Below are 115,343 nucleotides of genomic sequence, written 5' to 3'. Positions count from 1 at the left end.
TGGACTCCTTTTTTATTTATGCTAACACCCAGTAAAGAAAGACTGAACCCTTAAAAAACTAGGGGATTCAACCCTCTGATACCTTGGCGTATCACACGTTATAAAGTAGTATTACTCATCAAATTTATACCTATCAAAAAGCGAAATATTAAGTATGGCAACTGATCCAAGAAACGTTTCTTCAAGGGAACTGCTGGTAACTTGTGCGCTTCCGTACGCTAACGGCTCAATTCACCTTGGTCATATGCTTGAGCATATCCAAGCTGATATCTGGGTTCGATACCAGCGTCTACGTGGCAACACTGTAAACTTTATCTGTGCAGACGATGCTCATGGCACGCCAATTATGCTTAAAGCTCAACAGATGGGTATCACGCCAGAAGAAATGATCGCAGCTGTTAGTGCAGAGCACCAAAAAGACTTTGCTGGCTTTGATATCAGCTTTGATAACTATCACAGCACACACAGTGAAGAAAACCGTGAACTGGCTTCTCACATCTATCTAGAACTTAAAAAGAACGGCTTTATTTCTAGCCGTACTATTTCTCAGCTTTTTGATCCTGAGAAAGAGATGTTCCTGCCAGACCGCTTCGTGAAAGGTGCTTGCCCTAAGTGTAAGTCAGAAGACCAGTACGGTGATAACTGTGATAACTGCGGTGAGACATACAGCCCAACTGAGCTAATTAACCCTAAATCTGCAGTTTCTGGCGCAACTCCAGTAATGAAAGACTCAGAACACTTCTTCTTCGACCTACCTCAGTTCGAAAGCATGCTTAAAGAGTGGACTCGTTCTGGATCTCTACAAAATGAAACTGCTAACAAAATGCAGGAATGGTTCGAGTCTGGCTTACAACAGTGGGATATCTCACGCGATGCGCCTTACTTTGGCTTCGAGATCCCAGGCGAAAAAGACAAGTTCTTCTACGTATGGCTAGACGCTCCTGTTGGCTACATGGCTTCTTTCAAGAATCTATGTGATAAGCGTGACGATCTAAACTTTGACGATTACTGGAAGAAAGACAGTACAACTGAGCTTTACCACTTCATCGGTAAAGACATTGTTTACTTCCACAGCCTATTCTGGCCTGCAATGCTAGAAGGCGCTGGTTTCCGTAAGCCAAACAATGTATTCGTACATGGCTACGTAACGGTAAATGGCGCGAAGATGTCTAAGTCAAAAGGCACATTCATCAAAGCAAGTACGTACCTAAACCACTTAGACCCTGAATGTCTACGTTACTACTACGCTGCGAAATTAAATAGCCGCATTGATGACCTTGATCTTAACCTTGAAGACTTCACTCAACGTGTAAACGCTGACGTAGTAAACAAGATTGTTAACCTGGCATCTCGTAACGCTGGCTTCATCACTAAGCGTTTTGAAGGCAAACTTGCTGCTGAATTTGCAGAACCTGAGCTATACAACGAATTCGTTTCTGCTGCTGAGCGTATCGGTGAGTTATACGAAACTCGTGAATTTAGCCGTGCTATCCGCGAAATTACTGCACTAGCTGATAAAGCTAACCAGTACATTGATGAGAAAGCACCTTGGGTTCTTGCGAAAGAAGAAGGCAAAGAGAAAGAACTTCAAGAAGTTTCTTCTGTCGGTATTAACTTATTCCGCGTACTAATGGCTTACCTGAAACCAGTTATGCCAGAGCTTGCGGCTCGTACTGAAGCTTTCTTAAACGAAGAGCTAACGTGGGAAGGTGTTGCTACTCCACTAACTGATCACGAAATCACTAAGTTCAAAGCATTATTTAGCCGTATTGACCCTAAGAAAGTGGAAGCAATGATCGAGTCTTCTAAAGAAGATGCAGCAGCAGAAGCAGCAGCGAAAGAAAAAGCTGAAGCTGAAAAAGAGCAAGCAAGCCAAACTGAGCTAGACAAAGAACCAGTCGCAGAAGAGATTGAATTCGATGCATTTGCAGCAGTAGATATGCGTATTGCTCGTATCATCTCTTGTGAAGAAGTACCAAAAGCAAATAAATTACTGAAGTTCCAACTGGACATCGGTGGTGAGACTCGACAAGTATTCTCTGGTATCAAATCAGCATACAAACCTGAAGAGCTAGAAGGCAAGCTAACTGTAATGGTGGCAAACCTAAAACCTCGTAAGATGAAGTTTGGTATGTCTGAAGGTATGATCCTAGCAGCGGGTCCTGGTGGCAGTGATTTATGGATCCTTGAGCCACACGAAGGTGCCCAACCAGGCATGCGTGTAATGTAATTCTGATTTCAGTCAGGTAGAAAAACACACATAGCAAAATCCCTAATACATTTTTAACTTGAAAAGGTTACTAAGCATTGGGGATTTTTTATATCTACCGAAAATAGACGTTCTCTGTTAGAGTCCCCGTCAACTATGCTAAGTAAAGTATGAGATGGTTTATCGAAAGCAATACTCAGATCGACCCTCTTTACTCTCTAAACCTTTTTAGGACTCCCCCTGTGACTAACAACGAAATCCTGCGTCGTATCCAACACGCGTTGAACCTCAAGAACGCTCAAATCATCAAAGCTTGTGAGCAAGCAGATGTAACTGTTGCTCATGATCAAGTGAACAACTGGCTAAAAGATAGCAGCGACAAGTCCTTTTCCAAAATGAAAGATAAAGAGCTGGCTATTTTCTTGAACGGTTTCATTAATCTAAAGCGCGGCAAGAAAGAAGGCGACCAACCAAAGCCTGAAGTTGAACTAACGAATAACATGATTTTCATGAAACTGCGTATTGCATTGAATATGAAAGCTGAAGATGTGCTAGATGTACTAGAAGTGGTTGGCATCAGCCTAAGTAAGTACGAAATCGGTGCTTACTTCCGTAAACCAAACAACAAGAACTACAAAGTATGTGAAGACCTATTACTTTGTGACTTTTTAAATGGTGTTCAATTCACTAACCGCCCTGATTCTGAAGAATTCGCTGGTTAGTAAAAAGCTAAACTGAAAACGGCGAGATAATCATATCTCGCCGTTTTTATATCTGTTATCGCTGCTTTATAAACTAAGCTTTAAGAATACAAGCTAGGTTATAGAAATTAGCTGTCGTCTTCAGTAAAGTTCGTTGGAAGCGTAGTTTTCATTTGATTCCAAATGTGTGAGCTTGCGATTCCGTATTGACGAATAACAACAGGAAGTTGCTCTCTATCACCCTTTTCACACAGTTCAAACAAGTCACGATAAAACGCCATAGCTAAATCACGAGCTTCTGGGTTCGAGAAATAGTAGCTACCAACACGATCGTAAAGCTTTCTCACACCATTGAAAATCAAACCGTAGATTTGGTTGCCAGAATGGAAAGCCAAACGTTGGAACAACATGTAATCGTAAAAGTTGAATGTCTTAGCGACTAAAATAGACTGACGTTTCTCTTCATCTTTTTCACCATCATCTTTTACCGCTTGCTTTATTTTGTCAGCATACGGTGATGACTCAAGAAACTCATCCCAATTCGGTGCTGCTAAAAGAGCTTCACAAGATTCAATCACGCTGGTAATTGTACGTTCAGAATTCTCTTTATTAGATTTAAATGCGTAACGCATAAAGATAGGACTGATGTTTGTACGGGCAGCAAGTAAGTCTTCAACCATTTTACTTGCATTATCAACATCCAAAGTCATCAGTGTATCAAGAATATGAAGGCCAGAAGTTTCCATGAATTGGTTAACTTTTGTTGGTTTGCCGTGTTGGATAGTCAACCAACCATCACGAGCTAAACGCTGTAACACTTCACGTAAAGTTGTTCTCGTTACACCAATCAATTCAGAAAGTTCACGCTCTGCTGGGAGAATAGAGCCTGGTGGAAAACGACCATTCCAAATGCTCTCAATAATATACTTTTCTGCAAAGCCTGCCGGGCTCTTAGCCTTAATAACCATCTAAACTTCTGTCCAATTGTAATTGTTTCGCTTTAATAAGACTCATCATACCACTAGTTAGCAATGAGCGGAAACATACTGATACTTTCGAAAGCACAATAACACAGTAGAGCTAATACTCTAACTTGCAGCACACGATTGCAGTCTCCCCACACTCTCGAAGTACGCATAAATAGACAAGTCAACAAATGTGTAACACGCATAAAACCCAATAAAATCAATACATCCAGCTCACAAAATACTATTTTTAAAATGCAATATTAAGTTGTAATAATCGTATATAATTACTTGTTAAGATGTAATTTTCAGTCATCTCAATCAAATATTGATCCTACATAGGTTTTTAAGCATTTTGCATGCTATGCTTGCGCTACTTTGATCGCGTTTCTCGACAAAAAAGTGGTATTTTTAGTGCTACAGAGTTTTTCCTGTTGACTAAATGTTATCTAAGAGTAGAGTTGCGCTCAAAAAAGAGCAGTGCTTAAGTTTCTAAGGGAGTGACTTGGCAAGACCACAAAACAATACATGGATTGTTGTTTTCCTAAGTCACTGTTAGTTATGGATATTCTCCTTTACCATATCTAGAAACTCAATTGTTGTATTGCTTGTCTATTCATCATCAACATAAAAGAGTATTAACATGCCGATGTCTCTCGGAAATGCTTTTATCAAAAACTTCCTTGGTAAAGCACCTGATTGGTACAAGATTGCCATCATCTCCTTTCTTATTATCAACCCAATTGTATTTTTCTTAGTTGACCCATTTGTTGCGGGTTGGCTGCTCGTGGTCGAATTCATCTTTACTCTAGCAATGGCGCTTAAGTGCTACCCATTACAGCCGGGTGGTTTACTTGCAATTCAAGCGGTTGCAATAGGCATGACCAAACCCGAAATGGTCTATCATGAGCTACAAGCGAACCTACCGGTACTGTTACTTTTAGTGTTTATGGTTGCTGGTATCTACTTCATGAAAGAACTTCTTCTGTTCATTTTCACGAAGATCCTGCTTGGTATTCGCTCTAAAGTGCTACTTTCAATGGCGTTTTGTGTAGCAGCTGCATTTTTATCTGCTTTCTTAGATGCACTAACTGTAATCGCCGTTGTTATCAGTGTTGCTGTTGGTTTCTACTCTATTTATCACAAAGTTGCTTCCGGCAAAGTTTCTAACTCAGCACACGACCATACTCATGATGAAGAAATTTCTGAACTGACGCGTGAAGATTTAGAAGACTACCGTGCTTTCCTACGTTCTTTACTTATGCACGCAGGCGTGGGTACTGCACTAGGTGGTGTAATGACAATGGTTGGTGAACCACAAAACCTAGTAATTGCTAAGCAGGCCGGCTGGGAATTTGGTGAGTTTATTATCCGTATGCTTCCTGTCACTCTACCTGTTTTCTTCTGCGGTATTATGACTTGTGCACTAGTCGAAAAACTAAAAATCTTTGGTTACGGTGCGGAATTGCCTAATAACGTTCGTCAAATTCTAGTTGAATTCGATAACAAAGAACGTGCAAATCGAACTAAACAAGACGTTGCTAAACTTTGGATTCAAGGTGCGATTGCAGTATGGCTAATTGTTGGTCTAGCACTTCACGTAGCTGAAGTTGGCTTGATTGGTCTTTCTGTGATTATCTTGGCAACGGCATTCACTGGTGTGATTGAAGAACACTCAATGGGTAAAGCTTTTGAAGAAGCACTACCATTTACAGCTCTTCTTGCCGTGTTCTTCTCTATTGTTGCTGTGATTATCGATCAATCACTGTTTAAACCTATCATTGATGCGGTATTGCACATAGAAGATAAAGGAACCCAACTGGCGCTGTTCTATGTAGCAAATGGTGTCTTATCTATGGTTTCTGATAATGTGTTCGTGGGTACCGTCTACATCAATGAAGTTAAAACTGCTCTTATCGACGGTGTAATCACTCGTGACCAATTTGATCTACTTGCTGTTGCAATCAATACCGGTACGAACTTACCTTCGGTAGCCACTCCTAACGGTCAAGCTGCATTCTTATTCTTACTTACTTCAGCCCTTGCACCATTAATTCGTTTATCTTACGGTCGAATGGTTATTATGGCTCTGCCTTACACTATCGTACTGGCTATTGTTGGTTTCATTGGTATTGTTTTCTTCGTCGAACCTATGACAGCATGGTTTTATGATGCAGGTTGGATTACTCACCACGTTGGTGATGCAACTGCTGTTATTTCAGGCGGTCACTAAAATTTAGGCTGCCAATCAAGCAAGCCATAAGTATCGACTCAATAAATGAGTCTCACAAATAAAAAATATTTGTTGATCAAGAAACTTATCCAAGATAAAAAGCTCTGAGTATTCAGGGCTTTTTTATTTTACTGAAAGGATTACATTTTGAGTTTTCTTACCGTCCTCAAGGACTTCTCTAAAACACGTTTATCATGGCTACTTCTACTTATATCCATCATCCTATTTGAGTCCGCTGCGCTTTTCTTTCAGCATGTGATGTTACTGGCACCATGTGTGATGTGTATTTATGAACGCGTTGCTATGTTTGGTATTGGTATAGCTGCAGCTATTGGCTTGGTAAATCCGAAGAATCCGGTTATTCGCTGGATTGGTTTGGCGGCATGGGGAGCAAGTGCTTACAAAGGTTTGACACTGTCGATGCAGCACGTGGATTACCAATTTAACCCTTCTCCCTTTGCGACTTGCGACTTGTTTGTCACATTTCCAAGTTGGGCTCCATTGAATGAATGGGTTCCGTGGGTGTTCGAAGCGTATGGCGATTGCAGTAAGGTAGTATGGCAATTCTTAGATCTTTCTATGCCACAATGGCTGGTTGTTATTTTCGCAGGTAACTTGATTGCATTGGCTGCTATTGTCATTTCACAGTTTGCTAAATCGAAATAAGCTTAAACGGAATTCATTAAAAAGCCGACACACATGTCGGCTTTTTTATAGACGTTTTTATGTATGGGTATGATTTACAAGTTATTGATTACAAGAAATCACTATCAATCACACCGCAGAGTTCTTTAAGCTTGCTCTTCTTCAACCTAACTATTCTTTCCACAGCATTGCTTGAATTTTTTACCACTATCACAAGGGCAAGCGTCATTTCGACCTACTCCCTTGAATGGATTCACGCTTTGAGATTTATTTCCGCTCATGGCTTCATCAGCAGCTAAAGCAACTTCCGATACCATTAAATCAATTTGATCAATAAGATCGTTTAATGAAGGAGGGTTTTGAAAACCCGCTGCTTTCATTTGTTGCTGAGTTTGCTCTTCATCAATCGCAAGCATCAAAGTCGTCAATAATGCCTGTAACATTCTTAGGGTACCATCTGCCATTGTGACGGTTTGCCATTGCACTTCAACCGTTGGCCATACCGACATAAAGCCTTCCGAAAAATCAGAAAATTGCTCACTAAACCCTTCTTCAGATAAAGTTTCGACCACAGAATATTCGCTACGTTGAATTAGATTATGCTGGCGATTAATCTGTTCCGTAACGATTGGTTCAAACTTATCCAATTCATCTGAAACTATACCTGGTAGCCACTCTTTAGGGTCTAAAGGCTTGGTCGCAAGGTTAGAGGCAAGTATTGCCCCTTCCATGAAAGAAGGGGTCACACCTTCCAATGAGCCTTCTAGGCTTAGTAGTTGATACTTCATTTAAAATTCTAGTCAGTCAAAACAGTTCGAAGCATTATAACTCTTAATGGGTGAAATAATAGAATGCATGCCTTCGAACCGCCTTCTATTTACCTTTTACGATACGCAAACCTTTGCCTTTTATTTTTTAAGTATCTGCTGCTTATTTCGCTTTGAGGTTGGTTCATTTCAAGGTAAAAACCAAAATGAAACATTTCGTTACACTCTGGATGATTTAACAATGAAACACAAAACTGGTTTTACCTTACTTGAATTGGTCATCGTTATTGTTATTTTAGGCATTCTTGCGGTTACTGCAGGTCCCCGTTTTTTGAACTATCAAAGAGATAGCCATGAAACCGTTTCTCACGCTTCTTTTTCTGCTTTTACTGCTGCGGTTAACATGTATCACTCTCAATGGTTAGTTGAAGGCGAACCTAATTTTGACCAAACCGTTAACTATGGTGTTGGGGATATTTATCCATCAATGAATGGATACCCCATAGCTGTCGACCAGCTACCCATCAGTTCAGGAGCCAGCTTGCGTGGGGGAGACTGCGTGGCTTTGTGGAATGCACTAATGAATACTGATTTGACGATCAGAGCGCATGGCGCGGATGTATTCCCTTCAGAGCATAACATCGTCGCTTGGTACACCGCAGCACCTAGTTGTTACTATTACTACACATCTGGCTATTCGCTCGGCGAGCCTATTCCAAGGCTAGATTACTTCCCACTTACCGGAGAGTTAGTCACAAGTCACCGAAGACCGAGTTCATAAATATCACTCATAGTGACAATTACTCTACCAGCCCGTACAATCACGCCTCCTGATTCTACGGTAGAAAAACATGCGAGTAATTTTAGGCCCGATGGAGGGCGTTCTTGACCATTTAATGCGAGAAATTCTGACAGAAATTAATGATTATGATCTCTGTGTGACTGAATTTGTTCGCATTGTTGATCAATTACTGCCACCTCATGTATTCCACCGTATCTGCCCTGAATTGCACCAAGGTTCTCAAACCATGGCTGGGGTGCCTATCCACCTGCAACTTTTAGGTCAGCACCCTAAATGGATGGCTGAAAATGCCTTTCAAGCCGCAAGTTTAGGTGCGAAGGGAATCGATATTAACTTCGGCTGTCCTGCTAAAGCCGTAAATAAGAGTAATGGTGGTGCTTCTCTTTTAAAAGAACCTGAGCTTATTTATCAAGTCGTTAAAGCTTGCCGAGAAGCTGTTCCAGCGCACATCCCTGTATCAGCAAAAATCCGTTTAGGCTGGGAGCACCCGGAAGAATGCTTTGAAATTGTGGATGCGATTGAACAAGCCAAAGCTGATGAGCTAACTGTTCATGCTCGAACAAAAGTGGGTGGCTATAAAGCAAGTGAGATCAAATGGGACTACATCAATCAGATAAGAGAAAAAACCTCATTACCTTTAATCGCTAATGGTGAGATCTGGAATTACCAAGATGGTCAGGATTGCATAAAGACCACAGGTGTCGATTCACTGATGGTTTGCCGTGGTGCTTTCAATATTCCGAACCTAGGTAACGTGGTGAAATATGACCACCAGCAAATGCCATGGGAAAAAGTGATTGAGCTATTGCTTCGCTACTCTGAATTTCAAATTAAGGGTGATAAAGGCATGTACTACCCAAACCGAGTGAAACAATGGTTTGTGTATTTGAGCAAAGGCTACCCAGAAGCAAACGAACTGTTCAAAGAAATACGCACCTTTAAAAAGTCACCACCAATTGTCGAGCGCTTAGAGCGCTATCAAGAAGAGTATTTACGCTAACTTAGCGTATCAGAGCATTTCACTATTTATGAGAAGCCATTATTATTTATAGGGAACTACTATATGTAGCTCCCTAAATCCAAAGACTGAATAGTGCTGTGGTTACTTTAATTTGGTTAAAAAACGATGGTATTCTTCCCAGAATTTTTTGCAGAATATAATTTTTCATCTGCCACTTTAAAGATCTCTTCAAAATCCCCAAGTGTTTCTAAGTTCCCTTCTTCTGCTTTATTTGATGAATAAACTCCCCCTGAAATAGTAAAGCCATCAGGTAATACCGAAGTCGAATCCTCACACATTTGCTTTTTCACTCTTTCCAGCGTTTTGTGCATTTGTTCAGTGTTATCACCACGTAAATAAACGACAAACTCTTCACCGCCAAAACGAGCTGCAACATCAGAGTTTCGAACGCTATTTTTAAGGCTTTTAGCCATAAAACGAATGACTTCATCGCCTTTATCATGCCCGTAGGTATCATTGACTGATTTGAAGTCATCAATGTCAAAAACTGCTAATACAAACTGCTGACTATGCTTTTCAGTTGCCCAGAAGGCTTCCAGACCACGCCTATTCAATAATCCGCTCATAGGATCTTTCGCTGCTAATTCTTTAAAGTAGTCACTTTCCACATTGGAATTGATATAGAAAAGAAATGTCATCAGAAACAATGAGATAATTAGTATCATGATCAAACTATTTTTTTCTGAATATAAGAAGCTTTTCAGTTCTCCCGCGTAGTTCAATTCGTAATAAAGAGCATGGTTTGAAACAATACCCTCAATGTCGATCTTGTGGGTTCGAATTGCATGTGGCGGGAAAGGTTTAGAAGTATAATTAATGATGCTAAAACGACCGGATAAGTTATCGTCTTTTGCATTAAGTAAACGTTCACTATCAATAGAAACCGCCAGCATTCCCTGATGCTCTGCTTGAAAGAATACAGGAATAGTCATACTGATCTGCTTACCAGTAGCTTCGCCTATCATGCTTAAACTAGGACCACTCAAGGTCACTTTATCTGGGTTGTTTGCAGTTAACTGCCAATACGGACGAGCTTTAATTGTGCTAAGAAGAGGTTTAGTCAAGGATAAAGCTACAGACTCAGGTGAAGATATAACATAGCCAGATTTATGGATGAAATAAACGCTGTCATGATATTCATCTATATCGAAAAGAAAAGATAGTATCGGAGCAAAGGAAATTTTCTCCGATGCACTTTTGTAAAGCGCACTGGATGTATCGCACATCTCCTCTGAGCCAACCACCATATAATCAATATCTACAGATGGAATTTCTAATGCTTTTCCTTTTGCTAATAACAAAGCATCAATAGGCCAAATTTGACATACACCATCAACCACCCGCTGTTGATGATCTAAGTACAGCACTTTCCCCGATTTATATTGATTGGTGAAGCTATAATCTAAAGCTCCAATTACTTTGGTCGTTCGCTGGATCGCCTCTTCAATACGTTGGTATTCATTATCAATACCACGATTAACTACATTGATATGACTTTTCACTGTGAAGACAAAGACTGCAATCGCAAAGATAAGGGGGAAACCAAGAACAAATCTAAGGCTAAAATGCCTCTGTACTTTCATGAAAAAAAACCTTTAACCTAATTTATTCGGCATAATCCTAAAGCCTATCAATTTCCTTTGAACGCAGCGCTTAAATATCTAAAAGTTAACAGAAAAATGACATTTATCATGTCCATTCGTCACACAGAAAAATAATAAATTTGATTCTTTAATGGACGTTTTAAGCCCAATTAAAATAACTTACCGGCAACAAAGCTATTCTAATTTCTTATTGCGCCTTACTAATAATCCTTAAAGCGACGAAGTAATACTGAAGATTCCACTTTCAACAGAACCTACAGTAAAGTTTATCTCACCTTCGATAACGTTAAGTTCGTTTGTAACAGTTGACCCATTTAATGAGTCTCGGCTTTCTAGCCCATAACCAATCAGAGCCTTAAGTTGACCGGCTTCTATACCTAACTTCCAAAACGGAATTGCAACTACTTTTTCTTTATCAGCCAAGTTGATAACAGATATCGTATGTTCATGACCTAAGCTTCTAGCGAATACCAATGTTTCTTGGTCACAATAAAGCTCAACAAAACTGCCAACCTGTAAACTTGGGTTTTGCTTTCGAATTTGAACCAGAGATTGAGTAATCTTAAACCATGGAGATTGCTTTTCTTCGCCCCAAGGGAAAGAGCGACGATTATCAGGATCTTGCCCGCCTTCTAAGCCAACTTCTGTTCCATAGTACAAGCATGGAGCCCCTACATACGTCATAAGGAACATTAGTGCGATTTTTTGACGAGCCACATCACTACCTAATAAAGTAATAAACCTAGCTGTGTCGTGGCTATCAAGTTGATTAAGTTGCGAAAGCTGATTCAACCATGGGATTTTCGATCTGGATTCAGCTAACCATTGTGTAAACTCAAGCATATCGATATTTATAGGTTGGTAAGCAATATCTTGGTTAGCAAGTAATGCACGAACTGGGTGAGCAAAACCATAATAGTTCATCGACCCATCTTCTTGATCTCCTTGCAACCAAGATGTCGCTTCAAAAAAGTGCTCTCCTAATACGTACGCATTGGGGTTTTGTTGCTTGGTTGCCGAACGGAAGGCTTTAACATAATGAGCGTTATTTTTTGCTCCTTCCCCTTCACCAAGCATATGAATAACGTCGAAACGCCAACCATCAATATTATAAGGTGGCTTTAACCAATGCTTGATTACTGAATCCTCTGATTCATATATATATTCCCTTACTTCAGATTTATCGAAATTCAGTACTGGTAAAGATTGAATGCCTTTCCACCCCACATAACTTTCAGACTTGTCATCATTAAAGAAATAATAATCAGAGTATGGGGATTCAGGGTTAAGGTAAGCTCCTGTTTTCGTTCTTTGTAACTTATCCAACCAAGGATGCTCTGAAGACGTATGATTAAACACAGCGTCCAGCACAACTTTCATTCCTCGTTGGTGAATATCCTCACTCAACTCAGCAAACTCTTGGTTACTTCCTAAATGCGGATCAACATTCAAGTAATCCGTGGTGTCGTATTTATGGTTACTTGGAGAGCAAAAAATTGGATTAAGATATAAAGTGGAGACACCAAGCTCTTCTAGGTAGTTAAGCTTCTGGCGTATGCCTGCCAAATCACCACCAAAGAATTCAGCTGCACTGGTACCGTTATAGCCTCTAATATCCGAGCCCCATGGTTTAGCTACAGCGTCGACTTTGCCATCTTTTAACTTATATTCACCTGTCTTTACGCTTATCTCTGGGTTTCCATTACAAAAGCGATCAGGGAAGATTTGGTAAAATGTCTGCTCAGCAATCCAACTTGGTGGCTGATTTAGTGCGTTAAATTTATAATGCCCTTCGCGACCGGGCATTCGAGTATGAATTCCACTTCCATCCAACCAAAACTGCGATTTTTCACTTGTCACTTTGAAAGCGTAATGAGTCACAGGTTGGTCTTGGTTAATCGGGAAAGTACCTTGCCAAATGGTCAGCCGACCTTCTTCACCAACTTTAATTAAGTCGACTAGATATTCTTCGTTATCAGGTTCATGACGAACTTGGATGCTTTCCCAGTCTGGCTTATCAGTTTTAAGGAGAACAGTTAGATGAGCATTCTCAAACGTCACCCCGTCTAGGGTTTGAGAATGAAATAGAAATGGCAACATACAAAAGACTCACTAAAGAATAATATTGCCTAAGATAATAAAAATCCCTTTGGCCACAAGTGTAAAAATACGTTATGACAAAAGGGATCACGGTTTGTAGGGCTACATAACTAAAAAGATTTAATTGAGCAATAAGCTATCGTCTGCAAGCTCCTCCCCACGCACCTTAGAGAACATTTCGAGTAGATCAGGTACTTGCATAGTCGCCCTTTGGTTCCCAGACACATCGAGAACGATTTCCCCCTGATGAAGCATCACGGTTCTATCACCGCAAGCGAGCGCATCTTTCATCGAATGCGTTACCATCATGACCGTCAGGTTAAATTCTTCGACGACCTTCTTGGTTAAATCAATGATGAAAGCAGCCATTCTTGGATCAAGAGCGGCGGTATGCTCATCTAGTAATAGTAGCTTACTATCGGAAAGGGTAGACATGATTAAGCTAACGGCTTGACGTTGTCCACCAGAAAGCAAACCAATATTATCCCCGAGCCTATCTTCAAGACCTAAACCAAGGATGCTTATCCGATCTTGGAAGATTTTTTTTCGCTTAGAAGAGATTGATAGACTCCACCCTCGCCTTTTGCCTCTCATATACGCAAGAGCCATATTCTCTTCTATTGTGAGATCGCCGCATGTTCCTGCTAGCGGGTCTTGAAACACTCGAGCACACTGAGCAGCTCGTTGGTCAACAGTTTGGCGAGTAACATCCAAGCCATTGATGATGACTTGCCCACCCACCATAGGTGTCTCACCAGTTACTGCGCCCAAAAGAGTTGATTTACCTGCGCCATTAGAACCAATCACAGTTAAAAACTGATGCTCAGGAACCTCGAGGCTGACACTTCTTAGCGCTCGGTTTTCCAATATAGTTCCGGGGTTAAAAGTAACTTGAATGTCTTCTAAGTTGATCATGTTACTTCTCCCGTTTTTGTCACTGTAGCTGCTGTTTTTTGTCCTGCTTGCTTTGCTTGATTTTGAGCTTGGGCTTGGGCTTGGGCTTGGGCACCGCTATAGCGCTTTTTTGCCTTTAGGTTCCCTTTAATTTTGGGTGCTATCAATGCAACAGCAACCAACACCGCCGTCACTAAATTAAGATCAGATGCTTGTAGTCCGAACATGCCAGAGCTAAGTGCAAATGCAACCGCTAGACGATACAAAACAGATCCAACAATAACAGCCGTCACTGCTACCCAAATTTTACGCCCGGGAATAAGTGTTTGCCCTAAGATAACGGCAGCTAAACCAACCACAATCGTTCCTACACCAGAAGTTACATCCGCAAAACTGTTCGTTTGTGCAAAAAGAGCCCCTGAGAACCCAACAAAACCATTAGATAACGCAAGACCAAAGTATGTGTAAAACGATGTACTTCCACCTTGAGCTGACACCATTCGCGAATTAACACCAGTTGCTCTCAAAGCCAGCCCAAAATCACTATTTAACAGGCGAACAATAAACCAAGCAGAGACTAAGACAAGAACGCCGACCACTAGTGGACGGATATACATCGGGTCGCCAAGCATTTCAAATGGAGTAAGAATCGTTTCTTCTCCTAACAATGCAATATTAGGACGCCCCATAATTCTAATGTTGATAGAAAAAGCAGCGATCATCGTTAAAATTGACGCTAGCAAGTGCAAAATCCCACATCGTACTGCGAGAAAAGCGGTAACCCAACCAGTAGCGGCGCCGGCAGCAATCGCCATACCAGTCGCTATCCAAGGGTCTATTCCAGCTACAATAGCCGTTGCCGCGACGGCCGCACCCATAGGGAAACTGCCATCAACACTGAGATCCGGAAAATCGAGGACACGAAATGTGAGGTACACTCCAAGAGCAACAAGACCATATAGCAGCCCTATTTCTAATGCTCCAAAAAATGCAAAAGCAGACATATCTACTCCTTTACTTATAAAGTAAAAAAGCCAACGGAGTATTTATTCAAAAAAACTGCCTGTTGGCTCAGATAAGCTCATTATTTAGCGCTAGTTGCGCGTTCAGTGACTGATTTAGGAATAGAAATACCAAGCTTCTTCGCTGCTGTTGTATTCACTACAAGATCAGACCCTTTAGCAACTTTTACATCTAATGTTCCCGGCTTTTCACCATCCAAAATTGCTGCTACATAATCAGCAGTTTGTACGCCAACCTGGTAATAATCAAAACCTAGACCAGCAATAGCACCTTTATCTACATATGACGTCGCACCAGCAAATACCGGTGTTTTGGCTTGGTTAGCCGCCACAATCATACCTTCAATCGCGCTGGCTACCGTATTATCTGTAGGGGCATAAATTACGTCTGATTTCGCGACAATCGCTTGAGTGGCAGACTTAACATCAGCGCTCTTAAGAGCCGTAGCCTCAACAACAGTCAAACCTTGCGCTTTTGCCGCATCTTTAAGTAGTTCCACCAACGTAACGGCGTTCGCCTCACCAGGGTTAAACACGACACCAATCGATTTGGCATTTGGTAGAACTTCTTTGATTAGAGAAACATGTTGGCTTACCGGTGACAAATCAGAAAGCCCTGTAACATTTTTTCCAGGCTTCTTTAATTGCTTAACGAGCTTAGCACCAACAGGATCGGTTACCGCAGTAAATACAACCGGGATTGAACGAGTCGCAGAGACTAATGCTTGTGCTGTAGGGGTAGCAATCCCGACTAGTACATCTGGGTTTTCACCTACAAATTGGCGGGCAATTTGTACAGCAATCGCTGGATTTCCTTGGGCGGTTTTATAGTCAAACTCTAAGTTCTTACCTTCTTCGTATCCTTTCGCTTTAAGACCATCTAGCAATCCTTGCCGAGCGGCATCTAACGCTGGGTGCTCTACTATCTGTGACACAGCCACTTTTGCCGTTTTTGCCATAATACTGGTAGAAGACAGCAATACTGCACTTGCAAGAACGGCGGTTGCGATAATTTTACCTGCTTTCATCTTAACTCCTTGATTTCAGCAATTTGATTATTTGATGTTGTGGTTGTCTTTAACGACGTTAAACTTTGTGCACTTTTTGTGCATCTAATAATATTATTACCAGTTACGTAAGAACAAAGAAAGAAAGAATTAACATAAAAGCAACAAAAGGAGATCGAAGTGGTTTTGTTCAATTGAAAGGTGCGAAGATGCGAAGATGCGAAGATGCGAAGATGCGAAGATGCGAAGATGCGAAGATGCGAAGATGCGAAGATGCGAAGATGCGAAGATTATTTTTAAAGGAGTAAGTTAAGTCAAACTTTACTTACTCCATTTATAGATCAGCTTGCCGCTTTGATAGAAAAATATTCAGAACCAACGTTCCATTGAAGATTTATCTAATTGACGAAATGCTCTGTTCAAAATAATCGCCAACTCTTTATAACGTGGACGTGGTTTCATTGGTTCCAGCGCAAAACCTGTTTCACTGATCTTCTCATGCAGTTCTCGATACCACGAAACCAAAGCTGGTGGGAGTTTAGTATTCGAGCGGTTACCTAACCACCACATGCCTTGAAGTGGCAAACTGATAGCAAACAACGCCATGACTACAGCTTGCGGCATCGCTTGGTAATTATTGAAGACCATTTGTGTAAGAACACTAATAGCAGCTATCGCAGGCATCACTTTTACACCAAAACGTGTAGCTTTAATGATGCGCTGCTCAGGGAAGATAGCGTTTAACTCTTTTCGAACAGGCCAGAGATCCATATATTTTTGGCCATCTTTTAAACTACTAGCTAAACCAACTCTATTACTCATATGAGTCTCCCATTAAAAAAAAGTTGAAATAATCAACTAAAAACACAAAAAATTGACGAAAAATAATATTCTTTCAAATTTTTTTGTTATATTTGCACAATATCGCTATTATTTGCAGACCTCAATCTCATTGTTGCCCTTATTTACAATTTAAGCAACTTTGGGACGACTTCTGCAAGGAATGCAAAAGCCTCTTTTCTGAAAAAGTGCGCTTTCACTTTAATACGGAAATTAACGTTTTTTTGACCAAGGTTAGTACGCAAGCTACCGTGCTTCGTCTATTCTTGAGATTAATTTTCATCCTTAACTGATTTCGATCAGAAAAATAAACAGGTAGTCATTAATGTCTAAGCTAGTTTTAGTTTTAAACTGTGGTAGTTCTTCTCTTAAATTTGCTGTAGTTGATGCAGAAACAGGTGCTGAGCACCTAACTGGTCTTGCTGAGTGTCTAGGTCTTCCAGAAGCTCGTATGAAGTGGAAACTTGATGGCAAGCACGAAGCACAACTAGGCGCGGGCGCAGCTCACGTAGAAGCACTATCTTTCATGGTAGAAACTATTCTTGCTTCTAAGCCTGAGCTTAAAGCTAACCTTGGCGCTATCGGTCACCGTATCGTTCACGGTGGCGAGCAGTTCACTAAATCAGCACTTATCACTGATGAAGTACTTAAGGGTATCCAAGACGCTGCAACTTTTGCACCTCTTCACAACCCTGCGCACCTTATCGGTATCGAAGCTGCTCAACAGAACTTCCCTGGTCTACAAAACGTTGCTGTTTTTGACACTGCGTTCCACCAAACAATGCCTTCTGAGTCTTACCTATACGCTCTACCGTACAACCTGTACAAAGAGCACGGCATCCGTCGTTACGGCATGCACGGTACTTCTCACCTATTCATCACTCGTGAAGTTGCAGGCCTACTAAACAAGCCAGTTGAAGAAGTTAACATCATTAACTGTCACCTAGGTAACGGCGCTTCTGTATGTGCAATCAAGAACGGTCAATCTGTAGATACTTCTATGGGTCTTACTCCTCTTGAAGGTCTTGTAATGGGTACACGTTGTGGTGACCTAGATCCTGCGATCATCTTCCACCTACACGACGCTCTTGGTTACTCTGTTGAAGAAATCAACAACATGCTAACTAAAGAGTCTGGTCTTGCTGGTCTAACTGAAGTGACTTCTGACTGTCGTTTCGTTGAAGACAACTACGGTGAGAAAGAAGAAGCAACTCGTGCAATGGACGTGTTCTGTCACCGTCTAGCTAAGTACGTTGCTGGCTACACTGCTACTCTAGAAGGTCGTCTGGACGCAATCACTTTCACTGGCGGCATCGGCGAGAACTCTGGTCCAATCCGTGAAATGGTTCTTAACCGCCTGGGCATCTTCGGCATCGAAGTTGACGGTGAAGCTAACCTTAAAGCTCGTTTCGGCGGCGAAGGTACTATTACTACAGCTAACAGCCGTATCCCTGCAATGGTTATCTCTACTAACGAAGAGCTAGTAATTGCTGAAGACACTGCGAAACTAGCAGGTCTTTAATTGATTTTCCTGACTAGCTTCACTCGAAGCTAGTCAGTTTTTCATATCAAGAAAATGGGGCTCAACTTCTATTCCTACCCCAATTTAAATATCGGTGGGAATAGCAGTTGAGCTTTTTTTATTTCCAATAGTCAAAGGTGTTCGTCAATGTCACGTACTATTATGCTTATCCCTACAAGCGCTGGTGTTGGTCTTACTAGTGTAAGCATGGGTGTTCTTCGCGCTATGGAGCGTAAGGGCGTAAGTGTTTCTTTCTATAAGCCAATCGCTCAGCCTCGCAGCGGTGGTAACCAACCAGATCTAACATCTACTATCATCAGCGCAAACAGCGACATTAAGATTGGTGAGCCAATCGCAATGACTAAAGCTGAAGCTTTGATCGGTAGCGAAAAAATGGATGAGCTTCTAGAGTCTGTTGTTGAGCAATACAACAAAATCAATAAAGACGCAGAAGTAACGCTAATCGAAGGTCTAGTTCCTACTCGTAAGCACCCATTTGCTAACCAAGTGAACGCGGAAATCGCTAAGACACTAGGTGCAGAGATCGTATTCGTTGCGACTCCTGGTACAGACAACCCTACGCAACTTAAAGAGCGTATCGAAGTAGCATGTTCTAACTTCGGCGGTACTAAGAACAAGAACATCAAAGGCGTAATCATCAACAAGCTTAACGCTCCTGTTGATGAAGCTGGTCGTACTCGCCCTGACTTATCTGAAATCTTCGATGATGCAGATAGCGCTCAGCAAGCAAACCTTGAAGTAATGCAAATCTTCAACTCTAGCCCTATTCGTGTTCTTGGTTGCGTGCCATGGAGCATCGACCTAATCGCAACTCGTGCAGTTGATATGGCTAAGCACCTTAACGCTGATATCGTTAATGAAGGTGAAATCTCAACTCGTCGTATTAAGAGCATCACTTTCTGTGCACGTTCTTTACCGCACATGATTGAGCACTTCAAACCTGGCTCTCTGCTGGTAACTTCTGCAGACCGTCCTGATGTTATCGTTGCTGCAGCTCTTGCTGCGAAAAACGGTGTTGAGATTGGGGCAATCCTTCTGACTGGCGGTTACGACATCCCAGAGAGCATTGCTAACCTTTGTGCTCCTGCATTCGCTTCAGGCTTACCGATCTTCAAAGCTCAAGGTAACACTTGGCAGACGTCTCTTAACCTACAGAGCTTCAACCTAGAAGTTCCTGCAGATGATAAAGAGCGTATCGAATTCGTTAATGATCACGTTGCAAGCCACATTGATGGTCCTTGGATTGACTCTCTATCTGAAGGAACTCAAGGTATTCGTCGTCTGAGCCCACCAGCATTCCGTTACCAGTTAACTGAATTTGCTCGTAAAGCGGCTAAGCGTATCGTTCTTCCAGAAGGTGATGAGCCACGTACTGTTAAAGCAGCTTCTATCTGTGCTGAACGCGGTATTGCAACTTGTGTACTTCTTGGTAACCCAGACGAAATCCGTCGTGTTGCTGCACAACAAGGTGTTGAGCTAGGTGCTGGCGTTGAGATCATCGATTCTGCATCAGTTCGCGAAAACTACGTAGCTCGTCTAGTAGAACTTCGTGGCGCTAAAGGTATGACTGAAGTTGTTGCTCGTGAGAAGCTAGATGATTCAGTATTCCTAGGCACTATGATGCTTGAAGCTGGTGAAGTTGACGGTCTAGTATCTGGTGCTGTTCACACAACAGCAAACACAATCGTTCCTCCGTTCCAGATCATCAAGACTGCTCCTGATGCTTCTATCGTATCTTCAATCTTCTTCATGCTTCTGCCTGATCAAGTGCTTGTATACGGTGACTGTGCGATCAACCCAGATCCAACAGCCGAACAGCTTGCTGAAATCGCTATCCAATCTGCAGATTCTGCTGCGGCATTCGGTATCGACCCGCGCGTTGCTATGATCTCTTACTCTACTGGTGAATCTGGTAAGGGTGCAGACGTAGATAAAGTGCGTGAAGCAACCAAACTTGCTCAAGCGAAACGTCCTGATCTAGTGATCGACGGTCCTCTACAGTACGACGCTGCTATCATGGAAAACGTAGCTGCTTCTAAAGCGCCTAACTCTCCAGTTGCAGGTAAAGCGACAGTATTCGTATTCCCAGACCTAAATACTGGTAACACAACTTACAAAGCTGTACAGCGTTCAGCAGACCTAGTGTCTATCGGTCCTATGCTTCAAGGCATGCGCAAGCCAGTAAATGACTTGTCTCGTGGTGCTCTAGTAGACGACATCGTTTACACTGTAGCTCTTACGGCTATCCAAGCAGACCAAGCTGCTCAAGCTGAAGAGAAAGTAGTAAACTAATTTTAGTTTCTTACGCTCTCCAATTAAAAAGGCACGCTAATAGCGTGCCTTTTTGTATATTTGGGAAGTAAAACTATGGTGAAGTATTTTACAACTCGTCACGACCATGAGCTGATTCTAGATCTAAACTAGGACCACTAGGTACTACTTGAGTCGGATTAATCCCTGTGTGGCTATAATAGTAGTGGCGCTTGATGTGATAAAAGTCAGTCGTCTCTTTTATGCCTTCTATCTGATAAAGCTCTTTTAGGTAGCCTTGAATATGGACGTAGTCAGCAATTCTCTGCTTATTACACTTAAAGTGACCAACATACACCGCGTCAAATCGAACTAGAGTCGTAAACAATCGCCAATCTGCTTCTGTAATATCATTACCCGCTAAATAACGGTGGTCACTAAGGTGAGCTTCGACTTTGTCTAAGGCTTCAAATAACGCGTCATATGCCTCTTCATACGCTTCTTGAGTTGTAGCAAAACCCGTACGATAAACACCGTTATTGATACTCGGATAGATATAGTCATTCCATTCATCAATCGTTTTTTGTAACGCTCTAGGATAAAAGTCGTCAGTATTGCCTGTAAGCTCATCAAATGCTGAGTTAAACATTCGAATAATTTCAGAGGATTCATTACTCACTATGGTATTGGTTTTCTTGTCCCATAGCACTGGAACCGTCACTCGACCTGAATAGTCAGGTTTGGCTTGAGTGTAGATTTGGTGCATACGAGTATGACCAAATAAAGGCTCTGGTAGCCCCATTTGCCATCCTTCATTCATCATATCAGGGCAGACAACAGTGACATCAATATGGTCGGTTAGTTTTTTTAACTCACGGAAGACCAAGGTTCGATGCGCCCACGGGCACGCCAGTGAAACATATAAATGATAACGTCCAGATTCAGGCTGATACTTCGCTGACGGGGTATTTTCAATCCAATTTCTAAACCCCGAATCTTCTCGTATAAACTTACCACCGCTTTCTTTGGTGTCATACCAAACATCGTGCCAAACACCTTCAACTAACTTTCCCATATCGATCTCCAATCTTTGAACGAACTTCTACACTGAGTTAAATCATTATAAAAAGTGTCTAATAATTAAAAAACCATAAGAATTAGGCTCAGTTATTCAAAAAATCTGAACAAGAGGTGGCTGAAATGACTATCTACTTAGATAAAAAAAGCGCGACCCTAAAAGAATCGCGCTTAAGCCTGTCACAGGCTGAATCGATATTTGTGCGTTAGCTATTAAACTTCAACATGTAGACAAGAAACAGCGTGTACATCATTACCTTGGATATGAGGTTTATTTTGCGCACAAGCTTCTGTTGCTTGTGGGCAACGAGTACGGAAAACACAGCCTGAAGGCGGATTAATCGGAGAAGGTAGATCCCCTTCTAACATCTGAATTTTCTTATTACGTTCAAGATGCGGATCTGGGATCGGCACTGCCGACATAAGCGCTTTAGTATATGGGTGTTTAGGGTCGGCAAAAAGAGCATCAGACTCACCAAGCTCAACCGCATTACCTAAATACATTACCAGAACACGGTCAGAAATATGCTTCACAACAGACAAATCGTGCGCGATGAAAACCAATGAAAGACCTAGTTCTTTCTGTAGCTCTTTCAACAAGTTAACAACTTGAGCTTGAATAGAAACATCAAGTGCCGATACTGGTTCATCACAGATGATCATGCGTGGTTTCAGAATTAAAGCACGTGCAATACCAATACGTTGACATTGACCACCTGAAAACTCATGCGGGTAACGGTTAATTACGTTAGGTAACAAACCTACTTTCGCCATCATTTCTTTAACGCGATCTTTAACTTCAGTTTTAGAAAGCTCTGGGTAAAAAGTCTCTAGAGGCTCAGCAATAATATCTCCAACTGACATACGCGGATTCAAAGATGCTAGAGGATCTTGGAAAATCATCTGGATATCTTTACGCGTTTCACGACGTTGAACTTCTTGCATTTTCGTCAAGTCTTGACCTAACCAAAGTACTTCACCTTCAGTCGCTTCAACTAAACCAATAATTGCACGAGCAAAAGTTGACTTACCACATCCAGACTCACCAACTACACCTAACGTCTCACCTTCAAATAAACGAACATTCACGCCATCTACAGCTTTAAGGTTCGATGGCTTAGCCCATGGCCAAGCTGATTTTGATGCAATACTAAAGTGAACTTTTAGGTCACTAATATCTAATAAAAGTTTTTTATCTACACTCATTTTGTCCAAGTCTCCCAGTCAGAAAAACAAGCACGCTGACGACCATCGCCAAATGGTTGAAGAATAGGTGCTTCCTGCTTACAACGATCTACCACGCGGTGACAACGGTCTTGGTAAGGACAACCAGTTGGCAGACGTAATAGGTTTGGTGGGTTTCCTGGAATAGTCGGTAGAATTTCACCTTCAGTATCCAAACGAGGAATAGCTTTAAGAAGCCCTTCTGCGTAAGGGTGGCTTGGCTTATAGAAAATTTCATCTACAGTGCCGTATTCCATTGTACGACCTGCGTACATAACTAACACTTTGTCACAAGAGCCAGCAACAACACCTAGATCGTGAGTAATCATGATGATTGCAGTATTGAACTCATCTTTAAGTTCATTCAACAAATCCATGATCTGAGCTTGAATAGTTACATCAAGAGCCGTAGTAGGTTCATCTGCAATCAATAGCTTTGGACGGCATAAAAGTGCCATAGCAATCATTACACGTTGACGCATGCCACCTGAAAACTCGTGTGGGTACATAGTTATACGCTTACGAGCTTCAGGGATTTTTACCGCTTCAAGCATTCTTACTGATTCTTCAAATGCTTCTGATTTACCCATGCCTTTATGTAGCATAAGTACTTCCATTAACTGATCACATACTTTCATATAAGGGTTCAGTGAAGTCATTGGATCTTGGAAGATCATTGCGATCTGTTCAGCACGAACTTTATTCAGTGCTTTTTCTGGAAGGTTCAGAATTTCTTTACCTTCAAACTGTGCGCTTCCTGAGATAATACCGTTTTTAGCCAGTAGACCCATTAATGCAAATACAGTTTGTGATTTACCTGAACCTGATTCACCTACGATACCAAGGGTTTCACCTTGCTCTAGGGAGAAGTTCAGATCATTAACTGCGGTTACGATACCATCTTGCGTGGTAAATTCGACGCGCAGATCTTTGACATCTAATAAGCTCATCATTGCTTCCTTAATCTTTTATAGCTTTTATTTGCTATTTTATTTATCTGTCTTTTGGATCCAGCGCATCGCGCAGGCCATCACCAACATAGTTGAAGCAGAACAAAGTGATTACCATGAACGCCGCAGGGAAAGACAATTGCCATAAAGCAACTTCCATCGTTTGCGAACCTTCTTGTAACAACGCGCCCCAACTTGTCATAGGCTCTTGAACACCAAGACCAAGGAAAGATAAGAATGATTCAGTAAGAATCATACTTGGGATTAGTAGAGTTGAGTAAACCGCTACAATACCTAATACATTTGGAACGATATGACGTGTAATGATCTTCCATTTACTAACGCCACAAACATGGGCAGCTTCAATGAATTCTTTACTACGTAAACTCAGCGTTTGACCACGTACAATACGAGCCATATCTAGCCAAGCAATAGCACCGATGGCAACAAAGATTAGTACAATATTACGACCAAAGAATGTTACTAGTACGATAACTAGGAACATGAATGGAACAGCGTAAAGGATTTCAAGGATACGCATCATCACACGGTCAGTACGTCCACCGATGAAACCTGATGCAGCACCGTAAAGTGTACCAATAAGTACTGCAACAAACGCACCTAGCACACCTACCATTAGTGATATACGTCCACCAATTAAAGTACGTACATATAAATCACGACCAAGGCTATCAGTACCAAACCAGTGGTCTGCATTTGGACCTACGTGCATTGCATACCAGTCAGTATCATCATAAGCATACTGCGCTAACATCGGTAAAAATGTAACCGCAAGCACCATTAGCGTCAGGATAAATAGACTCACCATTGCCGCTTTATTTCGCATAAAACGGATACGGGCGTCTTGCCACAAGCTACGACCTTCAATTTCTAAATTTTCAGAAAATTTTTCAATCGCATCTAAGTTTTCTTTTTTCGTCAACATAACCATACGTCCCTGTTAGTAGCGAATTTTCGGGTCAATTACTGCTAGCAAAATATCAACAATTGCGTTGAATAAGATGAATAGGAAACCAATCAAAATGGTTACACCCATTACTAGCGAGTAATCACGGTTAAATGCTGCGTTTACGAATAGCTTACCAATCCCTGGAAGACCAAAGATAGTTTCAACAACAACAGAACCTGTGATGATACCTACGAAAGCAGGCCCCATGTAAGAAACTACAGGAAGCATTGCAGGCTTAAGTGCATGCTTTAAAACGATATATGGGTAACTTAAACCTTTTGCACGAGCAGTACGGATAAAGTTACTGTTCAGCGTCTCAATCATGCTGCCGCGAGTGATACGAGCAAATGTAGCTACGTATAGCAAAGACATCGCAATAACAGGTAAGACTATGTATATAAAGGTTCCGCCATGCCAACCACCAGCAGGGAAGATATTCCAATATAAGGAGAATAAGTAAATGAGTGCGGGTGCCAATACAAAGGACGGCATGACCACCCCGAGCATGGCGGTAGACATTATGGTGTAGTCCACCCAGGTATTATGCTTCAGTGCCGCAATGGTTCCGACCGATACCCCCATAATAATAGTAAAGAGGAAGGCGATTGAACCTACTTTTGCTGATACAGGAAGTGCTCCATAAATCAATTCATTTACCGAGTAATCTAGGTATTTGAAAGATGGACCAAAGTCGCCCTGAACGACATTAAATAGATACGTAGTGTACTGTTCGAATACTGGCTTATCTAGGCCATATTTTGCTTCAATGTTAGCCATTACTTCTGGTGGCAATGGTTTTTCACTTGAAAACGGGTTTCCTGGCGCAAAGCGCATAAGAAAGAAAGATATAGTAATCAATACCAACATGGTTGGAATCGCTTCAAATATCCTTTTTGCGATGAATTTAAGCATAAACTCACTCTTTCAGTCTGTGACAATAAATTAATGAAACCAATCTAAATATTATAGATTGAATAAGTACTGCATGTGATGAATCACATACAGTACCTAGATTTTTTATAGTTTTATAAGCTTAGAAGTTACTTAGCTTTGATATAAAGATCTTTTGAGTAGATCTTCTCTTCAGCGTTGTTAGCAGGGAAGCCACCAACTTGAGGAGATAGCAGTCGAGCACGAACATACTGGTAGATAGGCGCAATTGGCATATCTTTAGCAATTAGATCTTCTGCTTGCATGTATAGAGCGGTACGCTCTTCTTCAGATGTTGAAGACAATGCTTTATCAATGATTGCATCATACTCTGGGTTAGCCCAGTGCTGACCAGCCGTTGTATTCTTACTAACCATTAGAGTTAGGAAAGAAGATGCTTCATTGTAGTCACCACACCAACCAGCACGTGATACTTCGAAATCACCTTGGTCTTTAGAAGATAGGTATGTTTTCCACTCTTGGTTCTCAAGAGTTACTTTAAGACCTAATGTTTTCTTCCACATAGAACCAAGTGCTACTGCAATTTTCTTGTGGTTTTCGTTTGTATTGTAAAGAAGGCTAAACTCTAGAGGGTTATCCTTACCAAAGCCTGCTTCTTCAAGTAGACGTGCTGCTTCTGCATTACGCTCTTTTTGAGATAGTTGAGCGTAAGCTGGAAGCTCAGGGTTGAAGCCAGCTGTGATTTCAGGAGTTAGGAAGTAAGCTGGTTTTTGTCCTTGAGCAAGAATCGCGTTAGTTACGATTGGACGGTCAATAGCATATGAAATTGCTTTACGAACACGTACATCATCAAAAGGCTTCTTCTTAGTGTTGAATGAGTAGTAGTAAGTACACAAGCTACCTTCAACAGAAACTGATTCAGGGTATTCTTTCTTAAGACGTTTGAAGTGCTCAACAGGAAGAGCCGAAGAAGAGAAATCTAGTTCACCAGAAAGGAAACGGTTCATTTCAGCTACTTGGTTCTCGATTGGTAAGAACGTAACGCTGTTTAGAACTGTTTTGTCGTTATCCCAGTACTGTTCATTACGTTTAAGAACTAAACGCTCATTAAGAACCCACTTATCAACTGCAAATGCACCGTTACCAACGTAATGCTCAGGCTTAGTCCACTGATCACCGTATTTTTCAACAGTTGCTTTGTGCACAGGCTTAGTCGTTGTATGACCAGTCATCATTACGAAGTAAGGTACTGCTGTTTCTAGTTCAACAACAAGAGTCTTAGAATCTAGTGCTTTAACACCTAGTTCGCTCTTGTCTTTTTTACCTGCGATGATGTCTTTCGCGTTAACCATCTTAGTATATTCCATATACCAAGAGTAAGGCGATGCAGTTGCAGGGTCTACAGCACGTTGCCAGCTGTATACAAAGTCTTCTGCAGTAACTGGGTCACCGTTAGACCATTTAGCATCATCACGAAGGTGGAATGTGAAAGTTTTGTTGTCTGTCGTTTCCCAGCTTTTCGCAACGCCAGGGATGGTGTTACCATCTGCGTCTTGGTTCACTAGTCCCTCAAGTAAATCACGAATTACGTGTGATTCTGGTACACCTTGAGATTTGTGCGGGTCAATTGTCGCTACCTCAGTACCGTTACCACGAACGAGATCCTGAGATTTTGCCAATTCTGTACCAGCAGGTACGTCAGCTGCGATTGTTGTAGTAGAAGTGGCAGCCATTGCCAAACCAGCACCTAGAAGAAGGGCTTGAGTGATTTTATTCTTGTACATGCATTAAACTCCAAGTTTTTATTTTGCATCCATGACTTCTTTGTTCGGCGTACTAAACGGATAGTGATTTAGATTTATTTTGCTCAAAATTTAAGCATAAAAATCTAAAACCTTACAAAGATTGCGGAACACACTAGCAATCATTGAAGTAATTTTCCATAAAAAACTGGCATGGAATCGGATAACTCCCCGAAAACATCAATAAGTTAGTGTAATATTCCGCCAAAACAAAGATTAATAGTGATTTAACAAGCATCAAACAATGGTAAAAAACCATTAATGTTAATAAAACTAGCTTGATTCTTGTTTATAGCATCTTATGCTAAAACAAGACCAAGAAATTAACATTAATGACACATGAAATCTAATTCTGACTCACATATATCCTAACCAAGTTCCTCTAAGTGTGAGAAATATCACTCTACAAAAAACAGAGTAAAAGCCTATAAATATAAGCGCATAATACTGATTGACTACACACTCACAAGTTATGCATAAAGAACCATAACAACGTAAGCATACTTCGCTATCTTTAATAGTTACAAAACGTAAAAAAGCCGACAATGATGCCGGCTTTTTTAAATTAACTTTACTGAAACTTGCTAGAGAGCTTATTTTTCCCAGCGCTCTGCAGCTTTCGCGTCTGAATCGCGAGAATCAACCCAACGAGTCGCTTCTGTCGTTCTTTCCTTTTTCCAAAACGGCGCTTTGGTTTTCAGGAAGTCCATCACAAACTCACACGCTTCGAATGCCGCACCGCGGTGCGCACTTGATACACCAACGTAAACAATCTGGTCACCGATATCTAGGTCACCAACACGGTGAATCACTCGTATCTTCTGAATAGGCCAGCGCGCTTCTGCTTGATCACAGATCTCGCTCAGCAACTTCTCTGTCATACCGGGGTAATGCTCTAGAGATAGACCAATCACGTTATCACCAAGGTTCATGTCACGAACTTTACCAACAAACGTCACAACCGCTCCCGCAGATGTGCCTTGAGCTAGATAATCGTATTCGCCACCCACAGAAAAATCTTCAGCAGTAACTAATACTCTTGGATCAATAACTCGAGAGTCATTCATGGCTAACCTCCAGTAACCGGTGGGAAGAAAGCCACTTCATCGCCATCTTTCACTTCAGTCGTCAAAGGTACAATTGACTGGTTAAGTGCAGCCAGAAGTTTTCCTTCTTCCAAAGCGATGTCCCATTTACCTTCTTGAGTAACAAGGTGGCTGCGAATCGCTTCAATCGTCTTGAACTGCGCATCAACTTCAACGCTATCGACACCGACAAGTTCACGAGTTTGAGCAAAGAAAAGTACAGTAATCATGATTCCACCTTAAAGTGTCCTGATTTACCACCCGTCTTCTCTAACAGGCGTACGTTCTCGATAACAATGTCTTTCTGAACAGCTTTACACATATCGTAAATCGTCAGTGCAGCAACAGAAGCAGCCGTTAGCGCTTCCATCTCTACACCTGTCTTACCAGCTAGCTTACATACTGATTCGATACGTACTTTGTTTTCAGACTCGATAGCTTCAAGCTGCACTTCTACTTTAGTTAGTAGTAGAGGGTGACACAATGGAATCAAGTCCCACGTTTTCTTCGCCGCTTGGATACCAGCAATACGTGCCGTTGCGAAAACATCACCTTTATGGTGGCTACCAGAAACAATCAGCTCTAGCGTTTCTGCTGACATTTGAACGAAAGCTTCCGCTCTCGCTTCACGTACCGTTTCTGCTTTAGCCGATACATCGACCATGTTCGCTTCGCCAGACGCATTAATGTGGGTAAATTGGCTCATGCTCAAACCACCTTATACAGAAAGATGTGGCATGAAGTTACAAGGACGGTGGCTAGCATCTATCTGTTGCTTGATGATCTTAGTCCAACCCGTGCGACAAGCACCTGTAGAACCTGGCATCGCAAAGATTACTGTGTGGTTAGCAAAGCCCGCAATCGCACGAGATTGAATTGTCGACGTACCGATCTCTTCGTAAGATACTTGACGGAATAGCTCACCAAAGCCTTCTACTTCTTTGTCAAATAGTGGCTTAAGCGCTTCAGGCGTGCTGTCACGAGAAGTAAAACCCGTACCGCCTGTGATCATGATCGCTTGTACGCTTTCATCAGCGATCCACTTAGATACGATCGCACGGATCTTGTACATGTCGTCAATAACGATTTGCTTATCAACCACGTTGTGACCCGCTTCTTTCGCATGCTCAGCTAAGTAACCACCTGACGTGTCATTTTCTTCTGTACGCGTATCTGAAACGGTTAGTATTGCGATGTTTGCTGCTTGAAATTTGCTTTCTGCGTGACCCATTTGTTCACCTATATAAATTTTTCAATGATTAGACTGATTCGCCCAGCCTAAATAGGCTGAGCGACAAAATGCTTTAGAGTGTGTAGCGGATTAACCGCCGATTGACGCCAAGTTTGGAGTCATGCCGCTGTTGCCATCGTGTAAGAAGTGGCTAACGGACTTGGTTTGAAGCTGAGCCTGAATTCGATCAATGAGCTCTTGCTCTTGTTGATCTTCTTGAATCAGATCTCTCAGTTCAACACCATGGTCGCCAAAGAGACATAGGTGAAGTTTACCGGTCGCAGAAACGCGCAGTCGGTTACAACTCTCACAGAAGTCTTTCTCGTAAGGCATGATCAAACCGATTTCACCCTGGTAGTCTGGGTGGACAAACACTTGTGCAGGGCCGTCATTAACCGCTCTAACTTTTAATAGCCAACCGTTGGCAATGAGCTGGTTACGAATCGCAACGCCAGATACGTGATGTTTATCGAACAACTCGTCCATCTCGCCAGTTTTCATCAGCTCAATAAAACGTAATTGAATGGGTTTGTCTTTGATCCAATTAAGGAAAGCTGGTAATTCCTGACTATTGAGGTCTTTCATCAATACAACGTTGACTTTGACTTGTTCAAAGCCAACATCAAACGCTTTATCAATGCCTCGCATAACCTCGGTAAACTTATTCTCACCAGTGATCTGATGGAACATGCGTGAATCTAAGCTATCCACACTGACGTTTATATGGGTTAAACCAGCATCACGCCATTGTCCTACTTGTTTCTCCATGCGATAGCCGTTCGTTGTCGTGGCTACTTTTTTGATACCTGGAGTAGAGGCAACGGTATGTATGATTTCAGGAAAGTCTTTACGCAGACTCGGCTCTCCGCCTGTAATACGGATCTTTGAGGTACCACAATCTGCAAACGCTTTTACAACACGTTTGATTTCGGGAACACTTAAAAAAGACGAGTTTTTTTGCCCTGACGGTTTATAACCATCCGGCAAGCAGTAAGTACATTTAAAGTTACAGACGTCTGTAACCGACAAGCGCAAATAATAAAATTTGCGATGGAATCTATCTTCGAATTGTTGCGCCACGGAACACCTTTCCAAACACGGGAGGCATAATCATTTCCAATTAAGCCCTTGTGACAACATGTCACTGGCTCTTAACGCGTATCGGTACAGCAAAAACCACTGTGCGACTTAGCATAAAAGAGCTCGGAGTTATGGCAACTACGGCATAAGAAAACACGCGTAGTAGCTGACTAATAAAATACTTAATATTTGTACGTGAATCTAGTTTTGTCTCAAAAAAACGAGTGATATAAGCAAAAAAATACGATAACCCATAAAAATAACTCTTATTGAGTATATTGGTATAAGCATTTACCATTAAATATAGTTGGTAATAATCTAATAAGAAAAATAATGGAACTCTACTCTACAAAAAAAGTTGTCGCTATTGGCGGTGGTCACGGTTTAGGTCGAATTTTAGCGGCTCTAAAAGATTTTGGTAAAAACGCGACTGGCATAGTTGCGACAACAGATAATGGTGGCTCCACAGGTCGAATTCGAGACTGCCAAGGCGGAATTGCTTGGGGGGATACTCGTAACTGTATTAATCAATTGATTACCGACCCTTCGATCAGCTCAATGATGTTTGAATATCGATTTAAAGGTCAAGGTGAACTCCATGGACACAATTTGGGTAACCTTATGCTCACAGCATTAGATAACCTTTCAGTCCGCCCGCTCGATGCTATCGATCTTATTCGTGATATGTTGAAGGTCGATGTAAATATCGTTCCAATGTCTGAACACCCTTCAGACTTGACCGCTCTTTCTGTCGATGGGCGCTGGGTAACTGGAGAAACAAATGTTGATGATATGGAAGAAGATTTACGTCGCCTTGATCTCTCCCCTGAAGTTCCTGCAACTACAGAAGCCGTCACTGCTATTGAAGAAGCCGATTGCATTGTATTAGGTCCTGGAAGCTTTTTAACCAGCATAATGCCTCCATTACTTTTGCCTGAAATTGGAAAAGCGATAGCAGGCAATACTCAAGCGAAAGTAATCTTCGTTGAAAATCTTTCTCCTGAATTTGGTCCTGCCGGGCGAATGACATTAAAAGAGAAAATTGAATGGTGCGAACGAGCTTGTCAGGCTAGAAAAGTAGATGTCATTCTTGGTGAACAGCCCCACCCTGAAATAGCTGATCTATGGAACTGCGTAACGACAGACCTAGCCTCACCAAATAGAGACTGGCGTCATGACAGAGTCAAATTGCAAAAAGCCATTGAGTCACAGCTATAAAACACCATTGAATCACAAATAAAAAAGGAGCTAAATGCTCCTTTTTATCACTTCAAACTGCCACTAGTTAATTACGAACACTAATTGACTATGAAGCTATGACTTAAACAAGTTTTGGTATTCTACAAAGGTTTGGTTCAATAGGTTTTGCATCTCACTCGAATCTATATCCGTAAGTAATACCTTTTGTTTTACTCTTGAATCAAAACTCACTGCAAGTTCACATAATTGATCCGCACCAAAGCTTGCCGCGCTGCTTTTCAATGCATGACTGATTTCAGCAAGATACTGGCTCGTGTCTTCCAATTGACCAGAAGATAACTGTTCATTGTAGCCCGCAAGTTCACCAAGGAAGATGTCCAATAAAACTGGAACATTCTCTTCCCCAATTTCCCCTGCCAGTTCATTAATTTTATTTTGATTTAGTAGGCTCATACTTTCATCTTATTTTTATTGTGTTTGTTCTTTCGCATTCCAAGCTTGTAGCTTTCGATAAATAGTTGAAGGGCTAACATCCAAAAAGCCAGCCGCTCTTGGTATATTGCCATCACACGCTTTAATAGCTTGTTCAATTGCTGTCTTTTCAGTTATCCATAATGGAAAAATATCTTTTACAGTAATGTCTTCATTCTGCTTTTCTTTCAAGCGGATACTGTTTTCAATAGGTTGATTCAGCGGAGGTGGAAGCATATTAATTGCAATCTCTTTCCCGTTATTCAGCACCACAACATTTCGAAGTACATTTTGTAGTTGGCGAACATTTCCAGGCCACTCATACTGATTAAAGCGGTCTAATACTTCAGGTGAGAAACGTACGAACGCTTTACCCTCTTCATTAGACATATAACCCAATAAAGAATAGGCAATCTCAATAACATCTTCCCCTCTTTCTCTCAAGGGTGGTAGATGCAAAGGAATCACATAAAGTCGGTAGTATAAATCTTCTCTAAAGCGCCCTTCTTGAACTTCTTTCCACGGGTCTCTATTCGTTGCACATACAAATCGAACATCAACGCTCTTCATTTTTGAAGAACCTACTTTTTGAAAGGTTCCTGTTTGTATAAACCGTAAAAGCTTAGTTTGAAGCTCAAGATCCATTTCACAGAGTTCATCTAGAAATAGTGTGCCTCCATCAGCTAATTCAGCAGCACCTTGCCTATCGGTTGCTGCCCCAGTAAATGCACCTTTGACGTGACCAAACAGTTCACTTTCAATGAGATCTTTAGGGATTGCCGCACAGTTAATTGCAATAAAAGGCTTATCACCTCGCTTACTGGCTGCATGAATAGCTTCAGCACATACCTCTTTACCCGTACCACTTTCTCCTGTGATAAAGATACTTGCTTTACTAGTCGCCGCCGAATCTATAGTTCTATACACCTGCTGCATCGTTTGACTACTGCCAATAAAACCCTGGTAGTTCTGACTTCCTGGGTGTTCCGCACTATTTTTTAATTTTGTCGCTTTACGAATGGCATTATTGACCGTGATACGTAGGCGGTCTGCCTCACAAGGTTTTATTAAAAAGTCTTGTGAGCCATGGCGCATCGCTTCAACCGCAGTATCGATTGACCCGTGAGCAGTCATAAAGATAACTGGCACTTCAGGGTACTTTTGTTTCACAGCAAAAAGTACATCCATACCAGTCATATCTGGCAGGCGAAGGTCGAGTAAAATGAGATCTGGAATCCGATGAGTAAGGCTTTCGATAGCATCTCGACCTGTACCTACAATATTGATATCGATTTCAAGAGGGGTCAGGTAAGAGCGATATAACGCGGCAACAGAAGCCGTATCCTCGACCATTAACAAATACTTCGATTTGTTATCTAAAGAGTTTGATTGCATATCCTAGCCATTTTTGATTGCACTAAGATAATAGTCGCATTCCGATTTGCATTATGCAAATAAGTAATTCTATATATTGAAACTAAATAGTTCTTTCACAATAAATCAGCCCAGTAATACATAAAGCCAGTAATCGTAAATTACTGGCTTATGAAATAGGCACACCTAGGGTTTAGAGAGCTTGAGAAATAGGACTGTAATTCATCACAATCCCGTATATTAGCTATTTACGATAAATTGCTTTCTTAGCTGCTCAATTTCATCACGCTTTTGCGCTGCTAATTCAAACTCTAAATCTTGAGCATGCTTATACATTGCCGCTTCCAACTTACCAATTTCCTTATCCAATTGCTGAGGCGTAAATACTTGATAAGTTTGAGAAGGCTCTGCCACTTTTGATAGTGGTACTTGCTTAGATTCACGTTGCTCTCGTGATTTGGTCATATCGCCCAATTCCATAATATCTTTGATATTACGCTTAAGAGCTTGTGGTTGAATGCCTTGCTCTTCATTATAAGCTTGCTGCTTAATTCGACGTCGATCCGTCTCATCTATCGCTTTTTTCATCGACTTAGTGATTTTATCACCATACAGAATCGCTTTACCTTGCAAGTTACGCGCAGCACGACCTATCGTTTGAATAAGCGATCTTTCCGAACGTAAGAAGCCTTCCTTATCTGCGTCTAGAATTGCGACTAGCGACACTTCAGGCATATCCAAGCCTTCGCGAAGTAAGTTAATACCCACTAGCACATCAAATTCACCTAACCTTAAATCTCGTATAATTTCGACTCGTTCAATCGTATCAATATCAGAGTGGAGGTATCTCACTTTAACGCCATGTTCCGTCAGATATTCTGTTAAATCTTCCGACATACGTTTAGTCAAGGTGGTCACTAATACTCTTTCATCTTTAGCTGCACGAATTCGGATTTCAGACAATAGGTCATCGACTTGTGTTGCCACGGGGCGAACTTCAATTTCCGGGTCAAGCAACCCTGTAGGTCGAACTACTTGGTCTGCAATTTCTCCATCAGACTTCTCGATTTCATAATTACCAGGGGTGGCAGAAACGAAAATGGTTTGAGGCGCGATAGATTCAAACTCTTCAAACTTCATAGGGCGGTTATCAAGTGCCGAAGGTAAGCGAAAGCCGAACTCCACTAGCGTTTCTTTTCGAGAGCGATCACCTTTATACATAGCGCCAATTTGAGGTACTGTGACATGTGATTCATCAATAATCAGTAAGCCATCAGCCGGAAGGTAATCGAATAATGTAGGAGGAGCCTCCCCCTCATTTCTACCACTCAAGTAACGAGAGTAGTTTTCAATTCCTGAACAAAAACCAAGCTCATTCATCATCTCAATATCAAACTGTGTACGTTGGGTAATACGCTGTTCTTCAAGCAGCTTATTGTTGTCTTTTAAATACGTTTGTCTGTCGCGTAAGTCGTCTTTAATTTGTTCTATTGCTTCAAGGATTTTTTCACGTGGTGTCACATAGTGAGTTTTAGGATAGATTGTGTAACGAGGTAAATCTCTCTGCTTGACCGCACCCGTTAACGGGTCAAAAATACTGATGCAATCAATCTCGTCATCAAACATTTCGATACGAACAGCATCTTGCTCAGACTCAGCCGGAAAAACATCAATCACTTCACCGCGAACTCGAAATTGACCACGCTCAAATGCAACATCATTACGCTTGTATTGCAACTCAGCCAACCTTCTGATGATGTCCCTTTGATCAAGCACATCACCACGGCAAACGTGCAGCATCATTTTTAGGTAAGATTCGGGATCACCCAAGCCATAAATAGCAGATACTGACGCAACGATAATGGCATCTTTACGTTCAAGTAAGGCTTTGGTCGCTGATAACCTCATTTGCTCGATATGAGCATTAACAGAGGAATCTTTTTCTATAAAAGTGTCGGTTGTCGGGACATAAGCTTCAGGCTGATAATAGTCATAATAGGAAACGAAATATTCAACCGCGTTGTTAGGAAAGAAAGACTTCATTTCTCCATACAACTGAGCGGCTAGTGTTTTATTAGGCGCAAGAAAAATGGCTGGTCTTTGTGCTTGAGAAACAACATTCGCTAAGGTGAATGTTTTACCAGACCCGGTTACACCGAGTAATGTCTGATGAGCAAGTCCTGAATCTAATCCATCTAATAACCTTGCAATGGCAGTAGGTTGATCGCCTGAAGGGCTATAATCTGATACTAGGTCAAAAAGTTTACTCATGTTCACCTTTCCATACTGTGTTTATATTCAGGTCATTGTCGCTCTAGCCGATAGTTTGTTGCAACCTTTATCTAACAATAATCACTTTAACTCGTGGTGTTAATCATAGATTTATTTCTAAAAGATTGATATTATTCGTGACCGCATAAAACTCATGTTAAAAATACGCTTACCTTTTCATCCACTAGTTTTCCCCAAAATATCCGTATTTTCGTCTAAAACGTTCACATCCTAGCTATTCGAAATAAGTTATACCCATCAAAAAAATCTAACAAAGCTTTTGAAATTAACGACTTAAAACCAGAACCCCCAATTCAATTATTCCCTAATAAATATATTCAAGTTTAACTCACACAGTTATCCACAAATTTAGTGGATAAGTAGAGCTAAGCCAAATCAAATAAGGGCTGTCAAAAAGTAAAGAAATTTCACTGCTATTTTTCCTGTTTTTTTTATTGACATGATTTCAGAGAATCTTTAATATTCGCCTCGCTTTAAAGCAATTCCCCTTTAGTTCAGTTGGTAGAACGGCGGACTGTTAATCCGTATGTCGCAAGTTCAAGTCTTGCAAGGGGAGCCAAATTTAGAAAAAGCCCAATCTTAGGATTGGGCTTTTTCGTTTCTAATTATTAGCGACGAGCAAATGGAACCCAACTAAGTATCATTTGCACTGAAAAATCGATTTAAAGAAAACAACTCGCCCAACAACTTCCATCACTTTGCCTTTAATCCTTAAATACTCACTTAATTGTTGGTCTTTTTTTCATCTTGCGCATAAAACCTTATCGATCCTTGGTTGTTATTAGTGTGACAAAGCAGGATAATATTAAGATCGGAATCTCAAAAATAAATCCATTATGACCGAATATCTTTTGTTGTTGGTTGGCACAGTGCTGGTCAATAACTTTGTACTAGTTAAATTCTTAGGCCTATGTCCATTTATGGGGGTTTCCAAAAAACTGGAAACTGCTATTGGTATGGGGCTAGCTACAACTTTTGTACTTACACTGGCATCAGTTTCTGCATACCTTGTTGAAACCTATATCCTTGCACCATTAGGCATTGAATACCTGCGCACGATGAGTTTTATTTTAGTGATTGCAGTTGTCGTACAATTCACGGAAATGGTTGTGCACAAAACCAGCCCGACTCTTTACCGTTTACTTGGTATTTTCCTGCCCCTGATCACTACAAACTGTGCCGTTTTAGGTGTTGCACTTCTCAACATCAATGAGAACCATAATTTTATTCAATCGATTATTTATGGTTTCGGCGCTGCGGCAGGCTTTTCATTAGTTTTAATTCTCTTCGCTTCAATGCGAGAGCGTATAGCTGCTGCTGATGTCCCTATGCCATTCAAAGGCGCCTCTATTGCTATGATCACTGCAGGTCTTATGTCTCTAGCATTTATGGGCTTCACAGGGTTGGTGAAATAAGAATGAGTACCATCCTAATTGCAATTATTGCTCTTGTAGCTTTAGCTACTGTATTTGGCGCGATATTAGGTTTCGCTTCTATTCGTTTCAAAGTCGAAGCTGATCCCGTTGTGGATCAAATTGACTCTATCCTGCCACAAACACAATGTGGGCAATGTGGTTACCCAGGTTGTCGCCCTTATGCCGAAGCCATCGCAAATGGCGATAACATCAACAAATGCCCTCCAGGCGGGCAAGCTACGATAGAAAAATTGGCAGATCTCATGGGGGTTGAAGTCGAAGATTCAGCGCACGACCTCGATAACAAAGTAAAAACGGTTGCCTACATTCACGAAGACATGTGCATTGGTTGCACAAAATGCATCCAAGCATGCCCAGTAGACGCAATAGTGGGCGGAACGAAAGCACTGCATACCGTCATTAAAGATGAGTGTACAGGGTGCGACTTATGTGTTGCTCCATGTCCAACCGATTGTATTGAAATGATTCCAGTCGCAACCACGACTGAAAACTGGAAATGGCAGATGAACTCCATCCCTGTTATAGACATCACTCACCAATTCACTGATGCCTCTTCATCAGATAAAAAAGCATAAAAGGATTGGTATGATTTCTCTTATTGAACAAATTCGTACTGGCTCTCTTTGGAGCTTCCCTGGTGGGGTTCACCCTGCAGAAAATAAAACTCAGTCTAATAGCACGGAGTTAGTACACGCACGCATCCCCTCTGAAATAGTGCTACCAGTTAAACAACATATTGGTAAAGCCGGGAATTTATTAGTTGCAGCTGGCGATACTGTCAAAAAAGGTCAGCCGCTTACAAGCCTTGATAGTGGGTTTACTTTACCGGTACACGCACCGACATCCGGCCAAGTTATTGCTATAGAACCAAGAGTCACAGCTCACCCTTCAGGGTTAACTGAACTCAGTGTCATTATTAAACCTGATGGATTAGATGTTTGGTGTGATAAGAAGCCAGTAGATGATTTCATCTCTAAAACATCTGACCAACTGCTGGACACTATTCGTGAAGCCGGTATCTCAGGGATGGGAGGGGCAGGCTTCCCTACAGCCAAAAAAATTCAATCTGGTCTAGGTCGCACAGAAATACTGATTGTAAATGCTGCAGAATGTGAACCTTACATCACTTCTGATGACAAACTTCTACAAGAACATGCTGAAGATGTATTACAAGGCATCGAAATTGTTGAGCACATTCTTAAGCCAAAGTTAACTGTTATTGGTATTGAAGATAACAAACCCAAAGCTATCCAAGCTTTAGAAGCAGCAGCAATCAATAAAGATATTGTTATCCGAGTAATCCCGACAAAGTACCCCTCGGGCGGCGAAAAACAGCTAATAAAAATACTCACTAATAAAGAAGTTCCTGCTGGCGGCATCCCTGCCGACATTGGCGTATTAGTCCAAAATGTCAGCTCATTATTTTCGATAAAGAAAGCGGTTATCGATGGAGAGCCCGTAATCAACCGTGTCGTCACATTAACGGGGAAAACTTTCAAGCAACCTCGTAACGTTTGGGCTCTGCTAGGCACTCCGGTACATGAGTTGCTCGAAGAGTTCGATTATAAGGCAGATAAAAAGCTTCCAAGGCTGATTCTAGGTGGTCCTATGATGGGTTTCACTCTGCCAAGCTCAAGTGTACCTATCACCAAAACCTCTAACTGTATTCTTGCACCAACTCGCAAAGAAATTTCTCCAAATCAATATGAGATGGAATGTATTCGATGTGGTCAATGTGCTGAAGCTTGTCCTGCTTCTTTACTGCCTCAACAATTACAGTGGCATGCAAAAGCGAATGAGTATGATAAATGTGAAGAGCTTAACCTTAAAGATTGTATTGAGTGTGGTGCTTGTGCCTATGTTTGCCCAAGTGAAATACCACTTGTTCAATATTACAGACAAGCGAAAGCTGAGATAAAAAATCGTAAAGATGAAGCTGCATCTGCTGAGCGTGCCAAAGTTCGTTTTGAAGAAAAAAATGCTCGTATGGAGCGTGATAAAGCAGAGCGCGAGAATCGGTTTAAGAAAGCGGCTGACAATCGCCGTAAAGATTTAAAAACCTCTGATGGCGATGATGCAATTGCTGCGGCGATCGCTCGTGTTAAAGCGCAAAAGTCTAATACTGACTCAGATAAACCAGCGGTGAAGCCCGCTGTTGCTGCCGCTATCGCAAGAGCTAAAGCGAAACAAGCAGAAGCTAAGAGTAACAATAGCGATCAACCTGATAATTCAGAGATGGCAAAATTACGTGAGGAAAGGAAAAAACAAGCTAGAGAGCGTAAAGCAAAATTAGACTCAGAATCTAGCGAGCAAAATAGCTCTGAGAAAAATAGTACTGCGCCAGCTAATAACGCCTCAGATAAGAAATCTGCAGTCGCAGAAGCCATTGCTCGAGCTAAAGCGGAAAAAGCGCAACAGGCTGAAGCAAGTAATAAAGATTCAGCTATGGATTCAAAATCACCTGATGAAACTGCTGATACGAAAAAGTCCGCGGTTGCTGCTGCAATTGCTCGTGCCAAAGCTAAAAAAGCACAGCAAGCTGAAGCGAATAATGAAGAGTCAACGACAAGCTCAATAGCTTCGGAAGCACCTGATCAGGAAACAGAAACCAAAGTTGACCCGAAAAAATCTGCTGTTGCTGCCGCGATAGCTCGCGCCAAAGCTAAAAAAGCACAGCAAGCTGAAGCGAATAATGAAGAGTCAGCGACAAGCTCAATAGCTTCGGATGCACCTGAACAGGAAACTGAAACCCAAATTGATCCTGAAAAAGCTGCGGTTGCTGCTGCAATTGCTCGCGCCAAAGCTAAAAAGGCGCAGCAAGCTGAAGCGAATAATGAAGAATCAACGACAAGCACAGTAGTTTCGGATGCACCTGAGCAGGAAGCTGAAACCAAAATTGATCCGAAAAAAGCTGCGGTTGCTGCTGCAATTGCTCGCGCAAAAGCTAAAAAGGCTCTGCAAGCTGGAGCGAATAATGAAGAATCAACAACAAGCACAGTAGTTTCGGATGCGCCTGAACAAGAAACTGAAACTAAGGTTGATCCTAAAAAAGCAGCAGTTGCTGCCGCGATTGCTCGTGCTAAAGCCAAAAAAGCACAAATAGCAAAAGACAAAAAGAATAACGAGGAAACAGAGTAATGGCTTTTTTTATTGCTAGCTCACCACACGCTCATAGCCGCCGAAGCACTCCTGACTTAATGAAGTGGGTAGCCTTATGTGCAGTGCCGGGCCTGCTCGCTCAAACCTATTTCTTCGGTTGGGGCACTCTCATACAACTTTGTTTTGCTTTAACGCTCGCGGTTACCTTTGAAGCAGTAATCATGCTGCTAAGAAAGCGCCCTCCAATTATGGCTTTAAGAGATTACAGCGCCATAGTAACTGGGTGGTTAATTAGCATAGCAATTCCCCCCCATTCCCCTTGGTGGCTACTTGTTATTGGCGTATTTTTCGCCATAGTGATTGCTAAACATTTGTATGGTGGAATCGGGCAAAACCCATTTAACCCAGCCATGGTCGCTTATGTTGTCCTTTTAATATCTTTCCCAGTTCAAATGACGAGTTGGAATGCACCTATATCTTTAACTGCTGAATCTACTAGCTTTATTGATTCTGCACTTATGATATTTACCGGGTTTAATAACGAAGGGCTTTCTTTACAGCAAGCACGTTTAGGCATTGATGGCACAACAATGGCAACCCCACTGGATGCTTTCAAAACCTCATTACTTGCCGGAAACACCCCTTCTGAGGCATTAAACCAGCCTCAATTTAGTTGGCTTGCAGGGTTAGGTTGGGAGTGGGTTAATATCGCCTACCTTCTTGGAGGTCTCGTTCTCATTAAGCAGCGAGTGATTCAATGGCACATTCCAGTAGCGTTTTTATCCAGCCTTGTTTTGTTTAGCTTAGTTTTCTCCATCTTTACACCTGGTGAAACCGCATCACCAATAATTCACCTCCTTTCCGGCGCTACAATGCTCGGTGCATTCTTTATTGCAACTGATCCGGTGTCGGCTTCAACCACAGTGAAAGGTCGGTTAATCTTTGGTGCTCTGATCGGCGGTTTAGTCTTTATCATTCGTAGTTGGGGTGGTTTCCCTGATGGTGTCGCCTTTGCTGTTTTACTGGCTAACATGTGTGTACCTCTTATTGACTACTACACAAAACCAAGAACTTACGGACACTAAGGGAGCATCACAATGTTAAATGCCATCAGAAAGAATGGGCTAACACTTGCGATTTTTGCCTGTGCTTCCACGGGTTTGGTCGCTGTCACCCATTACTTAACGAAAGACACAATCAAGCAACAAGAACAAGCCCAACTATTATCTGTATTAAACCAAGTTGTTCCACATAACCTACATGACAATGAGCTTTTTTCATCTTGTATATTGTTGAACACACCTGAACTAGGCACTGAGCAATCTATGCCAGCCTATATAGCGACACTAAATGATCAACCAAGTGCCATCGCGATAGAAGCAATTGCGCCAGATGGCTATAACGGTGAAATAAAACTCATTGTTGGTATTGAACAAGATGGAACAATTTTAGGCACGCGTGTACTTTCTCATAAAGAAACTCCTGGCCTAGGTGATAAAATTGATTTACGAGTCACTGACTGGATAACATCTTTTAAAGGTAAACAAGTCACGGAAAGTAATGTATCCCGCTGGGCAGTTCGAAAAGATGGCGGTGATTTCGACCAATTTACGGGCGCAACCATTACGCCTAGAGCGGTTGTAAAAGCAGTCAAAAAGGCTGTAGTTTATGTAAACACGAATAAAGAAACACTTTACTCACAACCTTTCAATTGTGGTGGTAATAATGAGTGATCATAAAACACTAATCAAAAATGGAATGTGGGCAAATAACCCTGCCCTTGTGCAACTTCTTGGGCTTTGTCCATTACTTGCCGTTTCTTCAACAGTGACAAATGCTTTAGGTCTAGGGATTGCGACTTTACTGGTTCTCGTAGGCTCAAACGTTGTCGTCTCTCTTGTCCGTAATCACGTTCCTAAAGAAGTTCGAATTCCAGTTTTCGTTATGATTATTGCCTCTTTAGTTACCTGCGTTCAGTTATTAATGAATGCCTACGCTTATGGGTTGTACCTATCACTTGGTATCTTCATTCCTTTGATTGTGACGAACTGTATCATCATTGGTCGAGCTGAAGCCTTTGCTTCCAAAAATGACGTTTTACCTGCAGCGCAGGATGGCTTTTGGATGGGTTTAGGTATGACGGCTGTACTTGTAGTGCTTGGTGCTATGCGAGAAGTGCTAGGTAATGGAACTTTGTTTGATGGCGCGGATTTATTACTCGGTGATTGGGCTGCATCACTAAGAATTGAAATATTTCAGTTCGACAATAGCTTCTTATTGGCACTCCTACCACCAGGCGCTTTTATAGGTGTCGGGTTCTTAATTGCACTAAAAAACATAATCGATCATCAAGCAAAATCTAAACAACCAAAACAAGAAAAGCCTGCAATTGAGCGAGCTAGAGTAACCAATGCATAACTAGAATAACTAGGACGTTGCTATTAAGCCGGCAACGCCCTAGTTAAGATTTAATAATAGATATAAAAATAAGATAAATAGACGCTATTAAAGCGCGTAATCTACACAACAACTGAAAGTAATGTCGCCATGAATAATGTAAAACGAGTTGAGATTTTAACGCGTCTTAGAGACGACAATCCAAAGCCACAAACTGAGTTAAATTGGAAATCTCCTTTTGAGCTTTTAATTGCGGTGCTTCTATCGGCGCAAGCTACTGATGTGAGCGTTAATAAAGCAACTGATAAACTATATCCCATCGCGAATACCCCTCAAGGAATTTTCGATTTGGGTGTAGATGGGTTGAAAGAATACATCAAGACAATTGGGTTATTTAACTCCAAAGCTGAGAACACAATCAAAACATGCCGCATGCTGCTCGATCTACATAATGGTGAAGTCCCTGAAGATCGTGCTGCGTTAGAAGCGCTACCCGGTGTTGGTCGAAAAACGGCAAACGTAGTGCTAAATACCGCTTTCGGATGGCCTACGATAGCTGTAGATACCCATATCTATCGTGTATCAAACCGCACTAAGCTAGCAATGGGTAAAACGGTTGATGATGTAGAACAAAAGCTATTAAAAGTGATACCCAAAGAATTCAAACTGGATGTGCACCACTGGCTAATACTTCATGGGCGTTATACATGTGTGGCGCGTAAACCACGCTGTGGTAGTTGCATGATTGAAGACTTATGTGAATTCAAAGAAAAAACCGAAATTTAACGAATTATAAATACTTGAGCTAGGAGCTAATTATGTCAAATGGTCGAATTCTTCACACTATGCTACGTGTCGGTGATTTAGATAAATCTATCGAGTTCTATACTGACGTGATGGGTATGGACTTATTACGTAAAAATGAAAACTCAGAATATGAATATACGCTGGTTTTTTTAGGCTACGGAGATGAGTCACAAGGGGCTGTGATTGAATTAACTTATAACTGGGGCACCACTGAATATGAACACGGTTCTGCATTCGGTCATATTGCTATCGGCGTAGACGATATCTATTCAACATGTGACGCAATTAAAGCAGCAGGTGGTAACGTTACTCGCGAGCCTGGCCCTGTAAAAGGTGGCAGCACTGAGATTGCATTTGTCAAAGACCCTGATGGTTACATGATCGAACTGATTCAAAGTAAACAAGCAAGCGCTGGCTTAGAAGGCTAGACAACTGCCAATAACCATTCTAAAAACGAGCTCTTTGCTCGTTTTTTATATCTTTTTCATAATCTACCTTCCAATAAATAAGAAGAATTGCCGTTCATCATCACTAAACTTTACTTGATAATAATTATCGTTTAGATTGTTAGCCAGATTTATAGAGTGAGAGTTAACAATGATAAGCGAATGGGAAAAACACACGTTACTTGCCGATACCGCGTTGCAACTCGACGACCCTGTACGAAGTATTCTTCACTACCAACAAGCTCTAACGCTGAGTGAAAGAATCACGGAACGAACTGACATAGAAGCTGATGAACGATTAATAATATCGGTTGTTTCGTGTCACAATCTTGCTCAGTTCTGGCGCTGGGCAGGAGAAGCCGAATATGAACTCAAATATCTACAGCTTGCGTCTGAAAAGGTATTGACCTTAATCCCTCAGTGCCCTCACACTCAATGCTCTAGTTTTATTGATTCGATAGGGTGCTGTAAAAAAGCCTTAATTGATTTCATGAAGCGCCACCCAAACCCGAAGATCGCTTCGATGGTAGAAAAAATAGATACCGCAACGAACTGCGAAATCATTGCTAAATTCCGCTTAAACTAAAAATGCAATTCAAAAAAAGCCAGTCTGATAACTGGCTTTTGGTAAAAACATAAATCTATTAAAATAGCGTTCTTTCAACTCAATCTATTTAGCTAAATCCACTTAATTCGCTAACCTCTAAATTTGAGTCCTTCCAAGTGAAATTACAACACGACGGTTTTTATCTTTACCAATAGGAGAGCTGTTATCAGCAATTGGTCGGCGCTTACCATAACCTTGAACTTTAATTCTATCCTCTGCCAAGCCTAAAGATTTAAAGTAATCTCTTAAAGATTCTGCTCGTCTCTCAGATAAGTTTTGGCTGATACCTTTACTGTCAATTGAGTCTGTATAAGTGGCAACTAGAACAAGATCAATATCTTGATTGTAACGAATGTATTCCGCTATCTGCCCTAAACGCTTACGTGATGACTTATTCAACTGGTCACTATTTCTATCGTAGTGAAGAATGGTAAAAGAAATATCTTCAAAACTATAAGGTAATAAATTCACAATACAGTCACTAAACACATTGTATTTTGATTGGAATAGGACAGATGACAGAGTGACTTCAATTCGCTGGTCTCGGCTCTGCCATTCTTGATAACTAAATGTAGGGTAGCGGCCCTTTTCTAGCTCACTTAGCATCCCCCAAGCTGTTTGACCTCCGACATAGCCATCAAACTGTTGGAAGAATTTAATGGTCGTCATGCGATCGGCACTTTCTCCAGGTCTCCACGGCGGAGGCATGGAAATCAAACTTACATTTCGGGTTGCCCCCATTGGTCGACGCATTTTAAGCTCAAAGTCCAAAATAACTTTTTTGCTCGCACGAGAGGAAAACTCCGCATCACCAAAGTTTGGAATTGGGTGAACTAAACGACATTCTAATGGTGTATTCGCCACCATCTCCCACGTTGACTGCTGAGGTGTCGCTCCGTACCGCTTATCTTGCATAGCGATGGCGGACGAAGACATCAGCGACAGTAAGATTGAACCTATGATGAGTCTTGTATTCATAAGATAGAATATCTCTTAAGCAAATCGTTTAACAATGCAGCCAATTGCCGCCTATTTCTAAAGATAATACCATGCAAAAACCTAGCCACCTCAAAGTGTGTCTTTTGTTAATTATTAAATTTCTTTAGTTTTTATCACTGCTATTATCTGCAATAATGCAGCCCCTATCACACTAATTTTGGCTAACATGACTGTAGAAAATGAAGCTCTGACCCTTAAAAAACGCTTCCGTGGCTATTTCCCAGTAGTTATCGACGTAGAAACCGCAGGATTCAATGCGAAAACCGATGCGTTATTGGAGATTTGTGCTATCACATTAAAGATGGATGAGAATGGTGACTTACAACCTGCATCCACTATTCATTTTCATATTGAACCTTTTGAAGGTGCCAACTTAGAACAAGAAGCGCTCGATTTTAACGGTATTAAAGACCCGTTCAGCCCACTTCGCGGAGCGATTCCTGAAGGTGAAGCTTTAAAAGAAATCTACAAGCTTGTGAGAAAAGAACAAAAAGCTTCTGACTGTAGCCGTGCGATCATGGTTGCACACAATGCAACATTCGACCTTAACTTTGTGAATGCTGCAAGTGAACGTTGTAAGCTTAAACGCGTCCCTTTCCACCCTTTTGCTACTTTTGATACTGCTGCTCTTAGTGGACTTGCTTATGGCCAAACCGTTTTGGCTAAAGCATGTAAAACTGCAGGGATGGATTTTGACAATAAAGAAGCGCACTCCGCTTTATATGATACTCAAAAAACCGCTGAACTTTTTTGCGGCATTGTAAATAAATGGAAAGCTCTTGGCGGCTGGCCACTTATTACAGAAGATGAGTAAGTACCAATTAATAAAAATAAATAAACACAACATTCCGAGAATAATATGAACCCAGTTGTAATTTCTGTGTGCATCATGCTTGTTTTAGCATTGATGCGTGTAAATGTAGTGGTGGCGCTTACGTTCAGTGCCATCATTGGCGGTATTGTTTCAGGCATGAGCCTTAACGATGCGGTATCTGCATTCGAAAGTGGACTTGGCGGCGGCGCTACCATTGCTTTAAGTTATGCGATGTTAGGTACCTTTGCTGTCGCTATTTCAAGATCTGGCATTACCGACTTACTTGCTCAAAATGTAATTAAACGCATCCATGGTAAAGAAAATGCTACGGCATCTACTGGTTTAAAATATGGCATCCTAGCGTCTTTAATTCTAGTAACCATGTCGTCTCAAAATATTATCCCTGTACATATCGCCTTTATCCCAATCTTAATTCCACCTCTACTTGGCGTATTTGCAAAGCTTAACCTAGACCGTAGACTTGTCGCTTGTGTGCTTACTTTCGGTTTAATTACACCATATATGGTTCTACCCATTGGTTTCGGTGGTATCTTCCTGAATAACATTCTACTGAAGAACCTACATGACAATGGTCTAGAAAATGTTGTCGCTAGCCAAGTTCCTATGGCAATGTTATTGCCAGCAGTTGGGATGATTTTCGGTTTACTAACGGCGGTTTTCTTTACTTACCGTAAACCACGCCAATACAAAGAAACATCTCACACTGTAGTATCTACTGAGACTAAAACAATCAATAAAAAACACATCATAGTAGCTGCAATTGGTATTGTCGCTGCATTGACCGTTCAGCTATCAACAGGGTCGATGATTATCGGCGCTTTAGCTGGTTTTATGGTATTCACATTTGGTGGTGTTATTGCTTGGAAAGAAACTCAAGATGTATTCACCAAAGGTGTCCACATGATGGCAATGATCGGCTTCATCATGATCGCAGCCGCTGGTTTCGCTGCAGTGATGAAACAAACTGGTGGTGTTGAATCCTTAGTAGAAGCTCTTTCAACAAGCATTGGTGACAACAAACCACTTGCAGCACTATTCATGCTAATCGTTGGTCTTTTAGTGACAATGGGGATTGGTTCTTCATTCTCAACAATTCCAATTCTAGCAACTATTTATGTACCACTTGCAGCCGCTTTCGGTTTCTCACCTATGGCAACAATTGCGCTTGTAGGTACCGCGGCAGCTCTTGGTGATGCTGGTTCTCCAGCTTCAGACTCTACATTAGGTCCTACCTCAGGTCTAAATGCAGATGGTCAACACGAACATGTATGGGAAACGGTTGTACCGACTTTCTTACACTACAATTTACCATTGATAGCATTCGGTTGGTTAGCCGCTATGGTTCTTTAGAGTTACCGCTCTTTATATGAGTTGCTGTTGATGCTCTAGATGCTCTAGATGCTCTGAAACTAGCCTTTATAGCCAATGCTCCATAAATAAAAAAACCGCCCAATAAGGCGGTTTTTTTTATTTTTCCAAGTCGTGATGCTAGTGTAGTAAGATTCGTTCGACATTCTTCTCTATCGTAGCTTGTCCGATCCCTTTCACATTTTCTAACTCTTGGATAGAAGCGAAGTCACCATGAGCTTCTCTATATTTTACAATTTCTCCTGCTTTCTTAGTACCTACACCAACAAGCATCACGGCTAATTCTTCCGCTGAGGCGGTATTTACGTTAACCGTTATTTCTATACCTTCGTTAAGCTCATCTTTCGTAGGGCTAGATGCATTGGTAAAGCTCATAAATAGCAGAGCCGGTAGAATCACTGATAGGGACTTAGATAAAGCTGATTTGAAGATAGACATGAGTTACTCCTTCTTAAAACGCCAAGATAAAGAGTAACTAGGATATAAAGAATTTACTTTCTGGAAAATTAAAACGGGTCACCTAAGTGACCCGTTGTGTGTTACATATCATTTTCAGATGAATAGCCTATTGGCTCACAACATAGTATTCAACGTCAGCATTACTGCGTAAAACACTCAACACATTAGATAAATCTTGTTGATTTCCAACTCGCTCAAGTTGAGCACCAATTTGAGTACTGTAAACAGGATTGATATCAGCTGTCACATTAGAAAGTTCAACAACTACAATATTACCTTCTAGGTCTTTAGATTGACCAAATACGGCTTGACCATCGATAGGCTTAGCTAAAGCAAACACTGAAGAAGCAAGTGGCGAATTACGGTCAATTGTTTCTAGTTCAGTGAACTCAAGGTTGTTTTCTGCCAGAATAGCTTCATTACCTTGCCCAAGTTCATTGACTAGAGAAACACCCAGCTCGATAGCTTGCTGTTCTGCTTTAACAGTAGAAAGTGCAGCAACGACTTGGTCTGTCACTTCTTCTAATGGTAGTACCATTTCATCACGAGAGTCTTCAACACGAACAACAATAATATGCTCTGGTGCAACTTCGATAACTTCAGAGTTTAGCCCGTCTTCTTTTACTTCAGGGCTTAGAATTGCTTGAATAATCGCAGGTGCTTTTAATAGCTCAGGCGCATCTATATGAGAAATAAAATCTGTAGTTTTAACCTTTGCATTAATCGCTTCAGCTGAATCAATTAAAGAATCAGGGAATTCAAACGCTACTTTTTCAAGCTCAGTTTGCTTCTCATAGAACTGGTCTACCGCCTCTTGGTCAACAATCTCTAACTTAATCTCCGCAGCAACATCTGCCAAAGGTTGAGCTTGTGAAGCTTTAACATCATCAAGTTTAATAATGTGGTAGCCGAATTCAGATTTAACTAAACCCGTTTTATCGCCAACAGTCTGAAGGGCAAAAGCTGCTTCTTCAAATGCAGGGTCCATTACTTCGCGCTCAATCCAACCAAGATCACCGCCAACATCTGAACTACCGAAGTCATCAGACTTTTCTTCAGCCAAAGTAGCAAAATCAGCACCAGCATTTAATTCATCGAGAATAGCTTGTGCTTTTGCTTCGTCATCACCTTGAACTAGGATATGACTCACTTTACGTTGCTCTTCCGTTGAGTACTTATCTAAGTGCTCATCGTAGTACTGTTGTACCTGCTCATCAGAGATTTGGATAGTTTCTTTTAACTGTTCAGCCGAAAGTTCAATATATGCTACCTGAACCTGCTCTGGGCGAGTGTAGTCTGCAGAGTTGTCTTGGTAGTATTGTTGAATCTCTTCATCAGACAGTGTAATTCCAGCTGCGATATCGCTAACATTCAATGTCACGGTGCGTACGTCACGAGTCTGAGCAATCAGTTTGCTCTGAACATCAATTTCACCTTGAAGTACAAATTCACTACCTTGTAGCGCTGTCACTAGTTGATTACGCATTAAATCGCGGCGCATGTATTCAGCAAAGCTTTCAGCACTGAAACCTGCACGACGAAGTGACGATTGGTAGATTTCTTGATCAAATTGGCCCGCAGTTTGGAACTGAGGCATCTCAAGGATCAAAGTACGAATTTGTGAATCACTAATACGTAAACCTAGAGCTTCAGCTTGCTGCTCTAATAATACGTCATTGATCATTCGATCAAGAACGGATTTACGGAAAGACTCTACATAAGCAGGGTCTGCTAACATTTGAGAAAAGTAATCGCCAAGCTGTGATTGCATGCGGTTACGTTCGTTTTGGTAAGCTTGCTCAAACTCACCACGGCCAATTTCTGTATTACCTACTTTCGCGGCTGCATTATTGCCACCACCTGTGATGTAACTGCCGACACCAGCAAAAACAAATGAAAGGATAATCAAGACAAGGATAATTTTAACCGCGATGCTGTTCACGCCTTCGCGTAATCGATCCATCATAATTTAACTGCTCTCCGGGAAAGAAGCCGATGCTTCAAAATAAATAATCTATTCACGCGATAGTATCAGAAAAAGAAATGCGCATCAGTAGGATGCGCATAAATTAAATAAGTTCAGTCCGCTTATACACAAACACGACTTGAAAGATGAAACAGCATGTTTCAAGTCGCTCAGATTGTGCCAGTAACGACTACCCAAAGGATAGTTATTGGTTACATGCGTCTTTAAGAGCTTTACCTGCTTTGAAACCAGGTACTTTAGCTTCTGCGATTTGGATTTCTTCACCAGTCTTAGGGTTACGACCTGTGCGAGCGGCACGAGTACGCACGCTGAATGTACCAAAACCAACAAGTGCAACTTGATCACCTGATTGTAGCGTTGTACCAACCGCTTCAATGAATGCATCTAGAGCGCGACCAGCTGAAGCTTTTGAGATATCTGCGTTTTCTGCGATTGATTCTACTAATTGTGTTTTATTCACTGTGTTTCCCCTTTGTGTCATCTTTGAATATTTTTATAGACGACGTTTCGATCCATTTTGGTTTTAAAGTAGCTGCAAGCCTTGTGACAAAAGGGCTTGAAGCTTTAGTCGAATAACTTAGCGTCCAAAAAAAACGCTGACAAGCCTTTTCGGGTCTATCAGCGTAATTCTTTACTTATTTTTGCTACGCATCACTATTTTTTAGCGTCAAACTCAACACCTGAAGGGTCTCGCTCTAACGCAACTTTCAATACTTCATCAATCCACTGAACAGGGATAACCTTAAGATCGGCAATCACGTTATCTGGAATTTCTTCTAGATCACGCTCATTATCTTTTGGAATAAGTACTGTTTTGATACCACCGCGGTGTGCCGCTAACAGCTTTTCTTTCAAACCACCGATAGGTAAAACTTCACCACGTAAAGTAATTTCACCCGTCATGCCCACTTCTGCTTTCACAGGGTTGCCTGTTAGGCTAGAAACTAATGCCGTACACATTGCAATACCAGCACTCGGACCATCTTTTGGTGTCGCACCTTCTGGTACGTGCACGTGGATGTCACGTTTCTCATAGAAGTCAGTGTTAATACCCAATTTCTCGGCACGTGAACGAACAACCGTCATTGCAGCTTGGATTGACTCTTTCATCACATCACCAAGCGAACCTGTTTGTGTTAGCTTACCTTTACCCGGCATTGACTCCGTTTCAATTGTAAGCAGATCACCGCCAACTTGAGTCCAAGCTAAACCAGTTACTTGACCAATGCGGTTACTTTCATCAGCTTTACCGAAATCATGACGTTGAACACCTAAGTACTCTTTTAGGTTATCCATATTAACAGTCACAGACTTGAGGCTGCTATCGAGAAGAATATTCTTAACCGCTTTACGACAAATCTTAGAGATTTCACGCTCTAAACTACGCACACCAGCTTCACGAGTATAGTAACGAATAATGCCAATAATCGCTGAGTCTTCAATAGTGATCTCATTCGGCTTCAAACCATTACGCTGTACTTGTTTATCAAGCAAGTGGCTTTTAGCAATATTCAGCTTTTCATCTTCTGTATAACCAGACAAACGAATAACTTCCATACGATCAAGTAAAGGGCCTGGAATATCCATCGAGTTAGAGGTTGCGACAAACATTACATCAGACAGATCGTAATCGACTTCTAAGTAGTGATCGTTAAACGCATTGTTCTGCTCTGGATCAAGCACTTCTAGAAGGGCTGAAGATGGGTCGCCACGCATATCAGATGACATCTTATCGATTTCATCTAATAGGAATAGTGGATTTTTTACGCCAACTTTAGACATCTTCTGGATTAATTTACCTGGAAGAGAGCCAATGTAAGTACGACGGTGACCACGAATTTCAGCTTCATCACGAACGCCACCCAAAGCCATACGAGTGTACTTACGGCCGGTAGCTGCTGCGATAGAGCGACCTAGAGAGGTTTTACCTACACCAGGAGGTCCTACAAGACAAAGGATTGGACCTTTTAGCTTGTTAATTCGGTTTTGAACCGCCAAGTACTCAAGAATACGTTCTTTAACTCGCTCTAAACCGTAGTGGTCTTCGTTCAAGACTTCTTCAGCTTTAGCTAAGTTTTTCTTAACTTTTGAGCGTTTTGCCCAAGGCACGCCAACCATCCAATCAATGTAACTACGCACTACTGTTGCTTCAGCAGACATAGGTGACATCATCTTAAGCTTTTGCAGCTCTTGCTCTGTTTTTTCACGAGCTTCCTGAGGCATCTTTGAATCTTCGATTTTCTTTTTCAAAGCTTCGAATTCATCTGGAGCATCATCCATATCGCCAAGTTCTTTCTGAATAGCTTTCATTTGCTCATTCAGATAGTACTCACGTTGGGATTTTTCCATTTGTTTCTTAACGCGGCCACGGATACGCTTTTCAACTTGTAGGATGTCAATTTCTGACTCCATCTGCCCCATTAAGAATTCTAAACGTTCAGTAACGTCTAAAATTTCTAAGACATGCTGCTTATCGACAAGTTTCAGTGGCATATGAGCCGCAATGGTATCAGCTAGGCGTGCTGCTTCATCGATGCCATTTAAAGATGTCAGTACTTCTGGTGGGATCTTTTTATTCAGCTTGATAAAGCCTTCAAATTGATTGATCGCACTGCGTACAACAACTTCTTGTTCTTTTTCATCAAGTTCAGAGGTGACTACATATTCTGCGTCTGCAAGGAAAAACTCACTCTCTCTAAACTGGTGAATTTTTGCACGCTGCTGACCTTCAACAAGTACTTTAACTGTACCATCTGGTAGCTTGAGTAGCTGAAGAATGGTGGCAACAGTACCTACATCAAATAGGTCGTCAATTGAAGGCTCATCGGTATCAGCCTGTTTCTGCGCAACTAGCAATACTTGTTTGTTGGCTTCCATTGCCGATTCTAGGCAAGAAATCGATTTTTCACGACCAACAAATAGTGGAATAACCATATGTGGGTAAACCACTACATCACGTAGAGGTAGTACGGGGATTTCTATACGCTCGGAACGTTCCAAGTTCATATTTTTCTCTCTTCCGCTTTAACTTATAAAGCAGTATATGGGGCTTAAATGACTGGATTCAATGAAAGAATAAAAAAAAGGAGGTAATTGCTTACCTCCTTTTTTAATTTAAGCGTTCCGTATCAAAACGGTTACTCTGCACCAGCAGCTTGATTGTCAGAATTACTGTAAATCAATAACGGTTCAGATTCACCGTTGATTACAGATTCATCAATCACAACTTTACTCACATCTGTGGAAGATGGCAGCTCGTACATAGTTTCCAGCAACACACCTTCAAGAATTGAACGTAGACCACGTGCACCAGTTTTACGATCCATTGCTTTTTTAGCAATAGCACGTAAAGCATCATCACGGAATTCCAATTCTGTATCTTCTAGATCAAATAATGCCGCATACTGCTTAGTAAGTGCATTCTTCGGCTCACAAAGAATTTGAACTAAAGCTTCTTCATCAAGCTCAGTCAGTGTGGTTGTTACAGGTAGACGACCAATGAATTCAGGGATTAGACCGTACTTCACCAAATCTTCAGGTTCAACTTGAGTGAATAGTTCACCCACAGTCTTCTCTTCATCTTTTGAGCGTACTTCTGCACCAAAACCAATGCTTGAACCTTTTTCTATACGTTGCTCAATCACCTTATCTAGGCCGGAGAATGCTCCACCACAGATAAATAAGATCTTAGATGTATCAACCTGTAAGAACTCTTGTTGTGGGTGCTTACGACCACCTTGTGGTGGGACTGAAGCAACAGTACCTTCAACAAGTTTAAGTAATGCTTGCTGTACACCTTCACCAGACACATCACGTGTAATCGATGGGTTTTCAGCTTTACGAGAAATTTTGTCGATTTCATCGATGTAAACAATACCGCGCTCTGCTTTTGCTACGTCGTAATCACACTTTTGAAGCAGCTTTTGAATGATGTTTTCTACATCTTCACCTACATAACCCGCTTCGGTTAGTGTAGTTGCATCAGCCATTGTGAATGGTACATCTAGGAAACGAGCAAGCGTTTCTGCAAGTAATGTTTTACCACTTCCGGTTGGACCGATAAGCAGAATATTACTCTTACCTAGCTCTACGCCTTCAGCCGTCGTATCGCCATTACGTAAACGCTTGTAGTGATTATATACCGCTACTGCTAGCACTTTTTTCGCGTATTCTTGACCAATTACATAGTCATCAAGGTGCTCACGAATCTGACGTGGCGTTGGTAACGCTTCAGACTCTTTCTTAGGAAGAACATCTTTGATTTCTTCACGAATAATGTCATTACATAAATCGACACATTCGTCACAAATGTAAACAGAAGGACCTGCGATTAACTTACGAACTTCGTGCTGGCTTTTGCCACAGAAAGAGCAGTAAAGCAGTTTACCACTACTACCCTCTTTGCTTTTATCTGTCATTCGCTAACCTCTTAGCCTTTACTCACTATGATTTGAGTGTATATCAATTTTAACTAATTTGCGTTAACAATTGCGCTATGCAATTACTGACCGCGGTGGTTAAGAACTGAATCCACTAAACCGTATTCTACTGCTTGATCAGCAGACATAAAGTTATCACGATCGGTATCTTGCTCAACAACTTCTAGAGGCTGACCAGTATGCTCTGCCAATAGCTTGTTTAACTTTTGCTTGATCGTTAAAATTTCTTGCGCGTGGATTTGAATATCAGACGCTTGACCTTGGAAGCCGCCAAGAGGCTGATGAATCATTACACGTGAATTAGGAAGCACATGACGCTTACCTGGTGTACCACCTGCAAGTAAGAAAGCACCCATAGAACATGCTTGTCCCATACATACTGTACTTACGTTCGGCATAATGAACTGCATTGTGTCGTAAATTGACATACCCGCAGTTACGCTACCGCCCGGAGAGTTGATGTATAGGTAGATGTCTTTATCTGGATTTTCTGATTCCAAGAAAAGCAGTTGAGCCACGACAAGGTTTGCCATGTGGTCTTCCACTTGACCTGTTAAGAAAATGATTCGTTCTTTTAATAGACGAGAATAAATATCGTAAGAACGTTCACCACGGGAAGTTTGTTCAACCACCATTGGAACTAGTGCGTCCATAATAGATGGCATTGTATTTTTTTCTTGGTAGCTCATATTCTTATGTCCCTAAAATAAATGGCCCGAATGATAAATCATACGGACCATTGTTAGCAGAATTATCGACAGTACGTCAACCTTCTACATCAGATATTACTATATTAAGCAGGTTGCTGATTCATTAGCTCGTTGAAGCTAACTTCTTTATCAGAAACTTGAGCTTTAGCGATGATTGCATCAATAGCTTGCTCTTCTAGAGCAACGTTGCGCATGTTGTTCATCATTTGCTCGTTTTGCTCGTAGTAAGCAATAACTTCTGTTGGATCTTCGTATGCTGTAGCCATTTCTTCGATGATAGCTTTAACTTTCTCATCGTCAGCTTTTAGCTCTTCAGACTTGATTACTTCACCAAGAAGAAGACCTACAACTACGCGACGTTTAGCTTGCTCTTCGAACAGCTCACGTGGAAGTTGGTCAGCAGCTTCAGTGTTGCCACCGAAACGTTGTGCAGCTTGCTGACGTAGAACACCAATTTCTTGGTCAACTAGTGCAGAAGGTACATCGATGTTGTTTTCGTTTACTAGACCGTCAAGAGCTTGCTCTTTGATGCGGTTTTTAACTGCTTGCTTAAGCTCACGTTCCATATTCTTACGAACTTCAGCTTTAAGACCTTCAACGCCGTTAGTTGCGCCGAACTTAGCAACGAATTCTTCGTTTAGTTCTGGAAGCTCACGAGACTCAACTTTGTTCAGTTTGATTGTGAACTTAGCTGCTTTACCTTTTAGGTTTTCAGCGTGGTAATCTTCTGGGAAGTTTACGTCGATTTCGAATTCCATACCTGCAGTTTTGCCAACGATACCGTCTTCAAAACCAGGAATCATACGACCAGCACCCATTTCTAGTGGGAAGTTCTCAGCTTTACCGCCTTCGAACTCTTCACCGTCGATAGAGCCGATGAAATCGATAGTTGCACGAGAACCAGCGTCAGCAGCAGCTTCAACTTCAGTCCAAGTTGCTTGTTGCTTACGTAGAGTTTCGATCATCTCTTCAACGTCAGCTTCGTTAACTTCTACTGCTGGTTTTTCAACAGTGATGTTTTCTAGGCCTTTTAGCTCAACTTCTGGGTAGATTTCAAAAGTTGCGTTGAATACTAGGTCTTCACCTTCGTTGTTTGCAACAGGTGCAAATGTTGGTGCGCCAGCTGGGTTGATCTTTTCTTTAACGATTGCTTCGATGAAGTGACGTTGCATTACTTCGCCCATCACGTCTTGACGTACTGCTTTGCCGTACATTTTAGCAACCATCTTCATTGGCACTTTGCCTTTACGGAAACCATCGAAACGACGGTTTTTCGCGATGTTGCGTAGTTCAGCTGTAACTGCATCTTCGATGTTAGCAGCAGGAACAGTAATATTAAGACGGCGCTCTAGGCCTTCTAGCGTTTCAACAGTAACTTGCATTATATAAACCTCAAAACTGGCTCAGGTTATCTGAGCATATGAGCCGTAACTTAGCTTTCTAAAAAGCGGGCGTTATTGGCTGCATTCTTGTGTAGTGCTCTATCCGAACACTTAATTTAAAATCGAGCATTGATACTAAGATTGAATATCAATCTCGTACCAGACTAATCAGTGATATCTTTCGAGATTACCACTCAACAAAATTCATTGTCGATAGAGTAATTAAAGGTATCTCCGATTAGCCTCAGGACAGAAATTTAGACGCGACATTCTAGCGATCTGTTATCACGCTGTCGAGCCGAACCCTTCTGCTAGGCAATGAATGCTCTTAATTCTCGTTCTAAGTGGTATAAAAGTAATCAAAACACCACAAAGCACCTTAGAAATGGGGACAATAGCGACTTTTTCAAGGTAATCGAGACCTTTTTTCCTCAAAAATCTTAAAAAGAGATCTTGCTCTTGTTTTACCCCTCAGAGTCGATAACTTTTTCAACAATCCTCGTTACAACCCCTTAACCTATATTTTCCCATCTCTTGCGGTTTTATAAGTTGCCAATAAAAAATACACATAGATTCAACCTTTAAAGTTAATCATGACAAGTAAACGAAGATCACAATATCAACGGTTGGCAAAACGAGAATCATAAATAAACACGGAGTATGTAGTGACCAGGATCCAACGCTTTTCAGGGTTGTTATTAATAGTTTATGGCTTATTTTGTGTGTTAGGTGGTCGCTGGGTTTGGCAGTTCAACCATCAACAATTACTCTCTGAACATCAATCTCAACTTAACCGTTTTTCAGCCCACATCACCAGCCAATTAGATAGATTCGCCCATATTCCAGAGTTATTATCTAAAGACAAAGAGCTGATAGACGCCTTATTAGCCCCTGAAAACTCCGCTCAAATAGAGCTAACTAACCGCTACCTCAAACATGTAAATAGCGTTATACACGCATCAGATACTTACTTAATTGATAAATACGGTACAACTTTAGCTTCAAGTAACTGGCAAAAAGAACGCTCTTTTGTCAGCAGAAATTTTGCTTTTCGTCCTTACTTTAAAGAAGCAATTATTGGTGACGAAAGTCAGTATTTTGCACTTGGTTCTACATCTGGTCTGCGGGGCTATTATTATGCTTACCCTGTCTCTTATGCGGCTGAAATTGTAGGTGTGGTTGTGGTAAAGATGGATTTATCCTCCATTGAAGAAAACTGGAAAGGAAAACAAAGCTATTTTGTTGCAAACGACAAAGATCAGGTCATCTTTATGTCTAGTAACTCCAAGTGGCTTTTTAAAAGCCTCCAACCACTTGAGCACCCAGTATTACAACGCATAAAAGATAGTAGGCAGTATTTAAATACTGAAATAGAAAGCTTGAACCTGTTAGGCGATCTCGAAAAGACCGCCTCTATCCTTACTTCAAAAAGTACGCTTGCTCAGGGCAAATTCTTTGTTTCATCTCGTCAACTGGAGCAACCAAAACTGACAATAAGAGTACTGACCCCTACCCATTTAGTTTGGTGGGATCTCGTAGGTTACCTTGTCATTCTCAGCCTAGTCTTTGCGGTTTTATTTCTCATTTTTCAACTACTCGAACATCGTCGTCAAAAACTTCTTCAGATTGAAAAAGTACAAGAGATTGCAAGACAAAAATTAGAGTTCCAAGTCTTAGAAAGAACCTCTGAATTGCATGCAGAAGTCAATCAAAGAGCCAAAACAGAGCAGGCTTTGAGGCAAACACAAGACGAGCTGATTCAAGCAGCTAAACTTGCCGTATTAGGGCAAATGTCCGCAAGTATTAGCCACGAACTTAACAACCCTTTGGCAGCTATTCGTAGCTACGCGGATAACGGTCGATTATTTTTAGACAAAGGAAAATTTGAACGAGTCGATGATAACTTATCGCGGATTTCAGGCTTAACAGACCGCATGGCAAAAATCAGCCAACAGCTCAAATCCTTTGCTCGAAAGTCGTCAACTAATGAATTAAACCTCGTTCAGTTTCAGCCCATTGTAAGCTCAGCAAAAGAGCTAATGAAACCTCAACTGAAAACTGAGCGAGTCACACTTGAAGAAACGCCTCTAGATACTCACGTATCTTTGCTTGCAAACCCAATTCAACTGGAGCAAGTATTAATCAACTTACTAACGAATGCCATTCAGGCAATGGAAAAGCAGAGTGATAAACTGATTATAATTTCCCAAGAAATATCGATGGATAAACAGTTACTTATCCATATTGATGACAATGGTCCGGGAGTAGAAGCCAGTAAAATATCAACCTTCTTTGAACCTTTTCATACAACAAAAAAAAATGGGCTCGGACTAGGATTATCACTATCTCAGCAAATTGTGGAAACAATGAATGGGCAATTAACAGCATGTAACAGCTCTCTTGGTGGTGCTCGTTTCACGATTTCACTCCCAGCAGTAAAGCCTGATGATGTTGATAGCAGCGAAATGCCCAACGAAAAAAACAGCGACTCCCAAAAGAATAATTAAAAGGAAATTGCATGTGCCATGTGTACTTTATTGATGATGAATACGATTTAAGGGCAGCGGTGGAACAAAGCTTCGAACTCGCCGATATTGACGCTCAATTTTTCCCGGATGCGGAAAGCGCTTTATTAGCGATACAAGCGGATGGGCTGCCGCATGTAGTCATCACCGACATTTGCTTACCCGGAATCTCAGGGCATGATTTGCTCAATACAATTATTAATAAAGACCCCGACTTACCCGTTATTATGGTTACTGGTCACGGTGATATTTCTATGGCAGTTGAATCAATACACCGCGGTGCCTATGACTTTATTGAGAAGCCTTTTTCAAATGATCGCCTGCTAGATACTACAAAAAGAGCATTAGAAAAACGCACATTGACTATTGAAAACCAAGCACTCAAACGCTCTTTAAAAGCCAGCCAAACCCTTGGTCCACGGATCATAGGCGACACTCAAAGCATTCAAGATCTACGCGCTACTATTTCGCATATCGCCGATACCAATGCGGATATTTTATTGTTTGGTGAAACAGGCACAGGCAAAGAACTTATCGCTCGCTCCCTTCACGAACAAAGTAGTCGAAGAGAACAAAACTTTGTTGCAGTCAATTGCGGTGCAGTTCCAGAAAACCTTCTAGAAAGTGAACTTTATGGTCATGAAAAAGGGGCATTCACAGGCGCGGATAGCAAAAGAGTCGGCAAGTTTGAATTTGCTCAAGGTGGCACATTATTTTTAGATGAAATTGAGTCGATGCCAATGCAAGCTCAAATTAAGTTATTACGTGTATTGCAAGAACGATTAATTGAAAGAGTAGGTTCAAATACACTCATTCCTCTTGATATTCGAGTGATAGCAGCAACTAAGGTCGACCTCAAGCAGGCAGCTGAAGAGGGCTTATTCAGACAAGACCTATATTATCGCTTGAATGTTGTAACGCTCGACCTACCACCACTGAGAAGTCGAAAAGAGGATATTCCAGCTCTATTCCATCACTTCCTCTTAGTAGCAGCGGCTCGTTATGGGAAAACGGCAACTGCGTTACCAAAAACCGAGCTGCACACTTTACTCGCTCACGATTGGCCGGGGAATGTTCGTGAACTTCGCAATACGGCTGAACGCTTTGTACTGTTAGGAAAGATCGCTCAACTAGGCGATCAATGTGCACAAACAAATGCCGATTTATCTCTAACTGAACAAGTTTCTGAATTTGAAAAGCGAGCTTTAGAACACGCCTTGATCGAATGTAACGGCAGTATAAAAGACACCATGGACAAGCTAAATATTGCGCGTAAAACCCTTTACGACAAAATGCAAAAATATGGTTTAGATAAAGATAAGTATAAAACTGAACTTGAATAAAAAATTCACAATTCATTCATCTTATCTGCTCTATGATTAGTACATCATTTAGATGTCACTGCCTTAGACGCATAATGATAACCTTGCTTTACATTTCTCGTGAGTTGCCCCTCCTTGAATTAGAAAGCAAACAATTAAGACCATGTAAAAAGCCCCAACAAGAAACGAATCTTGTCAGGGCTTTTTTATGTCGTTAACCAAATAATAGCTTCCGCTACTTCACCTAGAGAATGTCACCTCGAACACCTCACATCAAAGTGCTTATTTCGTTATAATTTCCGGTCCCATTAAGGTTGTTGGTAACCACGTAGAAACCCAAGGTACATACGTTACGATAATCAAGAATAAGAACATGACGCCTACCCAAGGTAAGGCTGCTTTTACTACATTCATCATCGACATCTTCGCGACCCCGGCGGTCACAAACAGGTTAAGCCCCACAGGTGGCGTTATCATCCCTATCTCCATGTTAACTACCATCATGATACCTAGGTGAATTGGATCGATACCAAGTGCAATCGCAATTGGGAATACCAAAGGTGCAACGATGATCAACAAACCTGATGGTTCCATGAACTGACCGCCAATTAGCAAAAGAACGTTCACCACAATCAAGAAGGTTATCGGCCCTAAACCTGCAGAGAGCATAGATTCTGTGATCATTTGAGGAATACGTTCTTCCGTCAGTACATGCTTAAGAATCAGAGCATTGGCTATGATAAATAGCAGCATTATGGTCAGCTTACCTGCATCATAAAGCGTATCTTTTGTATCTTTATGTACAAAGGTCTGGAAGATTTTAACCAATGCTGGCTTCTTGTTTGCTTTATCAGCAAATGGACCCATATCTTTATAAATAAAGTTAGCAATAAAGAACGCATAAACTGCAGCTACTGCCGCCGCTTCTGTTGGAGTGAAAATACCGCCGTAAATACCACCCAAAATAATAACGATTAACAGTAAGCCCCAACTTGCATCTTTTGCTGCAGAAAACATTTCTCCCCAGCCAACAAATGGCTGAGCCGGAATCTTCTTAATGCGCGCTGCAATGTAGATTGCAATCATCAACATCACACCAGCCAATAGACCTGGAATCACACCGCCTAAGAACATGCGCCCAACAGATACATCTGTCGCCGCCGCGTACACAACCATTACGATTGAAGGCGGAATCAAAATACCTAACGTACCTGCATTACAAATAACCCCTGCTGCAAACTCTTTTGAGTATCCATTTTTCACCATACCAGCGATAACGATACTACCGATTGCCACTACCGTAGCTGGTGAAGAGCCTGAAAGCGCTGCGAACATCATACATGCCACAACCGAAGCCATCGCTAGACCACCTCGGAACCAACCTACCATTGCGATGGCAAAGCGAATAATCCGTTTTGCTACACCACCAGTAGACATAAAGCTCGACGCTAAAATAAAGAATGGGATCGCTAATAATGTGTAATGCCCAGCAAACGCGTTAAACAAAGTTTGAGCGACAGAAGCAAGAGAAGCATCTGAATGCATTAGAAGGAATATGATACTGGATAAACCCAGTGAAATAGCAATTGGCACACCCACCAGCATGAACGCAATTACCATCAAAAATAGAAATAACATTGCCATGATCTTAGTCTTCCTTGCTTGTTGGTGTATTGGCTGTTGGTGTGTTAGCTGGCTTTTCCTTCGCTAGCTTTTCCTTGGCGAGCTCTGATTGATAATTCTGAGTTAGAGGTGCCGTTGCATCATCGTCTGAGCCTTCTAAGACAGACGCTTTTAACGCATCTAAGTCTTCTTCAGCTTCATGACCTGCAATCATACGATCCAGTTTTCCAGTAAAGACTTGATAAGCAATTTGAAGAAATCGAAAAGTCAGCAATGCCATACCAATTGGTAAAGCCATATAAGGAATAAACCGCGGCAATTTTTCATATCGCTCACCTTCATTCAACCAATCAGACATAAACTGCAGCATTTCTGGCATAGGAATATCATCCGTTTCATACCACGCTCGTTCAGTCGCAAACGGGTACCAATAATTCCATGACCCAATAAAAAGTAAAATTGAGAAGGCTAAGCAACTGGTGACTGCAATCACTGCAAATGTTTTACGTAATTGTTCTGGAGCCATATTAATGATGACATCGACACCAATATGAAAATGTTTTTTCACGCCATAAGAAGCGCCCACCAGCACCATCCAGGCAAACATAAATACTGTTAGTTCCAATGCCCATAAAATGTTGTCATTGAATGCGTATCTGAAAACCACATTCGCAAAAGTGAGTAAGGTCATTGCTCCTAAGAAAAACGCAATCAAAGACTCTTCAATTGCATCCGTAAATTTTCCGACTTTAGAAAAAAAAGAGAGTTCTTCTAATTGTTCTGTTTTGGGCTGTTCCACTTGAGGCTGTTCCATAATCTGCTCCGTTTATAATTTCTATTGTCGGAGTGGTAAAATCAGGAGTGACAAAGAAAGCCACTCCTCTACTCGTCCCTATATCAATGGGGAAAAAGTGTTCAATTACTTATTAGAAGCAATAGCTGCATCAATAAGGTCAGAACCAATATCCTTCTCAAACTTTTTCCATACTGGCTGTAAGGCAGTCACCCAAGCTTGGCGCTGTTCTGCCGTTAATGTACGAACTTCACCACCAGCTTCAATGATGTTGTTCTTATTCGCTAGGTTCACTTTTGAAGACTCAGCATTACGTGTTGCTGATACTTCTTTGACAATCGTACCAAGCTGATCACGGACATCATCTGGCAGGTTTTTCCAGAAGTCATTCGATGTCACAACTAAGTAATCAAGAATGCCGTGGTTAGTTTCGGTTACGCCATCCTGAACTTCGAAGAACTTCTTACCGTAGATGTTTGACCAAGTGTTTTCTTGACCATCGATAACCTTTGTTTGCAAGCCGCCATACACTTCTTTAAATGACATCTTTTGAGGGTTAGCGCCAAGCTGTTCAAATTGAGCAACCAATACGTCAGACGCTTGAACACGGAACTTTAGATTTTTTGCATCTTCAGGATTCAGCAAAGGTTTATTGGCCGACATTTGCTTCATGCCGTTATGCCAGAAATCCAAACCTTTAAGACCACGACGTTTCATCGCATTCTTCAGCTTTTCACCTGATTCTGAGTTTTGGAAACGATCGACAGCCGCAACGTCTTCAAACAAGAAAGGAAGGTCAAAAATGCGGTATTTCTTAGTGAACTTCTCAAATTTTGACAGCGATGGGGCTGCCATTTGAACATCACCATTTAAAAGGGCTTCCAGAACCTTGTTATCATCGTAAAGTGTTGAGTTAGGGAAAACTTGCATACAAGCTTTACCATTCATCTCAGTGTTTACACGCTCTTCTAGCAATGAGGCAGCAATGCCTTTCGGGTGCTTATCTGTATTCGTTACGTGACTGAATTTAATCACGATTTCACCAGGGTCACAGTTTGCAGCAGCATTAAAACTCGTAACAGCCAGAATCGATACAGACAATAGGGTAAGAGGCTTAAACATTATTATTCTCCTTATTAAACAAAACAGTCCCTTCTATGGGTACTGCACGTTTTCTATAGAGCAATTTGCAAGCCAACAAGTAACAAAATATTAACAGCCCTTTAACCATAAGGGATCGCAGTTCTAAATAGCGCGCCATCGAAAATGATGAGTGATATGAATGGGTGGAAAATGACACATAGATAAATCTTAAATGGGTGGAAGCCCACCAACATATAGTGAATACATGAGGTCAGACCAAGAGGTATATCAGAGTTGATGTCTTGAAGTACTTTTAATTGTTGCTGTAGAGTGCTGGCTTAGTTGACATTCTTAGCCCTATTTCATTTGAAGAGCCCAAGTTAATGAGTAAGATCTACCATCACCCAGTACAAATTTACTATGAAGATACCGATCACTCAGGTGTGGTTTATCATCCAAATTTTCTAAAATACTTCGAGCGTGCGCGCGAGCATGTATTGGGTAGCGATAAATTGGCAGAATTGTGGAATGAGCACGGATTAGGCTTTGCCGTGTATAAAGCCAACATGACTTTCCAAGATGGAGTTGAGTTTGCAGAGATCTGCGATATCAGAACCTCTTTTGAACTCGATGGAAAATATAAGACTTTATGGCGACAGGAAGTTTGGCGTAAAGGTGCAGCAAAACCAGCAGTGATTGGTGATATTGAAATGGTTTGCCTAGATAAAGACAAACAACTTCAGCCTGTGCCTGCTGAAGTATTAAAAGCGATGCTTGGAGAAACGAGCTAACTCTTTCTCAACTGTCTAGCTTAAAAGAGATGAGACGACGAAAAGGTCCTCATCTCTAATTGGATTGGAAGACACTCCCCACCAAGTGTAACCGCAAAACGATACTGGTCATCCAATCGCCCTAAGCAACATTGCCAACTTGTAGAAACATCGTCTTGCTCAGAAGGATCCAAATCCAACCTGATTCCGTTATGTAGCCTGATTTCGCGATACAAGCCTGGCTTAGCATCCGGTGAGCCGAATTCCGCTGATTCCTTGCTCAACAATTTTTGCATAGTCAAAAATGTTTGCTTGGTCAAATTAGAGAAGTCGAACGAAAAGCTTCGCAACGATGTGGCTAGCCCCTTGCCCGTCGCTTTGATGTATGACTCCTTCAAAGCCCATAAATCAAAGAAACGCTCTCTTTGCTCTTCTGTATTTAATTCAAGTAAATCCGTGATCTCTTTATCTGAAAAGTAATGCTTCATGATCGCATCAATGTTAGTTGACGTTCTCGCATGTTCGATATCAACACCCAATTGAACTGGCTCCCCTTCCCTTTGGAAAACCGCAACTAACAAATGAGCTTTGCTATGGCTAATATTGAAATTCAGCCCTGTTTTTTTATGTTGTTCGGCAATCAAACTTGGCTTTCCTTTTTCGCCATATTCAAATCGCCACTCTTCAGGTTGATAAAAACCGTAAGTTGATAAAACCGCCCGTAAATAATTACGTACATATAAAGCTTGAAGCTGAGCTGTAGGCATTCGATACCGCTCAACTTTCATCACTTCATCTTCAGGTAGCTGATTTTTTAAACAAGCAATAACATCCGATTCATCATTCATTTCTTCGAGTGGGCACAACCATAAGTCAACAGTTTGAATGCTATTCAAGTCAAATTCTCATTTATAAAAACACGCAAAAGGCGAACAAAACATCACCGCCCACATTTCTATGTATATCAGCCAGAACAAAACGATAAATACCATTTATATTTCAGACAAAAGTTAAGATTCGGAATCATAACAAATTTAAAATCGATATGTATTTTTCCTTACAGAACAGATTACTATTAAAGGTTGATTACAAAAACCTGACATAGATCTCACACACTTAAAAAATAGAGTATAAACACTAATTTTTCAAACTAAACCATTATTAATCATATGCTTAGTAAAATAATAATCACAAAAATATATTTATCGAGTTTTCCAACTGGTCTGAAGAGATCGTCATGAGCTCTGGGGGCATTGTAACCACTAGTTTCCTCGGGTAGCCTGCTCAACCATTAAACAAATTCACACGTTTTCTTTGCGGATACCGACTTATCATTTAGTCAGACTTTGAACAGGATTTTAATGGACATCGCCTCAACATTTGAATGCTACTTTCGCGCATGAAACACCTCCCAAACTCTCGTAAGTCAATGCACTTCGAAAACCCAACTTTTAACTGGTTGCCGTCACTCAGCAACTTGAATTTTCAGCTGTGCTTCCCTAAATCTGTTTCAGATTTTCTTTCTATAGCTTTAAAAGCGCAGCCTCAAAACACGACATCACTTTCTGTGATTTCTAGTGGAGACTCATAATGAGCCAACCCGAGACAAATACCCCGGAATCAGTAGATGATTCTCGACTGAATAAACGCCTTAAAGATATGCCTGTCGCTATCGTTGGTATGGCGAGCATGTTTGCAAACTCTCGTTACCTGAATAAATTTTGGGATCTCATCAGCGAAAAGATCGATGCAATTACCGAAGTGCCAGATACGCACTGGCGTCCAGAGGATTACTACGACTCAGATCGTACTACGCCAGACAAGTCTTACTGTAAGCGCGGTGGTTTTATCCCAGAAGTGGACTTCAACCCTATGGAGTTCGGTCTTCCGCCAAATATCCTAGAACTAACAGACACTTCACAGCTGCTTTCTCTGATCGTTGCAAAAGAAGTACTTGAAGATGCCAAGCTGCCTGAAGGCTACGATCGCGATAAGATCGGTATTACGCTTGGTGTTGGTGGTGGTCAGAAGATCGCTCAAAGCCTGAATGCTCGTCTCCAATACCCTGTATTGAAAAAAGTCTTCAAGAGCAGTGGTATCAACGACGAAGACAGCGAAATGCTGATCAAAAAGTTCCAAGACCAATACATCCACTGGGAAGAAAACTCATTCCCTGGTTCATTGGGTAACGTAATATCAGGTCGTATTGCTAACCGCTTTGACCTTGGTGGCATCAACTGTGTGGTAGATGCTGCGTGTGCAGGCTCTCTAGCCGCAATGCGCATGGCTCTTAGTGAGTTGGTTGAAGGCCGCAGTGAAATGATGATCACAGGTGGTGTGTGTACTGATAACTCACCAACCATGTACATGAGCTTCTCTAAAACGCCAGCATTCACTACTAATGAAACCATTCAACCTTTCGATATCGATTCAAAAGGGATGATGATTGGTGAAGGCATCGGCATGGTTGCTCTTAAGCGTCTTGAAGATGCAGAGCGCGATGGCGACAGAATCTACTCAGTGATTAAAGGTGTCGGTTCTTCTTCAGATGGTAAGTTCAAGAGTATTTACGCCCCTCGTCCTGAAGGACAAGCGAAAGCACTGAAACGTGCGTACGATGATGCTGGTTTCGCACCGCACACGCTTGGGCTTTTAGAAGCGCACGGCACAGGTACAGCAGCAGGCGATGTTGCTGAATTCGGTGGTCTAAATTCGGTATTTAGTGAGAACAATGAAGAGAAGCAACACATTGCGTTAGGCTCTGTGAAATCTCAAATTGGTCACACCAAATCAACTGCAGGTACTGCAGGTTTAATCAAAGCTGCATTAGCACTGCACCACAAAGTACTGCCGCCAACGATCAACGTATCGGCTCCGAATCCTAAGCTGGATATCGAGAACTCACCGTTCTACCTAAACACACAAACGCGTCCTTGGATGAAACGTGTCGACGGCACACCGCGCCGTGCAGGTATCAGCTCATTCGGTTTTGGTGGCACTAACTTCCACGTTGTATTGGAAGAGTACACGCCAGAACACGCTCGCGGTGACAAATACCGTCAGCGCCAAGTACCGCAAACTCTGTTATTCAGCGCGGAATCTTGTCAAGCACTGATCAATGAGCTCAAGCAGGTTTCAACTCAAGCTACAGACGCTGCGTTCAAGCTAGAAGCGCTTGCTGAGCAGCACGCTCTGCGCAAAATTGACGCTAAGCACGCTCGCCTTGGTTTAGTTGTCACTGACCAAGCAGACCTTCAAGCGCAACTGACTCAAGCAGTTTCTATGCTTGAGAGCCAAACCAAAGCACATTGGCAGATGCCAAACGGTACTAGCTACCGTGAGTCGGCACTGATTGCTGAAAACGGTGCTGGTAAAGTGGCTGCATTATTTGCTGGTCAAGGTTCGCAATACCTAAACATGGGTCGCGAGCTTGCTTGTCATTACCCTGAAATGCGCCAACAGCTTGCTCAAGCGGATCAGGTATTTGGTCAGCACAAGAAAACGGCTCTGTCGCAAATTCTATTCCCAATTCCAACTTTCACACCAGAAGCAACCAAAGCTCAAGAAGCTGTACTAACCAACACCGCCAATGCGCAAAGTGCAATTGGTACTGTGTCTATGGGTCAGTTCGACATCATGACTCAAGCTGGCTTCAAAGCCGACATGGTCGCAGGGCACAGCTTTGGTGAGCTAAGTGCACTATGCGCATCGGGTGTTATCTCACAAGACGATTACTACCAGCTAGCTTTCGCTCGTGGCGATGCGATGGCTGCAACACCTGAACAAGGTGACAGCGGTACTATGTTTGCGGTCATCTTAGACGCAGACAAGCTTCCAGCCGTTGAAAGCTGCATCAGCCAATTCGAAGGCGTGAGCATTGCCAACTACAACGCTCCGACTCAACTGGTTATTGCAGGTCCAACTGCGACGGTTCAACAAGCAGCACAAGCGCTAACAGAACAAGGCTTCAAAGCGATTGCTCTTCCAGTGTCTGGCGCTTTCCACACACCGCTTGTTGCTCACGCTCAAAAACCATTTGCTTCTGCAATTGATAAAGCTTCATTCAGCGCTCCAACGCTGCCGCTTTACTCGAACGCAACAGGCAAACTGCACAGCAAAGACGCTAAAGCGATCAAGAAAGCGTTCAAGCAACACATGCTGCAATCGGTTCGTTTCAGCGAGCAAATTGAAGCGATGTATGAAGCCGGTGCGCGTGTATTCGTTGAATTCGGTCCGAAGAACATTCTTCAAAAGCTGGTTGAGAAAACATTGGCTGATAAGAACGAAGAGCTTTACGCAATCAGCATCAACCCAAACCCTAAAGGCGACAGTGACCAACAGCTTCGCTTAGCTGCGGTTCAACTGTGCGTGGCAGGTATTTCATTAGACAACATTGACCCTTACCAAGCTGACATTGCTGAACCTGCGAAGGCATCACCAATGAACATCAAGCTGAATGCAACCAACTACATCAGCCCAGCTACTCGTAAGAAAATGGATCAATCATTGGCTTCGGGCAACGTCACCGAAAAGACTGAGATTGTTGAAGTGAAAGTTGAAGTCGAGAAAATCGTGGAAAAAGAAGTGATTAAAACAGAAATCGTTGAAGTACCTGTGGCTGCTCCTCAAGCTTCAAATGTACAACAGTCAGCTGCTCCAACACCAAGCGCACAAGTAGCAACAACAGCTCAGCAGCCTCAAGTGGCGCAACCTGCACCAGCGACTATTCAGCCAGCAGCTCAAGTAACAGTTGATGAATCTTCACTGCAATCGTTCTTCAATGCTCAACAACAAGCAGCAGAAGTACATCAGCAATTCTTGGCGATTCCTCAGCAATACGGTGACACATTCAACACCTTAATGTCTGAGCAAGCGAAAATGGCAACGGCAGGCGTAGCAATTCCTGAGAACCTACAGCGTTCTATGGAAATGTTCCACCAGCACCAAGCTGAAACGCTAAAAGCGCACGCTCATTACCTAGAAATGCAAGCGCACAGCAACAGCTCTGCACTTAATATGCTGACGCAAGGTTCAGTACAAACGGCACAACCCACCTTCATTGCGTCTGTAAATGCTCAGCCAGCGATTCAAGATCCAACTACTCCAGCAGCTATCGTCCAACAGCCTGTAGCTCAAGTACAAGCTGCTCCTGTACAGGCTGTGCCAGTTCAAAATACAACAGTTCAGCAAGCTCCAGTCCAAAAAGCCGTTCCTGCACCACAAGTAGTCGCTCAAGCAGCAGCACCTGTTGTAGCTCAGCCTGTGCCAGTAAAAGCACAACCAGCTCCTGTGGCTGCACCAGTAGCAGTACAAACAGCCGATGCTGAAAAAGTGATGCTAGAAGTGGTCGCTGAGAAAACGGGTTACCCAACGGAAATGCTTGATCTAGAAATGGACATGGAAGCAGACCTTGGTATCGACTCAATCAAGCGTGTAGAGATCCTTGGTACCGTTCAAGACGAAATGCCGAACCTACCTGAGCTGAACCCTGAAGATTTAGCTGAGTGTCGTACTCTTGGTGAAATCGTTACCTACATGAACAGCAAGATGCCAGCATCAGCGCCTGTGGCAGCACAGCCAAGCGCAGCCGCTAACGGTCTTGATGCGAAAGTCGTTCAACAAACCATGCTAGAAGTGGTTGCTGAGAAAACCGGTTACCCAACTGAAATGCTTGATCTAGAAATGGATATGGAAGCAGACCTTGGTATCGATTCAATCAAGCGTGTTGAGATTCTTGGTACGGTTCAAGATGAACTGCCTACTCTTCCAGAACTAAACCCTGAAGACTTAGCTGAGTGTCGCACTCTTGGCGAAATCGTTAACTACATGAACAGCAAGCTTCCAGCTTCGGCTCCTGTAGTCGCTCAAACTGCAGCAACTTCAGTTCAAGCAGTTAGCGGACTAGATGCGGCTGTCGTTCAGAAAACCATGTTAGAAGTAGTCGCAGAGAAGACGGGCTACCCGACTGAAATGCTCGACCTAGCAATGGATATGGAAGCTGACCTTGGTATCGATTCAATCAAGCGTGTTGAAATTCTAGGTACGGTACAAGACGAATTACCGACTCTTCCAGAGCTAAACCCTGAAGACTTAGCTGAATGTCGCACTCTCGGCGAAATTGTTGACTACATGAACAGCAAGCTTCCGGCTTCTGCTCCAGTAGCTGCACCAGCGCAAGCAGTATCAAACGGTTTAAACGCAGAACAAGTTCAAGGCACAATGCTGAGCGTGGTAGCTGATAAAACAGGCTACCCAACAGAAATGCTCGACCTAGCAATGGACATGGAAGCAGACCTTGGCATCGACTCAATCAAACGTGTTGAGATCCTTGGAACAGTTCAAGACCAACTACCAACATTGCCAGAGCTGAACCCTGAAGATCTAGCTGAGTGTCGTACTCTGGGCGAAATCGTTGACTACATGAACAGCAAGTTAGCTCCTAACGCAGCAACTGCGACAGTAGCAGCTACAGCCGCTGTAGAAATCGCAAACAACGATCTAAACCCTGCTCATGTTCAATCAACCATGATGGAAGTGGTTGCCGATAAAACTGGCTACCCAGCAGAAATGCTCGACCTAGCGATGGACATGGAAGCAGACCTTGGTATCGACTCAATCAAACGTGTTGAGATTCTAGGTACGGTTCAAGACCAGCTTCCAACGCTGCCAGAGCTAAACCCTGAAGACTTAGCTGAGTGTCGTACGCTTGGTGAAATCGTTACCTACATGCAAAGCAAGCTATCCGCAGCTGCACCTGTAGCGACTGCTAAAGCTGAATCAGTAACGCCTATCGCAGAAACAGCGACAGCGGAATTTCCTCCACACAATGAGGTAGCGCTAAAAAAGCTACCAGCGGCAGATAAACTCGTCGATTGTTTCTCAAAAGACGCTTGCGTCGTGATCACAGATGATGGTCACAACGCTGGTGTTCTAGCAGAAAAGTTGACCGCTAACGGCATTCAAGTTGCTGTAGTGCGTAGTGCTCTTTCTGCCGCGTCACCTTTAAACAGTGAAATCGCAAGCTACACACTCAACAGCGTCGATGATGCTGGTGTGACAGCTGTGATTAACGACATCGAAGCAGACCTTAAAACGTCGAACAAAGTGATTGCTGGCTTCATTCATTTACAAGCTATCGTTGATGCGAAACAAAGCAACGAGCAAGCGGTTAACTTGAATGCATACTCAAGAGCTTCACTAACCACAGCGTTCTTATTCGCGAAGCACCTAAATGGTCAGCTGAATACCGTTTCTGGTCGTAGTGTGTTCTTCACGCTAAGCCGTATCGATGGTGGCTTTGGTTACCTAGATACTAAGCAACTAGCGAATGCAGAACTTAACCAAGCAGCTCTGTCTGGTCTCACTAAGACACTGAGCCATGAATGGTCAAACGTGTTCTGCCGTGCATTGGATGCTGATGCTTCTATTGATGCTCGTCACCTAGCTGAAGCTATCACAGGCGAACTGTTCGATATCGACACCAACACGGTGGAAATCGGCCTTAGCCATGCGGAAAACGGTGAATCTGGTCGTGCAACATTGATTGCGGCAACACCAGGTGCTGCTCAAACCAAAAACACAGGTGCTCAACTCACCAAGAGCGACAAAGTTCTCGTAACTGGTGGCGCTAAAGGCGTGACGTTTGAATGTGCACTGACGCTTGCTAAGCAATGTAAGTCTCACTTCATTCTTGCAGGTCGTAGTAAGCATATTACTTCAGCTGAGCTACCTCAGTGGGCACAAGGCAAGCAAGAGAAAGAGCTAAAACCAGCGGCTATCGCTCACCTACAAGCAACAGGTGACAAACCAACGCCGAAGAAAGTTGATGCTTTGCTGAAACCTGTATTGAGCAGCCTTGAAATCAACGCAGCACTTGCCGCTTTCAACGAGATTGGCGCGAGCGCTGAGTACCTAAGCCTAGATGTGTCGAACCATGAGTCTGTAGCGAAAACACTGGCGAACTTCGACGGCATCACGGGTCTTATCCACGGTGCAGGTGTACTGGCTGACAAACACATTCAAGACAAAACACTTGATGAGCTGAACATGGTTTACGGCACGAAAGTGGGAGGGCTAGAAGCGGTTCTTGGTGGTCTTGATAGCAGCAAGCTAAAACTGATTGCGATGTTCTCTTCGGCGGCGGGTTTCTACGGAAACACTGGCCAAAGTGATTACTCGATGTCTAACGAGATCCTAAACAAAGCGGCTCTACAACTATCTGCGCGTAACCCTCAAGCGAAAGTGATGAGCTTCAACTGGGGACCGTGGGACGGTGGCATGGTCAACGCAGCACTGAAACGTATGTTCACAGAGCGTGGTGTGTACGTAATTCCTCTTCAGGCGGGTGCAGAGCTGTTTAGTTCTCAGCTACTGAACGAAACTGGCATTCAATTGCTGGTTGGCACGAGCATGCAAGGTTCTGACAACAAGGAAGCTGCTGTAAAAAAGCTTAATGCGGAGTCTGTGCATCTTGCAAAGAGTCCGCTGAATACAAGCATCACTGTGACACGTCATCTTGATCCGAAGGCATTACCTTTCATTCAAGATCACTGCATTGCCGGTAACCCAGTGTTACCGACAGTGTGTGCTATCCAATGGATGCGTGAAATAGCAGAGCAACTGTTAGGGGTGAACGTTAGCGTTCACAACTATAAACTGCTTAAGGGTGTGATTTTTGATACTGATGAAGTGCAAGAGCTAACGCTTGTCTTGTCTTCAGACGCTAAATCAAAAGATCAGCTAAAAGCAGTAATCAGCTGCCAAGGGCGACCACAGTATCAAGCTCAGTTGCAAGTTGCCTCTGTGCAAGTGTCTGAAGATGTTCAACAAGCGTCGACAAAACGCTTTGAAGCTAACTCTTCAACACCAGTAACAACGGCACAAGCTCTATACAGTGACGGCACTCTGTTTCATGGACCAAGATTGCAAGGTATTACCTCAGTTGAACGCTTTGACGACTTAGGCTTATTGGCTCAATGCCAGTTGCCTCAGATTGAAAACAGCGACTGCGGATCATTTATTCCTAAGCAAGGCTTTGGCGATAGCCAACCATTTGCTGAAGATTATCTGTTGCAAGCAATGCTGGTATGGGCTCGATTGAAATACGGCGCGGCAAGCCTACCGTCTGCAATCGGTGAGTTTATTTGTTACGCACCGATGCACGATGGTGACCAAGGTTGGCTAGAGCTGAACGTGATAAAAAGCACGGCTCGTTCGCTGCAAGCTGATATCTCGCTTTACCACCAAGATGGTCGTTTAAGCGCAGTAATGAAAGGTGCCAAAGTCACCATCAGCAAGAGCTTAAACGACGCATTTTTGCCGAAGTCTAGCTCAGCAGTATCGAAAAAAGAGGCGACTAATAACCCAGAAAAGGAGCAATTGTCATAGTGACTGTTCCTTCTAATAAAGCGATGCCATTGCGCATCGCTCTTTTAGCTCAGCCAGCAAACGCGGCTGAGCTTTCTGCCGACTTATTTCCCTCGTTCCCAGACATGATAACTGTTGTGGTTGATGGCACTTTTAATCAAGCACTTGCTCACGCCATCGAGACCGTCAATCAAGGTAATGTCGTTAAGCTTTGTTTGGATTCTCACTCACCATCATTGTTGATGTTGAGTGCACTGACCGCTGCTCAAAACAAGATTCATCCACACGCTTATCTAGCGAGTTTTGTAGATACAGCTACCGGAGATAGCATTCAGCTAGCTCTGGATATTGCGCGCCGCCCCGCGACAGATTTAAGCCATCAACAACAATATTCTGCACTTTCTGCTTCGCTGCAGTTTGATGAATTGTTGAATATGGTTAATGCGATATCGAGCCGTTCATTACCGAGCCATTACTGGTTCACTGAGCCGAACAAAGCACGTGTTGCTGCGTTAACTTTCAGTGACGATAGCCAAAAATCCACCAGCCTGATATTGACTCAAGCGACCGGTTTGCAAGAACCAAAACCCTTGCTATCAAGCGAGCGTTTGATGTTTGTGGTTTCAGGCAACGAACAAGCCGAATTGGTTTCTCAGCTAGCTTCACTAAGAGCAGAGCTTAAATGCATTGACGAAGCAGCAGACAGCGAACTTGCTATCGCTACCTTGATGCATTCGAACCTAAGTCACTTCCAAAGCGTTCAGCACAATATTGTCCGTGGTGCGAACATCGTGATTCAAGCTGCTTCAATTGAGGCTGCACTACAAGAAATCACAGCGCTAGAAAATGCGTTGCCAAAAGTAATGGCTGACAATAGCCAATACAAGACTCCTGCGGGCAGTTGTTTCTCACCGAAGCCTCAAAGCGAAGGTGGCGTTGCATTTGTTTACCCTGGTGTTGGCACAGTTTATCCCGGCATGTTGCGCGAGTTTCATCACCATTTTCCACAGTTATTTGCTCGTTTAGAGCGCGAAGGTAACTTGAAAGAGATGCTGCAGGCTGACAAAACCTACGCTGAAGACTCGCAAGAAATGTCACTCAGTGAATTGGCAATTGCCGGTGTCGGCAGTAGTTATCTGTTAACACAACTGCTGTGTGATGAATTCAAAGTGCAGCCAGATTTCGCCTTGGGCTATTCCAAGGGGGAAGCCTCCATGTGGGCGAGCTTAAATGTTTGGAAAAACCCACATGCGCTGATCGAGATGACTCAAACTAGCCCTATTTTCACGACGGCTATTTCTGGTGAACTCACAGCAGTGCGCCAAGATTGGCAGTCGAACAGCGACGAAAGCATCCAATGGAATAGCTTTGTGGTTCGCAGTGATGCACAAGCGATTGATGCTCTGTTACCGGAGTTTCCACGTGCTTATCTTGCCATTATCCAAGGTGATACTTGCGTGCTAGCCGGTTGTGAAAACACTTGTCGTGCACTACTCAAAAAGCTTGGTAAGCGTGGCATTGCCGCGAATCGTGTTACTGCCATGCACACCACGCCAGCATTAAGCCAGCATAGCCAAGTGCAGGAGTTTTACACGCAACCACTGTTCGACAAGTTACCAAAGCATATCCGCTTTATCAGCGCAGCAGGTCTACCGACGGGCGCACCAATCAATATCGACAGCGATAGTATCGCCCTTTCGATTGCCGACACCTTCTGTTCAACGCTGGATTTCACCGCGTTGATCCAGAGTGCACGTCAGCAAGGTGCTCGCCTGTTTGTTGAAGTGGGTGCCGATCGTCAAACCAGCACATTGATCGACAAGATCAACCGCAGCGACAACGTAGCCGACCAGTACTGCTCAATCGCTTCTAATGCCAAGGGTGGTGACGATATTGTCACGCTCATCAAGTGCATTGGTCAGCTCATTACTCATCAAATCCCACTGTCTGTCGAGCAACTTATTCAAGGGCTAGAACAACAGATCACCGCCGCTAAGCAATTACGTGGTGTGTCTCAAGACAGCGCAGTGAATCATCAAGGAGAGCTAGTATGAGTTCTCAATATCAGGCTCAAGCCAAGACTAAGCAGCAAGTGAAGTGCAATAAGATCGCGATTGTCGGTATTGCCAACCAATACCCAGAAGCTGATACGCCAAAAGATTTTTGGCAAAACTTGCTGAACAAAAAAGATTCTCGAACCACATTAAGCGCTGAAAAGTTAGGCGCTAAGCCTGAAAGCTATCAAGGCGTGCAAGGCGAATCAGACCGCTTTTACTGTGATAAAGGCGGCTACATCGAAAACTTCAATTTCGACAGTAATGGCTACCGCTTAACAGCTGATTCATTCAAAGGTGTCGACCAGAGTTTCCTTTGGGCGTTAGATACCAGTCGTAAGGCGTTAGTCGACGCCGGCATTGATTTGAATGCCGATGTTTTAGAGCGTACAGGCGTTATCATGGGTGCCCTTTCGTTCCCAACAACACGTTCGAACGATCTGTTTCTGCCGATGTATCACTCGGTGGTCGAGAAAGCACTTAAAGATAAATTGGCTAATGACCAGTTTTCACTGCTACGAACCAATGAAACCGCACAAGACCTAAACCCGATCAACGGTGCGGCAGCGCACAACGCCTCTAAGTTAGTGGCTGATGCGTTGGGTCTAGGCAACGTGCAACTTAGCCTAGATGCGGCATGTGCAAGTTCAGTGTATTCATTGAAGTTAGCGTGTGATTACTTGAACACAGGCAAAGCCGACATGATGTTGGCAGGCGCGGTATCAGGAGCTGACCCATTCTTCATCAACATGGGTTTCTCCATCTTCCACGCTTACCCAGACCACGGTGTTTCGGTTCCGTTTGATAGCAACAGTAAAGGCTTGTTTGCTGGCGAAGGCGCTGGTGTTTTAGTGCTAAAGCGCCTAGCTGATGCAGAGCGTGATGGCGACAACATTTATGCGGTAGTGAGCGGCATTGGCTTATCGAACGATGGCCGAGGCCAGTTCGTATTAAGCCCAAATAGCAAAGGACAAGTCCAAGCCTTTGAACGCGCTTACGAGGCTTCAAACCTAACACCAGACAGCATTGAAGTGATTGAGTGTCACGCAACCGGCACGCCATTAGGTGACAAGGTTGAGTTAACCTCAATGGAGCGTTTCTTTGCTGATAAATTGAATGGTTCTAACCCACCATTGATTGGCTCTGCAAAATCAAATCTCGGCCACTTACTGACTGCGGCAGGTATGCCTGGGATCATGAAGATGATCTTTGCGATGAAAGAAGGTGTCCTTCCTCCAAGTATTAATTTGGACAAGCCGCTATCGTCGCCAGAAGGTTTATTTGGCTCACAGACTCTACCAACTCAGGTTCAACCTTGGCCAAGTAAAGCGGGCAACCAAGAGCGCTGTGCGGGTGTTTCTGTATTTGGTTTCGGTGGTTGTAACGCTCACTTACTGCTTGAAGCGTATTCAGATACGAGTCATGTAAACCAGACGCTAAAGTCAGCGTCTCCAAGTCTACAATCGCCTAATTTAAGCATTACTGGCCTCGCATCGCACTTCGGCTCCCTGCAAAGTATCAATGCACTAAGTACTGCGATTGAGACCAACAACGATGCTTTCATTGCTTTGCCTAAGAAACGCTGGAAAGGCTTAGACCAACATCCAGAGCTACTGAATCAATTTGGTTTACACGGCATTCCAAACGGAGCGTACATAGATCAATTCGATCTCGATTTCCTACGCTTTAAAGTGCCGCCTAATGAAGATGACCGTTTGATCTCTCAGCAGTTACTACTGATGAAAGTTGCAGACGAAGCCATCAAAGACGCCAAGCTCGTGGCAGGCCAAAAGGTTGCAGTACTCGTCGCTATGGAAACAGAGCTTGAGATGCACCAATTCCGTGGACGCGTAAACCTGCATAGCCAATTGGCTGACAGCTTTACCAACATGGGTATTGAGCTAACACAAGACGAATACCAAGCGCTAGAAACCATCGCGATGGACAGTGTAATGGACGCAGCTAAGCTGAACCAATACACCAGTTTCATCGGCAACATCATGGCTTCGCGTATCTCTTCATTGTGGGACTTTAACGGCCCTGCCTTTACGATTTCAGCCGCTGAACAATCAGTTGCACGTTGTATTGATGTCGCGCAAAACCTGATGTCGCAAGAATCGATGGACGCAGTTGTTATTGCAGCCGTCGACCTAAGCGGCAGTGCGGAACATGTGATTCTGAAGAACAGCATGAGCCCAGTGTCACTTGATCCAAAATTCGGACAACCGCAAGACGGCAGTTGGAATGTGGGTGAAGGCGCAGGTGCAATTGTTCTTGTGGAAGAAGGTCGAGTAGCGAGCAACCAAGACACGGCTTACGGCAGCATCAACGCATTAGCCTTTGGTCCAAGCGAGAATAACAACGCCGTTGTTGATGAGTTACTGACCCAAGTCGGTATGAGCTCGAACGATGTTTCTCTGCTTGAGCTTAACCATGCACCAGAATCTTTAATACATGACTCTTCATTTCTAAGTTTAGGGAACACAAGGACGACTCAAGCAAGTCAACGTGTTGGTCATTGCTCTGCAGCTTCTGGTATGGCAAGCCTGCTACACGGTCTGCTCAACCTGAACCTTGAGTCTCTGAATCCAAATGTCACCTCTAAGAGCGCGATTGTTGCCAACATCAGCGAAGGACAATGTTCACAGCTGCTACTAAGCCAATCGAGTGTTGAATCTCAATCACTTTCTGTTCGTTTAAGCAATGAACTGGCAAGTGATGCTAAGCGTCAATTGGTTAAACAAGTGACTCTTGGTGGTCGCGATATTTATCAACATATTGCCCAAACTCCAGTGACCAACTTGGCAACGATTCAACATAAAGCTTCTGGTAAACAAGCGGCAAGAGTGGCGTCAGTTCCAACGACAGCAAGCATTCAAACTGCCCTTGCGCAAAAAGAGTTAAAGAAGAAAGCATTAGCGCAGAACGCGATAGAGCCAGTCATCGAAACTCCTAAATCAGTATCCCCTACTCTGGCGCCTACTCGCCACAGTCAGCTAACAGGTAACCACAGCAATATGACTCATGTCCTATCCGCTAAAAATGGCGCGTCTCAAATCGACGCTAATACGGATGCAGCATTACAGCCGTCTGTAACACCACACAAGCAAGCTTTTGCTCAAAACCAACAAGCAGCGCAGCAAGTACACAAAGCATTCCTGCACACTCGTGCCCAAGGCATGCAGATGGCTGATGCACTATTGAAAGCACAGCTAAACGCAGTTACGTCTGGTTTAGATAGCAATACCCTTTCTCAACAAACGAATGGTCAACAAACGCCAGCTCAGCCTGTTCAAGCTCAACCGGCTCCGGTTCAGTCAGTACCAGTCAACGTACTTGCAACGCCAGCACCAGTGAAACCGATCCGTAAACCATGTATCTGGGATTACGATGATCTGGTTGAATACGCGGAAGGCGATATTGCGAACGTATTTGGCCCTGATTACGCGATCATCGATAGCTATTCGCGCCGCGTTCGTTTGCCAACCACCGATTACCTATTGGTATCTCGTGTAACCAAGCTCAACGCGACCGTTAACGAGTACAAGCCAAGCACAATGACCACCGAATACGACATCCCAGTTGATGCGCCGTATCTTGTTGATGGTCAGATCCCTTGGGCTGTTGCGGTAGAATCTGGTCAGTGTGACCTAATGCTGATCAGCTACCTAGGTATCGATTTTGAAAACAAAGGCGAGCGTGTTTACCGCTTGTTAGATTGTACGCTGACTTTCCTTGGTGACCTGCCTCGTGGTGGTGATACGCTGCGTTACGATATCTCAATCAATAGCTTTGCTCGCAATGGCGACACGTTGCTGTTCTTCTTCTCGTACGAATGTTTCGTTGGCGACAAGATGATCCTGAAAATGGATAACGGTTGTGCAGGCTTCTTCACTGACGAAGAGTTGGCTGACGGCAAAGGTGTGATTCACACTGAAGATGAAATCAAGGCTCGTAAGCTTGCAACTAAGCAACGCTTCGACCCTATGTTGCACTGCCCTAAAACGCAGTTTAACCACCAAGAATTGCGTCATCTACTGACTGCCAACATTGCAGAGTGTTTTGGCCCAACTCACCAATCCAATAGCCACCAGCCTTCTCTATGCTTCAGCTCAGAGAAGTTCATGATGATCGAAAAGGTTAGCCGTGTTGAACCGCAAGGCGGCACATGGGGACTTGGTCTGATTGAAGGTCACAAGCAGCTAGAGCCTGAGCACTGGTACTTCCCTTGTCACTTCAAAGATGACTCGGTAATGGCTGGCTCTTTGATGGCAGAAGGTTGTGGTCAACTGCTTCAATTCTTCATGATGCACCTTGGCATGCACACGCTTGTTCAAAATGGTCGTTTCCAACCGCTTGAAAATGCGCCTCAACAAGTACGCTGTCGTGGACAAGTTCTACCACAATCGGCAGAACTGACGTACCGCATGGAAGTGACTGAGATTGGTCTAAGCCCTCGCCCATACGCGAAAGCTAACATCGACATTTTACTGAACGGCAAAGTGATTGTTGATTTCCAAAACTTGGGTGTGATGATCAAAGAAGACGACGAATGTACTCGTTATCTGCCTTCTTTAGAAACAGCTGTCGCGACCCCTGTTATCGAAAACTTAGGCCATACACCAGCAGTGAACCAACAAGCTTCAGTAAATGCGCCACTTATGGCTCAAATTGAAGACCTAGAAACTGCACCAAACAAAGGTGTGGTTCCTCTTCAACACGTTGAAGCGCCGGTGACTCCTGATTACCCAAATCGCACACCCGATACGGTTCCATTCACTCCATATCACATGTTCGAATTCGCAACCGGCGATATCGAGAAATGTTTCGGTCCAGATTTCTCTATCTACCGTGGAATGATTCCACCACGCACTCCGTGTGGCGACCTACAGCTAACCACTCGTGTCGTTGAGATCGACGGCAAGCGTGGCGACTTCAAGAAGTCTTCATCGTGTATCGCAGAGTACGAAGTGCCAGAAAATGCATGGTACTTTGATGAAAACAGCCACCAGACCCTAATGCCTTACTCGGTATTGATGGAGATTTCACTACAACCAAACGGCTTTATCTCTGGCTACATGGGCACAACACTGGGCTTCCCAGGTGAAGAACTGTTTTTCCGCAACCTAGATGGCAGCGGCAAAATGCTGCGTAACGTCGACTTGCGTGGCAAAACAATTACCAACGATTCTCGTCTGCTTTCAACGGTAATGATGGGCACCAACATCGTACAGAGCTTCAGCTTCGAACTGAGCACTGACGGCGTGCCTTTCTACCAAGGTACAGCGGTATTTGGTTACTTCAAGGGCACAGCACTGAAAGATCAGCTTGGTTTGGACAACGGTAAAGTAACTCACCCTTGGCACGTTGATAACAACCGCACGCCGGATGTAAACATCAACCTGCTAGACAAAACGACCCGTTACTTCAATGCACCTGTTTCTGCTACTGGTGAAGTACAAGAGCACTACCAACTGGCGGGCGGTCGTTTGAACTTTATCGATACGGTGCAGATCACCAGCGATGGTGGTAAAGACGGTCTGGGTTACCTATACGCTGAGCGTACGATTGACCCAAGCGATTGGTTCTTCCAGTTCCACTTCCATCAAGACCCAGTAATGCCAGGCTCTCTAGGTGTCGAAGCGATCATCGAGCTAATGCAAACCTACGCGCTAAACAAAGATCTTGGCGCTGGCTTCCGCAATCCGAAGTTTGGTCAAATCCAATCTGAAGTGAAGTGGAAATACCGTGGTCAGATTAACCCTCTGAACAAGCAGATGTCACTGGATGTACACATCACTGCGATTAAAGACGAAGACGGTAAACGTATCATCGTTGGCGACGCAAACCTGAGCAAAGATGGTCTGCGTATTTACGAAGTGAAAGACATCGCAATTTGTATCGAAGAAGCATAAGCCTGACACGGGACTAGGAAAGAAATAATTATGACAACTCAAACTACAATCAATAACGAAAAGCTATCTCCGTGGCCTTGGCAGATTAAAGAGAGCACAACTCACTTTGATAACGCGGCAATGTCGACAATTTTGAAAGATTTAAGCCTTGCTTGTTACGTAGTGAACCACCCAGAAAAAGGGTTAGGTGTTAGCCAACAAGCAGAGATTGCATCGGGCGATTCAGCAAGTTCAGCGAACAGCCAACCTGTTAGCGCTTTTGCTCCAGCTCTTGGTACACAAAGCCTAGGCGACGAAGATTTTCGTCGCTGCCACGGCGTGAAATACGCTTACTATGCGGGCGCAATGGCAAACGGCATTTCATCTGAAGAGTTGGTGATTGCCCTTGGTCAAGCTGGCATTCTTTGTTCCTTTGGCGCGGCGGGTTTAATCCCGTCTCGTGTTGAGCAAGCGATTAACCGTATTCAAGCAGCACTACCAAACGGCCCTTACGCGTTTAACCTGATTCACAGCCCAAGCGAACCCGCGCTAGAGCGCGGCAGTGTTGAGCTGTTTTTGAAGCATAAAGTAAAAACTGTTGAAGCTTCTGCCTTCTTGGGGCTAACACCGCAAATCGTTCACTACCGTGCAGCTGGTCTTAGCCGTGATGCACAAGGTGAGATTCAGATCGGCAACAAGGTAATTGCCAAAGTAAGCCGTACTGAAGTTGCGAGCAAGTTTATGCAGCCTGCTCCTGCGAAAATGCTGCAAGCTCTAGTTGATGAAGGTCGAATCACAGCAGAACAGATGGAACTGGCACAGCTAGTCCCTATGGCTGATGACATTACTGCAGAAGCTGACTCTGGTGGTCACACCGATAACCGTCCGCTAGTAACACTGCTGCCAACGATTCTAGCGCTGAAAGAGCAAATCCAAGCACAGTACCAGTTCAAAACACCACTGCGTGTTGGCTGCGGTGGTGGTGTAGGCACGCCTGACGCTGCGCTAGCGACGTTTAACATGGGCGCTGCTTACATTGTTACTGGTTCAATCAACCAAGCGTGTGTTGAGGCTGGCGCGAGCGAACACACACGTAAGCTGCTTTCGACAACTGAAATGGCTGACGTGACGATGGCCCCGGCGGCAGACATGTTCGAAATGGGCGTGAAACTTCAAGTGGTTAAGCGTGGTACCTTGTTCCCAATGCGTGCCAACAAACTGTACGAACTTTACACTCGCTACGATTCAATTGAAGCGATTCCAGTAGAAGAGCGTCTGAAGCTAGAGAAGCAGGTATTCCGTTCAACACTGGATGATATCTGGGCGGGGACTGTGGCTCACTTTAACGAGCGCGACCCTAAACAGATCGAACGTGCTGAAGGCAACCCGAAACGTAAAATGGCGTTGATTTTCCGTTGGTACTTGGGTCTTTCAAGTCGTTGGTCAAACACCGGTGAACAAGGTCGTGAAATGGATTACCAAGTATGGGCTGGTCCTGCACTTGGCGCATTCAATGCGTGGGCAAAAGACAGCTATTTAGATGATTACCAACAGCGTAATGCAGTCGACCTAGCAAAACACCTAATGCATGGTGCAGCCTACTTAGCTCGTGTTAACCTGCTGACTTCACAAGGTATCAAGCTTGACCCAGAGCTAGCACGTTGGAAGCCGACGCAAAGAATGGCCTAGGCATTTCAATACAGCGTTAATTAAGCTCAACGAATAAAAAAAGCGACCTTAACGGGTCGCTTTTCTTTTGGTTATTCTTCTTAAACTAGCTAAGAGATTAAGATTTCTGCATACGCTTTTTCAGTCGAGCTAAGTCAATTTCACTAGAGCGAACAGTCAACTTAATGCACTCGTAATCGTACTCTTCTTTAACCACACTCATGTTTGAGCGAATCTCACCGATGATGCCTTGGACAGAATAAGGGATAGTGATCTCTTCTTCGATCATGCCCTCTTCAGCAACTCCAACGATGTATTTATGCAGTTTAGTGATATCTAGCGGATCACGAGTCGACGTTAGCATCGCATCTGGGAATTCTTCGATCAGCTCTAATTGCTGCTCTTCAGTCAATCTATCGCACTTATTCAGCACTAATAGTTTTTCGCTGCCTTCTACACCCACTTGAGCTAATACGTCGTGTACCACATCAAGTTGTGCGCGGAATGAAACGTCAGAAGCATCAACCACATAAAGCAGCAATGAAGCATCGTGCGCTTCTGCTAACGTTGAGTGGAATGATGCAACCAGATCGTGTGGCAATTTCTTGATGAAACCCACCGTATCTGAAACAAGAATACGCGGTTGAGTGATTGGCTGAAGCGCACGAACCGTAGTGTCTAGCGTCGCGAACAGTTTATCTTCACCGACCACTTCGGTTGCGGTCATTGCACGCATCATCGAAGATTTACCGGCATTGGTGTAGCCAACTAAAGCAACAGTGAAAAGCTCCGCACGCCTTGTGCGTCGGGTCTTCATTTCATCTTGTACGCTTACTAGCTCACGCTTAAGCGCAGCAATTTGGTCACGTACGTTACGACGGTCTAGCTCAAGTGAAGTTTCACCGGCGCCCTGACCCATTTGACGCTCTTTATCACCCTCAGCCGTTTCACGAAGTCGTGGCACTAAATAGTTTAGACGAGCGATATCAACTTGCAGACGAGCTGTACGAGTACGAGCGTGACGGCTAAAGATTTCGATGATGATGCCAGTACGGTCAAATACTTCCACACCCAAACTCGCCTCAACAGTACGCATTTGAGATGGACTTAAATCACAGTCAAATACCACAACATCAGCGGCACCGTATTGGAAGTTACCCGTTGGAAGATCATCAAAATCTAGCTCATCGATTTCAGAATCAAACAAACCCGACTCATCAAGAAAGTCTTCATCTTCAGCTTCTTCAATAGAGCCTTGGTAACCAGTTAGATGTGCAATTTCGGCAAGCTTACCCGCACCCAACACATTCTGTCTTTGGGATGAACTGTGGTGTTGCGATTGCGTACCGACGACTTTAAACCCTAGGGTTGTCACTAAGCGAGCAAGTTCGGCAAGAGACTCTTTTGCTTCGTCACCTTTAAAATCCGGTGTCGTAATAGAAATAAGTAAAGCGTTATTCGCCGCTGGTTTTGCTGTTAGTTTCATGTTTTATTCTGTCTATGCACTGGAGTGCAACCTAGTTTTTGGTCTAAAGTAGTGTGATCCTACGCGTTTCTACGTCAGCTTTATAGAGCTAAGGGATACTAAATCACGATATTATTGCAGTAGAAGCATATATATCGTTTATCCCTCTGTTTTTATAAGGAATAAAAAGCAAGTATAGACAACGAAAAAGGCAGCATCACATTACTTATTACTAGTTGGTGATACTACCTTTGATTTAGACATGAACTTTGATTATTAAACTAACCCAATAACTAGAAGTTAGAAGTTAGAAGTTAGAAGTTAGAAGTTAGAATTCGATTCTCGCTTCGGTTTGAGCATCGAAAAATACCGCCTTTGATAAGTCAAAATGAAGCGGTGCCATTTGCCCAACCGACACTTCAAACTCTGGTGACAAACGACACGCGACTTCTTGGTCGTTCACTTTAACCATTGCGATGGTATCTGGTCCTGTTGGCTCCAACACTTCCAATTGCAGGTCTAGCTTTGTGGTTGCCGACACATCATCACCTTCTTGCTCAGTAATGTGTTCAGGACGTAACCCAATGACCAACTCCTTGCCATCTTGGTCACGCATACTCTGAGGCAATCGAATGTGGTGTTCTTGCTCCGCCGTGCCAGTTACTTTGATTATCGGATTCTGTTCCTCATCCAAATCCACCATGGTCTTAATGAAGTTCATGGATGGTGACCCCATAAAACCCGCCACGAACATGTTATTTGGCTTGGTGTAGATCTCTTGTGGCGTACCTAGCTGCTGCAGTTCGCCGTCTTTCATTACTGCGATGCGATCCGCAAGAGTCATAGCTTCGATCTGGTCATGGGTTACATAAACAATCGTGGTATTCAACTTCTGATGCAGACGTTTAATCTGATGGCGCATTTCAACACGCAGCTTGGCATCCAAGTTTGAAAGCGGCTCATCAAACAGATACAGCTTAGGACGACGAGCCAGAGCACGCCCCATCGCGACACGTTGACGCTGACCACCAGAAAGTTGCGACGGTTTACGATCCAGCAATTGTTCAATTTGCAGCATTTCAGCCACTCGATTAACCTCAGCATCGATATCTTGCTGCGGCATCTTACGAATCTTCAAACCGAAAGCGATATTGCCGCGTACCGTCATATTGGGATAAAGCGCGTAAGACTGAAACACCATCGCAATATCGCGATCTTTAGGTTCAACCTGCGCCACATCTACACCATCAATCACGATTTCACCCGAGCTAATATTTTCGAGCCCAGCGATGGTGTTCATTAGGGTGGATTTTCCACACCCCGAAGGGCCGACAAGTATCAAAAATTCCCCCGAATCGATACTAATGTCGATGCCCTTTAACGTTTCGTTGTCCGCGTTGCGATAGGTTTTACGGATCTGTTTTAAATCTAATGTTGCCATGGTAATTATCCTTTTACTGATCCTGCCGTTAGGCCACGAACAAAATATTTTCCTGCGAAGACATATACCAACAACGTTGGCAGTGCAGCGATGATCGCGGCAGCCATGTCGACGTTATATTCTTTAACGCCAGTACTGGTGTTGACTAGGTTGTTTAATGCCACGGTGATCGGCTGAGTATCTGAGCCGGAATAAACCACTCCGAACAAGAAATCATTCCAGATTGCGGTGAACTGCCAGATCACCGTCACCATGATGATTGGCGTTGAGATCGGTAATAAAATCTTGAAGAAAATCGTAAAAAAACCTGCACCATCGAGTTTTGCCGCCTTAATCAATTCATCAGGAATCGAGATGTAGAAGTTACGGAAAAACAGAGTGGTAAACGCCATGCCGTAGATAACGTGCACGATCACCAAGCCGATAGTTGTGTTCGCTAGCCCCATCTTGCCGAGCATGGTTGCCATTGGTAACAACACCACTTGAAATGGGATGAAGCAACCAAACAACAACAAGCTAAAGAACAGGTTTGAACCTCTGAACTGCCACTTAGTCACGACATAGCCATTGAAAGCACCGAGCAATGTTGAAATCGCAACCGCAGGAATCACCATTTGGAACGAGTTCCAGAAGTAACCTTTGATACCTTCACATTTCACGCCAGTACAGGCGGTATCCCACGCTTTATACCAAGCATCAAACACCCACTCTTTCGGGAGGCTCATCAGGTTACCCGCCTTGATGTCAGGCAGAGTTTTGAATGACGTCAGCGCCATTACGAACAATGGCATTAAATACACTAAGCAGAAGAAAAGCAGTGCCGAATAAATAAAGATTCGAGCAAAATTAATGTTATTCATCATGACTTTTTCTCCCTAAGTTCAGAGTAAAGATAAGGCACGAGAATCGCTAAAATACCAGCAAGCATCATCATGGCACTGGCAGCACCAAGACCAATTTGTCCGCGAGTAAAAGAGTGGGCATACATAAATAGCGCAGGAAGATCCGATGAATAACCGGGACCACCTGCCGTCATTGCGGTCACAAGGTCAAAGCTCTTAATTGCAATGTGAGAAGTAATGATCACCGCACTGAAAACCACAGGACGCAAGCAAGGCAGAATGATTTTGAGATAGATGGTAGGTAAGCTCGCCCCATCAATTTTCGCCGCTTTGATGATTGAAGAATCGATACCGCGAAGACCCGCTAAGAACATCGCCATCACAAACCCTGAAGACTGCCAAAGTGCTGCAATAACCAAGGTATAGACCGACATTTCAGAGTCGACTAGCCAATCAAATTTGAAGTCAGTAAATCCCCAATCTTGCATCAGCTTTTCAATGCCAAGACCCGGATTAAGAATCCATTTCCACGCCGTACCCGTCACAATGAATGACAGCGCCATTGGGTAGAGATAGATGGTACGAATCGCCCCTTCTTGACGGATATTCTGGTCAAGCAATACCGCTAAACCAACACCAAGTAAGATGGCAATCGCCATAAATAGAAAACCAAACACACCGAGGTTGGTGATTGAGGTGATCCAACGATCGTTATCCATCAGCTTTTCATATTGGGTTAAACCAACGAAGTTAAAGCTCGGCAGAAATCGAGAGTTGGTGAACGACAGCGCTGCCGTCCAGAATATATAGCCGTAGATACACACCACGGTCACTAACGCGGTGGGCGCCAGTACTATTTTAGGTAACCAATGTTGCAACCTGTCAGCAAAACTCGGTTTCGGTGCAGGCTGGCTCCTTGTGGGTTTTGGAGTCGACTCAGTCAAAACATGCTCCATAACTTATCCTTGTTGCACAATCGAGCCAATGGCTTGCCTCTCGGCACCACATCAGCATCACGCATATCAGAATTGGGAGTAAAGAGTAGATAGGCTCCCTACGAGCCTACCCACCCTGGGGGTTTGGTAAAGCAACACAACCCGTCACTCACGTGCGTTGTATGTTGCTTATCAAGTTAGATTAGATAGCCGCTTTCACTGCTTTAGCTAACTTGGCAGCTGCTTGTTTAGGATCGGCATCTTTCTCGTTGAAGAAGTTGGTCACCACGTCATAGATAGCGCCTTGAGCGTAGCTTGTTGTCGCTAGGCCGTGAGCCATACTCGGAACAAGATCCCCAGACTCAGCACTTGCTTTGAAGGTTGCCATTGAGTCCAACGCACATTGGTCAAACTTAGACATGTCCATATCTAGGCGTACAGGGATAGAACCTTTGTTAAGGTTGAAGACTTCTTGGAAATCTTTGGTAAGAATGGTTTTCGCTAGGTCTTGCTGCGCTTTTTGGTTCTCTTTGTCACTTAACTCAAAGAACGCAAAGCTATCGATATTGAAAGTGAATTGGCCATCAGTACCTGGAGCTGGCGCACAGATGTAATCTTTACCCGGCACTTTGCCTGCTGCAGTAAACTCGCCTTTCGCCCAGTCACCCATGATTTGCATCGCGGCTTCACCATTTATAACCATTGAAGTTGCGACATTCCAATCACGACCTGGAGAGTTGCTGTCGATGTAATCACGCATCTTTTTGAACTTGGTGAACACTTCCACCATTTTGTCGCCAGATAATACGTCCATATCAAGATCAACAAACGCTTTGTTGTAATCTTCACTGCCTAGTACATCAAGTGCCACGGCTTCGAATACCGTTGCGTCTTGCCAAGGCTGACCACCATGAGCCAATGGAATGAAGCCAGCCGCTTTAATCTTGTCTGCAGCAACAAAGAATTCATCTAATGTTGTAGGAACCGTAACGCCGGATTTTTCTAAAACAACAGGGTTAGCCCAAAGCCAGTTAACACGGTGAACATTGACAGGGACCGCCACATATTCGCCATCCCACTTCATTACTTTAGTCACTACTTCTGGTAGTAGTTCATCCCACTGTTCTTGTTTCGCCGTTGCATCGAGAGACGTTAGAAAACCTAAACCACCCCACTCTTGAATATCATGACCTTTGATCTGCGCAGCAGATGGAGGATTGCCCGACACTGCTCGAGTTTTCAAAACAGTCATCGCACTTTCACCGCCGCCACCAGCAACAGCGAAATCTTTCCAAGTATGACCTTGTTCTTCAATCATCTCTTTCAGTACCGCAGCGGATTTCGCTTCACCACCGGCAGTCCACCAGTGGAGTACTTCCACTTCACCAGCTTGAGAAAATGTTGAGGCAGCAAGAAGAGATAGAGTAAGTAGGGTTTTATTGATTTTCATTATTATCTTCCATGTTTTAGCGGACTCGACGTCCGGTTCAATAAAGAGTCTACTTATTCTGATTTATAAGATTGAAACAAAAGGTAAGCCCAATGTAACGCAATTGTTACATTACACTTCTAGACCTGTGGGGATATAGACTTTGGCTTCTAAGCCACCTTGAGAAGAGTTGCGAATAATGAGATCTCCGCCATGTCCATGCAGGATATTTCGGCATATACCTAAGCCAAGACCGTGCCCTTGGTCATCCGTCGCCAGCCTAAAATAAGGCTCAAAGACCATCTCTAACTTGTCTTCTGGGATACCATTACCACTGTCTTGAATAGTGACAATAACCCAAAACTCATCACCACAGATTTCCACCACAGCTGACGAGCCATACTTAACCGCGTTGTCAATTAAGTTGGTGAGTACTCGCTTAATAGCCAGTGGTTTCGCGACCAATGGCTCTATGACAGCAGGCTCAAACTCAACCTTTGTCTGATACTGGTTATGCGACTCAATCACAGAAAGCACCATCTCGTTGAGGTCAATAACGGCATTATTTTCGTGCAAGTCGGTGTCTCTTACCGCCTGCAAAGCGCCCTTCACCATCATTTCGAGCTCATCCAGATCCTTGTTGAACTTATCTTTCTTTACTTCACTCTCCAATAACTCAGCACGTAATCTAAGGCGGGTTATCGGAGTCTTTAAGTCATGGGAGATAGCAGAAAAAAGGTGCTCACGGTCCGCAACATAGCGACGAATACGTTGCTGCATACGATTAAAAGCTCGGGTCGCCGTCACCAGTTCCGTTGCTCCTTCTTCTTTTAGTTGGGGCTGCTGAATATCCATGCTCATTTCATTGGCTGCTCTTGCCAACTTTTTAAGAGGACGTACTTGGCGACGAATCATCAAGTAAGTCAGAGCCAATAAAATGAGTGTCGAGGAGACCAAGAAAATCACTTGCTCACGACCGAGAATCGTATCGTCGAGTTTCACATATGGCGCTGGCAACAATGCGGCAATGTACACCCATTCATGACTGGTTAGCTCTATTTGAACAACCAGAATGGGTGGATTCAACGGCTCTAACGTTAAAGTATGATGTGCCCACGATCGCGGGAGATCGCTTAAGTAGATATCATTTTTAAGTAAGCGAAGGTGTTCCGGTCGTGAAAAGTCTACGCGTACCGATTCCACTTTATTAAGCTTGCTACTCAAGACACTTTCTATCGCATCAATTGAGGCGGTTTTTAAGCGGGTGTCAGGGATGGGTTCGACAATCAAAGCCTCTTTATTAAAAGAAACAAAGAAACGTGTTCCTCCCATATTACGGATTTGATCCAGAACGATATGACGATATTTAACGGGCAAAGATTGGAAGAAAGTTACCGTTGAGGCAAACATGTTCGCCATGCTAGATGATGCAGAGCGAATACCTTCCAGTTCTTTGTGTTTTGATTCGCTATACCATATAGACGTAGCAATTCCTTGGGCAATAACCACAGCTAACAAAGTTAACAACAAGGTTCTTGCGACCAAAGAGTTTGGCTTGAATCGGCTTAACCAGTTCATACGAGATACTTCATACGGAGTACTGTTTTAGGAGTTAGGAGCTTCATGCTTAGTGTTGATACTGAACCGGCACGGCAAGAATATAGCCATTTCCGCGCATGGTTTTGATGTAGTGAGGATATTTACCACTGTCGCCTAGTCGGCTTCTTAGGCGGCTAAGCTGTACATCAATACCACGTTCAAAAGGCAACGCTTCGCGACCTCTGGTGGCGAAAGAAATGGTGTCACGATCAAGAACTTCGTTAGGACGAGTTAAGAACAACATCAACAAAGAAAAGTCACTGCCTGACAAATCCATCTCTTCTGAGCTGTCATTGTGGGAAATTCGATGCGCCAGCGTATCAAGCGTCCAGTCACCAAAAATAATCTGCTTTGGCAGTGCATCACTTGGCTTGTCATCCACCACTTGGACGCGGCGCAATAACGCTTTAATACGCGCCATTAATTGGCGAGGGCTGAATGGCTTTGCAATGTAATCATCAGCGCCAATTTCCAACCCAATAATCTGGTCTGTTTCATCTGAGACCGCAGTTAACATGATAATTGGCACATTGGATTGCTTTCGTACTCGCTGACACAAAGTAAAACCATCGTCACCAGGTAGCATCACATCAAGCAGAATTAGATCTGGATAACCTTGGTTTTGTAGATGAGCTTCTAGTTCAACACCGTCTCCAACTGAAGAGACATTGAAACCAGATTTTGTGAGGTACTCTTCCAGCAGTTCGCGGATTTCTTGATCATCATCCACCACGAGAATTCGAGTATTTGTTGGCATCGCCCAAACCTATTAAATTTACAACTTATTTACATAGTGTATAGGCTGGCCGATTGTTTGATTATTAGCATGGTTGTAAAGTTAGAAGAGTAGACAGATAGAGATCACATCTTGGTGACCTCTATCTACATCTTACTGACTTAGAGCGCTATTTGTTGACTATCGCAAAAGATTGATTATCCCGAACAGTTGATTATCAAAAGCATTCGATTACCACGAGTAGGTAACTAAGACGAACAGCTGATCTCCATCCCTTTACCCCACTCTGGTGGCAGCGCAGCTAAGTATTCATATTCAGGGTGTTCACTGCATGGATCGGCTAGTACCACCATCAGCGCTTCAATATCACTAGTATCACCTTGCTCAGCTTTATCTATCGCAAGCTGCGCCAAATAATTACGTAATATGTACTTAGGGTTTATTTCCCTCATGCTTTCGCAACGCTCTTGTGGTGAATTGTCTTCTAATTCGCAACGCTGCAAATAATTAGCCAGCCACATTTTGGCGGCTTCTCGGTCTAAGACAAGATCGATGACTTCCTGAGAATCCACCGTATCTAAATTAGACAGAGTTCTAAAGAACCTTGGGTAATCGACTCTGTTCTGCGACATCAATTCGAACATCGATTCAAACAAACGACCATCACCTTCTTGTTTTGAAAGCAGCCCTAGTTTATGACGCATCAATTGGCTGAAATAACCATTCATTTGTGGCTCGTACTGCTCTAATGCCGCTTCAAGGTCAGCTTTATCTATTAATGGTGACAGTGAATGTGCCAGTGCAGACAAGTTCCATAACCCAATTCTTGGCTGCTGATTAAAGGCATAGCGCCCTTGGTAGTCTGAGTGGTTACAAATTAAACGAGGGTCATATTCATCAAGAAACGCGAACGGTCCATAGTCAAAAGTTTGCCCTAATATAGACATGTTATCAGTGTTCATTACGCCATGAGCAAAACCATTAGCTTGCCACAGTGCGACCATTTCAGCAGTGCGATCGACAATGAGGTTGAACATGCTGGCATAAGGTTTTTCATCTTCAAGGCACTCAGGGAAGTGCCATTCCAATACTTTATCGGCTAACAATTTGTGTTCAGCAATTTGATTAGTATAGAAAAGGTGCTCGAAATGCCCAAAACGTATATGAGACTCACTCACTCGGACCAGTAGCGCTCCTTTCTCCTGCTTTTCACGATAAACAGGTGTATCACTGCTCATCATTGCTAGCGCACGAGTAGTAGGGATTTTCAACCCAGCCATTGCTTCACTGCATAAATATTCTCTTACTGTTGAACGAATCACCGCTCGCCCATCCCCCATTCGAGAATAAGGCGTTTTACCGGCACCTTTGAGGTGTAAATCAAAGGTTTCACCACTTTTCGCAACCACTTGCGTCAATAACAAGCCTCTTCCATCACCTAAATCTGGGTTATAAGAACCAAACTGGTGACCTGCATACTTCATTGCTAATGGGAAAAACGGTGCAGGTTCACTTGTGCCAGAAAGAGTTGAAAGCAGTTCCTCTGAACATTGTTCAAATTCCGGAAAGCCTAGCTCTAATGCTAATTTTTTATTCCAAGCAAGCCATTGAACATTGCTAAGTGGAGTGGGTTGAGCTGGAGTATAAAAGGAACGTGGAAGTTCACTGAACCGGTTATTAACAGAGATAGAATCCCAGATAGACATGAGTAACACTCTTGATGAAACAATTCGTGCCAGACTATCACATTTTAATAACAATTATTGAAGCCGTAATGATTGAAACAGTTAAAGAAATAAATTGGGAATGGATAGAGATTAATAGCTCTTGAAATTGATAGTGCTTGAATTCATTAAGCTTATAATGACTGAAGATGGGTTGTGGGATTTAGGACGGGTAAAAATAGAGTAGAAAAGAAGATTGAAAAGATAAAATTGAAGTGGCTAACCTAGTGAGAAAAGCCACATCGATGAGAAAGGTTGGAAAGTGTATAAAAACTAAATTGAGATGGTAATACGCGTATAAATCGAAGAATCATCATAATTACATTGTCGTTGCTGCATTATGTCTGGTTACATTAACGCCAAAATGCCTACAAGAGACAAAGTTGCGAAAATCCAAGTGCGGCTAATAACGCCAAAATTACTATGTTGAATCATTTCTTGATGCTGCATATATCTCTCCTAGAGATTTGAGTAAGTAACTATAATATATCGGTATAACGCTCAAATCAGCAAGCATATATATATTAACCTTTTATTACAGCATCAAGAATTTTCTGTCACATTAGCAATAATTTCTCACTTTCATAGCTAAGTGCGACTCGTCGTTGATAACAAAGCACCAGCACTGATGAACACCCCACCTGTCACTCGATTGAAGATTTTGGCTCTGCCTTGTGCAAATAACCAATTGGAAGACTTCGCTCCTAGATAAGCATAAAGCAACAGCCATGAAAGTTCCATTACAGCAAACGTTGTAGCAAACACAATAAACTGAGGCATAAGTGCTAAAGTCGGGTCGATGAACTGAGGAAACAACGCGGTAAAAAATAGAATCGCTTTTGGGTTGCTTGCACCAACAATAAAACCACTAAGAAAATGCTGCTTGTTAGTGCCTTTCGAGGGGGTATCTTCAGAAGAAAGTTGATCATAGCTTTGCTGAGAAGAACGCAAAGACTGCCAGCCAAGATAAATAAGGTATGCCGCGCCCGTCCATTTAATGATATTAAATACCACTTCGGATGAAGCGATAATCACGCCTAAACCAGTAAAAGAAAGGGTTAGAATAGTTGAAATAGCCGTTAAGCTACCTAATGCAGTAAAGACTGAAAGCTTAAAGCCGGATTGTACAGCCTTAGTCATACACAATAACGAGCTTGGACCCGGTGATGCTGTTAATACCAACACAGCAAGGAAGTAGTAAACCCACGTTTCTATAGCCATTATGAATCCTCCATGATTCACTTAATGTTCAAAAATCGAACACCAATATGTGTTAAGTATGCATATTGATCAACTAAATATTAACCACTTAATTTGTAGGCTTTAATGAATTTAGCTTATTTCTCCCATAAAAAACGCCATGCGTTGGCGGCATGGCGTTTTAATAATTCACTTGCGTTTCTACGGCTCAATCTCTGAGACTTTATGTCTGAAACTAGCGCTCTAAACGCTTAATCTCTGAACTCTATAACCACAGAAATTTATAACAACACAAACCTATAGCGACAGAAGTTTAATCTTTGTAGATTGAAAACTCATCCGCACAAGCAACTAACTGCTCGCGAGTGATCATGAACACACCATGACCGCCATTAGAGAATTCAATCCATGTGAACGGAAGTTCTGGGTATTGTTCCATCATGTGGATCATAGAGTTACCCACTTCACAGATCAAAATACCATCTTCAGTCAGGTAATCTGGAGCATTAGCTAAAATGCGACGAACCAATTTCAAGCCATCAGTGCCAGCAGCTAAGCCTAATTCAGGCTCATGCGTAAACTCATCAGGTAAGCTGTTCATATCTTCTTCGTCTACGTAAGGCGGGTTAGATACAATCAAGTTGTACTTTTCTTTTGGTAAGTCACGGAACAAATCCGAACGAATTGGGAACACTTGCTGTTCCATACCGTGGTCTTGTACGTTTTGCTCAGCAACTTGCAGCGCGTCAGTTGAAATGTCAATCGCATCGACTTCAGCATCTGGGAATGCGTGCGCACATGCGATTGCGATACAACCACTGCCTGTACACATATCCATGATACGTGTCGGCTCTTCTGTTAACCAAGGTTGGAATTGCGCTTCAATCAATTCGCCAATTGGAGAGCGAGGCACAAGTACACGCTCATCAACGAAGAATTCAAGACCACAGAACCACGCTTTGTTGGTTAAGTAAGCCGTTGGAGTACGCTCATTGATACGCTTAATAACACGCTCAACAATACGTAAACGCTCGCTGCTTGTTAGGCGAGAGTTCATAACATGCGAAGGAACATCAATCGGCAGATAAAGAGTAGGTAAAATAAGTTGTACCGCCTCATCCCACGCATTATCAGTACCATGACCATAAAATAGGCCAGCAGCGTTAAAGCGACTAACAGTCCAACGAATTACATCTTGAAGCGTGTGTAGTTCTGATACCGCTTCTTCTACAAAAATCTTATCCAAAATTGTCTCCGAAAAGCGCTACAATACTGCTAATTACGTTTCAAATTAGAATTCATAACCTGATGAGCAAAAAAGACACCGACTTCGATGACGATTTCGCCTTATTCAACGATGCAGTAAAGGGCGTTAAAAAGTTGCAACAGGATACCATAATCCAGCAGCCAAAAAGAAATACCAAGCAAAAAGAAATTACTCGAACTGCAAGACAAGCCAGTGACAGTGAATTCTATTTCTCGGATGAGTTCATTCCTCACTTAAGTGATGATGGACCAACTCGTTATGCTCGTGATGATGTGTCTAAATATGAAGTCAAAAGGTTGCGTCGAGGTGTGTATGTTCCCGATGTTTATTTAGATATGCATGGAATGACTCAACTAGAAGCGAAACGTGAATTAGGTGCAATGATTGCCCACTGCATAAAAGAAAGTGTGGCATGTGCGTGTGTTCAACACGGGATTGGCAAGCACATATTGAAACAAAAAGTGCCGTTATGGCTGGCGCAACACCCCGACGTAATGGCATTCCACCAAGCTCCTCTCGAATTTGGCGGTCATGGCGCATTATTGGTTTTATTATCGATACCAGACAAGTAACCGATACTAAATCAATGACCCGAAGAATAAGGAAAGGGCGCATCAATCACTGATGCGCCCTTTCTATTTAATCGCCATTAAAGCAAACCAAATTCAGTTCACCTCGATATTCAAACCAACACTTCAATATCCAAACCAAAAAGACACTATGGCTGAAGCTTATGGATTAATATTCCAAAGCAATTCACCTTTACGTGTCTCTAAATCGAATTCAATACAAGCCATGCCAGAAGGTGGAAACATAGGTGGAGTCATGCCTGTAGCGAACTCTGCAGTTAAATACCCAACCAAAGGTAAATGAGAAACAAATAAAAGGCTGTCTAGCTTCTCAACTTCAGCTAAAGCCAAGGTGAAATCAAACACTTCGTCAGACACACCGTATGGGGTAATGTCTTCACTGGTTTCTACCTTATCGGCATTAAATACCTGAGAAATCTCTAACCATGTTTCTTGCGCCCTTAAATAAGGGCTAACCAGCACTTTATCAAATTGACTATAGCCTTGCTCAACAGCTGCTTGTGCCACTGCCAAAGACAGTTTTTTGCCACGTTTAGTTAGGGCTCTTTCTGCATCCGAGTTCGCAAAATGTTCCGCTTCACCGTGGCGCATAATGAATATTTTCATGTTTTATCCTATCTATGTAGCATTCTCATATATCGTCATAACAGGCGAAATCGCTACTTCGTTTTTGACTCTCAATATTGAGAAACTTCAATCAATATAAATAATTATATCAAGTCGCTTGCCAAAGAGTTCGACTTTCTTAACAATCTATTAAAAAGAAACTTAATAACAAGAAAATAAATACCTGATCAAAGATATTGAAAGCACTACTAGTGATGCTTCCACACTTTCAAAACGCACTTATATCTCAAAATATGACTGCAAGATTTGCACCCACTTGTATCAGGTACATAATTTAATAATAAAAATCTCTGGAGAGACCTTGTGCATTTAAGCCCTAACGATGAACATCAATATCGCTATCTCACCTTATCAAATGGATTACGCACCTTGCTGGTAAGAGATCCCGACGCGCAAAAAGCGGCGGCGGCATTGGCTGTAAATGTCGGTCACTTCGATGATCCAGCAGACAGAGAAGGCTTAGCACACTACCTAGAGCATATGCTATTTTTAGGCACTGAAAAGTATCCAAAAGTTGGTGAGTTCCAAAGTTACATTAGCCAACATGGTGGCAGTAACAATGCGTGGACTGGAACAGAACACACCTGCTTTTTCTTTGATGTCGATTTAAATGCTTTTGAATCTGCACTTGATCGTTTCTCTCAATTTTTCACCGCCCCTTTATTTAATGAAGAAGCTTTAGACAAAGAACGCCAAGCCGTTGAATCTGAATACAAGATGAAGCTCAATGACGACTCTCGCCGACTTTATCAAGTACATAAAGAAATTGTTAACCCTGCCCACCCATTTGCCAAATTTTCGGTAGGTAACCTCGAAACCTTAGGCGACCGTGATGGTCAATCTATTCGACAAGAAATCTTAGCGTTCCACCAGCAAAATTATTCCGCCGATTTAATGACACTTACGCTCTCTGGGAATCAAGAGTTAGATGAGATGCAAGCTTGGGTTGAGTCGCGCTTCTCTGAGATCAGTAATCATCAACTGAGCAATAAATCTATTTCAGAACCTATCACAACCGAAGGCAGTACGGGTATTCAAGTCTTTGTTGAGCCAGTCAAAGAAATACGAAAGCTCATTTTAAACTTTCCTATGCCTTGCATGGACAAGCATTACAGCACAAAACCACTTTCCTTTTTTGCACATTTACTTGGCTACGAAGGTGAAGGCAGCTTAATGATGCAACTGAAAGAGAAAGGCTGGGTGACCTCCCTTTCTGCGGGTGGTGGCGCAAGCGGCAGTAACTATCGAGATTTCAATATCAGCGCAACTCTAACACCTGAAGGTTTATCAAAAGTCGATGATATTACTCAAGCCGTATTCCAATATATAAAGTTAATTGAACAACAAGGTATGGAAGAGTGGCGGTACCTTGAAAAGCGCGCGGTATTAGAATCAGCTTTTCGTTTTCAAGAACCATCTCGCCCACTCGATGTTGCCAGTCATTTAGTGATGAATATGCAGCATTACCCTGAAGACGATGTAGTGTATGGCGACTATAAAATGTCTCATTATGATGATGAGCTACAACGTTCTATTTTCCAATACTTTACCGTAAAGAACCTGAGATCAACTCTGGTTGCCCATGATTCTAATCCCAACAAAGAAGCAGGGTATGACCACGAAGCCAAATGGTATTTCACACCTTATTCCACTCAAGATTTCACATCGGAGCAGCAGCTAAAGTTTACTCAAATTAACCCGAGTTGGAAATTTGAACTGCCTAGTAAAAACCCTTTCATTTGTTATGACCTTGAGCCTGCTGCCATTGAAAGTGGTCAATCTCAACCTGAGTTAATCGAAAAATTGGATGGGTTTTCTCTTTGGCATCTACAAGACACTGAATTTAGAGTACCTAAAGGCGTTGTGTATGTTGCGATAGATAGCCCACACTCCGTGGCTAGCCCTAGAAATATCGTAAAAACTCGATTATGTGTTGAGATGTTCCTCGATTCTCTGGAAAAAGAAACCTATCAGGCTGAAATTGCAGGTATGGGGTACAACATGTACACCCACCAAGGCGGTGTGACATTAACCCTTTCAGGCTTCAGTCAGAAACAACCTCAACTTTTAGAAATGATATTAAAACGTTTTGCGGCGCGTGATTTTAGCGCAATTCGATTCGATACAATTAAGCAGCAACTTCTGCGCAATTGGCGCAATTCAGCTCAAGATCGCCCTATATCTCAACTATTTAACGCTATGACAGGAATGTTACAACCAAACAACCCTCCTTACTCCGTTCTAATTGAGGCATTAGAAACCATAGAAGTCGATGAACTATCTTCATTTGTTCAGGCAATCTTGGCTGAGTTACATGTCGAAATGTTTGTCTATGGTGATTGGCAGCGAGCTGATGCACATAATATGGCAACGACCCTAAAAGACGCCCTACGCGTTCAAAACCAAGCCTATGAAGAATCTCTACGACCTTTAGTCATGCTCGGTGAAAATGGTAGTTTCCAACGCGAAGTCGTATGTAACCAAGATGACTCTGCAATTGTGGTTTACTATCAATGCCCTGATATTTCATCAAAAAACGTTGCGCTTTATTCCTTAGCAAACCATTTAATGTCTGCCACTTTTTTCCACGAAATTAGGACCAAGCAGCAACTCGGTTACATGGTGGGTACAGGGAACTTACCGCTTAATCGTCATCCTGGTATTGTTCTGTATGTACAATCACCAAATGCAGCTCCAGCAGATTTAATCAGCTCGATTGATGAATTTTTGAATGCATTTTACATGGTGTTACTGGAATTAAATGAGTACCAATGGCACAGCAGTAAACGTGGGTTATGGAACCAGATATCGACACCAGACACCACTCTTCGTGGAAGAGCTCAACGTTTATGGGTTGCGATAGGCAATAAAGACACCGACTTTGACCAACGTGAGCGAGTGTTAGAAAACTTAAAAACGCTTTCACGCTCAGATATGATCCGCTTTGTCGTAAACCAACTTAAGCCTAGAACCGCTAATCGTTTGATTATGCACACACAAGGTAATGCTCATAATGAAGATGAAGCTCTGTCAGTTGGGGTGGAAATTGGGTCAATTGATGAATTTCAGCTTCGCCCTAAAGACTGTGATTTAGGGTAGTTCTGATTTTTAAGTGAATTTAAGACACATGATTTAAGCAACATAAACTGAACGCTTACTGAAATCGCCACGTATATAACGTACATCGAAGACCAGTATTATCAGTTTACGTCAGTGAGCTGGTTATATAAGTAGTCAATCACTCGCGAATATGGAGCTTAAATGAATCAAATCAACCCAAAGAAACTATTAAACAGTAAGTGGACGGCGGTCAATCCAGTTAAAAAAGAGAAGCACTTTTTAGTGACTGACGTAAAATTTGAAGAAGATGAAGTCGTACATTGCTTAATTGAAGCTGTGATGTCTAAAAGAACAGAGTCCATTGACTGGACGGTTCTAAAAGCTCAAGAAAACTGGCTTTCTGGATGGAAATAAAAAGTAAAGTTTGACCATTCGGCTCACCAAACATAGCAATTCCATCTTAAATTTTATCTAATAAGAAACGCTTACTTTTCAGTAAGCGTTTTATTTATTGAATATTCCAAACTGGTTTGGGATTAACAAATAGCTGTGTAATCAGTTAGTTGTTACTCAGGCTGACTACTTATAAAAAGTTTCGCCAAGCCCTGCTCTTGTGAGTAACCCATCACATGGCGCAAATCGGTCCCCGTATTTTTTGGCAAAATCATTCATCATTTCAACCAAAGACTCGATTCCAACTTGATCCATATAACGGAATGGACCACCTAGGAATGGAGGGAAACCAATACCAAAGATTGCACCAATATCCCCATCACGAGGGCTACGAATGATACCTTCATCTAAACAACGTACCGCCTCATTAAGCATTGGAAGTACGCAGCGCAATGAAATGTCGTTACCACTCAGTTTTGGTTCAGGCTGTAACTTCAGAAGCTTATAAACGGATTTATCCACTTCTTTGTCTTTACCTTTATAGGTATAAAAGCCCTTTCCACTCTTTCTGCCTTTACGACCATCATTTAACAGGACGTCAAACACATCAGGTCCTTGGAACCTTTCACCTAACTCATTCACTAGAATCGGGATGATTTTCGCGCCAATATCCACACCAACTTCGTCAAGTAAAGTAATCGGTCCGACAGGGAAACCAAAATCAAGCAATGCGCTGTCTAGCTTCTCGATAGGTTCATTAGCCAGAAGCAAATGCGCAGCTTCATTCATGTATGGCGCTAGAATACGGTTAACGTAAAAACCTGCCGTATCTTTAACGACAATTGGCGTTTTACCCTGTTTCTTCGCTAACGCTACAACGGTTGAAATGGTTTCATCAGAGGTAGTTTCATGCGGAATAACTTCAACTAAAGGCATTTTTTCTGCTGGGCTGAAGTAATGTAGACCTACTACGTTTTCTGGGCGTTCCGCTTTTTCTGCAATTTTATGGATCGGCAATGAAGAAGTGTTTGTCGCAAAGATAGTATTCGCTTTTGCGTTCGCTTCAATATCCGCCACCATCGACTGCTTTAAATCCAAATCTTCAAAAACAGCTTCGATAACAACATCAATATGATTAAAGCTTGTAAAATCAATACCGCCAGAAAGTTGGAGCATGTTCGCTTCTAACCCTGACTTACTGATAATTCGACGCTTACGTTGTTTATCAAATAACTTAAAGTTGTAATTTAAAGCATTCAAAACGCCATCATTTGAAACATCTTTAATTCGGACTGGTACTTTCGCTTTAGCAACGCTCACATGGCTAATGCCCGCCCCCATCAAGCCGCCGCCTAAAACACCGACTTTTTGAACTGGCGCTGGTTTTGCATCTGCACCATTTTCTTTTTTCATTTCGGTCGTCGCAAAGAATATAGAGCGCAGAGCTTTAGATTCGGTGGTCATTACCAATTCAGAGAATCGCTTCGCTTCGTATTGTAAGCCTTTTTCAAAACCGTTTTCTAAGCCGTAACGAATCACATCCAAGATGGCATCTGTCGCAGGGTAATTACCGCGCGTCTTTTTATTCGTTTTCTTCGCAGCTTGCTCAAAAATCACTTTCCTTCCAAGACCGTTACGAGAAATCATCTTCTCTTTCGTGGAAGCTTTGCTCTTAGAAGCAATACGTTTTCCGCCTTTCTTACCTGAACCTTTAGAAGCATGCTTCTCGACGAAATCTTTAGCGACATTCAGCAAAATAGTTTGTGGGACACACGCATCGACCACACCCAACTTTTTAGCTTTCTTCGCACGTAACTGCTTACCCGTAAGAATTAAATCTAGTGATGGCAATAATCCAATTAAGCGAGGTAAACGTTGAGTACCGCCAGAACCTGGAAGTAAACCTAATTGAACTTCAGGTAAACCAAGGCGAGTTTTATCTGAATCACTACATACTCGGTAATCACACGCTAGTGCTAACTCTAAACCACCACCTAGACATGGACCATGGATAGCAGCAACAACCGGGTAAGGTAGGTCAGATAAGGTTTGGAACATGTCCTGACCTTGACGAGCCAGTGATTCAGCCTCATCGACTGTTTGGCAAGCATCGAGCATGCGAACATCAGCACCTGCAATGAAGTTATCAGGTTTTAGGGAGTGAACAATTAAGCCCTTAATGCTGCTTTGTTTATCTTTTAGCTGTTCAAAAACCGCTTTCATTTCTTCTGCAAAAGCCGCTTGAAGCGTATTCATTTTTTCATTGGGAACGTCAATCGCAAGCCATGCTAGGTTCTGTTCATCAATGGTTAGGCTAAAAGCTTTTTCTGCTTGAGCCGCTGTTGTTGAGTTATTTTCTGTTGATGAGTCGATAACCGTAGACATTATTCTACCTCCAAGATCATAGCTGCACCTAAGCCACCAGCCGCACATGCAGTATTAAGTGCAAGCCCGCCGCCACGACGTTTTAATTCACGTAATGTTTGAGTCATCATTCGCGCACCAGTTGCAGCGAATGGGTGACCATAGGCAATAGAACCACCCAACACGTTGAATTTATCCATATCAATAACACCCATCGCTTTAGAGCGACCTAAGTGTTCCTGCGCAAATTTATCACAAGCGAACATCTTCACGTTTGCGAGTGCTTGAGCTGCGAATGCCTCATGCATTTCAATCAAATCTAAATCTTCAAGCTCTAAACCGGTATTCTTAAGTACTTTAGATGTTGCGTAAGATGGCCCCATTAACATGTCGCTTTCTACACCAATCGCCGAAAATGCGTAACCTCGGATATAACCCATAATTTCAAGGCCCAGCTCTTTCGCTTTACCTTCTCTCATGAGCATTACGGCTGCGCCGCCATCAGTTAAAGGAGTCGCATTTGCCGCCGTCACACTGCCGTGCTGACGGTCAAACGCCGGACGCAATTTCGCATACCCTTCGACCGTGGAGTCATGGCGAATATTATTATCTTCAGATATCGACTTTTTATAAGGAGCAGGGAAAGCCGTCATGACTTCACCTTGTATCTTCCCATCCTTCCAAGCTTGAGAAGCTAAAGTATGGGAACGGTGGGCTAAAGCATCTTGCTGTTCACGGGTAATACCATGTGTTTTAGCCATTTGTTCAGCTGTTTGTCCCATAGACAACCCAGTCGAATATTCAGCAACTGCAGGTGGAACAGGCATGAGATCTTTAAAGGATAAAGCTTTTAGTATTTTTAGTTTTTGACCAATAGTTTTCGTTTTGCTCAAAGCCAATAAATTAGCCGCAAGTTTCTTCGAAACACCAATAGGCAATACAGAAGAAGAATCTGCCCCGCCGGCAATACCAACATCAATACTTCCCGCCATAATACTTTCCGTTACATTAACGGCAGCCTGAAAACTGGTAGCACATGCGCGAGTCACACTGTAAGCGTCGGTATGAATGTTCATTCCCGTACCTAGTACAATTTCACGGGCAATATTCGGCGCTTCAGGCATTTGTACAACTTGCCCAAAGACTACTTGTTCAATTAACGCAGGATCAATATCAGTACGTGCAAGCATTTCACTTACGACCATTTTACCTAGGTCTACCGCAGGCACTTGGCTAAATTCGGTGCTCTGACGAGCGAAAGGGGTTCTTAGTCCGGCTACTACGGCAACACGCTCTCCAGAGCGAGTTTTGAGTTCCTGTATGCCCATGGTTTCTCCTTGAGGGTAAGAGGTCTGACCTGAAGCATTGTAAAGAAGTTGTTAATAAAATCAAACGGACGTTTAAATAAACGTGATGCGAGTACATGAAGCTGAAAAGTAGTAGCGCAGAGGGTATGAACTAAACTCATAGTACTGAATCAGTCATAGTGCTTAATTAGCCACAGGGCTTAATCAGTAATAGAGCTAAATCAGTAAGAGTACTGGGCTGTGTTTTATTCAGGCAAAAAAAAACCACACAAAGCTGTGTGGTCGGAATGTATATAAAGCAATTAACTTAGCGCCAATTGAAATAATCAGTTTCCTGATTAGGAGAAAGTAAAGTCAGCCTTCAAAAGGAAGTGTTGTCTTGCTCAACACGCTAGCCATAAATGACTAACTAGACAACAAGGTGTACTATAGCCTGTTCGAAAGCTCAGATTTTGAAGTAGATCAATTTTAATTACGATTTTACGATTTCCAATGCATGAATACGTAAAAAATAATCTATCCGCAGAGCGATAATGGAGGCTCCTGTGTCGATAATGAAAATATTCGGAAAGAAACCGGCGAATACCCCGGTCAACTCTGATATGGACAAACAAAGAAAATACGAAGCACTTGTACGTGCCTATCACGGAGACCTATTCCGCTATGCATATTGGCTGTGTAAAGACAAAAGCATTGCAGAAGATTTGGTGCAAGAGACCTGCTTAAGAGCGTGGAAATCTCTCGATAGCTTACAAGATGAAAAAGCCGCAAAATCTTGGCTCATTACTATTTTGAGAAGAGAAAATGCGCGCCGCTTTGAACGAAAACAATTTGATCTAGTTGATATAGATGACCACAGCAATGATGCTAAAGTGAGTGACGACCCACATCATCAACATGAATGGTTACAAGCTCAGATCATGAAATTAGAAGTCGATTACCGTGAACCTCTATTTCTGCAAGTGATTGGTGGATTTAGCGGAGATGAGATAGCAGACATACTCACTCTTAATAAAAACACAGTAATGACACGTTTATTCCGAGCTCGTAATCAGCTGAAAGACATGCTTGATTCCGAAGAAACCGTAAGGGGGCAACATAATGGATGATTTAGAATTTCGTCGTCGCGTTTTGTCAGATCCTAAGCATCGTGATCAAGACATTATTGGCGCACTGACCGAGAACGAAGCAAACAGTAAATTTTTAGATGATGTTTTGTCCCTTGATAAGCAAATACATCATGCAATGAAAGTGGATGTGCCGGATGATTTAGCCGACCGCATTCTTTTCAATCAAACATCAAGTGAAGAAAGCAATGTAATACGTCCTAACTTTGCCAAAAGAGCCATGGGCTTAGCTGCTTCTGTCGCATTTGTTTGTGGTTTACTCGTAGGGCAAGTGAATTGGGGGAATGTTTTGGTTCCACCAGCGCAAGCTAGCCTAGCTGATACCGCAATGAAGCATGTAGTTAATGAAAAGAGCTTTGTTAGTGTCATAGACGAACAGGTCACTTCGCAGCAGATCAATGCAAAGATGAACCCATTTGCTTTTCAATTTGATGAAGCTTTCCCGTATCACGTTTATTACCTAAATCATTGTGGATTTGGTAAATCAAACGCTATGCACATGGTCTTTCAAGGTGAAAAAGGCAAAGTTACACTCTTTTTAACAGGCATCCCGACAGAGAAAGCTCTCGGCTTTGATGAAGAAGGTATGACAGGCTCAGTCACCCCAATTGACGACTCTAGCCTTATCTTAGTGGGAGAGAATGGAGAAGATGTGTCTAAAATTGCAGAGCAACTTTCTAAAATAATAAAACCAATGAGTTAAGTACTCTTCACTGCAAATAGAACCATAAACCCGACTTATGCAAGATGAAGTCGGGTTTTTTATTATACATCCCACCCAAACCATTCCCCATACCAATTAAAAATAGAGTACTAGCTCTAAAAAACGATATTTATCACCAATTTCATGTCAGATAGACGCCACTTCCATAATTTTCCCCTCAAAATATCGAATGGTCGGATTTGTATATCGTATACTTCGGTCTAGGATCAGCCCCATATTGAGCAAAAGCTCAAATAAATCGCCCTTTAGAGGCGGAATAAAAAGGAAATAATAATGACTAAGCAAACGCGTCTGTTTAAAAAGTCTCTTTTAGCAGTAACAATTACACTAGCCTCTTCGCAAGCAATGGCTGCAGGCTTCCAACTTAACGCACAATCAGCAACCGGTATTGGCCGTGCTTTCGCTGGTGATGCAGTAATCGCCGATAACGCTGCTGTTATGGCTCGTAACCCAGCGGCAATGGCACTATTTGATAGTGTTGAATTATCACTGGGTTTCGAAAGCATTACTTCTATGATTGAAGTGAAAGATGCGACATATACAGACTTCCAAGGTGGTACTCACGACGCTAGCTATGACGATGCTGGTGGTACATCAATCGCACCAAATATTCACTTAATTGTTCCTATCAATGAAAAATTTGCGGTTGGTTTTAACGCTTACTCAAACTTCGGAACAAAAACTGAATTTAGCGATAGCTATGTTGGTGGCGAGTACGGCGGCTTGACTGATGTTAAAAGCGTAAACTTAGGCCTAGCTGGTTCTTACCGCTTAAATGACCAATGGAGCTTTGGTGCCGGTCTAGATTTCATTTACGGTAAAGGTGAACTTAAACGCTCGATGAGCTCTGAAGTTAATACTCCTGGAATGGCTCCATTTCCTCAACCAGGTAGCACAGCCTTAGATGCTGAAGCTGATGGCTGGGCGGTTGGTTTTAACCTAGGTACTGTATACGAGTACGATGAGAACAACAGATTTGGTCTAGCTTATCATTACTCTCCAGAGCTAGAAGCTGAAGGTGACATTACTTATATTTCAGGTAATCCACAGGAAGCTAAGAACGATACTTTATACATGCCTCTTCCTGATCTTCTAGAGTTTTCAGGCTACCACCGATTGGAAGACACTAAATGGGCTGTTCACTACAGCGTTCAGTGGATTGGTTGGAGTTCATTTAAATCTCTTGATTCAAAAGCACACGGAACACTTAATAACTACGAATGGCAAGATGGCATGCACTACTCTATTGGTGGTACATACTTCTTAAATCGTGATTGGACTCTACGCGCAGGTTACATGTATGACACCAGCGCTCAGGATGACGTAACTTCAGTTTCTGTTCCAGATTCAGATCGTCAATGGTTCTCAACAGGTTTCACTTACCACATCAACGAAAAATCTAACATTGATTTTGGCTTCACTTACCTAGTGGGTAAAGATGTGAAAGTAAATGAAAATACTGAAAACCCAGCGTCAGGTATTATTGGTGGAGATAATATTTCTTCAATCAGTGCTACAACTCGCGCAGATGCAATCTTGATGGGTCTTCAATACAGCCGCAGCTTCTAAATTTAAGCTTCAGCTAACAAACTTTAAGGGTCGCATTGCGGCCCTTTTCTTTGCCTAAAAATCCCCTTCCAACAACTATTTAAGCTTACAACTGTAGCCTGCATAGCCTATTTCCAGACACATGTGTACGCTGAAAACCCGCAACACTCACGAAACATTCAGTCAAATCATCTACTAAACGCTCTCATTTAACAATTTAATCGTTAAAACACTGTTTTAGTCGAATTTCATTTTTAAAGTAAAGACTCTAAAAGTAAAATCACGCTACTCAAAATTAATAGTTCAGCGAACATCATAATGAAAACAAATAAGACTCTCCTATCTGCCGCAGTGGCATTCGGTTTACTTTCTACTTCGACAGTGACGCAAGCTGCTGGTTTTCAACTTGCAGAATATTCTGCAACCGGCTTAGGTCGAGCTTATGCAGGTGAAGCTGCAATGGCAGATAACGCAGGTGCACAATGGCGTAACCCTGCAATGCTGACTTACCTTGAAGGTACTCAAGTCTCTGTTGGTGCTATCTATGTTGACCCGAATATTGACCTTAATGGTACATCGACCTCAATGCTAGGCACCAAAACTTCATCTAGTTCAAGTGATTTTGCACATAGCGCTGTTATTCCAAATTTTTACATCTCTCATAAGTACAACGATAAGTTTGCGTTAGGCTTTGCTGCTGGCACAAACTACGGGATGGAAACTGACCTAGGGACTGATTTCGGTGGTGCAAACCACGGTAATGAAGCTAGCGTTATCAGCATGGAGCTAAACCTTAATGCTGCATACCAAGTGTTGGACAATGTGTCTGTTGGTGGTGGTATTCGTTATGTAATGGCTGAAGGTAGCTTTGGTGCAGTTTCAACAGAAAACTCATTAGTACAAGTACCAGCTGGAACCGCTTTAAAATATATGGAAGGTGATGATACTGCTTGGGGCTGGCAAGTAGGTACAGCATGGCAAATTAATGATGATCATCGTGTTGGTTTTACTTACAAATCTGAAGTGGACTTAACACTTGAAGGCTACGCTAAAGGTCTTGGCTTCAATCAAGCAGATCCAAATGCACACAAAAGTGGTTCTATGGATCTAGCGTTACCAGCAACAGCTGAAATAGCAAGCTTCCACCAGATCACAGAGAAAGTTGCTATCCACGCGAGCATCAACTGGACCGACTGGAGCAGCTTTGAAAAACTTGTTGCTGATTTCCCAGGGGAAAGCAGCGTAGAGATCAAGCAAGAAAACTGGGAAGACAACTACCGCTTTGCGATTGGTACAACTTACCAAATGACACAGAAGCTAGCGTTACGCTCTGGTATCGCATACGACACTTCTGCAGTAAGTGACGAGCACCGCACAGCAACTATTCCAGAGACAGATCGTACCTGGTTAAGTGTTGGTGCAGGTTACCAATGGTCTGAGCAACTTTCATTAGATGCAGGTTTCACATACATCCTTGCGAAAGATGCAAACATGGTTGAAAACGATGCAACTTCAGCACCATTTGGTGGTAAATTTGAAGGTGAAGTAACGGGTAGCATTTGGCTTATCGGTGTTCAAGCGAACTACCGTTTCTAATAAGAACTCTAAACTATCTGAGTTTAAGGTGATCAAAAAAGGGGCAGATGAAATCATCTGCCCCTTTTTATTTTAAGTACTACTTTTAAGAGAAAGCCATCAGCTTAATATTCTTCATCAAGGTAGTCATCAATGAAGTCTTCCTCTTCTTGATCAAACTCTTCAATGTCTATTTCAGCTTTAAAGTCTCTGCGCTGAATATAGATTTCACGAGTCAATGCATAAGGATCTGGTGAGTCATAAAGAATAGATTCTTGAGGCACAACCATCGCTCTCTTCTCCATCCCTTCAAATGCCCATTTACCTAGACTTCCCCAAAAAGATATTAAAGACAATGGTGCGTACAAACCATCAACTTGCTCTGTTACTTCACGAGTCGTTATAGGTCCGTAGCCCGGAACCATAAAGTAAGGTCCATTTCCGACCCCATAATGACCGACTGCATCAGAAAATGACTTATCATCGTACTTGGTTATGCCGGCGGCACTGGCAACATCAATCAAACCTAATAAACCAAATGAGCTGTTGATCCAAAAGCGGTTAAAGTGATCGACGGCTTTTTCTCCATTGCCCATGATCAAGTTATTAATCATGCTTGCAGGCTCATCAAGGTTTGCAAGGAAATTAGAAATACCGCTGCGAATAGGCACCGGCGTATAATCTACATAGGCCAGAGACACAGGACGAACCAAGTATGGGTCCAAATACTCATAGTTGATCTCCCACATAGCTCTGTTAAACCCTTCAAAAGGATCATTAGGATGTGAAGGTTCAACTTGAGCCGCTGCTGTTTCTATTTCAGTATTTTCAGACTCTTGCTCTGGAACACTAGAACAACCTACAGCAAAACTCGCGGTAACAGCAATGCAGGTTAATCTCAAAAAACGTGTCGTCATGTGACCTTTTCCATAAGGGGGCTGAATAATAAAAAAGGCCAGCAATCGCTGGCCTCAATTGGTGTCGTAAGTTTATACCGTTTCGATAAGAATCGGAATGCTTACTACTGAATACTATTGATATTGTTTCTCAATATTAACTGTTACTGGCGCGCCAAGTTCTACAACTTCGCTTTCACCATACCAATCAGCATCACGTGTAGCGACATTCCCATCACTGTCTAACCTTGCTCTAACCATTAAAGTATCTAAGCTGGAAAGGTTACGACCTTGCATCATGCTGTTACCATCATCCAACACAACCGTGCGAGGAAAACTGCCAAGTGGGTAACGAGCAGCAGCAATAGGCATTGGCGAGCCATCAGCACTATGAATAGACACTATTAATACTGAGTCAGGCGAAGTATTCACTTGATCAGAGAGCGTTAAAGTCACCGCAACACTTTTACCTGCTACCGCACTCTCTGATGGGCTCATTTTCTTCTTAGCACTTTCAATGCTTCGAGCCAGCATTTCATAACGACTATCTTCAGGACCAATCATCTGCTGCATGATGCTCCAGTATTTAGCAGCGCCAGCGTAGTCTTGTTGCTCAAACGCATCAAAAGCTAGCAAAGAGAACACTCGAATATCCACATAATCATTTTTAATCAAGCGGCTAAGTAATAAACGAGCTTCATTTTGTTCAGCTTCATCTTGAGACAGCATTAACGCTTGCGCATAACCAAGTTGGACGTCTTCATTTTTAGGCTCAAGTTTGTATGCTCGCGCCATTGCATCGATTGCAGTTCCTGCATCACGATTAGCTAAGGCGATACGACCTAGCAGTAACCAACCTGTTGAATCTTTTGGCTGATAATGGAGGCGAGTACGAAGTGCAAGAGTTAGGTCTTCCAATTCATCATCACTAAGAACCTCTCCACTACCCGACATTAATTTTTTAGATAATGCAGGTAAGTTAGAGCTCACTTCTTGCCAGTGAAGAACTTTATCTGAAGCCCCGAACTTGTAGTACATACCATAAGAAATTAACACCACTAAAAGTACAGAAGGAACAAGTACTCCAACGATCGAAGTCTTTGTTTTCTGCTGTTTCTGTTGTGTTGGAATATCATCAAGCAGTGATTGTTTTAGATCGGCAATCAGGTCTTGTTGGTTCTCCACCAAACCTTCAGCAGCTTCTACTTCAAGTTCAGACAAGCGATCTTTATAGAAAGCTTTGTTCAATTCATCACGCAGTGCTTCATCGTTGTTCGCTTTTCTTTTCAAGAAAGGCACTGCAATCAAGGCAATTGCAGCTAGAGTTAGAACAACCGTAGAAATCCAAAAAAGCGTCATTATTCTTTATCTCCGTTGTTCTTCTCGTTTAGCAGCGCTTTTAAGCGAGCTTCTTTATCTTCATCCCAACTCTTTTTAGAGCCAGCAGTTTTTGCTTTGGTCTTACGGCTTCTCAATATGATCAAACCAAAACCTAAGATGATGACAGAAAAAGGACCGACCCAAAGAATAGATGTCGCGAGTGTCAGCGGCGGATTATAAGTCACAAAATTACCGTAACGAGCAATCATGTAATCAATAATCTCTTGCTCAGACTGCCCTTTCTTGGTCATTTCATATACTTTTTGACGAAGATCTTGTGCAAGCTCTGCATTCGAATCACCAATAGTATTGTTCTGACATTTAGGGCAACGCAGAGTATTACTTAAATCTTTAAATTGCTGCTCTTGATCCAGCGTATCGAACTCATACACTTCAATAGCTGCTGTTGCAGTTAAGGAAATTGCGAAAGTGGCAAGTAATGCAAACAAAGCACGTTTCATCATTTCGCTTCCTCCAACAACGCTTGATACATTGGCTTCAATGTTTCTGCCCAGTTTGTAGGATTTACATCCCCTACATGGCGGTAACGAACAATGCCATTTGCATCAATAAGAAAAGTCTCTGGCGCGCCATAAACTCCAAGGTCTAAACCAAGCATGCCATCGCCATCAAATAAGCTGATCAAGTATGGGTTACCCAACTCATTTAACCAGCCCACAGCCTTAGTGCGATCATCTTTATAGTTCATACCGATGATTTTCACGCCTTCCGCAGATAACTGATTTAAATATGAGTGCTCTGCGTAACATGTTGGGCACCAAGTAGCCCAAACGTTCAGTAGTAAAGGCTCACCTTTAAAGACAGCTTGGTCATACAACTTGCCTGGTTCTGCCAAGTCTTCCAATCGAAACTCGGGCACTTGTTTACCAATCAGGACAGATTCCAATTTTGTTGGATCATCCCCTGTTTGATTACGAACCAGTTGCGTAGCAAATATGGCGGCTAGCACCATAAATGCAACCAGTGGGATAAATAGAATCTTCTTGTTCATTTATGCCTCCTGCTCTACTGCTTCTTGCTTTTTCGATGGTTTACGAAAACGGTAACGACGGTCAGTGATTGCAATAATGCCACCTAGAGACATAATGATTGAACCAGCCCAGATCCAGCGTACAAATGGTTTGTAGTAAATACGCACAGCCCAAGATTTGTTGTCATCTAAACGCTCACCCATTGCAATATAAAGATCGCGTGTAACGCCTCTATCAATTGCAGCTTCAGTCATCATCGACTTAGCGGTTGTGTAAAAACGTTTTTCAGCATGCAATGTATTGATGTATTTACCTTCTTTGGTGATTTCAAAGTCAGCAATATAACCATCATAGTTAGGGCCATCTTTATCTCGTACACCAGAGAAGTAGAAGTTATATTCGTTCAGTTGGAAGTTTTCACCAGGAGCTAAACGTACATCTCTTTCGATACTGTAGTTTTGAACCATAGCAATACCAATAACAGCCACTGCTAAACCAAGGTGACCACACACCATAGCCCAATGACTACGTTGCAACTTAGTAACACCTTTCCAGAAAGTATGACGATGGGTTGCGCGCTCATGCAACTCAAAACCGTGCATGGAAATGATCCAAATAGCCATCACCCAACCAGTGAAAGCAGTACCATTGAAGCGCTCAGCTAGCACTGTGATCAGTAGACCACCGAGTGTCAGCGAAACAACACCTGAAATAAGCATAGGTTTAACAAGCTTAGATAAGTTGTCACGCTTCCAACGGATCAGAGGACCAATACCCAATAAGAACGAGAATGGAATCATCAGCCAAAAGAACAACATATCAAAGAATGGTGCGCCAATTGAAACTGAACCCAAACCAATTTGTTTATGGACCAATGGTAATAATGTTCCCACTAAGACAACGACCAGCGCTGCGATAAGTATGATGTTGTTACCTAATAAAGCGTTTTCTCTTGATACAAGATCAAAGTTACCACGCACTCGTACTGCCGCGCCTTTTACAGCAAACAATAAAAGTGAACCGCCAATAACAAATACTAGGAAGCCTAAGATAAACATACCGCGAGCTGGATCCGACGCAAAAGCGTGAACAGAAACTAAAATGCCCGAACGAACTAAGAACGTACCTAATAAACTTAATGAGAATGCAGAAAGAGCTAGTAACACTGTCCACGCTTTGAATGTACCGCGTTTTTCAGTCACCGCTAGTGAGTGCATTAGCGCAGTACCCGCTAACCAAGGCATAAATGATGCGTTTTCAACTGGATCCCAGAACCACCAACCACCCCAGCCAAGTTCATAGTAAGCCCACCATGAACCAAGAGAAATACCTAGCGTTAGGAACAACCATGCAGCGATTGTCCAAGGACGAGACCAACGTGCCCATGCTGTATCTAAACGACCGCTCATTAAAGAGGCAATAGCAAAAGAGAAAGCTACCGAGAAACCAACATAACCCATGTAAAGCATTGGTGGGTGAATGATTAGACCCGGATCTTGTAGAAGTGGGTTTAAATCACGACCATCAACAGGGAAGAATGGAAGAGTACGTAAGAATGGGTTAGAGGTAATAATGATGAACAGTAAAAACCCTACAGTTATCAGCCCCATAATTGCCAATACGCGCGCCACTGATTCTTGTGGCATTCCACGGCTAAAGGTGGCAACAGCAACCGTCCAGCCCGCTTGGATTAGAACCCAAAGCAGCAATGAACCTTCATGAGCTCCCCAAACCGCAGTAATCCGATAGTACCAAGGTAGTTGGCTATTAGAGTTACTTGCTACGTATTGAACAGTAAAGTCG

86 protein-coding genes, 1 tRNA gene, 1 pseudogene and 1 riboswitch (1 of these 89 only partly in view) are annotated in these 115,343 nt (G+C 42.7%); of the genes and pseudogenes, 35 read left to right on the top strand and 53 right to left on the bottom strand.

Going from position 1 to position 115,343, the window contains the following annotated elements:
* Nucleotides 1–154: 154 nt before the first annotated feature.
* Entirely contained in the window at nucleotides 155–2,230 is a 2,076-nt protein-coding gene (gene metG, locus L4C37_RS05670; RefSeq protein WP_137372407.1) for a methionine--tRNA ligase, read from the top strand.
* Between the two features lie 221 nt (nucleotides 2,231–2,451).
* Nucleotides 2,452–2,931, top strand: coding sequence for a YehS family protein (locus L4C37_RS05665; RefSeq protein WP_429768088.1), 480 nt, complete (start codon nucleotides 2,452–2,454; stop codon nucleotides 2,929–2,931).
* A 107-nt stretch (nucleotides 2,932–3,038) separates the two neighbouring features.
* On the opposite strand, the gene fadR is transcribed toward L4C37_RS05665, so the two are convergent.
* Complete coding sequence (gene fadR / locus L4C37_RS05660) at nucleotides 3,039–3,878, bottom strand: fatty acid metabolism transcriptional regulator FadR (protein WP_137372405.1); 840 nt, start codon at nucleotides 3,876–3,878, stop codon at nucleotides 3,039–3,041.
* A 640-nt stretch (nucleotides 3,879–4,518) separates the two neighbouring features.
* On the opposite strand from fadR, the gene nhaB reads away from it, so the two are divergent.
* Together nhaB and dsbB are read left to right on the top strand one after the other, a co-directional pair.
* Nucleotides 4,519–6,108, top strand: a complete 1,590-nt coding sequence (gene nhaB / locus L4C37_RS05655) for a Na(+)/H(+) antiporter NhaB (RefSeq protein WP_137372404.1) — start codon at nucleotides 4,519–4,521, stop codon at nucleotides 6,106–6,108.
* Between the two features lie 147 nt (nucleotides 6,109–6,255).
* On the top strand, nucleotides 6,256–6,774 hold the full coding sequence (gene dsbB / locus L4C37_RS05650) for a disulfide bond formation protein DsbB (protein ID WP_137372403.1): 519 nt from the start codon (nucleotides 6,256–6,258) through the stop codon (nucleotides 6,772–6,774).
* A gap of 146 nt (nucleotides 6,775–6,920) precedes the next feature.
* Here the strand turns inward: dsbB and L4C37_RS05645 are convergent, their stop codons facing one another.
* A complete protein-coding gene (locus L4C37_RS05645; RefSeq protein WP_429768087.1) occupies nucleotides 6,921–7,541 on the bottom strand; it encodes an SEC-C metal-binding domain-containing protein in 621 nt (206 codons plus the stop codon).
* Nucleotides 7,542–7,761: 220 nt separating this feature from the next.
* Here L4C37_RS05645 and L4C37_RS05640 point away from each other — a divergent pair, with 220 nt between their 5' ends.
* Complete coding sequence (locus L4C37_RS05640) at nucleotides 7,762–8,301, top strand: type II secretion system protein (RefSeq protein ID WP_429768086.1); 540 nt, start codon at nucleotides 7,762–7,764, stop codon at nucleotides 8,299–8,301.
* Nucleotides 8,302–8,371: 70 nt separating this feature from the next.
* Nucleotides 8,372–9,322, top strand: a complete 951-nt coding sequence (dusC, locus tag L4C37_RS05635; protein WP_429768085.1) for a tRNA dihydrouridine(16) synthase DusC — start codon at nucleotides 8,372–8,374, stop codon at nucleotides 9,320–9,322.
* Nucleotides 9,323–9,438: 116 nt separating this feature from the next.
* Here dusC and L4C37_RS05630 read toward each other — a convergent pair whose 3' ends face one another.
* The 6 genes from L4C37_RS05630 to yfbV form a co-directional block, all read right to left on the bottom strand.
* Nucleotides 9,439–10,926 carry a GGDEF domain-containing protein gene (locus tag L4C37_RS05630; RefSeq protein WP_429768084.1) on the bottom strand — a complete coding sequence of 496 codons (1,488 nt, stop codon included), beginning with the start codon at nucleotides 10,924–10,926 and terminating at the stop codon, nucleotides 9,439–9,441.
* Between the two features lie 231 nt (nucleotides 10,927–11,157).
* The gene (gene malZ, locus L4C37_RS05625; protein WP_429768083.1) at nucleotides 11,158–13,047 is read right to left on the bottom strand and encodes a maltodextrin glucosidase; all 1,890 of its coding nucleotides are present in this window, start codon (nucleotides 13,045–13,047) and stop codon (nucleotides 11,158–11,160) included.
* Between the two features lie 120 nt (nucleotides 13,048–13,167).
* Nucleotides 13,168–13,962, bottom strand: coding sequence for an ABC transporter ATP-binding protein (locus tag L4C37_RS05620; protein ID WP_429768082.1), 795 nt, complete (start codon nucleotides 13,960–13,962; stop codon nucleotides 13,168–13,170).
* Nucleotides 13,959–14,945 carry an ABC transporter permease gene (locus L4C37_RS05615; protein ID WP_429768081.1) on the bottom strand — a complete coding sequence of 329 codons (987 nt, stop codon included), beginning with the start codon at nucleotides 14,943–14,945 and terminating at the stop codon, nucleotides 13,959–13,961. The genes L4C37_RS05620 and L4C37_RS05615 overlap by 4 nt, the downstream gene beginning before the upstream one ends.
* An 80-nt stretch (nucleotides 14,946–15,025) precedes the next feature.
* A complete protein-coding gene (locus tag L4C37_RS05610) occupies nucleotides 15,026–15,991 on the bottom strand; it encodes an ABC transporter substrate-binding protein (protein ID WP_429768080.1) in 966 nt (321 codons plus the stop codon).
* 348 nt (nucleotides 15,992–16,339) lie between these two features.
* Nucleotides 16,340–16,792 (bottom strand): terminus macrodomain insulation protein YfbV, encoded by a 453-nt coding sequence (gene yfbV, locus L4C37_RS05605; RefSeq protein WP_137372394.1) that lies wholly within the window; start codon nucleotides 16,790–16,792, stop codon nucleotides 16,340–16,342.
* A 343-nt stretch (nucleotides 16,793–17,135) separates the two neighbouring features.
* On the opposite strand from yfbV, the gene L4C37_RS05600 reads away from it, so the two are divergent.
* Nucleotides 17,136–18,332 carry an acetate kinase gene (locus L4C37_RS05600; RefSeq protein ID WP_102514399.1) on the top strand — a complete coding sequence of 399 codons (1,197 nt, stop codon included), beginning with the start codon at nucleotides 17,136–17,138 and terminating at the stop codon, nucleotides 18,330–18,332.
* A gap of 147 nt (nucleotides 18,333–18,479) precedes the next feature.
* Nucleotides 18,480–20,645 carry a phosphate acetyltransferase gene (gene pta, locus L4C37_RS05595; protein ID WP_137372392.1) on the top strand — a complete coding sequence of 722 codons (2,166 nt, stop codon included), beginning with the start codon at nucleotides 18,480–18,482 and terminating at the stop codon, nucleotides 20,643–20,645.
* 88 nt (nucleotides 20,646–20,733) lie between these two features.
* Here the strand turns inward: pta and L4C37_RS05590 are convergent, their stop codons facing one another.
* From L4C37_RS05590 to moaA, 11 genes are all read right to left on the bottom strand, one after another.
* Nucleotides 20,734–21,678 carry a glutathione S-transferase family protein gene (locus tag L4C37_RS05590; RefSeq protein WP_372267795.1) on the bottom strand — a complete coding sequence of 315 codons (945 nt, stop codon included), beginning with the start codon at nucleotides 21,676–21,678 and terminating at the stop codon, nucleotides 20,734–20,736.
* A 215-nt stretch (nucleotides 21,679–21,893) separates the two neighbouring features.
* Nucleotides 21,894–22,886, bottom strand: a complete 993-nt coding sequence (gene oppF / locus L4C37_RS05585; RefSeq protein ID WP_276607185.1) for a murein tripeptide/oligopeptide ABC transporter ATP binding protein OppF — start codon at nucleotides 22,884–22,886, stop codon at nucleotides 21,894–21,896.
* Nucleotides 22,883–23,854 carry an ABC transporter ATP-binding protein gene (locus L4C37_RS05580; protein ID WP_167493995.1) on the bottom strand — a complete coding sequence of 324 codons (972 nt, stop codon included), beginning with the start codon at nucleotides 23,852–23,854 and terminating at the stop codon, nucleotides 22,883–22,885. Before L4C37_RS05580 ends, oppF begins: the two co-directional genes overlap by 4 nt.
* 43 nt (nucleotides 23,855–23,897) lie before the next feature.
* A complete protein-coding gene (gene oppC, locus L4C37_RS05575) occupies nucleotides 23,898–24,800 on the bottom strand; it encodes an oligopeptide ABC transporter permease OppC (RefSeq protein ID WP_137372388.1) in 903 nt (300 codons plus the stop codon).
* 15 nt (nucleotides 24,801–24,815) lie between these two features.
* Nucleotides 24,816–25,736: an oligopeptide ABC transporter permease OppB gene (gene oppB / locus L4C37_RS05570; RefSeq protein ID WP_137372387.1), complete on the bottom strand. Its 921-nt coding sequence runs from the start codon at nucleotides 25,734–25,736 to the stop codon at nucleotides 24,816–24,818.
* 128 nt (nucleotides 25,737–25,864) lie between these two features.
* On the bottom strand, nucleotides 25,865–27,499 hold the full coding sequence (locus tag L4C37_RS05565; RefSeq protein WP_273295733.1) for an ABC transporter substrate-binding protein: 1,635 nt from the start codon (nucleotides 27,497–27,499) through the stop codon (nucleotides 25,865–25,867).
* A 611-nt stretch (nucleotides 27,500–28,110) separates the two neighbouring features.
* Entirely contained in the window at nucleotides 28,111–28,584 is a 474-nt protein-coding gene (gene moaE / locus L4C37_RS05560) for a molybdopterin synthase catalytic subunit MoaE (protein ID WP_429768079.1), read from the bottom strand.
* 2 nt (nucleotides 28,585–28,586) lie between these two features.
* Complete coding sequence (moaD, locus tag L4C37_RS05555; protein ID WP_004737346.1) at nucleotides 28,587–28,832, bottom strand: molybdopterin synthase sulfur carrier subunit; 246 nt, start codon at nucleotides 28,830–28,832, stop codon at nucleotides 28,587–28,589.
* Nucleotides 28,829–29,308: a cyclic pyranopterin monophosphate synthase MoaC gene (moaC, locus tag L4C37_RS05550; RefSeq protein WP_004734026.1), complete on the bottom strand. Its 480-nt coding sequence runs from the start codon at nucleotides 29,306–29,308 to the stop codon at nucleotides 28,829–28,831. Before moaC ends, moaD begins: the two co-directional genes overlap by 4 nt.
* A 12-nt stretch (nucleotides 29,309–29,320) precedes the next feature.
* Nucleotides 29,321–29,833, bottom strand: coding sequence for a molybdenum cofactor biosynthesis protein B (gene moaB, locus L4C37_RS05545; RefSeq protein ID WP_429768078.1), 513 nt, complete (start codon nucleotides 29,831–29,833; stop codon nucleotides 29,321–29,323).
* Between the two features lie 90 nt (nucleotides 29,834–29,923).
* Nucleotides 29,924–30,913 (bottom strand): GTP 3',8-cyclase MoaA, encoded by a 990-nt coding sequence (moaA, locus tag L4C37_RS05540; protein ID WP_273295775.1) that lies wholly within the window; start codon nucleotides 30,911–30,913, stop codon nucleotides 29,924–29,926.
* Nucleotides 30,902–31,054: riboswitch (molybdenum cofactor riboswitch) on the bottom strand. It overlaps the preceding gene by 12 nt.
* Before the next feature lie 192 nt (nucleotides 31,055–31,246).
* Here moaA and L4C37_RS05535 point away from each other — a divergent pair.
* Nucleotides 31,247–32,131 (top strand): YvcK family protein, encoded by an 885-nt coding sequence (locus tag L4C37_RS05535; RefSeq protein WP_273295777.1) that lies wholly within the window; start codon nucleotides 31,247–31,249, stop codon nucleotides 32,129–32,131.
* Nucleotides 32,132–32,227: 96 nt separating this feature from the next.
* Here the strand turns inward: L4C37_RS05535 and luxU are convergent, their stop codons facing one another.
* From luxU to uvrB, 3 genes are all read right to left on the bottom strand, one after another.
* Nucleotides 32,228–32,566 (bottom strand): quorum-sensing phosphorelay protein LuxU, encoded by a 339-nt coding sequence (luxU, locus tag L4C37_RS05530; RefSeq protein ID WP_273295779.1) that lies wholly within the window; start codon nucleotides 32,564–32,566, stop codon nucleotides 32,228–32,230.
* 15 nt (nucleotides 32,567–32,581) lie between these two features.
* Nucleotides 32,582–33,979, bottom strand: coding sequence for a quorum-sensing sigma-54 dependent transcriptional regulator LuxO (gene luxO, locus L4C37_RS05525; protein ID WP_137372380.1), 1,398 nt, complete (start codon nucleotides 33,977–33,979; stop codon nucleotides 32,582–32,584).
* 219 nt (nucleotides 33,980–34,198) lie between these two features.
* On the bottom strand, nucleotides 34,199–36,229 hold the full coding sequence (uvrB, locus tag L4C37_RS05520) for an excinuclease ABC subunit UvrB (RefSeq protein WP_137372379.1): 2,031 nt from the start codon (nucleotides 36,227–36,229) through the stop codon (nucleotides 34,199–34,201).
* A 504-nt stretch (nucleotides 36,230–36,733) separates the two neighbouring features.
* Between uvrB and L4C37_RS05515 the strand changes: the two genes are divergently transcribed.
* The 10 genes from L4C37_RS05515 to L4C37_RS05470 all read left to right on the top strand — a co-directional run bounded on the left by L4C37_RS05515 (nucleotide 36,734) and on the right by L4C37_RS05470 (nucleotide 45,021).
* Nucleotides 36,734–36,809: transfer RNA gene (locus L4C37_RS05515), tRNA-Asn, on the top strand.
* 277 nt (nucleotides 36,810–37,086) lie between these two features.
* Nucleotides 37,087–37,665 carry an electron transport complex subunit RsxA gene (gene rsxA, locus L4C37_RS05510; protein ID WP_137372378.1) on the top strand — a complete coding sequence of 193 codons (579 nt, stop codon included), beginning with the start codon at nucleotides 37,087–37,089 and terminating at the stop codon, nucleotides 37,663–37,665.
* A 2-nt stretch (nucleotides 37,666–37,667) separates the two neighbouring features.
* Entirely contained in the window at nucleotides 37,668–38,261 is a 594-nt protein-coding gene (gene rsxB, locus L4C37_RS05505) for an electron transport complex subunit RsxB (protein WP_137372377.1), read from the top strand.
* Between the two features lie 10 nt (nucleotides 38,262–38,271).
* Nucleotides 38,272–40,824, top strand: a complete 2,553-nt coding sequence (gene rsxC / locus L4C37_RS05500; protein WP_429768077.1) for an electron transport complex subunit RsxC — start codon at nucleotides 38,272–38,274, stop codon at nucleotides 40,822–40,824.
* Nucleotides 40,824–41,870, top strand: a complete 1,047-nt coding sequence (gene rsxD, locus L4C37_RS05495) for an electron transport complex subunit RsxD (RefSeq protein ID WP_273294523.1) — start codon at nucleotides 40,824–40,826, stop codon at nucleotides 41,868–41,870. Before rsxC ends, rsxD begins: the two co-directional genes overlap by 1 nt.
* A 12-nt stretch (nucleotides 41,871–41,882) precedes the next feature.
* Complete coding sequence (gene rsxG, locus L4C37_RS05490; RefSeq protein ID WP_137372374.1) at nucleotides 41,883–42,518, top strand: electron transport complex subunit RsxG; 636 nt, start codon at nucleotides 41,883–41,885, stop codon at nucleotides 42,516–42,518.
* The gene (locus L4C37_RS05485; protein ID WP_137372373.1) at nucleotides 42,511–43,203 is read left to right on the top strand and encodes an electron transport complex subunit E; all 693 of its coding nucleotides are present in this window, start codon (nucleotides 42,511–42,513) and stop codon (nucleotides 43,201–43,203) included. Before rsxG ends, L4C37_RS05485 begins: the two co-directional genes overlap by 8 nt.
* Nucleotides 43,204–43,332: 129 nt before the next feature.
* Nucleotides 43,333–43,968, top strand: coding sequence for an endonuclease III (gene nth / locus L4C37_RS05480; RefSeq protein WP_429768076.1), 636 nt, complete (start codon nucleotides 43,333–43,335; stop codon nucleotides 43,966–43,968).
* 32 nt (nucleotides 43,969–44,000) lie between these two features.
* Nucleotides 44,001–44,417, top strand: a complete 417-nt coding sequence (gloA, locus tag L4C37_RS05475) for a lactoylglutathione lyase (protein WP_372267353.1) — start codon at nucleotides 44,001–44,003, stop codon at nucleotides 44,415–44,417.
* A 169-nt stretch (nucleotides 44,418–44,586) separates the two neighbouring features.
* The gene (locus L4C37_RS05470) at nucleotides 44,587–45,021 is read left to right on the top strand and encodes a DUF2753 domain-containing protein (protein WP_137372370.1); all 435 of its coding nucleotides are present in this window, start codon (nucleotides 44,587–44,589) and stop codon (nucleotides 45,019–45,021) included.
* A gap of 117 nt (nucleotides 45,022–45,138) precedes the next feature.
* Here L4C37_RS05470 and motY read toward each other — a convergent pair whose 3' ends face one another.
* Nucleotides 45,139–46,020 carry a flagellar protein MotY gene (motY, locus tag L4C37_RS05465; protein WP_429768075.1) on the bottom strand — a complete coding sequence of 294 codons (882 nt, stop codon included), beginning with the start codon at nucleotides 46,018–46,020 and terminating at the stop codon, nucleotides 45,139–45,141.
* 187 nt (nucleotides 46,021–46,207) lie between these two features.
* Between motY and rnt the strand changes: the two genes are divergently transcribed.
* Both rnt and L4C37_RS05455 read left to right on the top strand, forming a co-directional pair.
* On the top strand, nucleotides 46,208–46,855 hold the full coding sequence (rnt, locus tag L4C37_RS05460) for a ribonuclease T (protein ID WP_137372368.1): 648 nt from the start codon (nucleotides 46,208–46,210) through the stop codon (nucleotides 46,853–46,855).
* Between the two features lie 45 nt (nucleotides 46,856–46,900).
* Nucleotides 46,901–48,226, top strand: a complete 1,326-nt coding sequence (locus L4C37_RS05455; RefSeq protein WP_137372367.1) for a Na+/H+ antiporter family protein — start codon at nucleotides 46,901–46,903, stop codon at nucleotides 48,224–48,226.
* Between the two features lie 138 nt (nucleotides 48,227–48,364).
* On the opposite strand, the gene L4C37_RS05450 is transcribed toward L4C37_RS05455, so the two are convergent.
* The 8 genes and pseudogenes from L4C37_RS05450 to L4C37_RS05415 all read right to left on the bottom strand — a co-directional run.
* Entirely contained in the window at nucleotides 48,365–48,682 is a 318-nt protein-coding gene (locus tag L4C37_RS05450) for a ComEA family DNA-binding protein (protein ID WP_429768074.1), read from the bottom strand.
* Between the two features lie 127 nt (nucleotides 48,683–48,809).
* The gene (gene ppiD / locus L4C37_RS05445; RefSeq protein WP_429768073.1) at nucleotides 48,810–50,669 is read right to left on the bottom strand and encodes a peptidylprolyl isomerase; all 1,860 of its coding nucleotides are present in this window, start codon (nucleotides 50,667–50,669) and stop codon (nucleotides 48,810–48,812) included.
* Nucleotides 50,670–50,874: 205 nt separating this feature from the next.
* Nucleotides 50,875–51,171: an HU family DNA-binding protein gene (locus tag L4C37_RS05440; protein ID WP_218940970.1), complete on the bottom strand. Its 297-nt coding sequence runs from the start codon at nucleotides 51,169–51,171 to the stop codon at nucleotides 50,875–50,877.
* A 173-nt stretch (nucleotides 51,172–51,344) separates the two neighbouring features.
* On the bottom strand, nucleotides 51,345–53,696 hold the full coding sequence (gene lon / locus L4C37_RS05435) for an endopeptidase La (RefSeq protein WP_137372363.1): 2,352 nt from the start codon (nucleotides 53,694–53,696) through the stop codon (nucleotides 51,345–51,347).
* A 131-nt stretch (nucleotides 53,697–53,827) separates the two neighbouring features.
* On the bottom strand, nucleotides 53,828–55,108 hold the full coding sequence (clpX, locus tag L4C37_RS05430; RefSeq protein WP_429768072.1) for an ATP-dependent protease ATP-binding subunit ClpX: 1,281 nt from the start codon (nucleotides 55,106–55,108) through the stop codon (nucleotides 53,828–53,830).
* 83 nt (nucleotides 55,109–55,191) lie between these two features.
* Nucleotides 55,192–55,818, bottom strand: coding sequence for an ATP-dependent Clp endopeptidase proteolytic subunit ClpP (clpP, locus tag L4C37_RS05425; protein ID WP_429768071.1), 627 nt, complete (start codon nucleotides 55,816–55,818; stop codon nucleotides 55,192–55,194).
* Between the two features lie 104 nt (nucleotides 55,819–55,922).
* Entirely contained in the window at nucleotides 55,923–57,221 is a 1,299-nt protein-coding gene (tig, locus tag L4C37_RS05420) for a trigger factor (protein ID WP_273296863.1), read from the bottom strand.
* Between the two features lie 285 nt (nucleotides 57,222–57,506).
* A pseudogene (locus L4C37_RS05415) lies at nucleotides 57,507–57,686 on the bottom strand (hypothetical protein); the annotation flags it as partial.
* 200 nt (nucleotides 57,687–57,886) lie between these two features.
* On the opposite strand from L4C37_RS05415, the gene L4C37_RS05410 reads away from it, so the two are divergent.
* The gene (locus L4C37_RS05410; protein ID WP_429768070.1) at nucleotides 57,887–59,728 is read left to right on the top strand and encodes a sensor histidine kinase; all 1,842 of its coding nucleotides are present in this window, start codon (nucleotides 57,887–57,889) and stop codon (nucleotides 59,726–59,728) included.
* Nucleotides 59,729–59,739: 11 nt separating this feature from the next.
* The gene (locus L4C37_RS05405) at nucleotides 59,740–61,089 is read left to right on the top strand and encodes a sigma-54-dependent transcriptional regulator (RefSeq protein ID WP_429768069.1); all 1,350 of its coding nucleotides are present in this window, start codon (nucleotides 59,740–59,742) and stop codon (nucleotides 61,087–61,089) included.
* A 261-nt stretch (nucleotides 61,090–61,350) separates the two neighbouring features.
* Here the strand turns inward: L4C37_RS05405 and L4C37_RS05400 are convergent, their stop codons facing one another.
* The 3 genes from L4C37_RS05400 to L4C37_RS05390 all read right to left on the bottom strand — a co-directional run bounded on the left by L4C37_RS05400 (nucleotide 61,351) and on the right by L4C37_RS05390 (nucleotide 64,606).
* Nucleotides 61,351–62,712, bottom strand: a complete 1,362-nt coding sequence (locus tag L4C37_RS05400) for a TRAP transporter large permease (protein WP_137372357.1) — start codon at nucleotides 62,710–62,712, stop codon at nucleotides 61,351–61,353.
* A 4-nt stretch (nucleotides 62,713–62,716) separates the two neighbouring features.
* Nucleotides 62,717–63,505, bottom strand: coding sequence for a TRAP transporter small permease (locus L4C37_RS05395; RefSeq protein WP_273296764.1), 789 nt, complete (start codon nucleotides 63,503–63,505; stop codon nucleotides 62,717–62,719).
* A gap of 105 nt (nucleotides 63,506–63,610) precedes the next feature.
* Entirely contained in the window at nucleotides 63,611–64,606 is a 996-nt protein-coding gene (locus L4C37_RS05390) for a TRAP transporter substrate-binding protein (RefSeq protein WP_429768068.1), read from the bottom strand.
* A 344-nt stretch (nucleotides 64,607–64,950) separates the two neighbouring features.
* On the opposite strand from L4C37_RS05390, the gene L4C37_RS05385 reads away from it, so the two are divergent.
* Entirely contained in the window at nucleotides 64,951–65,358 is a 408-nt protein-coding gene (locus L4C37_RS05385; RefSeq protein WP_137372354.1) for a thioesterase family protein, read from the top strand.
* Nucleotides 65,359–65,378: 20 nt separating this feature from the next.
* On the opposite strand, the gene L4C37_RS05380 is transcribed toward L4C37_RS05385, so the two are convergent.
* Nucleotides 65,379–66,185 (bottom strand): 4'-phosphopantetheinyl transferase family protein, encoded by an 807-nt coding sequence (locus tag L4C37_RS05380; protein ID WP_429768145.1) that lies wholly within the window; start codon nucleotides 66,183–66,185, stop codon nucleotides 65,379–65,381.
* Between the two features lie 742 nt (nucleotides 66,186–66,927).
* Between L4C37_RS05380 and L4C37_RS05375 the strand changes: the two genes are divergently transcribed.
* Genes L4C37_RS05375 through pfaD form a run of 4 tightly spaced genes read left to right on the top strand, consistent with a single transcriptional unit; the run spans nucleotide 66,928 to nucleotide 84,340 of the window.
* Nucleotides 66,928–74,724 (top strand): phosphopantetheine-binding protein, encoded by a 7,797-nt coding sequence (locus L4C37_RS05375; RefSeq protein ID WP_429768067.1) that lies wholly within the window; start codon nucleotides 66,928–66,930, stop codon nucleotides 74,722–74,724.
* A complete protein-coding gene (locus tag L4C37_RS05370) occupies nucleotides 74,724–76,757 on the top strand; it encodes a PfaB family protein (RefSeq protein WP_429768066.1) in 2,034 nt (677 codons plus the stop codon). The genes L4C37_RS05375 and L4C37_RS05370 overlap by 1 nt, the downstream gene beginning before the upstream one ends.
* Nucleotides 76,754–82,672, top strand: a complete 5,919-nt coding sequence (locus tag L4C37_RS05365; RefSeq protein ID WP_429768065.1) for a hotdog fold thioesterase — start codon at nucleotides 76,754–76,756, stop codon at nucleotides 82,670–82,672. The genes L4C37_RS05370 and L4C37_RS05365 overlap by 4 nt, the downstream gene beginning before the upstream one ends.
* 30 nt (nucleotides 82,673–82,702) lie before the next feature.
* Entirely contained in the window at nucleotides 82,703–84,340 is a 1,638-nt protein-coding gene (pfaD, locus tag L4C37_RS05360) for an eicosapentaenoate synthase subunit PfaD (RefSeq protein WP_429768064.1), read from the top strand.
* Nucleotides 84,341–84,437: 97 nt separating this feature from the next.
* Here the strand turns inward: pfaD and hflX are convergent, their stop codons facing one another.
* The 10 genes from hflX to prmB all read right to left on the bottom strand — a co-directional run bounded on the left by hflX (nucleotide 84,438) and on the right by prmB (nucleotide 96,936).
* A complete protein-coding gene (hflX, locus tag L4C37_RS05355; RefSeq protein WP_429768063.1) occupies nucleotides 84,438–85,805 on the bottom strand; it encodes a GTPase HflX in 1,368 nt (455 codons plus the stop codon).
* A gap of 307 nt (nucleotides 85,806–86,112) precedes the next feature.
* The gene (locus L4C37_RS05350; protein WP_429768062.1) at nucleotides 86,113–87,225 is read right to left on the bottom strand and encodes an ABC transporter ATP-binding protein; all 1,113 of its coding nucleotides are present in this window, start codon (nucleotides 87,223–87,225) and stop codon (nucleotides 86,113–86,115) included.
* Between the two features lie 5 nt (nucleotides 87,226–87,230).
* Nucleotides 87,231–88,088 carry a carbohydrate ABC transporter permease gene (locus tag L4C37_RS05345; RefSeq protein WP_004736059.1) on the bottom strand — a complete coding sequence of 286 codons (858 nt, stop codon included), beginning with the start codon at nucleotides 88,086–88,088 and terminating at the stop codon, nucleotides 87,231–87,233.
* On the bottom strand, nucleotides 88,085–89,023 hold the full coding sequence (locus L4C37_RS05340) for a carbohydrate ABC transporter permease (protein WP_273296097.1): 939 nt from the start codon (nucleotides 89,021–89,023) through the stop codon (nucleotides 88,085–88,087). The genes L4C37_RS05345 and L4C37_RS05340 overlap by 4 nt, the downstream gene beginning before the upstream one ends.
* A 181-nt stretch (nucleotides 89,024–89,204) precedes the next feature.
* Nucleotides 89,205–90,452: an ABC transporter substrate-binding protein gene (locus tag L4C37_RS05335; protein WP_004736057.1), complete on the bottom strand. Its 1,248-nt coding sequence runs from the start codon at nucleotides 90,450–90,452 to the stop codon at nucleotides 89,205–89,207.
* Between the two features lie 111 nt (nucleotides 90,453–90,563).
* Complete coding sequence (locus L4C37_RS05330; protein ID WP_429768061.1) at nucleotides 90,564–92,009, bottom strand: ATP-binding protein; 1,446 nt, start codon at nucleotides 92,007–92,009, stop codon at nucleotides 90,564–90,566.
* A gap of 49 nt (nucleotides 92,010–92,058) precedes the next feature.
* Nucleotides 92,059–92,787 (bottom strand): response regulator transcription factor, encoded by a 729-nt coding sequence (locus L4C37_RS05325; protein WP_273296095.1) that lies wholly within the window; start codon nucleotides 92,785–92,787, stop codon nucleotides 92,059–92,061.
* Nucleotides 92,788–93,014: 227 nt separating this feature from the next.
* On the bottom strand, nucleotides 93,015–94,472 hold the full coding sequence (locus tag L4C37_RS05320) for a protein adenylyltransferase SelO (protein ID WP_429768060.1): 1,458 nt from the start codon (nucleotides 94,470–94,472) through the stop codon (nucleotides 93,015–93,017).
* 606 nt (nucleotides 94,473–95,078) lie between these two features.
* A complete protein-coding gene (locus tag L4C37_RS05315) occupies nucleotides 95,079–95,711 on the bottom strand; it encodes a LysE family translocator (protein WP_137372345.1) in 633 nt (210 codons plus the stop codon).
* A gap of 292 nt (nucleotides 95,712–96,003) precedes the next feature.
* Complete coding sequence (gene prmB, locus L4C37_RS05310; RefSeq protein ID WP_137372344.1) at nucleotides 96,004–96,936, bottom strand: 50S ribosomal protein L3 N(5)-glutamine methyltransferase; 933 nt, start codon at nucleotides 96,934–96,936, stop codon at nucleotides 96,004–96,006.
* 62 nt (nucleotides 96,937–96,998) lie between these two features.
* Here prmB and smrB point away from each other — a divergent pair, with 62 nt between their 5' ends.
* Entirely contained in the window at nucleotides 96,999–97,529 is a 531-nt protein-coding gene (gene smrB / locus L4C37_RS05305) for an endonuclease SmrB (RefSeq protein ID WP_429768059.1), read from the top strand.
* Between the two features lie 159 nt (nucleotides 97,530–97,688).
* Here smrB and sixA read toward each other — a convergent pair whose 3' ends face one another.
* A complete protein-coding gene (sixA, locus tag L4C37_RS05300) occupies nucleotides 97,689–98,153 on the bottom strand; it encodes a phosphohistidine phosphatase SixA (RefSeq protein ID WP_137372342.1) in 465 nt (154 codons plus the stop codon).
* A 324-nt stretch (nucleotides 98,154–98,477) separates the two neighbouring features.
* Here sixA and L4C37_RS05295 point away from each other — a divergent pair, with 324 nt between their 5' ends.
* A complete protein-coding gene (locus L4C37_RS05295; RefSeq protein ID WP_429768058.1) occupies nucleotides 98,478–101,273 on the top strand; it encodes an insulinase family protein in 2,796 nt (931 codons plus the stop codon).
* Nucleotides 101,274–101,435: 162 nt separating this feature from the next.
* A complete protein-coding gene (locus L4C37_RS05290; RefSeq protein WP_429768057.1) occupies nucleotides 101,436–101,648 on the top strand; it encodes a TIGR02450 family Trp-rich protein in 213 nt (70 codons plus the stop codon).
* Between the two features lie 165 nt (nucleotides 101,649–101,813).
* Here the strand turns inward: L4C37_RS05290 and fadJ are convergent, their stop codons facing one another.
* Nucleotides 101,814–104,012: a fatty acid oxidation complex subunit alpha FadJ gene (fadJ, locus tag L4C37_RS05285; RefSeq protein ID WP_429768056.1), complete on the bottom strand. Its 2,199-nt coding sequence runs from the start codon at nucleotides 104,010–104,012 to the stop codon at nucleotides 101,814–101,816.
* Nucleotides 104,012–105,319: an acetyl-CoA C-acyltransferase FadI gene (fadI, locus tag L4C37_RS05280; protein ID WP_429768055.1), complete on the bottom strand. Its 1,308-nt coding sequence runs from the start codon at nucleotides 105,317–105,319 to the stop codon at nucleotides 104,012–104,014. The genes fadJ and fadI overlap by 1 nt, the downstream gene beginning before the upstream one ends.
* Before the next feature lie 512 nt (nucleotides 105,320–105,831).
* On the opposite strand from fadI, the gene L4C37_RS05275 reads away from it, so the two are divergent.
* The 4 genes from L4C37_RS05275 to L4C37_RS05260 all read left to right on the top strand — a co-directional run bounded on the left by L4C37_RS05275 (nucleotide 105,832) and on the right by L4C37_RS05260 (nucleotide 110,293).
* Nucleotides 105,832–106,407 carry a sigma-70 family RNA polymerase sigma factor gene (locus tag L4C37_RS05275; RefSeq protein WP_137372337.1) on the top strand — a complete coding sequence of 192 codons (576 nt, stop codon included), beginning with the start codon at nucleotides 105,832–105,834 and terminating at the stop codon, nucleotides 106,405–106,407.
* Nucleotides 106,400–107,128 (top strand): DUF3379 domain-containing protein, encoded by a 729-nt coding sequence (locus L4C37_RS05270; RefSeq protein WP_137372336.1) that lies wholly within the window; start codon nucleotides 106,400–106,402, stop codon nucleotides 107,126–107,128. Before L4C37_RS05275 ends, L4C37_RS05270 begins: the two co-directional genes overlap by 8 nt.
* Nucleotides 107,129–107,419: 291 nt before the next feature.
* Nucleotides 107,420–108,718: an outer membrane protein transport protein gene (locus L4C37_RS05265; protein ID WP_429768144.1), complete on the top strand. Its 1,299-nt coding sequence runs from the start codon at nucleotides 107,420–107,422 to the stop codon at nucleotides 108,716–108,718.
* A 297-nt stretch (nucleotides 108,719–109,015) separates the two neighbouring features.
* Nucleotides 109,016–110,293, top strand: a complete 1,278-nt coding sequence (locus L4C37_RS05260) for an outer membrane protein transport protein (protein WP_429768054.1) — start codon at nucleotides 109,016–109,018, stop codon at nucleotides 110,291–110,293.
* A 104-nt stretch (nucleotides 110,294–110,397) separates the two neighbouring features.
* On the opposite strand, the gene L4C37_RS05255 is transcribed toward L4C37_RS05260, so the two are convergent.
* The 5 genes from L4C37_RS05255 to L4C37_RS05235 form a co-directional block, all read right to left on the bottom strand.
* On the bottom strand, nucleotides 110,398–111,189 hold the full coding sequence (locus L4C37_RS05255; protein ID WP_137372333.1) for an MlaA family lipoprotein: 792 nt from the start codon (nucleotides 111,187–111,189) through the stop codon (nucleotides 110,398–110,400).
* 114 nt (nucleotides 111,190–111,303) lie between these two features.
* Entirely contained in the window at nucleotides 111,304–112,527 is a 1,224-nt protein-coding gene (ccmI, locus tag L4C37_RS05250) for a c-type cytochrome biogenesis protein CcmI (protein ID WP_273294823.1), read from the bottom strand.
* Nucleotides 112,527–113,012, bottom strand: a complete 486-nt coding sequence (locus tag L4C37_RS05245) for a cytochrome c-type biogenesis protein (protein ID WP_273294825.1) — start codon at nucleotides 113,010–113,012, stop codon at nucleotides 112,527–112,529. The genes ccmI and L4C37_RS05245 overlap by 1 nt, the downstream gene beginning before the upstream one ends.
* Nucleotides 113,009–113,560, bottom strand: coding sequence for a DsbE family thiol:disulfide interchange protein (locus tag L4C37_RS05240; protein WP_273294826.1), 552 nt, complete (start codon nucleotides 113,558–113,560; stop codon nucleotides 113,009–113,011). The genes L4C37_RS05245 and L4C37_RS05240 overlap by 4 nt, the downstream gene beginning before the upstream one ends.
* On the bottom strand, nucleotides 113,561–115,343 hold the 3' portion of the coding sequence (locus L4C37_RS05235; RefSeq protein ID WP_137372329.1) for a heme lyase CcmF/NrfE family subunit. 191 nt of this gene lie beyond the right edge of the window; only the last 1,783 of its 1,974 coding nucleotides appear in the window; the start codon falls outside the window, past its right edge; its stop codon occupies nucleotides 113,561–113,563.

This window comes from Vibrio kagoshimensis (assembly GCF_050337535.1).
Taxonomy (GTDB): domain Bacteria; phylum Pseudomonadota; class Gammaproteobacteria; order Enterobacterales; family Vibrionaceae; genus Vibrio; species Vibrio gallaecicus.
Note: the sequence above shows the minus strand (reverse complement) of the source record. Positions and strands in the feature narration are given on the sequence as shown.

Bases quoted from the DNA above. Each gene is read 5' to 3' on its own strand.
- malZ (WP_429768083.1), bottom strand. From the start codon at position 13,047: ATGTTGCCATTTCTATTTCATTCTCAAACCCTAGACGGGGTGACGTTT.
- L4C37_RS05450 (WP_429768074.1), bottom strand. From the start codon at position 48,682: ATGTCTATCTTCAAATCAGCTTTATCTAAGTCCCTATCAGTGATTCTA.
- L4C37_RS05390 (WP_429768068.1), bottom strand. From the start codon at position 64,606: ATGTTTAAGCCTCTTACCCTATTGTCTGTATCGATTCTGGCTGTTACG.
- clpP (WP_429768071.1), bottom strand. From the start codon at position 55,818: ATGAGCTACCAAGAAAAAAATACAATGCCATCTATTATGGACGCACTA.
- nth (WP_429768076.1), top strand. From the start codon at position 43,333: ATGAATAATGTAAAACGAGTTGAGATTTTAACGCGTCTTAGAGACGAC.
- rsxC (WP_429768077.1), top strand. From the start codon at position 38,272: ATGATTTCTCTTATTGAACAAATTCGTACTGGCTCTCTTTGGAGCTTC.
- L4C37_RS05290 (WP_429768057.1), top strand. From the start codon at position 101,436: ATGAATCAAATCAACCCAAAGAAACTATTAAACAGTAAGTGGACGGCG.
- rsxD (WP_273294523.1), top strand. From the start codon at position 40,824: ATGGCTTTTTTTATTGCTAGCTCACCACACGCTCATAGCCGCCGAAGC.
- L4C37_RS05340 (WP_273296097.1), bottom strand. From the start codon at position 89,023: ATGGAGCATGTTTTGACTGAGTCGACTCCAAAACCCACAAGGAGCCAG.
- ccmI (WP_273294823.1), bottom strand. From the start codon at position 112,527: ATGACGCTTTTTTGGATTTCTACGGTTGTTCTAACTCTAGCTGCAATT.
- luxO (WP_137372380.1), bottom strand. From the start codon at position 33,979: ATGCAATCAAACTCTTTAGATAACAAATCGAAGTATTTGTTAATGGTC.
- pfaD (WP_429768064.1), top strand. From the start codon at position 82,703: ATGACAACTCAAACTACAATCAATAACGAAAAGCTATCTCCGTGGCCT.
- oppB (WP_137372387.1), bottom strand. From the start codon at position 25,736: ATGCTTAAATTCATCGCAAAAAGGATATTTGAAGCGATTCCAACCATG.
- L4C37_RS05345 (WP_004736059.1), bottom strand. From the start codon at position 88,088: ATGATGAATAACATTAATTTTGCTCGAATCTTTATTTATTCGGCACTG.
- rnt (WP_137372368.1), top strand. From the start codon at position 46,208: ATGACTGTAGAAAATGAAGCTCTGACCCTTAAAAAACGCTTCCGTGGC.
- L4C37_RS05395 (WP_273296764.1), bottom strand. From the start codon at position 63,505: ATGGAACAGCCTCAAGTGGAACAGCCCAAAACAGAACAATTAGAAGAA.
- fadI (WP_429768055.1), bottom strand. From the start codon at position 105,319: ATGGGCATACAGGAACTCAAAACTCGCTCTGGAGAGCGTGTTGCCGTA.
- L4C37_RS05385 (WP_137372354.1), top strand. From the start codon at position 64,951: ATGAGTAAGATCTACCATCACCCAGTACAAATTTACTATGAAGATACC.
- hflX (WP_429768063.1), bottom strand. From the start codon at position 85,805: ATGAAACTAACAGCAAAACCAGCGGCGAATAACGCTTTACTTATTTCT.
- yfbV (WP_137372394.1), bottom strand. From the start codon at position 16,792: ATGAGTAATAGAGTTGGTTTAGCTAGTAGTTTAAAAGATGGCCAAAAA.
- dusC (WP_429768085.1), top strand. From the start codon at position 8,372: ATGCGAGTAATTTTAGGCCCGATGGAGGGCGTTCTTGACCATTTAATG.
- nhaB (WP_137372404.1), top strand. From the start codon at position 4,519: ATGCCGATGTCTCTCGGAAATGCTTTTATCAAAAACTTCCTTGGTAAA.
- L4C37_RS05260 (WP_429768054.1), top strand. From the start codon at position 109,016: ATGAAAACAAATAAGACTCTCCTATCTGCCGCAGTGGCATTCGGTTTA.
- fadJ (WP_429768056.1), bottom strand. From the start codon at position 104,012: ATGTCTACGGTTATCGACTCATCAACAGAAAATAACTCAACAACAGCG.
- L4C37_RS05375 (WP_429768067.1), top strand. From the start codon at position 66,928: ATGAGCCAACCCGAGACAAATACCCCGGAATCAGTAGATGATTCTCGA.
- L4C37_RS05455 (WP_137372367.1), top strand. From the start codon at position 46,901: ATGAACCCAGTTGTAATTTCTGTGTGCATCATGCTTGTTTTAGCATTG.
- L4C37_RS05615 (WP_429768081.1), bottom strand. From the start codon at position 14,945: ATGTCTGCTTTTGCATTTTTTGGAGCATTAGAAATAGGGCTGCTATAT.
- sixA (WP_137372342.1), bottom strand. From the start codon at position 98,153: ATGAAAATATTCATTATGCGCCACGGTGAAGCGGAACATTTTGCGAAC.
- L4C37_RS05365 (WP_429768065.1), top strand. From the start codon at position 76,754: ATGAGTTCTCAATATCAGGCTCAAGCCAAGACTAAGCAGCAAGTGAAG.
- lon (WP_137372363.1), bottom strand. From the start codon at position 53,696: ATGAACTTGGAACGTTCCGAGCGTATAGAAATCCCCGTACTACCTCTA.
- metG (WP_137372407.1), top strand. From the start codon at position 155: ATGGCAACTGATCCAAGAAACGTTTCTTCAAGGGAACTGCTGGTAACT.
- L4C37_RS05620 (WP_429768082.1), bottom strand. From the start codon at position 13,962: ATGATCAACTTAGAAGACATTCAAGTTACTTTTAACCCCGGAACTATA.
- L4C37_RS05440 (WP_218940970.1), bottom strand. From the start codon at position 51,171: ATGACACAAAGGGGAAACACAGTGAATAAAACACAATTAGTAGAATCA.
- ppiD (WP_429768073.1), bottom strand. From the start codon at position 50,669: ATGATGGATCGATTACGCGAAGGCGTGAACAGCATCGCGGTTAAAATT.
- moaC (WP_004734026.1), bottom strand. From the start codon at position 29,308: ATGAGCCAATTTACCCACATTAATGCGTCTGGCGAAGCGAACATGGTC.
- L4C37_RS05245 (WP_273294825.1), bottom strand. From the start codon at position 113,012: ATGATGAAACGTGCTTTGTTTGCATTACTTGCCACTTTCGCAATTTCC.
- L4C37_RS05590 (WP_372267795.1), bottom strand. From the start codon at position 21,678: ATGGGAAAGTTAGTTGAAGGTGTTTGGCACGATGTTTGGTATGACACC.
- luxU (WP_273295779.1), bottom strand. From the start codon at position 32,566: ATGAGCCTACTAAATCAAAATAAAATTAATGAACTGGCAGGGGAAATT.
- rsxB (WP_137372377.1), top strand. From the start codon at position 37,668: ATGAGTACCATCCTAATTGCAATTATTGCTCTTGTAGCTTTAGCTACT.
- L4C37_RS05275 (WP_137372337.1), top strand. From the start codon at position 105,832: ATGGAGGCTCCTGTGTCGATAATGAAAATATTCGGAAAGAAACCGGCG.
- rsxG (WP_137372374.1), top strand. From the start codon at position 41,883: ATGTTAAATGCCATCAGAAAGAATGGGCTAACACTTGCGATTTTTGCC.
- L4C37_RS05645 (WP_429768087.1), bottom strand. From the start codon at position 7,541: ATGAAGTATCAACTACTAAGCCTAGAAGGCTCATTGGAAGGTGTGACC.
- oppC (WP_137372388.1), bottom strand. From the start codon at position 24,800: ATGTTGACGAAAAAAGAAAACTTAGATGCGATTGAAAAATTTTCTGAA.
- L4C37_RS05565 (WP_273295733.1), bottom strand. From the start codon at position 27,499: ATGTACAAGAATAAAATCACTCAAGCCCTTCTTCTAGGTGCTGGTTTG.
- L4C37_RS05330 (WP_429768061.1), bottom strand. From the start codon at position 92,009: ATGAACTGGTTAAGCCGATTCAAGCCAAACTCTTTGGTCGCAAGAACC.
- L4C37_RS05315 (WP_137372345.1), bottom strand. From the start codon at position 95,711: ATGGCTATAGAAACGTGGGTTTACTACTTCCTTGCTGTGTTGGTATTA.
- rsxA (WP_137372378.1), top strand. From the start codon at position 37,087: ATGACCGAATATCTTTTGTTGTTGGTTGGCACAGTGCTGGTCAATAAC.
- L4C37_RS05320 (WP_429768060.1), bottom strand. From the start codon at position 94,472: ATGTCTATCTGGGATTCTATCTCTGTTAATAACCGGTTCAGTGAACTT.
- moaB (WP_429768078.1), bottom strand. From the start codon at position 29,833: ATGGGTCACGCAGAAAGCAAATTTCAAGCAGCAAACATCGCAATACTA.
- fadR (WP_137372405.1), bottom strand. From the start codon at position 3,878: ATGGTTATTAAGGCTAAGAGCCCGGCAGGCTTTGCAGAAAAGTATATT.
- L4C37_RS05470 (WP_137372370.1), top strand. From the start codon at position 44,587: ATGATAAGCGAATGGGAAAAACACACGTTACTTGCCGATACCGCGTTG.
- L4C37_RS05350 (WP_429768062.1), bottom strand. From the start codon at position 87,225: ATGGCAACATTAGATTTAAAACAGATCCGTAAAACCTATCGCAACGCG.
- uvrB (WP_137372379.1), bottom strand. From the start codon at position 36,229: ATGAGTAAACTTTTTGACCTAGTATCAGATTATAGCCCTTCAGGCGAT.
- moaE (WP_429768079.1), bottom strand. From the start codon at position 28,584: ATGAATGACTCTCGAGTTATTGATCCAAGAGTATTAGTTACTGCTGAA.
- motY (WP_429768075.1), bottom strand. From the start codon at position 46,020: ATGAATACAAGACTCATCATAGGTTCAATCTTACTGTCGCTGATGTCT.
- L4C37_RS05630 (WP_429768084.1), bottom strand. From the start codon at position 10,926: ATGAAAGTACAGAGGCATTTTAGCCTTAGATTTGTTCTTGGTTTCCCC.
- L4C37_RS05380 (WP_429768145.1), bottom strand. From the start codon at position 66,185: ATGAATGATGAATCGGATGTTATTGCTTGTTTAAAAAATCAGCTACCT.
- L4C37_RS05535 (WP_273295777.1), top strand. From the start codon at position 31,247: ATGGAACTCTACTCTACAAAAAAAGTTGTCGCTATTGGCGGTGGTCAC.
- L4C37_RS05400 (WP_137372357.1), bottom strand. From the start codon at position 62,712: ATGGCAATGTTATTTCTATTTTTGATGGTAATTGCGTTCATGCTGGTG.
- L4C37_RS05485 (WP_137372373.1), top strand. From the start codon at position 42,511: ATGAGTGATCATAAAACACTAATCAAAAATGGAATGTGGGCAAATAAC.
- L4C37_RS05335 (WP_004736057.1), bottom strand. From the start codon at position 90,452: ATGAAAATCAATAAAACCCTACTTACTCTATCTCTTCTTGCTGCCTCA.
- pta (WP_137372392.1), top strand. From the start codon at position 18,480: ATGTCACGTACTATTATGCTTATCCCTACAAGCGCTGGTGTTGGTCTT.
- L4C37_RS05610 (WP_429768080.1), bottom strand. From the start codon at position 15,991: ATGAAAGCAGGTAAAATTATCGCAACCGCCGTTCTTGCAAGTGCAGTA.
- L4C37_RS05255 (WP_137372333.1), bottom strand. From the start codon at position 111,189: ATGACGACACGTTTTTTGAGATTAACCTGCATTGCTGTTACCGCGAGT.
- L4C37_RS05240 (WP_273294826.1), bottom strand. From the start codon at position 113,560: ATGAACAAGAAGATTCTATTTATCCCACTGGTTGCATTTATGGTGCTA.
- L4C37_RS05325 (WP_273296095.1), bottom strand. From the start codon at position 92,787: ATGCCAACAAATACTCGAATTCTCGTGGTGGATGATGATCAAGAAATC.
- L4C37_RS05600 (WP_102514399.1), top strand. From the start codon at position 17,136: ATGTCTAAGCTAGTTTTAGTTTTAAACTGTGGTAGTTCTTCTCTTAAA.
- L4C37_RS05640 (WP_429768086.1), top strand. From the start codon at position 7,762: ATGAAACACAAAACTGGTTTTACCTTACTTGAATTGGTCATCGTTATT.
- tig (WP_273296863.1), bottom strand. From the start codon at position 57,221: ATGCAAGTTACTGTTGAAACGCTAGAAGGCCTAGAGCGCCGTCTTAAT.
- smrB (WP_429768059.1), top strand. From the start codon at position 96,999: ATGAGCAAAAAAGACACCGACTTCGATGACGATTTCGCCTTATTCAAC.
- L4C37_RS05580 (WP_167493995.1), bottom strand. From the start codon at position 23,854: ATGAGCTTATTAGATGTCAAAGATCTGCGCGTCGAATTTACCACGCAA.
- moaD (WP_004737346.1), bottom strand. From the start codon at position 28,832: ATGATTACTGTACTTTTCTTTGCTCAAACTCGTGAACTTGTCGGTGTC.
- L4C37_RS05405 (WP_429768069.1), top strand. From the start codon at position 59,740: ATGTGCCATGTGTACTTTATTGATGATGAATACGATTTAAGGGCAGCG.
- clpX (WP_429768072.1), bottom strand. From the start codon at position 55,108: ATGACAGATAAAAGCAAAGAGGGTAGTAGTGGTAAACTGCTTTACTGC.
- gloA (WP_372267353.1), top strand. From the start codon at position 44,001: ATGTCAAATGGTCGAATTCTTCACACTATGCTACGTGTCGGTGATTTA.
- L4C37_RS05270 (WP_137372336.1), top strand. From the start codon at position 106,400: ATGGATGATTTAGAATTTCGTCGTCGCGTTTTGTCAGATCCTAAGCAT.
- oppF (WP_276607185.1), bottom strand. From the start codon at position 22,886: ATGAGTGTAGATAAAAAACTTTTATTAGATATTAGTGACCTAAAAGTT.